The organism is Gordonia sp. UCD-TK1, from assembly GCF_001691435.1.
GTDB lineage: Bacteria > Actinomycetota > Actinomycetes > Mycobacteriales > Mycobacteriaceae > Gordonia > Gordonia hongkongensis.
The window spans coordinates 1-115,343 of record NZ_LZMP01000035.1 but is presented as its reverse complement, the minus strand read 5'-3'; the positions used below and the strand labels follow the sequence as shown (position 1 = coordinate 115,343).

Sequence of the window (115,343 nt, the reverse complement as noted above, 5' to 3'; positions counted from 1 at the left end):
GTTGACGTTGATCGCCGGGAACGCGAGGTCGCCGGCGGCGGCGAACTGGTACAGCCGCAGCACACCGGTGGTGGTCTCCTCGGTGACGCCCTGGACCGACTCGGCGATCGCGGTCCACTTGCCCTTGTCCGTCTCGAACCGGTTGCGCAGCAGTTCGAGGAACACCTTGTACTCGGCGGGGTGATCGTCCTCCGCGGGCGGGACCACGCCGGCCTTCTCGAACTCGGCGCCGCGGAGCACCAGCATCGTGGCGTCGCCACCGTCGTCAAGGATCATGTTGGCCGGTTCACCGGGCCAGGTGAGCATCTCCTCGGCCGCCCACCAGTACTCCTCCAGGGTCTCGCCCTTCCAGGCGAAGACCGGCACACCCTTCGGCTCGTCCGGCGTGCCGTTGGGCCCGACGACGATCGCCGCGGCCGCGTGATCCTGGGTGGAGAAGATGTTGCACGACGCCCATCGCACCTCGGCGCCGAGCGCGGTGAGGGTCTCGATGAGGACCGCGGTCTGCACGGTCATGTGCAGCGAGCCGGAGATACGAGCTCCCTTGAGCGGCAACACGTCCGCGTATTCGCGTCGAAGCGCCATGAGTCCGGGCATCTCGTGCTCGGCGAGCTCGATCTCCTTGCGGCCGAAGTCCGCGAGGGACAGGTCGGCCACCTTGTAGTCGATCCCGTTGCGGCTGTCGGCCTTCAGCTCGTCCTGAGCAGTCGTCACTTGATCCCCTTGTCGTTCGCGTCGGGCGCCCGTCGATGCGGGCGCGAATGCGTTCGATCCAGGCTAACCGAACGACCGGGCGGTTCCGAGGGGCAGGTGCTCCGGGGCCTCAGGTGTCGCGCGAGGGGTGGGGCCGGGCCGCGCGGTCGGCGTCCTCCCGGACCATGTCCGGATCCTCTGCCAAGTCCTCCACCTCGGGCCGACGACGAAGGAACACGATGCTCGCGACGAGCCCACCCCACACGATGGTGATCGACACGATGAGCATGACGATGGCGATACCGCTCATCGGACGGTCTCCTTCGTGGACGGGCCGGAAGTGCGGCCGGTGTCGGCCAGCGGTGGCCACGGTAGGAAGTCCGGTTGATCCCGGCCCTTCCAGGACGGCAGGGTGAGCAGCACCGCAGCCACGACGACCAGCGCGATCGTGCCCCAGCCGAAGACGCCGAGGTACCACGTCGGGTATCCCTCGTATCCCTCGTCGATGACCGACCACACCTTCTGCACCAGCATGATCGTGAGGAAGATCGGCGCCACGACCCCGACGAGCGCCAGCCAGATCTTGCCGACCTTGAACGTCGAGACGGCGTTCAGGTGCTGGCGCAGCATGTCTCCGCGGCGGAGCACCCAGATGAGGATGACCGTCATCATGATCGCCGACGCGACGACGCCGACGTTGTTGGCGAACATGTCCACCGTGTCGAGGGCGATCAGGCCCGAGGTCGTGGAGAACAGGGCGATCGAGATCAGGCCACAGATGCCGGAGACGCCGACCGCCGCCTTGGTGCGGCTGATGCCCCACTTGTCCTGGAGCGCACCGGACACACCGATCATCAGCGAGATGAGCGAGGTGAAGCCCGCGATCACGAGCGAGCCGAAGAACAAGGCCCCGAAGAACGCGGCGCCCGGCATCTCCGAGATGACTGCCGGGAACGTGACGAAGGACAGGATCGGACCGGTCAGGCCCTCGAGATCCGAGACGGCCACCTGCTGCTGGTAGGCCAGGAATCCGAGCGCCGAGAACACGCCGATGCCGGCGAGGATCTCGAACGAGGAGTTGGCGAACGCGACGACCAGACCCGAGCTGGTCATGTTGGCCCTGCGTCGCTGGAACGACGCATAGGCGATCATGATGCCGAACGCGATCGACAACGAGAAGAAGATCTGGCTGTAGGCCGCGATCCACACGTCGAGGTCCTTCAGAGCGGCCCACTGCGGGGTGAAGAGGGCGTTAAGCCCGTCGGCGGCGCCGGGCAGGGTGATCGCCCGGATCACCAGACCGGTGAACCCGATGAACAGCAACGGGATGAACACGATGTTGACCTTCTCGATGCCGTTCGCGACACCGAGCGCCAGGACGGCCAGCACCGCGAGCCACACGATGACCAGGGGCAGTGCGACGCCGCCGACGATGGTCGTCGAGACACCCGGATCACCGACCTGGAGGTAGTCCTGCGTGAAGAAGGTCGCCGGGTCGTCGCCCCAGCTCTGGTTGAACGAGAAGACGAAGTAACTGGCCGCCCACGCGATGACCGCCGCGTAGTAGACGCCGATGACGAACAGCAGACCGGTCTGGAACCAGCCGAGCGTCTCGACCGGCTTCTTGATGCGCCGGAACGACAACGGTGCGGTGCCGCGGAAGCGGTGCCCGACCGCGTAGTCCAGGAACAGCACGGGAATGCCCGCGGTCAGCAGGGCGACCAGATACGGGATGAGGAACGCGCCACCGCCGCTCTCGTACGCGACGCCCGGGAAGCGCCAGATGTTGCCGAGGCCCACTGCGGAACCGATTGCGGCGAAGATGAAGCCGGAGTTCCGGGTGAACTGCTCCCGACCACCTCCGACGGTCTTGGCAGATGCCACCGCTTACCTCCTCGTCGAGATCTGCGCCCTCGGGGCACGGGTGCCGCGAGGTCTGTAGACGTCGACGCTATCGCACGAAGCGGGACTCCCGCGGGCGTTGGCAGACGGCGCGCCCGAACGCGAACGGGGACCCCGGCGCACGGTCGTGGGGTCCCCGTCCTGACGTCGGGCTACGTATCGGTCGGCGGTCAGACGAGACCGCGGAAACCCGTTCCGATCGCTGCGTCGGTGTCCTGCATGACGCGGCTGGCGTTGCTGACACCCTGCTCCAGCGCGGTCAGCGAGTCACGGGACTGGGTGAAGATCCGATCGAAGGCACCCTGCGCGTCGACGTAGGCGGCCTTGGCCTGCTGGGAGTTCCAGTTCCCGTCAAGGGCGGCGACCTGCGCCTTGAGCTGCGAGTTCAGGTCCTCGAGCCGGGTGAAGGCAGCCCGGAGGCCGCCGCTGAGATCGCCGAGAGCGGCGAAGTCGTAATTGATGGAGCCGTTCATGGTGGGTTCCTTTCGCAGAACGTGAGGTTCGGGATGCGGACCGGTGTCAGACGCTGGTGTTGAGTCCGCGCGCGGCAGCCGCGTCCTGGTCCTCGTAGCCGGCGAAGCCGTTGGTGAGCTGGGTCTTGATCTGCTCCAGCAGCTGGTTCATGGTCAGCGCGGCCTTGTTCCAGTCGGTATGCGTGCCGTCGAACGCGACACCGGCCGAGCCCTGCCACGTGGGTGTGGCGTTTCCGGCGTGCTGGGCGATCTGGTTGATGACAGTCTTCATGTCCTCGACGAGACTGCCGACCTTGGCTGCGGTGGCCTGTCCGTCCGCGACGTTCACGGTGACGCCGGCGCCGCCGCCTGCTCCGGGCAAGTTCAGCATGAGTGCTCCTCCTGTGTAACGGCACCGTTTGGCGATGCCCCCGTTGGTATCCGTGACACAGATACCCCTGACAGTTGATTCCCGCGGCGGTCTGTTCCGCGGAATCCCCCGATGCGGATCATGGCATCCATTTCCCGTCGGGCAGGGTCTCTATCAACAGGCTGACCGCCTGTGCGATTCGATGACCCGTTCCCGGCGAAAAGGTGGTCCACACCCGACCGTCCGGGGACTTGCTGGGACTGGACACGATTCGACCCCGTTCGGTGTCGAAAATCGCGACAGCTCCAGAAGATTGAGCGAATCGTCCGTCCTCGTTCATCGAGGCGACGATCTCGGTGCGCGTCAGGCACGACGCGAACCCTGCCGAGACGACGACGGCATCGGCCGGTGCGGCGCCGAGCGCGTGCAGGGCGTCGGTCGTCTCGATGCCGGCCCGACAACGGCCGAGCCGGTCGACGACCTCGTCGGACGGAGCCGAGAAGGCCGTGAATTCAGCTGGCGCCGCACCGGATTCGAGAGCGTCGAACTGAGCCCGCACGACCGCGGCAAGAGCCTCGACGTCGGCGACATCGACGACCGTGACGTCGACGCGACGGCCCGTCCGCGTCACGAGTACGTGGTCGTGGCCGTTGCGCGCCACACAAATTCGGCGAACCGCGTCGTCAATGTAGGAGCGGATCTCGATCTCACGCTGCGGTTGCGCCAGCACCCGTAGCACCGTCGACGCCCACGGTGTGGGCTCACCGTGCTCGACGAGTTCGAGCGCCGCGATCACCGCGTCGGGGTCGGCCTGGGCTGATTCGGTGCCGGCGCCGGACTCCACGGCGGCGTTCTCGAGATCGAGGACGACCGGCCAGGTCTGGACTCCGAAACGTTCGCCGAGCCGGCACAGGACTGCGGCGTCGAACGTCATCCCGGCGTCGTGCGTGATCGGCATCATCGGCGTTCACCCGGATTGCCGAGCATCAGCGTCTCCGACAGATAGCGCGGATCGACGTCGGGACTACCATGCCCGTCTGGCGCCGAGACATAATGCGCAGCAGGGCGATCTGACGTGGCCAGCTCGGCCCAGGTCGACTGTTCCGTGGATTCGGTCGCCACCGAGGACGGAGGGTCGGACGAGTCCAGTTCGGCGGCATCGGCGCCGACGGTGCGGACGACCGAACCGCGGTCCGCCGTGGCGACACCCGGAGCCACCGGCGGCGGTACGCCGGGGCCGATGCCGGGGGCCGACGTCCCCGGACCGCCGCCGGACGTCGCGGCGGCGACCTGCGATGGTCCGCTCGCGACGATCGTCGGTGCGTACTTCAGCTTCTCGGGCGGCGGCAGGAACACTCCCCCGATGCCCGCGGGCATCGCCGCACCCAGAGGCGCGGCCGGCGCCGGGGTCGGAGGTGGCGCGGCCGCGCGGGCCGCCGCCGCCTGCTCGGCAGCGAGCGCGTCACCGGACACGAGTCCCGGTGCGGGTTTCGCCGATTCCCACGGCGCGGCAACAGGTTCGGTGGCATTCTCGTACGTCTGCATCACACGGGCAGCCCGCATTCGCTGGTGCGCGACCGCACGCTCGGCCTGGGCGGCCGCACCGGCGATGATCGGTGCGACCGCGGTGGCGGTGGTTGCGATCTCGTGCAGTTTCTCGACGACGTCGACCTCGGCGAGGTCGGGCATGTTCAACCGCGCGACCGTGATCGCCGCGGCCTGGGCTTCGGCGCGTGTGGCATTCTCGGCCGCCTCGGTCGCGACTTCGGCGAACCACGGGGCCAGCCGGGTCAGCTTCTCGAAAGCCGCACTGGTGTGGGCGGACTGCCAATGTGCCCCCAGGCGTGCCAGCACGGCGGCGTACTCGACACCGGCTTCCCCGACCTCCGCGGCGAGAGCGGCCCAGGCCAGGCCAGCTTCCGCCAGCGGCGCGGGCCCGGGACCGGCGCCGAGGTCGGCGGCGAGCTGTTCGGTCGGGCGGGTGTCCCAGTTGACTCCGGTGAAGCCGATCACGAGCGCCTCCCTTCGATGCCGGCGGATTGTGGATGTGTGAGCGGAATGATGTTGCTACGCAGGCGGTTCGCGCTCTGCTACAGCGCCACCCGGAAGGCGTCCGACGCCTCGGCATCGCCCTCGATGAAGCCGGCGGCCTGCGCGCGGAGTACGGCGGCGATCTTCCGCATCTCCAGAACTCCCGTCGCCGCGTCGGTTTCGAACTTCTCGGCCACCGTCGTGAAACTCTCGGCAGCTGCGGTCGAGACCTCATCGCGACCCTGCGCGGCCACGGGCAACGCCCGACCGGCGGCGGTGAGCGCGTGCTCCAGGCGATCGGCGATCCGGTCGAGGTCGCTTGCCGCCGAGACCAGTTCGGCGGGTTCGACGCGGAGTTGCGAGTTGCTCATACTTCCTCGTTTCGTTTCGGACCGGGCACGCCCAGTCGCAGTTCGATGTCCGGGCTGGGATCGGGTTCTGCGGCTTCCTCATGGCCGATGACCGCTGGCGCGACCTCGGGCGACTCACCGACCACGCGACGGCCGTTGTCCTCGGTGACGAGATAGTCGGGTACCGAGTGCTGGTCGTCCGCGGCGCCCGCGCCCCGCGCGCCCGCGGCACCCATCGGGGCACCGCCCATCGGTGCGCCACCCATCGGCATCGCGGCAGGCGCCGTCACAGGCCTGGCGGTCGTCGATGCACCGAGCGCGGGTTCGCCGAGGTTAAAGTTCGTCGGGACGGTCGGCCGCGAAGCGCCCAGCGGCGTCGCTATTCCGCCCACGCCTGCGATGCCACCGCCACCGCCTCCTCCCCCGCCACCACCACCGCCGCCCGCGCCCTTCGACTTCGGCGACAGCGCAGCCGGGACGACGGCGGGAGAACCGTGTTCGACATTCAGCATCTTGCTGATCGGTTGCATCAGCGAGGTGGGCAGTTCGGTGGCCGTCGACATCGCCGGCGACACGACGTCGAGGATCGAACTGGCCAGCGTGAACGGCGATTGTCCCGCGCCCGCGGTGGGTGCACCGGTGACGGCGACCGGGGCACCGTTCACGGCCATCGCCGTCGTCGGGCCGAGTAGTTCGGCCCGGGTCACCGCGACCGCGGCGGTCGCCTGCGACAGTCCGACGGAGGCGAACCCGGCCGCAGCTGCGAAGCCTGCGCCGACCGCCGGTCCCATCATCATCGGTACCGCGAAGCCGGTGATCTTCGCGACCGTCGCCGCGATGATCCCCTGCACGACTGCGAGTCCCTTTGCCACGATCGCGGCCGCCGTCTTGGTATCCAACGAGATCCCCGACCCCTGCGTGGCCAGAGCCGAACTGTTCGCCCCCGCCTCGGCGGTCTTGGCGCCGGCGCTCACCGCGCCCTGCCCTGCCCACAGCTGGTCGGCGAGTTTGAGTGCGCTCTGCCCCATCGTCATCGACGTCTCGAGCACCTTGGTGAGGCTCTCGAAGATGACGGTCGGGTCGAAGCCGCCACCCGAGAGGTCACCGGTGCCGAAACCGCCCAGCAGGTCGGTCATCGGTTTGATGAACATGTCCAGGTTCGGTGGCTGCAGCGGTGGCAGTCCCGGCATCGGCGGCAACGGGGGCAGCACCGGCAGCGGAGGCAGACCCAGTCCGCCCAGGACGTCGGCGACCGTGCGGTCGAGGATAGGGCCGAGCGGGGTCGCCTCGATCATCTCCTGCACCGTCATGTGATTCAGGGCAGGCACATCCGGGATGCCCGGTAGCGGTGGAACCGTCACAGCACCGAACGGATGGCTGCGGCACTGGCGGCATCGGTGCCCTCGAACTCGGCGAGACCCGCCGCAGTCGACGCCGCGGTGGCGGCATGGACGGCCGCGAGCTGCCCCACCGACATGAGGTGACTGGCCTGCGCAGCGATGAACGCGGCGAGGAACTCCTGCCCGATGAGCCCGAAGACGGGGACCATCGCCGCGGTGTTGGCCGCGGCGTCGATCGACCCGGCGGTGCCGACGGCGGTCGCCATCGCGGCGTTCGTGGCGGCGAAGCCCTCGAGCACCTCCGGCGTCACCTTGACGTTCGTCATTCTCGAACCCCCTCGTGGGTGTCAGTCTGATAGATCGGTGTCATGTCGGCCGGGTCCGTCATTCGGCCGGACGAGCGGCCAGGATGTCGCCGAACGACTCGTTGAACTCCTCGGTCACCGCGGCGATCCGGGCGTAGACCTTCTGTGCGGCCAGCGCGGCGGTCGTCACGACCTGGTCGGCCAGCCGGCTCGCGCCGAGTTCGTTGGCGCCGTATGCGAATTCGAGGTCGATGAGCGCGCCTTTGCCGTCCACCTCGGCGGTGACCAGCCCGTCGGACGACGTCTCCCGGACCGAGATCGCGCGTAGCTTCTCCTGAAACCCGTGCAGGCCGTCGAGCTGCCGTTGCGCGCGCGCCTCGAGTTCGTCCATCCCCCAGGTCATCGCTGCAACCACGACGCGGGCGCGTCGGCTTCCTCGTCGTCGCGCCATTCGGCTCGTGCGAGATCGTCCGGGCGGGGCAACTGCATCTCCTGCACGAGGTCTCGGTCGATGCCGGCGGCGAGCAGGTTCTCGCGGAGCCGGATACCGGCGGACATCGCCGCCTGCTGACAGAGTCGGAGGATGTCGCTGGCGAGCAGAGCCGGATCCTTGTCGAGTTCGGACGCCTCGATACGAACCGCCACCGGAAGACCTTGCGCGGTGGTCCGGACGCCGAGACCGCCGGATCGGGACCGCGCGGTCACGAACTCGTGCAACACCGCCCACGGGTCGTCGGGATCACCGTCGACGAGATCCCGAGGATCGTCGGAGTAGGTCATGGAAAGCTGCACCCCCTTCACGCCGAATATGACGCAGCCGGGGCCCCTTCCGGTTCCATCGAATTTTCGTTCGACGGAACCAGACCTCCCACATACGGATCCGTGAGGAACCGCGCACCCCGCTGCGCACATGTGTTGAGTGCCTGCATAGTGCCATACTCGGTTCGGCCCCACCACACCAGAGATGCACTATGCCGAACGCGTGTCCTCGAGACGGCCCTGTGGACGTCGTCCGGACCAGGTCGAGGACCTTGGGTAGACTGCCGCAGGACGCAGCCGGGGTCGATCGACAAAACGGGGTGGATCGCTGCACGCCTCGCCGAACTCGCCGCAACGCGATCGGCGCCCGGCCGCTTGACCAGAGGATTCCCCGATGACGTACGAGAACCCGACGAGACCGGACGGAACCGGGCCCGGCAGCCCTGATACCGACGCCCCGGCGCCGCCGCCCTGGCTGCAGTTCGCCCCGCCGACCGCCGCTCCACAACAGCCGCCGGCAGCAGCACCCGCGGCGCCCGCACCCCGGGGACCGTCCGCACGCCCGGACAGCGCATCACCGGCCCGCGAGACGATGCCCCCGCGGCCGGACTTCGAAAACCGGTCCGCGCCACCGCCCGACCATCCCGCCGCCGTCCGTCCGCCCGCCGACCATGCCGGCGCCGCCGACCGCCCCGGGCCCACGCCCGCCGGTCCGCATCCTCACGACGGGCCCGCTCCGCCGGAGTCGCGTCCCGAGATCTCACCGGCCGAGAACCCGGTCGCTCCCCCGTGGCCGCCGCAGGCCCCTCCCGTCCCGGGGCCGGACCACTTCGGACCCCACAACCTCGGACCCGGGCACGTCACCGGCCCGGCACCGTCATCCGGAATGCCGCCGCACCCCGCCTCGCCGCAGATCGTGCCGCCCGCCCCGCCGGCTCCCCAGTCCGCTCCCGCGTGGTCCGCCCAGCCGGGGATGCCACCGACTCCGGTCGCCGGCCATCAACCTCCGCCGTACGCGGGCCCCGCTCCGATGGGCCCCGGTCCCGCCCCCGCCTTTCCCGGGCAGCCGATGCAGCACGGGTACGGGCCACCGTCGGGAGGCCCCTCGCTCGACGAGGTGGCCCTCATCCGAAAGGCCCGTCGCGCACCGAGTCGCGGCTGGCGTCGTGCGGTGCACACGCTGTCGGCCGGCGCGATCAATCCCGGTGAGTCGCAGGGCGACATCGAATACCAGCAGCTGCTCGAACGGGTGAACCGGCCGGTCCGGGGCGACTATCGGATCGCCGTGTTGTCGCTGAAGGGCGGAGTCGGCAAGACGACGACCACCGTCGGCCTCGGCTCGACGTTCGCCTCCCTGCGGGGCGACCGCGTGATCGCCGTCGACGCCAATCCCGACCTCGGTACGCTCGCACAGCGCATTCCGCAGCAGACCCGGTCGACCGTCCGCGACCTGCTCGCCGATGAGAACGTCTACCGCTACTCAGACGTCCGGGCCCACACGTCGCAGGCCCCGAGTCGCCTCGAAGTCCTTGCCTCCGAACGAGATCCGGCGATGGCCGAGGCGTTCAACGAGGAGGAGTACCGCGGCGTCATCACCGTGCTGCAGCGCTTCTACAACATCATCATCACCGACTGCGGCACCGGTCTGAGCCACTCGGCGATGAACGGGGTCCTCGACCTCGCGAACACGATCACCCTCGTCAGTTCCCCGGCTCTCGACGGCGCACGCAGCGCCGGCGCGACCCTGGACTGGCTGGAGGCGCACGGTTTCGGACCCCTCGTCTCGCGCGCCGTGGTCGTCCTGAGTTCGTCGCGACCCGGGTCGTCGACCATCGACACCGACCAGCTGGGTCAGCACTTCCTCACGCGGTGCCGCGCCGTGCACAAGATCCCGTTCGACGACCATCTCGCCGAAGGCGCGGACGTCGACCTCGAACTGATGTCGAAGCCGACGAAGCGGTCGTTCGTCGAACTCGCCGCGACCATCGCCGACGATTTCTCGGGTGGTCCCGGACAACGAGAAGAGCCGTTCCTCCGCTGACCGACCCCTGATCCCGGGGGGGCGGCCGACGGGACCTGGTGAGACGCGGGGCCGACCCTTCGTGACGCGCCCTCCGCAGGCTCCGGGCGCTCCTCAGGGACCGGTGGTTGGTCGCGCCTTTCCGCAGGCTCCGGGCGCTCCTCAGGGAGCGTGGGTTGGTCGCGCCTTTCCGCAGGCTCCGGGCGCTCCTCAGGGAGCGGCGGTTGGTCGCGCCTTTCCGCGAGCTCCGGGCGCTCCTCAGGGGAGCAGAGGGAGGGCGTCGCTTGCACCCCTCAGACCAGCGATTTTGTTGTTCTTTCGGATCAGGGACCGGCGGTTCGCCTCAAGGCGTCTCGGCGCGCCGATCCCGGCGCGCGATCCGCCAGCGCCGACCGAAGTGGATGAACGTCGGTATGACGATCGTGCACACGGAGGCGATGATGAAGATCTCGATGTTGTCGCGGATGACCGGGATGTTGCCGAGGAAGTAGCCGAGCAGGATGATCCCGGCCGCCCAGGTGAAACTGCCGAGCACACTGAACAGGGTGAACGTCCGATGTGGCATGCCGCTGAAGCCGGCGACCAGCGGGGTCAGGGTGCGGACGATCCCGATGAACCGGCCGAAGAACACGGTGAGCGGCCCGAAGCGGTCGAAGTAGTGGTTCGTCTTGGCGAGATACTCGGGTCCGATGGTGCGCATCAGTTTGCCCTCGACCACCCCGCGCCCCACACGGCGGCCGATGAAGTAGCCGCACTGGTCGCCGATGATCGCCGCCAGCGGCACAGCCAGGCACAACAGCCACAGCGGTGCGAAGGGATCGGGTTGCGCAGCGAACACGCCGGCGGTGAAGAGCACCGAGTCGCCGGGAAAGATGAACCCGACCAGGATGCCGGTCTCCACGAAGATCAGCACGCAGAGTCCGATGAGGCCACCGGTGGCCACGAAGGACTCGATGTCGAAGGGGTTCATCGAATCCAACACTAGTGGCGCAGCGACCCGCCGGGGCCCGGTGACCGTCGCGACGTGGCAAAGCGTCGGCAACCATTCAGATCCCGGCAACCCAGGTCCGGCCGGCACCCCGGCACCCGACGCGCACGACGACCGGTGATGCGGTTTACTCGACGACTAGCGGGACAACGCCCGTTGCCATCCACCGCTCCGTCGCGAGGACGCGACCGACACCGCCCGAGCGACACCGAGGGGAGAGACAGTGCCCACCAAGCACCGGGATCCGTCCCCGACCACGACGTCCGGTCCGACGCTGCGTCCGGTCTCCGACACCGACGTCCGCATCGAGTACCACACCATCCACGGCTACCGGCGCGCCTACCGGATCGCCGGCAGCGGTCCGGCGCTGCTGCTCATCCACGGCATCGGTGACAACTCGTCGACGTGGGACGAGGTCATCCCGATCCTCGCGCAGCACTACACCGTCATCGCACCCGACCTGCTCGGCCACGGGGAATCGGACAAGCCACGCGCCGACTACTCGGTGCCGGCCTTCGCCAACGGCATGCGCGACCTCCTCGTCGTCCTGGGGATCAGCAAGGTGACGGTCGTCGGCCACTCCCTGGGCGGCGGCGTCGCGATGCAGTTCTGCTATCAGTTCCCGCGCTTCGTCGAGCGCCTGGTGCTGGTCGCGGCCGGCGGGGTCACCCGCGACGTCAACCCCGCCCTGCGGTTGTTCTCGCTGCCCGTCGTCCCGCAGGTGCTGTCGGTACTCCGCGTCCCCGGCGTGATCCCTGGTCTCACGACGCTCGCGAAAGCGATCGTCGCCGCGCCGGTGCCGCCCCTGTTCCCGTCCTCGGCCACGCCCGAACATCTACTGGCCGACCACGAGGACCTCATGCGGGTCCTCGGTGGGCTCGCCGACCCCACCGCGTCGGCCGCCTTCCTCCGCACCCTGCGCGCCGTCGTCGACTGGCGCGGCCAGTCCGTCACGATGCTCGACCGCTGCTACCTCACCGAACGCCTGCCGGTCCTGCTCGTGTGGGGCGACCGGGACATCGTGATCCCCCATCACCACGGCGAACTGGCGCACTCGGCGATCCCACACTCGGAGTTCGAGACCTTCTCCGGCTCAGGACATTTCCCGTTCCACGACGACCCCGAACGGTTCTGCCGGATCGTCATCGACTTCATCGCGCGCCACGCGCCGGTGGAATTCGATCCGCTCAACTGGCGGCATCTGATGTCCGAGGGCGCCCATCCGGAGCAGTTCGTCGGCGACGACGAGACCGTCGACGAGGTGCTCGAGGCCTTCGGAGACGAGCGCAACGCCACCTGACCCGAAACACACACTCGTATGCCACCATTGCGGGATGACGTACCCGGGGAATGGCAATGACGGCACCCGTCCGTTGCCGCATCAGCCGAACGCCTACGACTCCAGTCCCGGCTTCGTGCCCGCTCCCGCCCAATTCCCGGGCCCCGGCATGGGTTACGCGCCGCCCGGGCCGTTCTTCGACGCGGGTGCCGCAGCATTACCCGAGCCGCCGCTCGTGGTCATCGGTGACATCACGTGCACCCAGCACTACGTGATCACGCCGTCGGGCACGTTCCCGCTCGCGGGTTCGCAGTGGGAGGTCACCGACATGTCCGTGTCCTCCGAACAGATGTCGCAGACGGGCCTGGTGCTGGCGCTCGTCGGGTTCTTTCTGATCTGCTTTCTGAGTCTGCTGTTCTTGCTGATGAAAGAACGGCGCACAACGGGCTTCATCCAGGTACGGGTCCGGGGCGCGGGCGGCGCGATGCACGTCACCAACATCCCCGCCACGTCGCCCTGGACGATGAGCGATGTGTCCGGTCGCGTGTACTACGCACGCGAACTGGCCACCGTCGCCTGAGCCGCCCGCACGTTCGAGATGAGCACGCCGCTCCATCCAGTCACGAGGAGGACCACCCGATGACCACACCAGACAACCCGGGCGACAAGCCCCACGACCCGTTCGTCAAGCAGCCACCGGCCGACGCCTCGCCGTCGTACGGCACCGACCCCGGCCAGCAGCCGGTGGGTTCGGAGTTCGGCACCGCGGGGCCCTCGCAGCCCGGCGTCGGCAATCCCCAGTACGGCGACCAGCAGTACGGGAGCCAGCAATACGGCGACCAGCAATACGGCGACCAGCAATACGGCGACCAGCAATACGGCGACCAGCAATACGGCGACCAGCAATACGGGAACCAGCAGTACGGGGCACCCCAGCAGTACGGTGACCAGCAGTACGGTGGCCAGCAGTTCGGGGCACCGCAGCAGTACGGCGCACCCCAGCAGTACGGGGCTCCGCAGGGCGGGTATCCCGCGGCGCCCGGTTACGGCTACGGCGGCGCTCCCGACCCCACTGCTCCCTATGGCCGCGACCCGGCCACCGGCGAACCGCTGTCCGACAAGTCGAAGCTGGTTGCCGGCCTGCTGCAGATCTTCCTGGGCAGCCTGGGCGTCGGCCGCTTCTACATCGGCGACAACACCACCGGCGCGATTCAACTCGGCCTGACGATCCTCGGCTACATCACCGCGATCTTCCTGATCGGGTTCGTCATCATCTTCGGTGTCGCCATCTGGGCGCTGGTCGACGGCATCATGATGCTGACCGGCAGTGTTCGGGACAAGAACGGCCTCAAGCTGGGCAACTGACCGCTGCGCTCGAGGAGGCCCCGGGGATCGGTCCCCGGGGCCTCCTTGTGTCACAACAACTCCGGGGTCGCCGTCGAGACGGCGGGTGGTCACCCACCGCAGCAACCGGTCGACCCGCGCACGTCGCGGGTCACCGTGTTGCGTGCGGCGAGTTCGTCGTCGGCGGGATAGTCGACGCCGACCAGGCACAGACCCCGGGCCTCGGCGACGGGTACCTGGCTACTGCGTTCCCGCTCCTCGAGAAGCCCACGGCACCAGTCGATGTCGCGCCTGCCGTCGCCCACACTCGCGACCGCGCCGACCAGCGACCGCACCATCGACCAGCAGAACGCGTCCGCGCTCACCTCGCCGACGAGGACTCCTTCGGCGTCCCGAGTCCAAGAGAACCGCTGCAATTCCCGGATCGTGGTCGCACCCTCCCGCCGACGGCAGAACGCCGCGAAGTCGTTCAGGCCGAGCAACTCCGACGATGCCGCGTTCAACGCGTCGACGTCGAGCGGCCGACGCCATGTCGCGGTCGTCCGCGCGACCACCGGTTCGGCACCCCACCGTGCATCGGTCAACCGGTAGCGGTAATGCCGGCGCAGCGCCGAGAACCGAGCGTCGAACTCCTCCGGGACGACGCGCACGGCCGTCACCCGGACGTCATCGGGACACATCTTCGCGAGACGCCCGACGAGCGTCGCGGGGTCGCCGGCGATCGATCGGGTCTCCAGCACCGACCGCGGAACCGCGGCGTGTGCGACCTGCCCGGTCGCATGCACACCGGCGTCGGTGCGCCCCGCCACGGTCAGCCGCACCGGCACCCGTAGGACCGTCGACAACCTCGTCTCGAGTTCCTCGCACACGCTGCGCTGGCCGACCTGCCGTGCCCATCCGGCGAAGTCGGTGCCGTCGTACGAGATGTCGAAGCGGAGACGACAGAACCCGCCGGCACCGGAATCGGCGCCGACGGGTTCGGTCTGCGGTTCTCGACTCAGTCGACTACTTCTTCTCACCGTCGACGTCGGCTCCGGCTGCCTCGGCATCGGGAGCGGTCGCGGCGGTGGACTCGTCGTCGACGGCCTCGGCGACAGCTTCGGCGTTGGCGACCTCGGCATCGGTGGCGTCGGCCTCGACGGCCTCCACCACGTTCGCGTCAGCCGAATCGGTATCAGCGACAACCTCTTCGGTGGCGTCGAGCTTGTCCTCGGCGGCCTTCTTGGAGGCGGCGACGCGGGTCGCGCGGCTGGCCTCGCTCGACGCGGTGGACTCGCGCACCAGCTCGATCACGGCCATGGGGGCGTTGTCGCCCTTGCGCGGCAGCGTCTTGATGATGCGCGTGTAGCCACCGGGACGATCGGCGAAGAACGGGCCGATCTCGTCGAACAACGTGTGCACGACGTCCTTGTCACGGATGTCCTTCAGCACCTCACGGCGGTTGGCCAGCTTGCCGGCCTTGGCGTGGGTGATGATCTTCTCCGCGTACGGACGCAGGCGCTTGGCCTTGGCTTCCGTGGTGGTGATGCGGCCGTGCTCGAAGAGCGAGGTGGCGAGATTCGCCAGCATCGCCTTCTGGTGGCTGGCCGACCCGCCGAGGCGGGCACCCTTGGTGGGCTTGGGCATTGTCTTCTCCTAGGAGGACCCCGCATCACTCGATGCGGAAGTCAGGGTTGGGCAGTGACAGCTACCGCCGCGTCGTAGCGACTACAGCTGCTCGGTCTCCGCGAAATCCTCACCGGAATCGGCGTCGAAGGACGCGTCTTCCGACCACGTGCCGGTGGCCGGGTCGTAACCCGCGACCTGCGACGGATCGAAGCTGGCCGGGCTGTCCTTGAGGGACAGGCCGAGCGCGTGCAGCTTGACCTTGACCTCGTCGATCGACTTCTGACCGAAGTTGCGGATGTCGAGCAGATCCGACTCGGTCCGTGCAACCAGCTCGCCGACGGTGTGCACACCCTCGCGCTTGAGGCAGTTGTAGGAACGAACGGTCAGCTCGAGATCCTCGATCGGCAGGCTGAACGACGCGATGTGGTCGGCCTCGGCCGGCGACGGCCCGATCTCGATGCCCTCGGCCTCGACGTTGAGCTCCCGGGCGAGGCCGAACAGCTCCACCAGGGTCTTGCCCGCCGATGCCAGCGCGTCACGCGCACTGATCGAGTTCTTGGTCTCCACATCGAGCACCAGTCGATCGAAGTCGGTGCGCTGTTCGACACGGGTGGCCTCGACCTTGTAGGTCACCTTGAGCACCGGCGAGTAGATCGAGTCGACCGGGATGCGGCCGATCTCGGCACCCGACGCCTTGTTCTGCACGGCCGGGACGTATCCGCGGCCCCGCTCGACGACGAGCTCGATCTCGAGCTTGCCCTTGTCGTTCAGGGTGGCGATGTGCAGATCGGGGTTGTGCACGGTGACACCGGCCGGGGGCACGATGTCGGCACCGGTGACGGTGCCCGGACCCTGCTTGCGCACGTACATGGTGACCGGCTCGTCCTCGTCCGAGCTGACCACGAGGCCCTTGAGGTTCAGGATGATGTCGGTGACATCCTCCTTGACCCCGGCCACGGTGGTGAACTCGTGGAGGACACCGTCGATGCGGATGCTGGTGATGGCTGCACCCGGGATCGAGCTGAGCAGCGTACGACGCAGCGAGTTGCCGAGGGTGTAGCCGAAGCCCGGCTCGAGCGGCTCGATGACGAACTTCGAGCGGTTCTCGGCGAGGACTTCCTCGGTGAGGGTGGGTCGCTGTGAGATGAGCATTCTGTGGATCTCTCCTTTGGCCGCCCGCTATATGACGGCCTCGAGGGGTGTACCGAACAGCTGTTGCTGTCGGGCGGTGTTACTTCGAGTAGAACTCGACGATGAGCTGCTCGGTCAGCGGGACATCGATCTGGGCACGCTCGGGCACGCTGTGCACGAGAACACGCAGGGTCGACGGCACGACCTGGAGCCAACCCGGAACCGGACGATCGCCGACGAGCTCCTTGGCGATCTGGAACGGGACGGTCTGCAGCGACTTCGGGCGGACATCGATGATGTCGTACTGGCTGACGCGGTAGCTGGGCACGTCGACCTTCACACCGTTGACGGTGAAGTGGCCGTGGCTGACCAGCTGGCGGGCCTGGCGACGGGTACGCGCGATGCCGGAGCGGTAGATCACGTTGTCGAGACGGGTCTCGAGGATCTTCAGCAGTTCGTCACCGGTCTTGCCGGTGCGACGGTTCGCCTCTTCGTAGTAGCGACGGAACTGCTTCTCCAGGACGCCATAGGTGAAGCGCGCCTTCTGCTTCTCCTGCAGCTGGAGCAGGTACTCGCTCTCCTTGATCCGCGAACGGCCGTGCTGGCCGGGCGGGTAGGGGCGACGCTCGAAGGCAGCGTCTCCACCGATCAGGTCGACGCGAAGACGACGAGACTTCTTGGTTGCGGGGCCGGTATAACGAGCCATGTTTCTCTGTTCCTCCCTTTCCCGCTAGACCCGACGCCGCTTGGGCGGACGGCAACCGTTGTGCGGCTGCGGGGTGACATCGGAAATGGTGCCGACCTCGAGGCCGGCTGCCTGCAGGGAGCGGATGGCGGTCTCGCGACCCGAACCCGGTCCCTTGACGAACACGTCGACCTTCTTGACGCCGTGCTCCTGGGCCTTGCGCGCAGCGTTCTCGGCCGCGAGCTGAGCCGCGAACGGGGTGCTCTTGCGCGAGCCCTTGAAACCGACGTGGCCCGACGACGCCCAGCTGATGATGTTGCCGCTGGGATCGCTGATCGACACGATGGTGTTGTTGAACGTCGACTTGATGTGTGCGTGGCCGTGCGGGACGTTCTTCTTATCGCGACGGCGGGTGCCCTTCTTGGGGCCTGCGCTACGTGACTTCGGAGGCATTACTTCTTCTTCCCGGCGATGGTCTTCTTCGGGCCCTTGCGAGTGCGGGCATTGGTCTTGGTGCGCTGTCCACGAACGGGCAGGCCACGACGGTGGCGCAGACCCTGGTAGCAGCCGATCTCGATCTTGCGACGGATGTCGGCCTGCACCTCGCGACGGAGGTCACCCTCGACCTTCACCGAGGCTTCGATGTACTCACGCAGCTTCGAGACGTCTGCGTCGGTGAGATCCTTCGCTCGGAGGTCAGGGCTCAGGCCCGTTCCCTCGAGGATCTCCTTGGAGGTGGTGCGCCCAACTCCGTAGATGTAGGTCAGTGCGATCTCCAGCCGCTTCTCGCGGGGGAGATCCACACCAGCAACACGTGCCATGTGGCGGATTTCCTTTTCGATTTTCAGAGGTCTGCTCCCAGTCCGTCCCGCGAGCTGGTGCCGAACCGTGTGTCCGGCCTCGTGGGCTCCGGCCTCTGATCCGGAGGTAGGCGGTGACGCGTCTGTCGCCGCTGGTGTTGGGAGGTCCTTGTGTATTGAGTTGTCGATCTTCAGTTGTTCTGACTCAAGCGACCCGGAGGGTGCGCGTGATCAGCCCTGACGCTGCTTGTGACGCAGGTTCTCGCAGATCACCATGACCCGACCGTTACGACGGATCACCTTGCACTTCTCGCAGATCGGCTTGACGCTCGGCTGAACCTTCACGTCAATCTCTCCTGCTCGGCTCGCCCGCGCGCACGCCGAAACGGCCGTACACGTGGGTGTCGGTCTCCTCCCGAACGGATGTCCGGGAAGTCTGTCCCCGGCGACGCCGGGAAAGTCCTACTTGTAGCGGTACACGATTCGCCCACGAGCCAGGTCGTAGGGCGAGAGTTCCACGACGACCCGGTCCTCGGGCAGGATGCGGATGTAGTGCTGCCGCATCTTGCCGCTGATGTGGGCGAGAACCTTGTGTCCGTTCTCCAGCTCAATACGAAACATCGCATTGGGCAGGGGTTCGATCACTCGACCCTCGACCTCGATGGCCCCGTCTTTCTTCGCCATGTCCTCCGCGATCCTGGCCGTGACCACGACATCCGGGCGACGTCGCGGCCCATTGGCCGGGTTGAATCAGTGTTTGTCCGTTAGGGTGTGGGCACCGGTCCGCGAGGACCTGCACCCGGTGTGCGCCGACCGGACCCACGTGCTGACACGCCGAGGCCCGGCGCGCGATGCGCACCGACGGTCCATGCTACGCGAACAGGCAGGCCAGGCCAAATGCGTGCGCGGCGTCGCAAGGAGGTCCAAGCGGATGGGGACGGTCGACGACTATCTCGACGGGCTCGACCCGGACGACCGCGCGGTCATCTCCCGGTTCTATGACGTCTCCCGCGACACGGTCCCCGGCACCGCGCAGGGCAAGGGCTACGGGATGGGAGGCCCTGACGTATCGCGGTAGCCCGCTCCTGTCGGTGATCCGCACCAAGAAGCACATCGGGCTGTACCCGTTCAGCCCCGACGCGGTCGACGCCGGGCGGCCGTTCCTCGCGGGATTCGACGTCCAGAAGGGCACCGTACGTTTCCAGCCCGACGCCCCTCCGTCAGACGACGCGATCCGCGCCATGATGACGTTCCGTCGCGATCAGATCGATGGTTGAGGCGAGGGGTGCTGGCACAATGTCGCCATGCTTGCCTTCCTCGTCCGCACCGTGCTGACCGCGGTGGCCCTGTGGGTCGCGACGCTGATCGTGCCGGGCATCGACTTCGTGGGCGGTTCGACGACCGCCGAGAAGGTCGGTATCGCCCTGGTGGTCGCCGTGATCTTCGGCGTCCTGAACGCGATCATCAAGCCGATCGTGCAGATCATCGCGATCCCCTTCTACATCCTCACGCTCGGTCTGATCCACATCGTCATCAACGCGTTGATGCTGGAGCTCACCGCATGGATCACCCGCAACACCACGCACTGGGGACTCGAGGTCGACGACTTCTTCTGGTCGGCGATCTTCGGCGCCATCGTCGTGTCGGTCGTCGGCTGGCTGCTCGCGCTGCTGATGCGGGACCCGGTCGACCGATGACGAGAACACGCGGCGCCGACACACGGCGCCCCGCACTCCGGACGACGTCGGTCCTCGCGGCGCTCGCCGCCGTGGTCCTGGTGGTGGCCGGGTGCGGCAGCGACACCGGCGGGCAGCCACGGTCGGTGACCGTCGTCGGGTCGGGCCAGGTCAGCGGCACCCCGGACACCCTGCGCGCCGACATCGGCGTGGAGGCGACCGCGTCCGATGTGACGACCGCGCTGAACGAGACGAGCGCCAAGGTCACCGCGGTCACCGACGCGGTCGTCGCGGCCGGGGTGGAGCGCAAGGACGTCGCCACGCAGCAGGTGTCGGTGAACCCGCAGTATTCGAGTCCCGCACCCGGCGGTTCGAGCCAGATCAGCGGATACACCGCGACCAACACCATCCGCGTGACCATCCGCGACATCTCGACGGCGTCGACCGTGCTGAGCGCCGCCGCGACCGCCGGTGGGGACAACACGCGCATCAACAACGTCGCCTTCGCCATCGACGACGACTCGGAACTCCTCGAGAAGGCGCGCGAAGCCGCGTTCACCGACGCCCGGGGCCGCGCGCAGCAGTACGCCGGTCTCGCCGGCGACTCACTCGGCGACGTGCTGACCATCAAGGAGAGCACCAGCGGCCAGGAACAGCCGGTCTCGCCCGGTACCTTCGAACGCGACGTGGCGGCCGCGCCCGTACCGGTCGAGCCCGGCCAGCAGGAACTCACCTTCACCGTCACGGTCACGTTCGCGCTCGACTGAACACCCCGTCCGTGCACCGCACCCGGAGATCGGAGGACCGATGCGCGCCGTGCTCCAGCGCGTCAGCCGAGCGAGTGTGAGCGTCGACGGCGAGGTCGTCGGCGAGCTCGACATCCCGCCCGGCGGCGCGGGTCTCGTCGCGCTCGTCGGTGTCACACACGACGACACCACCGACCACGCGGTCCGGCTCGCCGACAAGATCTGGCGCCTGCGGATCTTCGACGGCGGGGACGGTCCCGAACGCGCGGCCGCCGACCTCGACGCCCCGATCCTGGTGATCAGCCAGTTCACGCTCTATGCCAACACCGCGAAGGGCCGGCGCCCGTCGTGGAATGCCGCCGCGCCCGGGCCCGTCGCCGAACCGCTGGTCGACGCGGTGGTCGACGCGCTCCGGGCCGCCGGCGCCACCGTGGCCACCGGCCGTTTCGGGGCGCACATGGAAGTCGGTCTCGTCAACGACGGCCCGGTCACCCTGGTGCTCGACGTCTGAGACCGCAGCCACGAACAGTCGCAGGACTACCGTGGTGCCGGTGGGACGAATCACCGCACGCCGCCGCGTCACCCGTATCCGACGCGATGCGGAACCGACGCAGCGCGCGGACACCCTGGCCGTCGAGGAGCCGCTCGAGATCCGGGTCGGCGGGCGCACACTCGCGGTCACCATGCGCACTCCCGGCCACGACTTCGAACTGGTCGCCGGCTACCTGGTCTCCGAAGGTGTGGTGACCACCGGCGCGGATTACTCGACGGCCCGTTACTGCGCAGGCACCGACGCGCAGGGCGCCAACACCTACAACGTCATCGACGCGACGCTCGCCCCGCATGTGCCGCCACCCGGTTCCGAGATGGTCCGCGCCAACCCCGTCACGAGTGCATGCGGCATCTGCGGCAAGGACAGCATCGCCGCGGTCCACACCGCGTCGGTCCATGATCCCGCCGCCGACACCATGACCGTGGCCGCCGGGACGGTCCTGGACCTCCCCGACCGGTTGCGCGCCGAACAGAGCGTCTTCGACAAGACCGGTGGCCTGCACGCCGCCGCGCTGTTCGACGCGGATGGTCGCATGCTCGCCGTCCGGGAGGACGTCGGTCGGCACAACGCCGTGGACAAGGTGATCGGGTGGGCGGTTCTCGCCGACCGACTACCCCTGTCGGGCACCGTCCTCCAGGTCTCCGGCCGCGCGAGCTTCGAACTCGTCCAGAAAGCCGCGATGGCGGGAATCTCGATGCTGTGCGCGGTCTCCGCGCCGTCGTCACTGGCGGCCGACGCCGCCGACGACCTCGGCATCACGCTCGTCGGCTTCTCTCGCGGCGAGTCGATGGTGATCTACAGCCGTCCCGATCGGATCTCCCTGTCCGAGGCCGCGATCACCGAAGAGGTTTCGGTCCCGCGCTGAGGTCGTGACGACGCGGATCGTCGAGGGCGACCCCGCTGATCGGATCGAACCAGTACGTCTCGTCGACCTCCGGGGTCAGCCCGATCACGTCACCGACCTCGATCGTCCGGCGATGATCGACACGGATGACGATGCGACTCCCGCGCAGCCGGACGTCCGCGCTGCAGTAGACGAACTGTTCGGCCCCCAGCTCCTCGACGAGATCGACCGTTGCAGTGAGGTTCCCGGCCTGCGGTGCAGCCGACACCTGCCACGACTCGGCACGCAGACCGACGACGACGTCGCCCGCGGACGCCGACGACAGCACCGACGGCGGAACCCGGACCTCGGCGCCACCGAGGCGTACGATGCCCGCGTCCACCCGGGCGTCGATCAGACACATCTGCGGCGAGCCCATGAACGACGCCACGAACAGGTTCGCGGGCCGCGAGTAGATCTCACGCGGACTCCCGACCTGTTGCAGCACACCGTGGTCGAGTACGGCGACCCGGTGCCCCATGGTCATCGCCTCGACCTGGTCGTGGGTCACATAGAGCGTCGTGATGCCGAGTTCCCGCTGCATGGCCGCGATCTGGGCACGCGTGCTCACCCGCAACTTGGCGTCGAGGTTCGACAGCGGCTCATCCATGCAGAAGACCTTGGGACGCCGCACGATCGCCCGCCCCATCGCCACCCGCTGCCGTTGCCCGCCGGACAGCTTCGCCGGCTTGCGACCGAGAAGCGGGGTGAGCTCGAGCATCTCGGCCACCTCACCGACCCGGGCCGCGGTGTCGGACTTGCTCATCCCGGCATTGCGGAGCGCGAAGCCCATGTTGTCGGCGACCGTCATGTTCGGGTACAGGGCGTAGTTCTGGAAGACCATCGCCACGTCCCTGGCCTTCGGCGCCATCCCGACGACGTCGACGTCGTCGATCAGGATCGCACCGGATTCGACCGACTCCAGACCCGCGACCATCCGCAGGCTCGTGGACTTGCCGCATCCCGACGGTCCCACGAGCACCATGAACTCGCCGTCGTCGACGGCCAGGTCGAGCGAGTCGACGGCGGGTTTCTGGCCGTCGGCGAAGCGCCGGGTCGCGCCGTCGAAGGTCACCGATGCCACGACCGGCCCCCTCGTCGCCGGCCCACGACCGGCCCCGCCACGTCGCCCGTCATGACGGGAGCTTCGGCGCGATCTGCGCCTCGTAGATCTGCGCGATCTGGCGCTGGGTGTCGGCGAGGGTCGCGGCGACATCGGCGTTCTGCAGGCCGATGCGCTCGTAACCGGTGCCGATGATCTTGTCGCCGCCGGGGACGAAGACCCGCGCGTTGTTCTGCGGTTGTGTCCGCGGAAGCTGCTCGATGGCGGTGGCGAAGTTCGGGTTCTTCTCCAGGAACGCGACCATCGACGGGTCGTCCTGCGCGGATTTGCGCACCGGCATGTAGCCGACATTCTGCGAGAAGTAGGCGGTGTTCTCGGTGTTGGTGATGAACTCGATGAACTTCAGCGCGTTGACCTTGCGCTCGTCGGACAGTTTGGCCGGGACCGCGAGACCGGCACCGCCCGTCGGGCAACCCGAGACCCCCTGCGGCGCGGGCAGGAAGGCGGTACCGAAGTCGAAGGCGGCGTTCTCCGTGATGCCCGACAGATCGCCGGTCGAGGCGATGGTCGAGGCGATGATGCCGGCGCTGAAGTCGCCGGCGATGTCGTTGGAGATCTTCGCGTACCGCTTCGTGTTGATCGACTCGCTCAGATATTGCGCGGCCGCAACGGTCTTCGGATCGGTGAACTTCAGCTCCCAGTCGTTCGAGTAGGCGCCGCCGAATGTCCAGGTCGGCCCCTGGAAGGTCCATCCGAGGTAGTCGGTCGCGTTGCCCCAGCCGTGCGCGCGCTTGTCGCCGCCGACCACGGTCTGGATCCGCGGGCCCCAGTCGTCGAACTCGTCCCAGGTCTGCGGGCCGCGGTCGGGCAGGCCGGCCCGGCGCCACACGTCTTTGTTGTAGTAGAACAGCGGAGTCGACCGCGCGTACGGCAACGCCCACGTCTGGTTGTTCCACTTGTAGTCGCCGACAAGCGAATCGACGTAGTCGGCGGTGTTCACGTTCGCAGGGCCGAAGAGGTCGTCGAGGGGGCTGATCGCGCCGATGAGCGCGAAGTTGAACCACCAGACGTCGGACAGGATCATGATGTCGGGCACGGCACCGCCGGACAGCGCGGCGTTGAACTTCTGCGCCGCCTCCTCGTAGTTCTTGCCGGCGTCGACGAGCTGCACGGTGATGCCCGGGTTGGCCGCCTCGAACCGAGAGATGAGTTCTCGTTCGACCTCGATGGATTTGCCGGGGTGATTCGACCAGAAGCTCAGCTTCGAGGCGTCGCCCGACGACGAACCGCCGTCACCCGAGGTTCCGGCGCATGCGGCCACCAGAGCACCGGCCGCGGCCGTCGCGGACGCGGCGAGGAACCCGCGCCGGGACATGTTCATCATCTGTCGTCTCCTTCGATCGTCTGTGTGTGAGTCGTTCTCGTGCATGGTGGTTCTCGTGCTGGGCGTTCTCGTGCCTGGTGTTCTGGCTTGTGGGGTGCCGGCCGGTCAGCCCTTGACGGCCCCGGAGGTCAGGCCCTTGATCATGTGCCGTTGCAGGGCCAGGAAGAGGACGAGCATCGGCACCATCGCGAGCACGGTTGCCGCCATGACCGGGCCCCAGTTGGTGAGACCGTCGCTGTTCTGCAGGAGGGTCAATCCCACGGGTAGCGTGGCAACCGAGGCGTCGTCGGCCATCAGGAACGGCCACAGGTACTCGTTCCACTCGTTGACGAGGGTGATCGTCGCGAAGGCGACCATCGTCGGGATCGACAGCGGCAACGCCACTCTGGTGAGCAGGCGGAAGTGACCTGCCCCGTCCATCCGCGCCGCCTCGATGATCTCGGGCGGGATGGACAGGAAGTGGTTGCGCATCAGGAAGGTCCCGAATGCGACACCGGCGAGCGGCAGGATGATGCCGATGAAGGTGTTCCGCAGTCCCAGTTGGGCCACCAGGGCGTAGTTGGTGATGACGGTGATCTGGTTGGGCACCATGAGCGCGGCGATGATGACGACGAACACGATGTTCTTGCCCGGGAAGCGCAGGAACACCAGCCCGTACGCGCTCAGCACGCCCAGCACGAACTTGGCCACGCCGAGGATCGAGGTCACGATGACCGAGTTGCGCAGGTAGCTCCAGAACGGTACCGACGTCGTGGCCTCGACGTAGTTCTCGGGACGCCACGTCGACGGCCACCACACGGCCGGTTGCACGTAGATCTCGGTGCGATCCTTGAACGACGCCACCAGGATCCACACCAGGGGCAGCGCGATGATCACCAGCACCACCGTCATCGCCGCGTACCCGCACACGTCGGCCAGTCGTCGGCGGGTGGCCGGCGTCATCGCCTCACCGCCGGGGCGCCGTCGCTTCTGCCCGGGGCCCGCCGGCGGACGTCTGGACTCGTCTGTGCGCCCCGGCGTGGCAACCCGTCCGGACACCGGACTCGTGGTGACGGGCCTCATCGCGCTCCCCTGTCCATCATGCGCACCTGGATCACCGTGATGGCCAGCAGGACGACGAACATGACGGTCGCGACGGTGGCGCCGTAGCCGGCACGGAAGTTGACGAAACTCTCCTCGTAGACCTGGTAGACCATCGTGGTGGTGCCGTTGCCCAACGGGCCGCCCCGGGTCATCACGTTGATGATGTCGAACACCTGTAACGAGTTGAGCAGCACGGTGATCGACAGGAAGAACGTCGTCGGCCGCAGTTGCGGCAACAGCACCTTGCGGAAATAGGTCCACCAGCCGGCTCCGTCGATCGCGGCCGCTTCGTCCAGATCGGTCCGTTTACCCTGCAGCGCAGCCAGATAGATGACGAACGCGTAACCGAGGTTCTTCCAGATGTAGGTCACCGTGATCATGAACAGTGCCCACGACGGCTGCTGGTAGAAGTCAGGTGCAGAGCCCAGTCCGAGGCGCACCATCACGTCGTTGACGAGGCCGAAACTGGGGTCGAAGACGAACTGGAAGGCGATGCCGACCGCCGCCCCGGACAGCACGAACGGAGCAAAAGCTGCCGATCGCACCAGATTTCGGCCGCGCAGTTTACGGTCGAGCAACAGTGCGAGCGCCAGGCCGATGACCATGCTGCCGACGACAGCGGCGACCGTGAAGATGACGGTGTTGGCGACGATCACCCGGGTATCGGCACGGGTGACCCATTCGAGGTAGTTGTCGATCCCGACGAACGTCGCTCCCGCCTCGGCGATGTTCCAGTCGTAGAACGACATCCGGATGTTCTCGACGAGCGGTCGATACGTGAACACGCCGAGGAGGACGAGGTTCGGCACGACGAGCAGGAGGAACAGCCCATAGCTTCGCCAGGGACGCCGCCCCGTTGCGGGCAGCACATGTTCGTCGACCGATGACACTGGCGAAGTCTCGCCGTAGGAGACGACCGGATGGTGAACTCAGGCGGCGATTCCCGTGAACGATGCCTTCACAGCCGGGGCGGGCGTGTCACTCCCCGCGTGACGCCGCCAGCCGGACCAGCTGACCGGTCGTGGCATCCGGCAGGTACGCCCTGGAGATGGCCACACCGATACGCGGCAGGTCGGATTCGTCCCGGAAGGCCAGATACACCGGCTCGTAGCGGGGGTTGAACTTCTTCTTGAAGGTGTGCAGTGAGCGGAATCCGTAATAGGGCTCGAGCGCGGCACCCAGCGTGTCGAGGAGCTTGTCGAGCGGCTCGGCGTCGAAGTCGCCCGTTCGCGCCAGGGGTGCGCCGGACAGCGAGATGAACTGCGCTCCCTCGTCTTTGAAGGCGACTGCCGACGAGGCGATGAGATACTCGACAACCGGCCCGAACCCGTCCGTTCGGCGTCGCATGATGTCGAGCGTCCATCCCGCGACGTCGCCACCCGGCGCGTACACCGGTAGCCACGAGAGCACGCCGTGCACGTTGCCCGTCGAGTCCACCGCGAGTGCCACCCGGACCGCGGGGTCCATCGCCTCCTCGACACTGCCCAGGGTGAATCCCATCTCGGGAAGGCCCTTGTCCCCCACCCACTCCTCCGAGATCGCGCGCACCTGGGTCTTGACGGCGAACGACTCGTCGGCCAGCGAGACCATCCGCATCGAGATGTCCTGCTTGGTGGCCTTGTTCATCGCCGATCGCACGTGCTGCCAAGGCTTGCCCTTGAACTCCAGACCCGGCAGGTCGACGATCGTGTCCTCGGCGATCTGCACACTGAGCCATCCGCGTCCGGTGACGATCTCCGAGGTCGCCGAGCCGATCGAGAACCAGCACGGAGTCGCGCCGGCGCTCTCCGCGAGGTCGACGAAGGCGTCGACGGCGTCGGCCAACCGCTCGGGTGCGCACACCGGGTCGGCCAGGGCCACCATGGTCCCGACGTGCTTTCGGTAGGTCACGACGGACTGGTCGTCGAGATCGCCCGCAGCGCCGGTGAACTGGTAGCTGTTGCCCGGCCAGGTCGTCATCCACGACATCGTGCCGCCGCCGTGCACCCGCAGCAGTTCCTTGACGCGGCCGACCGGATCGTCGTCCGAACCGGACGCACCGACCTGACGCACGCGCCACGGCACCGCGAACGCGAACCGGCCGGGGATCAGGATGGCCAGGACCAGCACCCAGAGCAACGTGGTTCCGAGCGTCACGGCGCCCTCCGACGACACGTCGGTGAAGACCACCAGGATCACCGCCAGGAGGGTCGCGATGACGTTGAGCGCACCGAGGACGACGGCTACCCACCACGCCCACCGCTTACCCCGCCGGAGTTGATCGGCGATGAGCACGTTGACGGCGAGGCCGATGAGCATCGTGAACACCGAGTCGTCCCCGGCGTCGGTCGGCCCGAGCGGTCCGCTGCCCGGGAACAGGAACACCAGGAGGTTCGCGCCCGCGATGACCAGCAGGGCAGCGCAACCCAGCATGCGGACCTCACGCCGGGTACGCGGCACCCAACCGTGTTCGTTGGTGGCGAAGAACTTCTCCCCCACGATCAGCATGATGATCGCGGCGAGGACGTACTCGACCGAGGCGAGGGTCCCCTCGAACAGGAACGCGACCGAGACGATGGCGCCCAACAGGACCCGCACACGTAACCGCCAGGGCGATCGCACGGTCGCCGAGGCCACCGCGACCGCCGAGACCACCAACGCCCCCACCCCGGTGGCGCGCGACTCCGCGAGTTGCTCCGCCCACCGCCACGACGTGACCTCGGAGGAGAGCAACCACAGCAGCAACACCGTCAGCAGGGATGCGATCAGGTGGCCGCCCACACCGACCAGAACGGCCCTCACGGTGCCCAACTGCCATTCGGCCCAACCCATTCCGACGACGACCGCGACCAGCGCCAGCAGGTACAGCCAGGGCCCGGGTTCGACGAACGCGGAGCTGACCGGCGTCCACCACTTGCCCTCCCGAAGGGCGGGAAGCCCGAAGGCCACCTCGTGATACCACGACTTGTCGTTCGCCCTACCCCACAGCGATCCGGTCGTCGCGCCGACGATCAGCAGTGCGGCCGCGAGGGCGACGGTGAACGGAAGCCGCCGCACGACGGTGAGCCAGGAGACGTCGGAATGCATGGTCAACGGTACGACGACACGACCCGCCGCACACGGTCATCTGGTTGATCGGTCACGCGCCGGACGCTGGAACCCACCATTCGCACAGTGCGCGATTCGTATCGGTTCCCGGTACGAATCCCGCACTGGCGTGGAGTCAGACCGGGCGCGGGGTGAGGATGCGGGGTCCGTCGGCGGTCACCGCGACGGTATGTTCCCAATGGGCGGAACGCGACCCGTCGTCGGTGACGACTGTCCAATCGTCGTCGAGGACGGTGGTGTCCGTTGTGCCCAGCGTCAGCATCGGCTCGATGGCCAGGGTGGAGCCGATCACGAGCGTCGGCCCCTTCCCGGGTTCACCCTCGTTCGCCAGGAACGGTTCCATGTGCATCTCGCGGCCGATGCCGTGTCCGCCGTAACCGTCGACGATGCCGAAGGGCCGGCCGAACTTCTTCTCCGCGGCGCGCGTACCGAGTTCGATGGCGTGGGAGATGTCGGTGAGGCGAGCGCCGTCGACCATGGCCGCGATCCCCGCCTCCATCGACAACCGCGTCGCCTCGGAGAGTTCCTCGTCGGCGGTGGACAGTTCCCCGACCCCGAAGGTCCAGGCCGAGTCCCCGTGCCAGCCGTCGAGGATGGCGCCGCAATCGATCGACACCAGATCGCCGTCGGCGAGAACGACGTCCGCGGACGGGATGCCGTGGACGACGACGTCGTTCACCGAGCTGCAGATGGATCCGGGAAAGCCGTGGTAGCCCTTGAACGAGGGCACCGCCCCGGCCCCCCGGATCACGGATTCGGCGACCTCGTCGAGATCGAGGGTGCTGACCCCCGGCTTCGCCGCATCGCGCACCGCGACGAGCGCGGCCCCGACAACCGCGCCCGCCGCGGCCATGGCATCGAGCTCGCCCGCACTGCGGAAGGGGACGACGCGCTTGCGCTTACGAAAACCCATGCCCTACAGCGATTCCTCGGTTGTCGGAGACTGTGCGGTCAGAACGCAGCGGGGTCAGGAGACGCCGGCGCCGAGCGCGCTCAGGACGCGCTGGTGGACGCCCTGGATGTCACCGACCGCGTCGATCGTCTTGACCTGGTCGCCGTAGTACGCGAGCAGCGGCGCGGTCTCCCGGGTGTAGACGTCCATCCGGTTGCGGATGACCTCTTCGGTGTCGTCGGCGCGGCCACGGGCCAGCATGCGCTCCACGACGACGTCGGTGTCGACGACGAACGAGAGCACGGCGTCGAGCGAGGCGTCGAGATTCGCCAGGATGTCGTTCAGCGCGTCGGCCTGCTCGGTCGAGCGCGGGAAACCGTCGAGGATGAAACCCTTCGACGCATCCGGCTCGCCGACGCGGGCGCGGACCATGTCCACCGTGATCTCGGACGGGACGAGGTTGCCGGCGTCGAGGTACTTCTTGGCCTCCACACCCACGGCGGTGCCCTGGGAGATGTTGGCGCGGAAGAGGTCACCGGTCGAGATGTGGGGGATCCCGAGTGCTTCGCTCAAAAGCTCCGCCTGGGTGCCTTTACCTGCTCCGGGCGGGCCGAGAATGACAAGTCTCACTTCAGGAATCCTTCGTACTTGCGTTGCATCAACTGACTGTTGATCTGCTTCATCGTGTCCAGACCCACGCCGACCATGATCAGTACGGCCGTACCACCGAACGGCAGGTTCTGGACGTTGCCGCTGTTACCGATCTCGAGGAACAGGTTCGGGAGTACCGCGATGATACCGAGGTAGATCGAGCCCGGCAGCGTGATGCGACTGAGCACATACCCGAGGTATTCGGCCGTGGGCGCTCCCGGACGGATGCCCGGGATGAATCCACCGTACTTCTTCATCTCGTCGGCGCGCTCCTCCGGATTGAACGTCACCGCCACGTAGAAGTACGTGAAGAAGATGATCATCAGGAAGTAGACGGCGATGTAGACGCCGTTGCTCGGATCGGTCAGGTACCTGGTGACGTATTCCTGCCAGGTCGACTGCGTCCCATCGGGATTGCGCGTGAGTTCGACGATCAGCTGCGGCAGATACAGCAGCGACGAGGCGAAGATCACCGGGATGACGCCGGCCTGGTTGACTTTCAGCGGCAGGTAGGTCGACGACCCGCCGTACATCTTGCGGCCCACCATGCGCTTGGCGTACTGCACCGGGATGCGGCGCTGGCCCTGCTCGATGAACACGACGCCGGCGACGATGATCAGCGCGGCGACACAGACGAGGGCGAAGACGAGTCCGCCGCGGCTGTTGAGGATGGTGCGACCTTCGGCGGGGATACGCGCGGCGATACCGGCGAAGATCAGCAGCGACATTCCGTTGCCGATGCCGCGCTCGGTGATGAGCTCACCGAACCACATGACGACACAGGCGCCGGCGGTCATGACGAGCACGATGATCGACAGACCGAAGATGCTCTGGTCGTTGAGGACTTCACCGCTCTGCGCACAGGACTGCGGAAGGAGCTGGCCACGGTCGGCGAGGGCCACGATGCCCGTCGACTGCAGGAGTGCGAGGGCCACGGCCAGGTAGCGCGTGTACTGCGTCATCTTGGCCTGGCCGGCCTGGCCCTCCTTGCGGAGTTGCTCGAAGCGCGGGATGACCACGGTCAGCAGCTGCACGATGATGGCCGCCGTGATGTACGGCATGATGCCGATCGCGAACACCGACAGCTGCAGCAGCGCGCCGCCGGAGAACAGGTTGATCAGGGAGTAGACCGAGCTCGACTCACCGGACGAGACCTCGTCGAGACACGCCTGCACGGCCTGGTAGTCGACACCCGGCGACGGGACGGTCGCTCCCAGCCGATACAGGATGATGATGCCGAGAACGAAGAGGATCTTCTTCCTCAGATCCGGCGTCCGAATGGCCGCGAAGAGGGGGGAAAGCACTAACTCCTCCTAGTAACGACCACGCGAGGTCTACGTTCCGGGTCGGTGCGACCCGACCCCCGTGTGCTCGGCAATCGACGATGGTCTTTCGGGATGCGGCAGTCTTGGGCGTGTCCGGCAGGACAACCTCTGAGACTCTAACAGTCACACCGAAACGCCCCGGTCGGGCGGCAGCGATGCTGCCGCCCGACCGCGGTGTGTGTCCGTCAGAGTTCGGTGACGCTGCCACCGGCAGCGGCGATCTTCTCCTTGGCGGAGGCGGTGAACTTGTCGGCGGTGATGTCGACCTTGACCGACAGGTCACCGTCGCCGAGAACCTTCACCAGCTTGTTCTTGCGAACGGCGCCGGCCGCGACGAGCTCGTCGACGCCGATGGTGCCGCCCTGCGGGAACAGGCGGGCGATGTCGCCGACGTTGACGACCTGGTACTCGATCCGGTTGCGGTTGGTGAAGCCCTTGAGCTTCGGCAGCCGCATGTGGATCGGCATCTGGCCACCCTCGAAGCCGGCGGGCACGTTCTTGCGTGCCTTGGTGCCCTTGGTGCCGCGACCGGCGGTCTTACCCTTGGACCCCTCACCGCGACCCACGCGGGTCTTGTCGGTCTTCGACCCCGGAGCGGGGCGAAGGTGATGGAGTTTGATGGTCATGCTTGAACCTCTTCGACTGTCACGAGGTGACGAACCGCGTTGATGAGGCCGCGGTTGATCGGCGTGTCCTCGCGGGTGACGGTCTGGCGGATGCCCTTGAGTCCGAGGGTCCGCAGGCTGTCACGCTGGTTGCTCTTGGTACCGATGGTGCCCTTGACCTGAGTGATCTTCAGCTGAGCCATGATCAGACCCCCTGTCCTGCGCGAGCGCGGAGCATACCGGCCGGAGCGACATCCTCGATCGGCAGACCGCGGCGGGCCGCGACCTCTTCGGGACGCTGCAGCATCTTGAGTGCCGCGACGGTGGCGTGCACGACGTTGATGGCGTTGTCCGAGCCGAGGCTCTTGGCGAGGACGTCGTGGACGCCCGCGCACTCGAGCACGGCACGCACCGCGCCACCGGCGATCACACCGGTACCGGGGCTGGCCGGGCGGAGCATGACGACACCGGCGGCGGCCTCACCCTGGACCGGGTGGGTCACTGTGCCGGCGATCAGGGGCACGCGGAAGAAGTTCTTGCGAGCTTCCTCGACACCCTTCTGGATCGCGGCCGGGACTTCCTTGGCCTTGCCGTAGCCGACGCCGACCATGCCCTGGCCGTCGCCGACGACCACGAGAGCGGTGAACGAGAAACGACGTCCACCCTTGACCACCTTCGAGACACGGTTGATGGTCACCACGCGCTCGAGCTGGTTGCGGTCCTGGTCGCGGCCGCCACGATCGCGACGGTCGCCGCGGCCACCGCCGCGACGGTCGTTGCCGCCGCCCTGGTTGTTCTGGTTGTTGTCGTTACCGGCGGGTCCGTTTCCGCCGTCACGCTGACGTCCGGGCATCAGAGGTTCCCTCCGGTCATGTGGGTGTAGCTGTTCGAGATGGTCATCAGAAGCTCAGGCCTCCCTCGCGGGCGGCGTCGGCGAGCGCGGCGATCCGGCCGTGGTAGTCCTTGCCGCCACGGTCGAACACGACGGCGTCGACGCCGGCAGCCTTGGCGCGGGCGGCGATGAGCTCGCCGACCTTGCGGGCCTGCGCGGACTTGTCGCCGCCGGCCGCACGCACATCGGCCTCGATCGTCGATGCCGCGGCCAGCGTCTTGCCGGCCAGGTCGTCGATCAACTGGACGTGGATGTGGCGCGAGCTGCGCTTGACCGCGAGACGCGGACGGGCCGGGGTTCCGCTGACCTTCTTGCGGAGGCGGAAGTGACGGTTGCCGGTCGCCTTGCGACGACGCGTCGAGACGTCCTTGCCGATCGGCTTGCGCACTGTCTTGGTAGCTGAATCACTCATGGCTTACTTACCCGTCTTTCCGACCTTGCGACGGATCTGCTCACCCTCGTAGCGAATGCCCTTGCCCTTGTAGGGGTCCGGACGACGCAGGCGGCGGATGACCGCCGAGATCTCGCCGACTTGCTGCTTGTCGATACCCGAGACCGAGAACTTCGTCGGGGACTCCACGGCGAACGTGATGCCCGCCGGGGCCTCGATCGGCACGGGATGGCTGTAACCGAGCGCGAACTCGAGGTCGCTGCCCTTGGCCTGCACGCGGTAACCGACACCGAAGATCTCCATCTTCTTGGTGTAGCCCTGCGTGACGCCCACGACGAGGTTGTTCACGAGCGAACGGCTCAGGCCGTGCAGCGCGCGGCTGCGCCGCTCGTCGTTGGGGCGGGTCACGACGATGGAGTTGTCCTCCTTGGCGACCGAGATGGGCTCGGAGACGGTGAGCGAGAGCTCACCCTTGGGGCCCTTCACGGTGACGTTCTGGCCGTCGATGGTGACGTCCACGCCCGCGGGGATCTCGATGGGGTTCTTTCCGATACGCGACATGTGTTGTTACCTCCCCTACCAGACGTAGGCGAGGACTTCGCCGCCCACGCCCTGGTTGGCTGCCTGGCGATCGGTGAGCAGGCCCGACGACGTGGAGATGATGGCCACGCCGAGGCCGCCCAGAACCTTGGGCAGGTTGGTGGACTTTGCATAGACCCGGAGGCCGGGCTTGGAGACGCGGCGCAGACCGGCGATGGAGCGCTCGCGGCTCGGGCCGTACTTCAGGGAGACCACGAGGTTCTTCCCGACCTCCGCGTCTTCGGTGCGGTAGTCGGTGATGTAGCCCTCGCGCTTGAGGATCTCGGCGATGTTCACCTTGATCTTCGACGAGGGCAGTGTCACCTCGTCGTGGTACGCCGAGTTGGCGTTACGCAGACGCGTCAAGAAGTCTGCGATCGGGTCAGTCATGGTCATGGGTGACCGTCAACCTTTCTCGTAGCGGTTCCCATACAGCGCCGGTGGCCGGAAAAATCCCGGTGACCTGCGGTGGGCCTTCCACGAAGTGGATAGTTGTTTGGAGAAGGTTCTCGCCGCCGATGCCCTTGGCTTTTCGCCGGCACCGGAGACTATTCAGTTGTGTCCCGGACACCTGAGGTGCACAGGCAACCGGTCTAGTGTAGGGAATCCGCAGCGTAGACCCAAATCGGCACCGGTCGGCAGTGGCGACCATCAGGCACCATCGAGGGTATGGATCGACGCAAACTCCTCAAAACGGGCCTGCTCGGGGCCGGGCTGCTCGGCATCACCGGTACGTCGCTGGTGACCGGGTGCGCCACCGACGATCCGCCGACGCGGGATCGATCCGGCTCGGGTCCGACGGGCACGTCCGCGGACGCCGCGTCGGTCGAGACCGTCGCATCCGGGCTGAACGTGCCGTGGGCGCTGGCCTTCCTCGGTGACGGCGATGCCCTCGTCACCCAGCGCGACGACGCCACGGTCGTGCGGGTGTCGCCTGGGGGCGAGGTGCGGACCGTCGGCGAGTTCGCTGACGCCGCTCCGCGCGGCGAAGGCGGGTTGCAGGGCATCGCGGTGGCGCCGGGCGACGAGAGCGCAGTGTTCGTCTACTACACGACCGCCACCGACAACCGGCTGGTGCGCCTGGACTTCGACGGCGACCGGCTCACCCGTCCCCGACCGCTGATCACCGGACTCGACGCGGCCTACAACCATCACGGCGGCGCCCTCGCCTTCGGTTCGGACGGAAGCCTGTTCGTCTCGGTCGGCGATGCCGCGGTACCCGAGGTCGCCCAGGACGTCCGCGCACTGAACGGCAAGATCCTGCGAATCGACCGGAATGGCCGTCCGTGGCCGGGCAACCCGTTCGGCAACGAGGTCCACTCGTACGGGCACCGCAACGTCGAGGGCCTGGCCTTCGACGGCGCAGGCCGGCTGTGGGCCAGTGAGTTCGGGCAGAACCGTCGTGACGAGCTCAATCTGATCCGACCGGGTGGCAACTACGGGTGGCCGGAGGTCGAAGGCGATTCCGATGATCCGCGGTTCGTCGCGCCGGCCGCCACCTGGACCACGCAGGAGGCGTCTCCGGCCGGGCTGGCGATCGTCGGCGACCGCGCCTACATGGCCGCGCTCCGCGGCCGGCGGCTGTGGGAGATACCGCTCACGGAGTCGGCCGCCGGCGAGCCGGTGAGCAGGTACGCCGACGAGTTCGGCCGGCTGCGCGTCGTGGCCGCCGCGCCCGACGGCTCACTGTGGTTCGGCACGAGCAACACCGACGGACGCGGCCGGCCGGCCGACGGCGACGATCGTCTGCTCCGGATGCGGCTCGGCTGACCCCAGTTCGGCGCGCGGACCCGAAGCCATCCGACGGTCGATCGGTTCTGTCCGGAATCGACAGTTCGATTCTCAAACCATTTCGCGGAACCATTTTCCGAAACCGTCTCATCGCCCGACTCGCATGGGTGCGAGCCCGTCATCACCGGGTATTTTCGCAACGATTGTGTGGCCTATTCCAGGCGGCAGGATCACCGCGTCGGTCGACAGCGGAACAACGAACTGGCCTCGATCCGCCGAACATCACCTCGTCGCCGCGCCGCGATGTCATGGTGGAACACGTGGATTCGACTCATCTGCCCGAGCTCGTCGACGAGCTCCTGTCCTCGGCCCGCGAAGCATCGAGCCGACGGGCCTCTCATACGTTGCACGGCAACTCTTCTCGCCACCTTCGACAAACCGTGATCGCGCTGGTCGCGGGCGCGGCACTGTCGGATCACGACAGTCCCACCGAGGCCACGCTGCAGGTCCTGCGCGGGCATGTCGTCCTGACCTCGGCGGACGGCGACCCGGCCGGCCGGTGGGAGGGCGCCACCGGCGACCTGGTGACCATTCCGTCGACGCGTCACGGCCTGACCGCACAGGAGGACTCGGCGATCCTGTTGACGGTTGCCACGCGTTGACCGAAGCGACCGAATTGTTTCCCGAATGACCGTCGGGTGTATTTCTCACAAACGATTTCGGCATTTCTGATCGACTTCGCGATTCGGGAAGAAACAATTGCCGACCCTCCGTATGGTGTCGCTCATGGCCCGGTCAGAAGATGTACAGGGTTCTGCAGCCACCGCACTGCTGGACATCGGCAGGTTCTTCACCCGATGGGACGAGACCGACGATCGTCGTGTCGTCTTCCGGGACGGCGGTCGGGCCGGCGACGTCTTCTACCGGGATCGATGGAGCCACGACAAGATCGTGCGCTCGACACACGGCGTGAACTGCACGGGCTCCTGCTCGTGGAAGGTCTACGTCAAAGACGGGATCATCACCTGGGAGACCCAGGAGACCGACTACCCCTCGGTGGGCCCGGACCGGCCCGAGTACGAACCCCGCGGATGCCCGCGGGGCGCGGCCTTCTCCTGGTACACCTACTCCCCCACCCGGGTCCGACACCCGTACGCCCGGGGCGTGCTGGTGGAGATGTTCCGCGAGGCGAAGCGCCGGCTGGGCGATCCCGTGCTGGCGTGGGCCGACGTCGTCGGAGACCCGCTGCGCCGACGCTCCTACCAGCGCGCACGGGGCAAGGGCGGGCTCGTTCGCGTCTCCTGGGACGAGGCCGTCGAGATGGCCGCGGCAGCGCACGTCCACACGATCAAGACCCACGGTCCGGACCGGTGCGCGGGTTTCTCCCCGATCCCGGCCATGTCGATGGTCAGCCACTGCGTCGGCACCCGGTTCATCCAGTTGATCGGCGGGGTGATGACCTCGTTCTACGACTGGTACGCCGATCTTCCGGTTGCCAGTCCCCAGGTGTTCGGCGACCAGACCGACGTCCCGGAGTCCGGGGACTGGTGGGACGCGACGTACCTGATGATGTGGGGTTCCAACGTCCCGGTGACGCGGACCCCGGACGCGCACTGGATGGCCGAGGTGCGCTACCGCGGCACCAAGGTGGTCTCGGTCAGCCCCGACTACGCCGACAACACCAAGTTCGCCGACGAATGGCTGCCCGCGCAGGCCGGCACCGACGGGGCGCTCGCGATGGCGATGGGACACGTCATCCTCACCGAGTTCTTCGTCCGGCGCTCGACCGGGTTCTTCGACGACTACGTGCGCCGCTACACCGACCTGCCGTTCCTGATCCACTTGGACGAGGAACCGGGCGGGCCGGACGGTGACTCGACCGGCACCGACGTCCCCGGAAAACTCGTCCCTGGGAAGTTCGTGACCGCCGACGAGTTGCCCGGCGCGGAACATGTTGCCTCCGAGGACGTCTGGAAGACGGTGTGCTGGGACGAGGCACGCGATGAGCCGGTGGTGCCCAACGGCTCGATGGGGTTCCGGTACGCCGACTCCGGTGCGGGGCGATGGAATCTCGATCTCGGTGGCGCGCAACCCGCGCTGACACTCATGAGCGATGCGGCCGAATTCGTCGAAGTCGCGTTCCCGGTCTTCGACGCCCCCGACGGCAGCGGCGCCGTGGTCCGCCGAGGTGTCCCCGCGCGGCGGATCGGGGGACGGCTCGTCACGACCGTCTTCGATCTGATGCTCGCGCAGTACGGCGTCACCCGGGACGGGCTCCCCGGCGAGTGGCCCACCGGCTACGACGACACATCGGCGCCGTACACACCGGCGTGGCAGGCCGAGATCACCGGCGTGCCGGCCGCGGCGGCGATTCGCGTCGCGCGCGAATTCGCCGCCAACGCCGAGGAATCCGGCGGCCGCTCGATGATCATCATGGGCGCCGGGATCTGCCAGTGGTTCCACGGCGACGCGACCTATCGGGCGATCCTGTCCCTGCTCATCCTCACCGGATGCATGGGCCGCAACGGCGGCGGTTGGGCGCACTACGTCGGGCAGGAGAAGTGTCGTCCGATCACGGGCTGGATCTCGCTGGCGAACGCGCTGGACTGGACGCGCCCGCCGCGGACCATGACCGGGACCTCGTACTGGTACATGCACACCGGGCAATGGCGCAACGACGGGTACTCGACATCCTCACTCGCATCTCCGCTGTCGCGCGGCACGATGGACCACGAGCACACCGCCGACGCCATCGCCCAGTCGGCGCGGCTCGGCTGGATGCCCTTCTATCCCCAATTCTCCACCAACCCTCTCGACGTCGCCGACGAGGCGACCGCCGCCGTGGATCGCGGTGACGCCGCCGATCCGGCGTCCTACGTCGCAGAGCGTCTGCAGAACGGCCAACTGACATCCGCCATCACCGATGTCGACGCACCCGAGAACTGGCCCCGGACACTCGTGCTGTGGCGATCCAACCTGCTCGGTTCCTCGGCGAAGGGCAACGAGTACTTCCTCCGGACCCTGCTCGGCACCCACCACAACGTGCTCGGCGCCGAGAAACCCGAGACCCCGAGGCCTGCCGAGATCCGTTGGCACGACGACATTCCGGAGGGGAAGCTCGACCTGCTGCTGTCGGCGGATTTCCGGATGACATCGACCACGCTGCTGTCGGACATCGTCCTGCCTGCTGCGACCTGGTACGAGAAGCACGACCTGTCCTCGACGGACATGCACCCGTTCGTCCACGCGTTCACACCGGCGATCGACCCGCCGTGGGAGGCGAAGTCCGACTTCGACCTGTTCCACCGGCTCGCACGCAAGCTGTCGGACCTGGCACGCACCCACCTCGGTACACGGCGCGATCTCGTCAGCGTCCCTCTGCAGCACGACACCCCCGGCGAGGTTGCACAACCGCACGGCCGGATTCTGGACTGGCGACACGACGGCGTTGTCGGACAGCCAGGCCGGAACATGCCCAACTTCACCGTGGTGGAACGGGATTACACCGCGATCGCGGACAAGCTGGCGTCCATCGGACCGCTCGCGGACACCCTCGGCTTCACCGTCAAGAACGTGACCTACCCGCTCGAGGAACAAACACGCACACTCGCCGAATCCAACGGCGTGATGCTCGGCGGCGCCGGCGACGGACGACCGGCCATCGACACCGACGAGAAACTCGCCGAGGCGATCCTGACGTTGTCGGGCACCACGAACGGCGAACTCGCGGTGGCCGGCTTCGAACAACTCCAGCAACGCGTCGGTTTCCGCCTCGACGACCTCGCCCGCGGGTCAGAGGAGAAGCGCATCCGCTTCGCCGACACCCAGAAGGCACCCGTGCCGGTCATCACCTCACCGGAGTGGTCCGGGTCGGAGACCGGCGGCCGCCGGTACGCACCGTTCACGGTGAACATCGAGCGGCTCAAGCCGTTTCACACGCTCACCGGACGGATGCACTTCTATCTGGACCACGACTGGATGATCGACATGGGCGAGTCGCTCCCGATCTACCGGCCGCCGCTGGACATGCACCGCCTGTTCGGCGAACCCAAGCTCGGACCCGACGGCGCCCGGGAGATCACGGTGCGGTACCTGACGCCGCACTCGAAGTGGTCGATCCACTCCGAGTACCAGGACAACCTGTTCATGTTGTCACTCTCCCGCGGCGGGCCGATCGCCTGGCTGAGTCCCCAGGACGCCGCCTCGATCGACGTCGCCGACAACGACTGGATCGAATGCACCAACGCCAACGGCGTTTTCGTGTGCCGTGCAATCGTCAGCCATCGCATGCCGGCCGGGGTCTGCTACGTCCACCACGCCCAGGAACGCACGATCGACGTCCCGAAGTCGGAGGCGACGGGCCGCCGGGGCGGCATCCACAACTCGCCGACGCGGCTGTTGGTGAAACCGACTCATCTGATCGGTGGATATGCCCAGTTGTCCTACGCCTTCAACTATCTCGGACCGACCGGCAACCAACGCGACATGGTGTCGACCATCCGCAAACGCAGCCAGGAGGTGACGTACTGATGCGGGTCATGGCCCAGGTCGGGATGGTGATGAATCTCGACAAGTGCATCGGGTGCCACACCTGCTCGGTGACCTGTAAGCAGGCCTGGACCAACCGGTCCGGCACCGAGTACGTGTGGTTCAACAATGTGGAAACCCGCCCCGGACAGGGATATCCGCGTCGTTACGACGACCAGGACACCTGGCAGGGCGGATGGGTCCTCAACCGCAACGGCAGGCTGCGGTTGCGTGCAGGCGGCCGGATCCGAAAGCTGTTGACCCTGTTCGCGAGTCCGGTCCAACCGACCATCGAGGACTACTACGAACCCTGGACCTACGACTACCAGACCCTGATCGACGCCCCGCTCGGCGACGACTTCCCCGTCGCCCGTCCGAAATCGCTGCTGACCGGCAAGGACACCAAGGTCACCTGGTCGGCGAACTGGGACGACAATCTCGGCGGCGCACCCGAACTCGCGAAGCGCGATCCCATCGTGGAGAAGCTGCGTCGTGAGTCCGAGGATGCGGTGAAGTTCGGGTTCGAGCAGACGTTCATGTTCTATCTGCCGCGCATATGCGAACACTGCCTGAACCCGTCCTGCATGGCGTCCTGCCCCTCCGGCGCGATCTACAAGCGCAGCGAGGACGGCATCGTGCTCGTCGACCAGGATCGCTGTCGCGGCTGGCGGCAGTGCATCACGGGCTGTCCGTACAAGAAGATCTACTTCAACCACAAGTCCGGCAAGGCCGAGAAGTGCACGCTCTGCTACCCGCGCATCGAGGTCGGGCAACCCACCGTCTGTTCCGAGACGTGCGTCGGACGACTTCGCTACCTGGGCATCTTCCTCTACGACGCCGATGCCGTGACGGCGGCCGCGTCGACCCCGGACGAACGCGATCTCTACGAGGCCCAGCTCGACCTGATGCTCGACCCCGACGATCCCGACGTGATCGCCGCCGCCCGTCGGGACGGCATCCCGGACGACTGGCTCGAGGCCGCCCGCCGATCCCCGGTGTACGCGCTGGCCAAGAAGTACCGTGTCGCACTCCCCCTGCATCCGGAGTACCGCACCATGCCGATGGTCTGGTACGTCCCGCCGCTGTCGCCGATCGTCGACCTGCTCGCCGAGCAGGGTCACGACGCCGAGGGCGCGGGCACCCTCTTCGGCGCCATCGAGGCACTCCGCATCCCCGTGGAGTACCTGGCCGAATTGTTCACCGCCGGTGACACCGCCGTCGTCGACACGGTGCTGCGCCGCTTGGCCGCCATGCGCTCGTACATGCGCGACGTGACCCTGGGCCGTGAACCCGACGCCGGAATACCGGCCGCGGTGGGGATGACCGAGGAGGCGGTGTACGAGATGTACCGCCTGATGGCGATCGCGAAATATGAAGAGCGATACGTGATCCCCACGGCTCATCTCGAACAGGCCGAGAAACTGGACGAGATGGGGTGTTCGCTCGACTACGACGACGGACCCGGCATGTTCGACTCGTCGCCGTTCGGCGAGGCCAGCGGTCGTCCCGCGCCGGTGTCGGTGGAGACGTTCCATGCGCTGCGTCAGCGTCAGACCACTGACACGGCGGCCGGCGAGCACACGATGGCGGGCCGGACCAACCTGCTCAACTGGGACGGCAACGGGGCCCCGCCGGGCCTGTTCCCCGAACGCGTACCCGGATCGACTCCCGACGAGGAAGCACGATGAGGGGACCACGGTTGTTCGCACGTCGCTCGCGGGCGACCGACGAGGGCACCGTCGTACGGTTGATCGCGTCCTGGTGCCTGAGCTATCCCGACGACGAGGTCCTCGGCCGCGTCGATCTGATGCGGGCCGCCCTCGCCGAGATGGATGACCCACAGACCCCACATCTGCTGCGGCAGATCACCGATCACCTCGCCGACGGCGATCCGGCAGCGCTGCGCCGCGAGTACATCGAGCTCTTCGATCTCTCGAAACGGCACACGCTCTACCTGTCGTACTGGTCCGACGGCGACACCCGGCGTCGGGGCGCGTCGCTGGGCGAGTTCAAGCAGGCCTACCGCGACAGTGGATTTCTCGTGGACCTGCGCGGTGAATTGCCCGACCATCTGCCGATCGTGCTCGAGTTCAGCGCGCGGGCCGATCCGGGCCGCGGCGTCGAGCTGCTCGAGAAGCACCGTGCAGCACTGGAATTGATCCGGTTCGCCCTGCTCGGCGCGGAGTCGCCGTACGCCGGGGCGGTGGCGGCGGTGTGCGCCACCCTGCCCAGTCCCTCCCCACCCGACCGGGCCACGGCGCTCGCGATGTGCGCACCCGCACCGACGGAGACCGTGGGCCTGGAACCCTTCGACCCCCGCCTGCTGCCGATCAACCCGACCCGAGCGTGAGGTGACCCGTGGACATCTTCCTGTGGGGCGTGGTGCCCTACGCGACGCTCGGACTGCTCATCGGTGGAACCATCTGGCGCTATCGCTACGACAAGTTCGGGTGGACGACGCGGTCATCGGAGCTCTACGAGTCCCGCCTCCTGCGGATAGCGTCGCCGCTCTTCCACTACGGCGTGCTCGTGGTGATCATCGGCCACGCGATCGGATTGCTGATCCCGGAGTCGTGGACGGAGGCCATCGGCGTCTCGGAGACGCTGTACCACTGGGGTGCCGGGGGTTTCGGGATCCTGGCGGCCGTCGCCACCCTCGTCGGGGTCGCGATGCTTGTGTACCGCAGGCGGACCGTCGGCCCGGTGTTCATGGCCACCACGCGTAACGACAAGGCGATGTACCTGGTGCTGGTCACGGCGCTGGTGGCAGGCACCTACATCACGCTGATCGGCACGCTCGACCCGCACGCGCCCGGCGTGAACTACCGCGAGACCGTCTCGCCCTGGTTCCGTTCACTGTTCGTGTTGCAACCGGACGTCACGGCGATGGCGGCGGCGCCCTTGCGTTTCCACGTGCACATCCTGATCGGGATGCTCCTCTTCGCGATGGTCCCCTTCACCCGGCTGGTGCACATCTTCACCGCGCCGGTGCACTACCTCTTCCGTCCCTACATCGTGTACCGAAGCCGCGACCGACGTGTCGCGCCGGGTAACCAGCCCCATCGGCCGGGGTGGGCGCCCGTCGGAGTGAAGGATCGTGATCGATGAGCACCGGCACCACGACGCCCGCCATCAGCTCGCGTGCGCAGACCACGAACCTCGCTCTCGCGACACTCGCGTTCACGATCAGCTTCTGGGCCTGGAACCTCATCGGTCCGCTCGGGGTCGTCTACACCGACCAACTCGACCTGAGCGCCACCCAGAAGTCGATCCTCGTCGCCATCCCGATCCTGGTCGGCTCGCTCGGGCGAATCCTGACCGGCGCACTGACCGACCGCTTCGGCGGCCGCCTCATGTTCACCGTTCTGCTGGTCGCCACCATTCCGTTCGTCCTGCTGGTCGCCGCCGCCGGACATTTCGACAGCTACGCGTTGCTGCTCGTCGCCGGCTTCTTCCTCGGCGTCGGCGGGACGACGTTCGCCGTGGGCATCCCCTTCGTGAACGCCTGGTACGACAAGTCCCGGCGCGGGTTCGCGACCGGCGTCTTCGGAGCCGGGATGGGCGGGACGGCGTTGTCGGCCTTCTTCACCCCGCGGTTCGTGTCGTGGTTCGGATACATCGCGACGCACATCATCATCGCCGTCGCGCTCGCGATGGTCGCCGTGGTCTGTTGGTTGTTCATGCGCGACTCACCCAGGTGGGCCGCGTCCCACGACTCGGTGGTCCCCAAACTGATCGGTGCGGCCAAACTGCCGATCACCTGGCAGCTCGGTTTTCTCTACGCTGCGGCGTTCGGCGGCTTCGTCGCCTTCAGCACCTACCTGCCGACCTACCTCAAGGACGTCTACGACTTCGACCTCCAGGCGGCCGGCACACGCACCGCCGGTTTCGCGATCGCGGCCGTCATCGCCCGGCCCGTCGGCGGTGTCCTGTCCGATCGCTTCGGACCGCGCATCATCACCGTGATCTCCTGTGGCGGTGCCGCCGTGCTCGCCGTGTGGATGATCACCAAGCCGCCCCTCGAGATACCCGCCGGTCTCGACTTCGTCCTGATGGCGGTCTGCATGGGACTCGGTTCGGGGTCGGTCTTCAGCTGGGTCGCGCAGGCCGCGCCCGCCGAGCGGGTCGGTTCGGTCACCGGGATCGTGGGTGCCCTCGGCGGGCTCGGCGGCTTCTTCCCGCCCATGGTCATGGGGGCCACCTACGACGCGACCACCCACAGCTACACGATCGGGCTCTCGCTGCTGGTCGTCTTCGCCACGTGCGCGGCCCTGTTCACCGTGTTCGGCATCCGACGCACGGCGAACACCTGACGCCCGCCTCCCCGGCTGCGGCGTAGGGAGAATTGTCGGGGCCTCGTGTTCTGATGTTCGCACCCGTCGAACAAAGGAGCGATCCATGTCAGACCACGCTGCCGCGATCCGAGGTCTGCCCCGGTGGCATCCCAATCCGCTCATCCGTTCCACCATCGAGACCATCCGGCGCTGCGGCTGGCAGGTGACCTCGGTCGGCGAGGCGGACGCCGAGTTCGACGCACCGCCTGCGGGTGCTCGAACCGAGTGCGGGTTCTCCTACACCTCCGGACTCTCGCTGCACTCGATCCCGGAGCTCTCGATCTACGGCGTCGATCCCCTGACCGCGACGCACGTGCTGAACGAACTGGGCGCCCTGCTCCACCAGGAGGACTGGCGTGATCTCGTCGCCGCGCAGTCCGACATCCCGTTGCAGACGGTCGCCGTGACCGTCCGACTCATCGAGCAACTCGACCACGACGAGCTGCTCCTGGCGAACCTGTTGTTCCCCGACCACCCGAAACTGCAGGTGGTCTGGCCCGACGACCACGGCCACCTTCCGTGGGAAGACGGCTACACCCTGCTCCCGATGCACCAGCCGGTGAAGGGGATGCCGCAACTCCTGGATCCCCCGCGCCCGCAACCACGCCTTCTCACAACCGAATCCGGGCCCGACCGAACCCGCCCGCGACGGGCACGTCGCATCTCGGGTCACTGACCTGCGGCCGGCGGCCTCCCGGCGTGTCCGGGGCGACATGTGTCCGTGTTGCCCCGGACAAACGGAGCCCGGAGATGCCACCATGGTTGGTCTGGGGGCTCGAACAGACCACGGGGGCAGGTGGAAAGGCAGGTCGGCGTGGCGCACCTCCCGGTCGTGGTCGCTGCACTCGTCGCCCTCGTCCTCGCGGTCGCCTTCGTCGCCGTCATCTACCGGCGTCCGCAACGCGGTCTCCTGGTCTTGGCCGCGCTCACCCCCCTCGACGGTCTCCTCGACATCGCCCCGTTGCCCGGCGTCGCCTCGGCGTGGAAGGAGGGCGTCCTCGCGCTGACGCTGATCTGCGCGGCCAATCGCCGGGTCCGGCCCGCCGACCGGACGGACCCGCCGTTGCAGCTGCCGTGGTGGCCGGCCGCGGCCGTGCTGGTCGCGTTCGGGGTCGTGTCGGCGCTCTATGTCTACGGCCCCATCGGGCTGTACGGCGTCAAGGTCACCTTCTTCTACCTCTTCGTGGTCCTCGTGCTCTGGCTGACGCCGTTCGACGCGCTCGACCGCGACCGACTGGTCTCGATCATCATGGCGCTCGGGGTGCTCACCACCCTCGTGGGCATCGGCCAGCAGCTCCTGGGTCCGGCGCGGCTGGTCGAACTCGGCTATACCTTCGGCGAGCAGGTGCGGACGAGCGGTCCGCTGTTCCGGACGTTCAGCACGTTCAATCAGCCCTTCGGTTTCGGACTCTTCGTCATGCTGGCCCTGCTCGTCGGCGGAGCAGTGGCGCTGTCGGACACCGCCCGCCGGCGCAACCGGTTGTTCCTCGTCTGCTGGCCGGTCATGGCGATCACGATGGCCACGTCGGTGGTGCGGGCGGCGATCCTCGGCCTCATCGTCGGTGTGATCTGGCTTGCGGCCCTTCGCTTCCGCCGCCTCATCGCCCCGCTGCTCGCACTCGCGGTCGTCGCCGTCATCTCGCTGCCGTTCCTGCCGTCGAACATCACCAAGGTGTTCTTCTCGTCGAGCAGCCTGAGTCAGCGCGGCTCCGGGTGGGGTGAGATCTTCGCGAGCATCTGGGTGCACCCGCTCGGGACCGGCCTGGCGTCGAGCGGATCGGCGGCCGACGCGATGTCGGCAGCCCAGGGCGACACGACGCGGACGATCACCGCCGGCGCCGGCGGTACCGTGCAGCAGTTGTCGAAGAACTACCAGCCGGACAACTACTACGTGAAGCTGCTCATCGAACTCGGGCCGATCGGGTTGTGGTTGTTCCTGGCCCTGATCGTGACCGCGATCATCTGGTGCGTGCAGTACTCGCGCCGGATGCCCGACCCGGATGGAGCCCTCGTCCTGGGTGTCAGTGCGTCCATGGTCGCGGCGATGGTGGCCTGCCTGGTCGCCACCTACTTCGAGATCTTCCCGCTCGACTTCTACTTCTGGTTACTGTTGGGAGCTGCTGGATGCGCGACGGCACAACACGAATCACGTACGGTGCGCTTGCACTTCGTCCCGGAGGCAGCGGCGTTCAGACCTACATCCGCGAACTCCTGAGGGCACTGCCCGGCCACGTCGACGGCACCGCCCTGTCCGCAGTCGTGCAGACCGACGCGGTCGGCGAACTGCCCCCGGCGATCACCCCGGTGGAGCGTCCCGTCGCCGACGGTGTCCGACGGGCGGTGTTCGGCGTACTCCCCACCCGCTCGGGCGGCGTGTTCCACGGTCTCGACGTCGACCTACCGGTCGCCGGCCCCGCCACCACGGTCGCGACCGTGCACGACCTGTCGGTGCTCGACATGCCGTCCGCGTCGAGCCGGTTTCGCGCCGCGGGCGAATCCGTACTCGTCCGCACGACCCTCCGTCGGGCCGACGTGCTGATCGCCGTCTCCGAGTTCACCGCCGAACGAATCCGCGAGACCTGCGGACGGGATGCCCACGTCACCGAACTCGCGCCCGCCGACTGGGCCCGCCCACCCGCGCCGGCCGATGTCGAACGGGTTCGGGCGAAATACGATCTTCCGGAACGCTTCGTGATGCAGATCGGCACCGTCGAACCCCGCAAGAACGTCGAACTCGTCGCGGCGGTCGCCCGGCGCCTCGACATTCCGTGCGTGCTCGGCGGCGCGGGTTCGACCGGCCCGGATGCCCCGTCGTCGGCGGTCGGGCTCGGTTACGTCGATGTCGGGGACCTGCCGGCGCTCTACGCCGCGGCGACCGTGACCGCCTACGCCTCGTTCTACGAGGGTTACGGCCTTCCGCCCGTCGAGGCGATGGCCTGTGGCGGTGCCGTCGTCGCCAGTGCGGTGGGCGCGCTTCCCCAGGTCGTGGGTGACGGCGCGACACTGGTGCAGGGCCACGACGAGGACGACTGGGTCCGTGCCCTGGAACCCCTCGTGCGCGMCGASTCGKCGCGCACCGAACTCGTCGCCGCCGGCACCTCGGTGGCGTCAGCCCTCAGCTGGGACACCACGGCCCGCCGGACGGTCGAGGCCTACCGGGCCGGCGGCATCGACATACCCGGTGCGGGGCGCCGTGAGCCCTGACGTCACCGGCCCGCTGCCGTCCGATGCGCTGGTGGATCAGCAGGCCGAAGCCGAGCTGCTGGCCCGCGCGACCGGTGCCGGGGGCGCAGCGGGCGGGCCGAACACCACCGGCGCCGGGAGCGCAGCGAGCGGGCCGAGAATCACCGGCGCCGGGAGCGCAGCGAGCGGGCCGACGACTGCGCCGGCCGCCGAGCCCGGCGCGCACCCGGCCTCGGATGCGCGGGCCGCCACCCGGGCGACGATCGCGATGCTGACCAGTCGCGTGGTCATCGCCGCCCTCGGCTGGGCCGGGAGCGTCCTCATCGCGCGCACCCTGTCCCCGGAGGACTGGGGCACCTACTCCTTCGTGTTCGCGCTGCTCGGTCTGACCGCGATCTTCACCGACCTCGGGGTCGGCCGGGCGGTGATGGCCCGGCTCATCTCCGACGACCCCGACGACGTCGCGAAGACGTCCTCGGCGTTCATCGCCCTGCGGGTGGTGCTCGGCCTTCTCGGCTACCTGATCGCCGTCGCCTACGTGATCGTGCTGCAGTATCCCGGCGATGTGATCCGCGCGACCGCGATCGCCGGACTCGTCGTCGTGTTCGCCACGCCCGCACAGGCACTCACGGTCATCTTCCAGAGCCGGCACCGCCTCCTGCTCACCGCGATCGCCGAGAGCCTGGGCCAGGTTCTGCAGCTGGCGCTGACCATCGCCGCCGTGCTCGTAGCGCCGGCACTGCTGGTGTTCGTGCTCGCCCCGGTCGCGAACGAGATCCTGTCGCTGATCATCAAGGTCGTCGGGATCGCGCGCCGGTCGTCGGGACTGCGTCCGTCGCGGGTCGTCGAATGGTCGCGCTGGAAACCGATGCTCTCCGATGCCCTTCCGCTCGCACTGGGCCTCGCCCTGACCATCGCGCTGCAGAAGGTCGACGTCCTGCTGCTGAGTCTGCTCGATTCGCTCGACGCGGTCGGCATCTACGGCATCGGGTACAAGTTCTCCGACATCATGGACACCTTCATCCTGGCCGCGATCGGACCCGTCAGCACCCTGCTGGTCGCCGCCTGGCCCGACCAGTCGGCGGTCCTGCGCCAGCGGTGCCGGAGTGCGGCGGTGGTGTTCGCCGCGGGCGGTGCCGTGGCCGTGGCCGCCTTCTGGCCGAGCGCCGGCCCGATCATCGGACTCCTGTACGGCGACCGGTTCGTCGTCGGGGCCGACGCCGCGCGGCTGCTCGTTCTGGGCGCGGCGCTCACCGCCTTCATCGTGCTAGGCATCTTCCTGCTCGCGGCGACCGGTCGGGCGAATCGCTACCCGTGGATCGCGGTCGGCGGCCTGGCACTCAACGTGGTGCTCAACCTGATCCTGATCCCGCGGTACTCCTATGACGGGGCCGCCTTCTCCACCGTCATCACCTTCGCCCTCGCGGTGGTGGCACTGTGGGTCGTCATCGGTCGGACGCTGCCCATCACGGGTCTGCTCCCACTGGGCGCACTCACCACGTTGACCCTGTTGACGGTGGCGGCGTGCGCCATCGGGGTCTGGCTCGCGGATTCGATTCCCTGGCCGGTCGTCTCGGCCGGTACCGCACTGATCGTCGCCGGACCCGCGGTACTGCTCACCCGGGCGGTCACCACGCCGCCCGGACGACACACGAAGGTGGTCCGATGACCGATTCCGAGCACCCGTGCACGATCGTCTTCGTCGCGCACACCGGCCAGGTCTCCGGGGCGGAGAAGGTGATGCTCGATCTGATCGACGTCGCGCTCGAGCGCGGCCACCCGGTGCGGGTCGTCAGTCCCGACGGTCCCCTGGCCGGACGACTCCCGGCCCCGGTCGACCACGTGCCCATCCCGCCCCTCGGCCTGAGTGGCGAGCGCGGTGTCGCGCGCCTCGCGGGCGCCGGTCGCCTCGTGCTCGACTGGGTACGCGCCGGTCGCACCCTGCGCCGGGTGACACGTCGGTCCGACACCTCGACGATCGTCAACTCCTTGTTCGCACTCCCCGCCGCACGCGTCGCGCAACCGACGGGCCGCGTCTCCTGGCTCGTGCACGACACCCTGACGTCGGGGCGGCAGCGCGCCGTCATCCGCGTCAGCGCACCCGTGATCCGGCGCGCCGTGGCGGTGTCGGAGGCGACGTCGGTCCCCCTCGCGGACCTCGGTCTGCCGGTCGTCGTGGCCCACAACGGAGTCACCTGGCCGGTCCCCGCCCTACCCACCCAACTCCACGACCCACCGGTCGTCGGGATGCTGGCACTGCTCACGCCCTGGAAGGGGCACGCCGTCGCGCTCGACGCGGTCGCCGGGTTGCCGGACGTCGAATTGGAGTTCGCCGGGGGCTCGTTTCCCGGGGACGCCGATCACGTTGCCGCACTGCATGCCCGGGCCGCCAGACCGGACCTCGCCGGGCGCGTCCGGTTCCTCGGCCACACCGATCTCCGCGCCGCCCTGGAGCGATGGGATGTCGTGCTCTCGGCGAGTGTGACGCCCGAGGCCGGACCGCTCTCGGTCCTCGAGGCGATGGCCTACGGCACACCGGTCATCGGCACGGATCACGGCGGCACCACCGAGTTCCTGCGGGACGGCGCCGGAGTCCTCGTCCCGCCGTCGGATCCCGCCGCGCTGACCGCGGCGATCAGCCGCGTCCTCGACGACGCCGACCTGCGCCGTTCGCTGACCGCGGAGGCGCGTCGTCGGATCGCGGACGGACACGACAAGTCGGCGACCCTACCGCGTATGCTCGACGAGTTGTTGTCCGGCTGAGGAGAATTCCACCGTCGGCACCTGCCGCGCGCGATGCGCGTCTCTCAGATAGGCACCATCCATGACACGGTCCCTGCACGGTCGGGCCACCCGGTCGGCCCTCGCGTACGTGTGCATCCTCGTCGCAACCCTCGCCGCCATCGTGTGGGTACGCAGCGACGCCCATTCGGCGCCGGCCGCATGCTCGCTCGCCGCCGGTGACCACAAGGTCGCAGCGTCGCCGGGTGCCTCGCTGCTCGGGGCGTCCGATGAGGACCTCAATCGGGAGTTGTCGGTCGCCCAGGACCTCGGTATGTGGGCAGTGCGACTCGACGTGGACTGGTCGGTCGTTGAACCCCGGCGCGGACAACGGAACTGGGCGCCCATCGACCGGGTGGTCAACGCCATCGTCGCCCACGGGATGTGTCCGCTGGGGCTGGTGACCTACACGCCGCTGTGGGCGGCCCGCGCGTCCGACTTCCCACGCAACAGCCACTACCGGCCCGCCGATCCCAACGTCTTCGCCTCCTTTGCCGCGGCCGCGGCGCAACGGTACGCCGACTCGATCGCGGTCTGGGAGATCTGGAACGAGCCCAATCTGGCGAACTACTGGCTGCCGAGGGCGAACTCGGCCGAGTACGGCCGCCTGCTCGCTGCGTCCTACGCGGCCGTCAAACGCGCGGTCCCCGGCGCCGCGGTGATCTCCGGAGGGCTCGCACCCGGCACCGACAACGGCCGCGACATCGCACCGCTGACCTTCGTGCGCAATCTGTATCAGGGCGGATTCAACCGCTCGCTGGACGCACTCGGCGTGCATCCCTACACCTATCCGGCTCTGCCCAACGACCCCGCCGCGGCATCGTGGAGCACCGCGGCACGGATGTGGGACATGCGCGACGTGATGGTCGCCGCGGGCGACGGCGACAAGAAGATCTGGATGACCGAGTTCGGCGCACCGACCGGAACCGGCACGAACGCCGTCACCGAGGAGGTCCAGGCACAGAGCATCGAGATAGCCATCGGCGCCCAGAGCGACGCGCCCTGGCTCGGACCGCTGTTCGTGTACTCGCTGCGAGACGCCGGCACCGACCCGAACAATCTCGAGCACAACTTCGGCCTGGTGCGCCGCGACTGGTCACCGAAGCAGGGGTACTCGATGCTCGCCGCGCGGTGACCTCCGAAATCGTTTCTCGCACACGCCACGCCCGCCGGTGCCGACCACGATTGCCCGCTTCCTTCGTTATGGTGAACTGACAGCTGATCGACACTGCAATGTCCGGGGATGGTCGGGGGGCATCCGACACCACAGGAGTTAGGCGTGACCTCCAGCTTCGATGCCGCCGGGCGACGTGATGCGCCGCCCTCGGTCGACCTGTTCGGGCACTTCCGTGATCTCGTCCGTGTCGCCGTCCCCGCGATCCTGATCGGCATCCTCGTCGGCGCCTCGGTGTTCGCGCTGCGGACCGCGTTGGTCCCGAAGGAGTACTCGGCCACGGTCGTCACCGAGATCACGCCGGCCGGCACGATCATTCCGGGCGACGCCTTCGTCGAACAGTTGCGTGCCCCGTTCGTGGCGCTGTCCACCGACGAGAACGTCCTGCAACAGGTGCTCACCCAGGTCGACACCGGATGGACGACAAGCGAGTTGAGCTCGCACGTCACCACGACTCCGGGAACGGCTCCCACACTGATGGACTTCACCGCCGCGGCGCCGACGAGTACCCAGGCCGAAGACGTCGCCCGCGCGATGGTCACCGCCATCTCCGCCGCGTCGCTGTCCAACCATGCCCGCGCCATCACCCGGCAGATCGATCAACTGCGTGCGCAGGTGACCGCCGAGCGCGTCCGCAACCGCGCACTGCCCGACCGCAGCGAGGCGAAGGTCGAATCCGATGCGACCCTTGCCGATCTCGACTCCCAGCTCACCCGGTTGCAGAACTCGTCGTCGGACACGCTCACCATCCTCGCGGCACCGTCGGCGAGCGAGGTGCCTGTCAGCCCCAAACCGGCCCAGGAGGGCGCGGTCGCCGGCATCGCCGCGACGATCATCGCGGCGGAGCTGCTCGCACTGTTCCGTGGGCGGGTCGGCCGGAAACCGAACCCGATCTGGGCCCGCCGCGCGGCGCACCGGTACGGCGCGGAGCTCACCTACGGACAGCGGGGCGAGCCGGCGCTGCCGGCGACTCTGCTGCCCGCGTTCGCGCAACGCCACCGCCGCGCCCAGGTCGCGCTGATCCTCACCGGCGACCACATCGACGCCGCTCGCGTGATCGACGACATCCGTCACCCGGGGGACGACGCGACGACCGGGCACCGTCTGCGCATCGTCCGGTTCCCTCTCACCGAGCCCTGGTGGCAGAGCGTCGATCCCGGGGACGTCGCGCTCGCGGCTGTGGTCGTCTCGTCTTCGGGACGTGATCGCAAGCCGGCCGACCGGGCGCTGTCCCAGCTCGCGACCATCGGGTCGACCCGTCATCTGATCGTGCAGCGCACGGGAAAGCAGCCTCCCGCGCAAGTTCTGACCACCACCAGCGCCGATCCGGTCTCCGGCGACCGCACCGAGGTCGAGAGTGCCGGGGACACAGCCGCATCGAGAGCCGAGGCCACCACACCCATGACACCGCAACCGCCGTCTGACGATCCGCGCGGCACGACCCTCGATTCCGACCGGTTCCGCACCGCGCCGGGAGATGTGGGCAGCAATGCCCGGTGACCGCGTCGCCGTCGTCCACGAACGACTCACGGAGATCGCCGGGTCCGAGCACGTCGTCGAACAACTCGCCGCGACGTGGCCACGCGTTGAGGTGCACGCGCCGATCGCGCGGCCCGCGGGTGTCCCGGCCGGGTTGGCCGAGCCGCCGATCACCTCGCCGCTCAATCGCGCCTACCGCCTGCTCGGCGAACGCAGCTATGCCCCGTTGCTCCCGCTGATGCCGCTGGCGTTCCGGCGGATGCCGCTGCGGGATGCCGACGCGGTCGTGACCAGCCATCACGCCTTCGCCACCCAGGCGGTGCACGCGACCGACGCGCCGGTCATCGCCTACGTACACAGTCCGGCCCGCTGGGCATGGGATCCGTCGCTGCGCGCGGGCGAGGGCGGCGGGGCAGCCGGCGCCGCGATCCTGTCGGCGCTGTCGGTGGTCGCCCGGCGCTGCGAAGTCGGCGCCGCGCCCCGTCTGCACACCGTCGTCGCGAACTCCTCGGCCGTCGCCGAGCGCATCCGCGAGCACTGGGGACGTGAGTCGGTCGTCGTGCACCCGCCGGTGGACCTCGACGGCTTCACACCGGATCCCGCGGTGCCCCGTGAGGACTTCTACCTCCTCGCCGGACGACTCGTCCCGTACAAGCGACCCGACCTCGCGATCGCGGCGGCCGCCCGCGCCGACGTCCGGCTCGTGGYCGCGGGAGACGGACGGGCCATGCCGCAGTGTCGCGAGCTCGCCGGCCCGAAGACGACGTTCCTCGGCCGCGTCCCCCMCGACACCCTGCTGAACCTGCATCGCAGCGCCCGCGCGGTCCTGATGCCCGGGATCGAGGACTTCGGCATCGTGCCCGTCGAGGCGATGGCCACCGGCACGCCCGTCATCGCGCTCGGTGAAGGCGGCGCCCTCGACACCGTCGTACCCGGGTCGACCGGTCTGCTGATCGAACCGGGGACCGACGACGAGATCGTCGAGCGGCTGGCCGCGTCGTTGCGCGACTTCACCGTCGACGACTACGACCGATCCGAGATCCGCGCCTGGGCCGAGCGCTTCCGGCGCGAACGGTTCCGCGACGAGATGCGCGAGGTCGTCGATGCCGCGCTCTGACAACGCCGCAACCGCCGGGGCGCAGCGTGCCTCCGTCCTCGACCGTGCACTGGCCACGTCCCGCACGATCTCGGTGACCGGCCCGATGACGGCCCCGGATCTCGACCTCATCCGGGCTCGCCTGACCCGGGCGTGGACACCGACGTCGAGACTGAGTCTCGTCCCCGATCCGGCGTCGGCGAGCTGGGCCCACGACGTGGCGACCCTGCCGCGGGTCGTCGAGCGGCCCGACCTCGCCGACCTGCCGATCGGCGACATCATGACGCGCCTGCGGAACCGTCCCGAGCCGCTGCCCCGACTCGAGGTGCTCGTGTGTGGTCAGTGGCTGGTCATCGACCACACCCACGGCATGGGCGACGGCCGCCTCGGCGTCGAGCAGATCGCCGGTCTGGCCAGCCACCACGAGTTCCCGATGACCGAGCGGTTCGAACGCTCGCTGCCGCCGGACGCCGCCTGGCAGGCGTTGCGTCGTCACGTCCTGCGACAGCCCAGACGTCTGCGCGACATCATGCGCCTGCGCGCTGCGAACGTCTCGCCGCCGACCCACGGACCAACGCGCGTCATCGAGGACTGGCATGCCACCCGCTGCGCCGTCACCGCCGCGATGCGCCCGGGGCAGACCGACGAACTCAAGCGTGCGATCGCCGACACCGGTGTCCGGATGTCCTCGGCGGCGGTGACCGTCTCGCTGTGGCGCGCCGCCCTGTCCGCGCAGGGCGTTTCCCTCGACGAGCGCACGCAGATCCTCTTCGACTGCCGCCGCTATCTCGACGCCGGGCACGCCGATGACCACGGCAACTTCGCCGTGGGCATACCCCTGCGCTTCCCACGCGACGCGACGCCGATGGAGATCGGGGACCGCATCCGAGCGGTCGCCGAATCCGGTTGGCCCGCAGCCGTTCTGGCCGCGGGAGAACTCCGGGCGCGCCTGCGTCGATCGTCACCCGAGGAGCCGCCCGTCCCGCGCCGGGTCGAGGTGCCCGACCGGTTACGACTGTCGGTCAGCGACCTCGGGCGGATCGGGATCTTCGGTGATCTGCCGTGGGATCTGGCGGCGGCCTCGCATCACCTGTTCGCCTATGTCGAGCCCGATGGCCCGGATGCGGCGAGCATGCTCGTCAGCGAGATCGACGGTTCGCGCAGTTTCACCGCGACGTTCTGCAGCGATTTCGTCGGTCGCCCGGTCATCGAGGCGGCTCTCGACCACCTCTGCGAAGATCCGGTGTCCCTGCTGGATCGGCTGCTCACGCGCTCATGAGGACGGTGTCGCGGCGCGTCGGGCGCCCGCCTGCGACCGTGCTCGTGGCCGTCCTGCTCGTCACAGCACTGCTGACCGCCGCATGTTCGGCCTCCGCCGGCCCGGCGTCTGACGACGCGTCGCAGAGCTTTTCGGCACCGCCAGGGGCGTCGGCCGGCGATCTGGTGGGATCACCCACTCCGACCGACGCCTACATCTCGCTGCGGCGCATCGTCGACCGCACCGTGCGGTTCCGCTACCTGTCCACCGACCCGGTCAGCGGTGAGCTGGTCCCCGTCTCGGCCGCCGTGTTCGTGCCGCGCGGCCGGGCACCGGCTGGCGGATGGCAGATCCTGGCGGTCGGACACCCGACGACCGGCATCGCGGGCAACTGCGCCCCGTCGCTGTACGGCAACCTGCTGGGCACCGTCGGGCTCATCGCGTCGCTGCTCGAGCAGGGATTCGTCGTCGTACAGACCGACTATCGAGGACTCGGCACACCAGGACCCCACCGGTACCTCGACCCGGCGCCCGCCGCGAACGACATCATCGACTCGGTGCGTGCGACGCGGATGATCGTCGACGGCACCAGCGATCAGTGGTGGGGCTTCGGGGTGTCGCAGGGCGGGCACGCGGTGTTCCACGCCAACGAGATCGCGGCGACCTACGGTCGCGGTCTGCGACTGCGCGGGACGGTGAGCATGAGTCCCGCGCTCGACGTCGCGCCGCTGGCCGATGCGATGGATGCCGGCACCCTCACCCCGGAGCAGATCGCGTTTCTCCCGCTGGTCCTGACGGGATTGAAGGCGATTCATCCCGAACTCGTCATCGACGACTACGTGCACGGTCCGCTGCGCGAGGCGTTCGGCGTGCTCCTGGAGTGCAACGACGCCGCGATGGTCCAGAAGCAGGCCATCGTCGAGGAGGTGCAACCGGAGGACTATCGCCCGGTCGACGACGCGGCCACCGACCGACTCCGGACGTGGCTGCGCGAGGTGAGTCTGCCCCAGGGGCGGGCTTCGGCCCCGATGCTCGTCGCCTACAGCGACGCCGACGACGTCATCCCGGCCCCGTGGACGGCGGGAGCCATCGATCGGGGATGCCGGCTGGGCGATGCGATCACCGCGATCGAGGTCCGCGGTCAGCCGCACGGCATACTCGACATCGGCTCCGCGGCGACCGACTGGGTCCGGGCCGTGCGGTCAGGACAGCGTCCGCCGAACACCTGCGCGTGAGCTGTGTGCCGACCGGGTCGACCCGGGCAGCGAGAGGAGTGACGATGAGTTCGAACACCGAGGACGGTGCGAACACCGTGAACCCCGTCGACGACCCCACTCCGGATGGCGAGCCGACCACGGACCCAGCCCAGCTCGCCGCACTCTTCGACACGTCACCCGAGGCCGGCGTGCACGCCGTCCTCGAAGCGGTGCGCGGGCGCAACCCCGACATGGCCCGGTCGCTCCGCGCGATCCTGTCCGATCCGGAGCGGATGCGTGCGCTGAAGGACAGCGGCCTGCTCGACGACCCGCCGACCCACAGCCTCGACGAGACGATCCGGCTCACGATCGATGCCGTGGGCGTCCCGCACGTCGCCGTCAACCTCATCACACCGGACGAGCAGGCGACCGCCGCGATCGCCTTCCGGTCCGGGAGTCCCGACGGTCCCAGCACCCGGTCGCTGGTCAACTCCCTCTGCGTCCTCCCGGTGGTCAGCGGTTCACCCCTCATCATCGACGACATCGCCGACCACGCGCTCCTCGCCGACCACCCGACCGCCGTCAGCGGGGAGGTGACCGCCTACCTCGGCATCCCGCTCGCCGACGACGACGGACATGTCATCGGCACGTTCTGCGCCTGGGACTCGGAGGCGCATCACTGGTCCACCGCGGAGGTCCAGCTCATGTCCGATCTCTCGATCCTGGTCCAGGAGCTCATCTTCGGGCGTTGACACGGGCGCGTGCCCTCGTGACCTGGCGGTGAGCATTCGGTACCCAACACGTGGCCGGTAGGCGCACGCGGGACCGCCGCGTACACCTACAATCGTCGGGACGGGGGGCTGTTCTTTCGGATGGAGTGGACTTGTCGACCCGTGTATCGCAGGCCGAGTTCCCGCAGACCACGAGGCGCACCCCGGTGTACTCGTCGCCCAACGGTCGGCGCACCTTTCACGAGCTGATCCGCGACGATCCCCTGAGCACGATCGTGACCGTGTCGATCGACGTGTTGTCCGCGACGATCGCGGTGGCCGCCGGGATCTGGTGGGTGAGGAGTGGCAGCGGCGCGAACCCGCCGTTGTGGACACTCGCCACCTTCGTGCCGATCCTCGTGATCGTCTTCTCCTTGCGCGGGGTCTACCGTCGGGGGCTCAATCGCCGGTTCCTCGACGAGGTCGGCCGGGTCATGACCGGATGCACGATCACCGCGATGATCCTGCTGTGCTCCCTGCTCCTCTCCTACTCCGACGACAGACCCGGCGCCGCGGTCACCAAGGTGTGGGTGTCGGCGCTGTTCTGGGTTCCGTTCGGTCGTCTCATCCGCGACATCATCCAGCGGAGCCTGCGCAAGAACGGTCATCTGCTGTCCCCCACGCTGATCATCGGCGACGGGCCGATCACCGCACAGGTGGTCGGCCGCATGGTGGCCGCGCCGGAGCACGGCCTCCGGCCGGTCGGCATCCTGGCCGCCGGCGCGCCACCCCGCGCCGATCGGGACGAGGGACCCACCAACGAGATCGCGCAGCTCGGCGGGGTGGACGAACTCGACGACGCGATCCGGGCGACGAAGGCCGAGGTCCTGGTCGTGGCCTTCGCGGTCACCAATGTCGAAAGGCTCACCGCCGCCGTCCGTATCGCCCACCGGCATGGGGTGAAGGTGTGGATCGTGCCGCGCATGTTCGACGTCGTCGGACGCCGCAGTCGGGTCGACCACATCGGCGGGCTGCCCCTGATGTCGGTCCCGCACACCAACCCGCGGGGGTGGCAGTTCCGGACCAAACACATCGGGGACCGGGTGGTCGGAGCCCTGATCCTCGCCGCGATCTCACCGCTGTTCTTCACGCTCATGCTGCTGGTCCGGCTGAGCTCGCCGGGCCCGATCTTCTTCGCCCAGCCGCGGGTGGGTCGCGACGCGCGGGTGTTCAACTGCCTGAAGTTCCGCTCGATGCGGCCCGAGGACCCCGCCGCGGAGAAATTCCGGCCGACCGAGGGCAGCGCACCCGGCGGCGTCGAGGGCGTCGACCGCCGCACCAGGATCGGCAAGATCATGCGCTCGACGTCGATGGACGAACTACCCCAGTTACTCAACGTGATCCGCGGCGACATGAGTCTCGTGGGTCCACGCCCGGAGCGTCCCGAGTACGTCTCGCTGTTCGAGGTGCAGATCCGGCGATACGGCGAGCGCCACCGGGTGAAGGCCGGGGTCACCGGCTGGGCGCAGGTGCACGGCCTGCGCGGTCAGACCTCCATCGCCGACCGCGCCGAGTGGGACAACTACTACATCGAGAACTGGTCACTCTGGCTCGACGTCAAGATCCTGCTCCTGACCGTGCTCGCGGTGCTCAAACGGGCGGAGTAGCCGCGGCCACCCACCCGCGTCGTCACATCGTCGGACGTCGGGTGTCGTACGCGGGGCGATACGGCACCCGTCCCCGCTCGTCGCGGATGGTGACGATCAACGTGCGGGCGACGACGACGAGCAGGATGATGCCGCAGACGATCGCGAGGAGCAGTGCGGTCATGACGACCTCCTGACGCCGGAACATGGTGTGCCGGCATTCAATCGCCGATCACGACCTGGTGGTAGATGCCAACCGCGCATCCGTGGACTCAATTGCCCGCCCATGGTGACGCGACTCCGCCGGGCGGCGCCACTGATTTTCTCCCGCGGGCCGGTGCCGGGGTCCGGCGACGGCATCGCCGACGGACAACATCATCCGGCACACCGCCGAGAAGTGCGGTGCGGCAACGACACGCAGTCCGCGACGGTCGGTATCTCTCACGCCGGGCGCGTCAACGCGTCCGGTGCCCCCGGGCGATCAAGTGATGCCCATACGTCCCGCAACACGTCGACGCCGGCGGCGAGGTCGTCGGCATCCTCGGTGAACGGAACGCGGATGTAGCGTTCGTGCGCCCCGTCGACGCCGAACTTCGGTCCGGCGCTGATCCGCACACCTCGGTTCAGGGCGGCGGCCGCGAGCGCGGAACTCAGCGGCGCCCCGAGCCCGACCCACATCGCCAACCCACCGTTGACGTCGGGAATCTCCCACTCCGGCAGATGATTTCGTAGAAGTCCGGTGAGCGTGTCCCGGCCGATACGAAGCTGCGCGGAACGAACCGCGAGCAGGTCGTCGTAACCGGCCAAGACCTCGGCGGCGATCTGCTGGTCGATGATCGGCGAACCGAGGTCACCGGCGGGTCGCCGTCGGACGATCCGGTCGACGATGTCCTCGTCGGCACGAATCCATCCCACCCGCAATCCACTCCACACCGTCTTGCCCAGCGATCCGATCGTCACCACCGGCACCGAGGACCTCACCGGCGCATGCGCGGCGAACGGGAAATGGTCCGTCCGACGATCGATGTCGAGCTCGGCAGTCGTCTCGTCGACGAGCAGCGCGGTCCCGGCCCGGCGCGCCGCGTCGGCGAGTCGCTCTCGGTGGGCGGACGGCATCGAGGCGCCCGTCGGGTTCTGGAAATCCGGTATGCAATAAGCCATCTCGGGTCGCATCCGGTTGAGGATCTCGAGGAAGTGGTCCATGTCCCAACCGGCCGCGGTGACCGGCGTCGACACGAGCCGTCCGCCGGCCTCGGCGATCGCCTCGTAGGCGTGCGGATAGGTCGGGGTCTCGACGACCACCCGGTCGGCTCGTCGGAGCAGGGTCCGCGCGACGAGTGCGATGGCGTGTTGCCCACCGAGGGTCACCACGATCTGCGCCGGGGTCGTGGGCAGTCCGCGGTCGGTGTATCGATCGGCGATTCGTCGGCGTAGCAGCGGATCGCCCACCAGGTCGAGTCCGGGCCGGCGCAGCAGGTCGGGCACATTGCCCGTGACCCGCTCGATGATCGCCTCGAGACCGGGCACCGGTTCGGGAACGGCGTGCGCGAAGTCGATCTCGGCAACCGCGCCCGGACCCCTCCGCGGGAGCATCGCGACGGAGCCGGATCCCCGGACGCTGACCAGATAGCCGGCCTCGCGCAGCGCTCCGTACGCCGACACCACCGTGGTCCGACTCCGCCCGAGCGCATCGGCGAGGATTCGCTCGGCGGGCAACCGCGTGTATGTCGCGATCCGGCCGTCGTCGATGAGGAGTCGGATGCGGGCGGCGAGGGCCGCGTAGGCCGCGTCGCCGCTCTCCCACTCACCGAGCAGCGTGACAAGTTGCTTCACCCCGAGGTTCGAGCGAGCCACCGGCCGGCCGATGGCTCGCGGTGCACCCACAGAATCCTCCTCACCGGTCGCCAGGGTCCAACGACGCCCTGCGGCCGTCGACGTCCAGTCAAACGCAGTGCCCGCGGGCACCACAAGGTCCAATCCGCGGTCGGTGGACTGCCGTCGAGCGGTGGTGGCGGTCCACAGATCACCCGTGACCACCGGGCGGCTGTCGGGTTCGGGCGATATCGTCGGCGTCGATGAACATCCGCCCGTCAGCTCTCGACGCGGCCGTGCGTCCCGGGCACGTGCTCCGTGTCGATGACGTCGACGGCCTCGCCCTGGCCGACCTCGTCGACTCGGTCTCGGCTGACCTACCGGTGTTCCTGGACCATCGCGGGCCCGGCGATCGCAACGCCCGGGAGGTCGTCCGGGAGGTCCTCGACGCGCTCGAGGACATCGTCGTCGCCCTCTTCCCGGTCTGGCTCCCGGGCCATGAGCCGGGCCTGCCGGTCGACGCCGACGACGCCGAGGCCACGGCGCGCCTGCTGTGCCGGGACGCCGGCTTCCCCTCGCCCGCCGTCATCCATCTGGCCCGTGCGGCCGCCGGCGCGCGACGTCCCGGCCCCGGCCCCGCCGACGACGCCCGGGCGGCCGCGCTGACATTCCTCCTGCGACGGGGATACGGACGGGGTTCCGTGGTCCTGGCCGTGCGCGCGGACACCACATTGGCCGAGCGGGCCCAGCACGCGGCGGCCGCCGCGTACGAATGGCTGGCCGACCGCGCCGACCTCACCGTGTGGCTCACCGCCGACGCCCTGCCCGCGGTCACCAGGGTGCCGGCGATCCGGATCGGGGTACCCGCGGGGCGGCGATTCCCGCCGTCCGGTCCGGTGGAGGCGCTGCCCGATCCGTCATCGGCCTCGGCGAGACCCGTCCTCGTCGCCTCCCGTCCGTCGGGGAGACCGGCACCGCACAGCGATGCCGAGCAAACCCTCGAACGCGCCCTCGCGCGTGCACCGTGGGCTCGCGACCGACAGTGGAACCGGAGTCCGCGCGACCTCGATCCGCTCCACCCCGCGGTGATCGTCGACCTGCTGTGGCCGAGTGAACGCGTCGTCGTGGAGGTCGACGGCGCGGATCATCGCGGCCCGGTAAAGTACGCGCGAGATCGACGTCGCGACAACATGCTTCAGCGTGCCGGGTACCTCGTTCTGCGTTACACGAACGACCACGTTCTCGACGACACGTCCCTTGTCGTCGCAGAGCTGGCCGCCGTGATCGCCGAGCGCTCCCGACACCCGGCGCCGTCCCGACCGACGCCCGACCGACCCCCTTCGACCCGCGAGGAGCATCCGTGGACCACGCCCAGCTGACGCCGATCCAGAGTGCGGCGCTGTTCGTCCTGCTGGCCGAGTCCCGAGAGCTCTCCAACCCAGAGTTGAAGGAGTTCGGTGCAGCGCTGGACAAGCCTGCTCGCAACCATCTCAACGCCCTCGGCCTCGTCGACTCTCGACTCGGCGCGCGCCGCGCGTACTTCCACACCCTGACCGACCGCGGGTGGGCCTGGTGCGCGGCCGAACTGACATCCGAGCCACCGAAGAGGTCGACCGCACCGACGAAGGCCATGTACGCGGTCCTCGCCGGCCTCGCCCGGTACCTCGACGACGAGGACCTCCGTCTCCACGAGGTGTTCGGCCGTCCCCGACGCCCCACCCACGAGGAGCCCGGGACCCCGATCGCAACGGCTACGTCCGACCCGGCGTCGTCCACCGTCGATCCCCGGGACCAGATCGCGGCCGCCTACCGCGCCCGGGCCGCCACAGCGGGCGACTTCGTCCTCGTCACCGATCTGCGCGCCGACCTGCCCGGGATGAGCGACGAGGTCTTCGACGCCACGATGGTGGAGTTCCAGCGCGCGCCGGGGGTCAGCCTCATCCCGCAGGAAGACCAGGCGTTGCTGACTCCGGCCGACCGGGCGGCCGCGGTGACGGTGGGCACGCAACCGTGCCATCTGTTCGCGACCGAGGAGAGCTGATCCGATGGACGCCGACGCCCGTCACGCACTGGAATCGATCCGCCTCAACTGGGCCGACACCCCCGACGACGTGTGGGGCACCGCCGACCCCTTCCACGTCGGGGGCCTGCACGAGGACACCATCGTCGACATCATCCGTTCGTTCGACGACGCCCGTCGTTCGCCGTCGGGGAGTCCGATCGGGGTCACGGTGCGCGGTCCGGCCGGATCCGGCAAGACCCATCTCCTGGGCCGGGTCCGGCATCGTGTCCAAGAGGAGGGCGGGTACTTCTTTCTCGTCAAGCTGCTCGACGCCACCGACTTCTGGCGTTCGGTGCTCGTGGCGATCATCAAGGACCTCGGCCGACCGACGCCCCGCCACCGCTCGCAGCTGAATCAGCTCCTCCACCGCCTCGCGATCGACGCCGGGGTCTCGGACGGGACACGTGACGCCGTGACCGGCGGCGCGTCGCTGACACCCGCCGCTCTCGATGACTTCGTCCACGGCGTCTACACCCGCCATTCGCGGCACCGACGCCGGTCGCAGCACATCCTGCGTGCGCTCGTACTGCTGGAGTCCGACGACTTCGCGGCCAAAGACCTCGGCGAGGCGTTTCTGCACCTGGACATCGACGACGCGGAGGAACTCGCCGCCTGGGGCATCCGCAATGCCCGCCTCGGTTATCAGGAGATCGTCGAGAACATCTCGCGGATCATCGCGTTCGACGATGCGGCGGTTCTCGCGATCGACCAGATCGACACCCTGATCGAGGCCGGCAAGACCGCCGAGCCGGGCGAGGAATCACAGGTGGAGAAACTGGCGCACGGCCTGATGTCGGTGCGCGACACCATGAGTCGGACCACATGTGTGGTCTCCTCGATCACCGCCGCGTGGGAGTACCTCGCCGGACACGTCATGCGATCAGCGGTTGATCGGTTCCGGTTGCCACCCACCCTGCAACGGCCCGCGAGTGCGGACTTCGGCCGGCTCCTGCTCGCCCGGCGTTTCGCGCCGGGTTTCGCCGGCGTCGGATTCACGCCGCCCCATCCCACCTGGCCGGTCACCGACACCGCACTGACGGSGGCCACCGATTACACCCCGCGCGAGCTGATGGTGACCGTGGACCGCCAGATCGCCGCGATGCTCCGCAGCGACACGTTCGCCGAGATCACCGACCTCTCCGGCGCCACGTCCAAGACCTCCGCCGGCCAGGGCACACTCCCCCTGATCAACCAGTCCCGCACCACGACAGACGTTCCTGACACGGGGGCGTCCGCTCGGGGGCGCTCGTCGTCTGCTGAATCGTCGTCTGCAGGGTCGTCGTCTGCGGGGTCGTCGTCAACCGACTCGTCGTCGACGACCACCTCGGACAATCCCGCGTTCGCGAAGCTCGACCAGCGGTACGCGGAGTTGATCCGGCGTGCGGACCCGCTACCCGCATTGGTACCCGACACCGAGGACCGGATCGTCCCCTCGCTCCTCCATGCGGGATTGGCGACGTGGATCCAGGCACTGTCCCGCGACGCCGACCGCTGGCAGCTCGATGCCCGGCCGGGACCGAAGAGTCCGCTGCACGGGCGGATCCGACAACTCGTCGACCCGAACCGGGACATCGAGCAGTCCTGGAGCTTCCGTGCCATCGCGGCATCTAACGCGCGTGCCGTCCAGACGCGCCTGTCGAGCGCGACGACGACCTCCGGTTTCACCCTCGGCGACATCGAACGCACCCTGGTGATCCTGCGGCGGGATCCCTGGCCCACGGGGCCCAAGACCCGGCAGATGGTCGAGGAACTGCACGATCGGGGCGGGCGGGTCGTCGCCTGGACCGAACAGGACATCAAACGGCTGAGCGCGCTGGCACAACTGCGGGCCGAACGGCCCTCGCATCTCCGGGAGTGGATCTCCGACCGCAACCCGGCTGCCGAGATCGCCTTTCTCACCGACATCCTGGGCTCCGCGCTCGAAGCGCCTGCGCCAGGCTCGCAGTCACCGGACTCACCCGCAACACCCTTGGTGACGCCTGTCAGACGCCACGAGCCCGGCACCGCGGACGAACGCTCGACCACGCCGCCACCCCGGGAGACGACGACGGAAGAGTTCCGGTCCACCGACCCTCGGTCGGGAACGGCGGGGTCCGACACCGCCGAATCGTCGTCGCGAACCACACCCGCCGACGAACAGTCGATCACCCTCGGGCGAAGTGTCGCCACCGGCGAGGCGGTGACCGTCTCGCTGCTCGCCCTGCGCAAGCACGTGGCGCTGTTCGCCGGATCCGGTTCGGGGAAGACGGTGTTGATTCGGCGCATCGTCGAAGAGGCTGCTTTGCAGGGAGTTTCGTCGATCATCCTCGACGTGAACAACGACCTCGCACGCCTGGGGACACCGTGGCCGGACGCCGACCCGCGTCCGTGGACGTCCGACGACCGCGAGCGCGCCAAGCGCTACCTGCACGACACCGAGGTCGCGGTCTTCACCCCGGGTCGGGCATCGGGGCGGCCATTGAGTTTCCAGCCGCTACCCGACTTCAGCACGGTGGTCGGCAACCCCGACGAGTTCCGTGCCGCGGTCGACTCCGCCGTCGGCGCCCTGATCCCGCATGCCCGGGCCATCGGGACCAGCGCGAAAGCCTATCGGCAGCAAGCAGTCCTGCAACAGTCCATGGAGGCCTTCGGACGACGCGGCGGCGGCGCCCTGCAGGCTTACGTCGGACTGCTGACCGAACTGCCCGACGACGCGAGCACCCTCGCCGACGCCCCGAAGCTCGCCGCCGAACTCGCGGAGAACCTCAAGGCCTCGATGGCGATCGATCCCGTCTTCGGGGGTGACGCCGCCCCGGCCGACCCCGGGTACCTGCTCACTCCCTCACCGGGTTTCCGGGCCCGGGTGTCGGTCGTGAACCTCGCCGGCCTCGGCACCGACGACCGGCGGGCCGGTTTCGTCAATCAGCTCCAGATGGCCCTGTTCGCCTGGATCAAGAAGAATCCGGCCGCCGACCGGCCACTCGGCGGACTGCTCGTCATGGACGAGGCGCAGAACTTCGCCCCGTCCGTCCGGATGACCGCGGCGTCGAAGAGCACGAGCGCATTGGCGTCGCAGGCTCGCAAGTACGGCCTCGGGCTCATCTTCGCGACCCAGTCGCCCACCGGCATCGACAACAAGATCTCGGCCAACTCCTCGACCCAGATCTTCGGCCTGCTCAATCATCCGACGCAGATCGAACGCGCCAAGGAACTCGCCGCCAACAAGGGCAGCAGGATTCCCGACATCGGCAAGCTCCCGGCGGGGACGTTCTACATCGCGAGCGAGGGCGGGCGGTTCGCCAAGGCCGAGACGCCGCTCTGCCTCACCTACCACCCGTCGAGTCCGCCGACCGAGGACGAGGTCGTCGAGCTGGCGCGCTCCACGACACCGCGCCCACGGTGACGGCCGGGCCCGACTTCGCCGACGGTCGGCCGCGACGATTGGCACAATGGACTCCGTGCTCACGCTGACCGCCGGAGAGAACCGTCCGCTGCCGTCGACGGCCGTGACCGTCTCGGTGCGCTCGGCATCTCCGGTCAACACCTCGGCGATCCTGCTCACCGATGCCGGTCGCGTCCGCTCCGACGCGGACCTCATCTTCTACARCCAGCCCAGCGGCCCCGGCGTCGGATACCGTTCTGCCGGCTCGGCCGACATCATCTCGGTCGACACCGCCGCCCTCCCTCGGGAGATCGCGACGGTCGTCGTCGCGGCGAGCCTCGACGGGACCGGGCCCACGAGTTTCGCGACCGCCGGCGCCCTCAGCGCGACGCTGACCGGCGGCGGTACGGAACTCGTCTTCAGCCCCTCCGGTCTCACCAGCGAGGCGGCCGTCGTGTGCCTCGAGATCTACCGGCGCAACGACGTCTGGAAGGTCCGTGCCGTCGGCCAGGGATACGACGCCGGTCTCGCGGGCCTCGCCACCGCCTTCGGCATCGAGGTCGACGACGAGCCCGCGACGCCGCCTCCTGGACGGCCGCCGCGAGTCACCGATCCGCAGCCCTGGCCGCCGGCCGCGTCGACGCCAACCGCGCCGCCGCCGACACCCGAACCACCGGCCCCGCAATGGAATACACCGTCCGCACCGCCGCCTCCGCCCCGGCCTCCGGTCACCGCCCAACCACAGGGAGTTCCCATGCACAGCGATCTGTTCGCGCCGTCCCACGCCGAGGTCACCGGGCAGGGGATCCAGAAGCAGGGAAGCAAGATGTGCCGGGTCGGCCTCGCCGGTGAGGTCATGGCCCGCACCGGCTCGATGGTGGCCTACCAGGGCAACCTGAAGTTCGAGGCGCTCGGCTCGGGCGGCCTCGGACGGATGATGCGTCAGGCGATGACCGGCGAGGGCGTTCCGCTGATGAAGGTCACCGGACAGGGCGACCTGTTCCTGGCCGATGCGGCGTCGGACGTGCACCTCATCGACCTCGACGGTTCCGACGGCCTCACCATCAACGGCGCCAACGTCCTCGCCTTCGACTCCTCGCTGTCCTACGACATCGCCCGTGTGCAGGGTGCCGGCGCGATGAGCAACGCCGGACTGTTCAACTGCGCCTTCACCGGGCGCGGCCGGATCGCCATCACCACCGACGGCACCCCGGTCGTCCTCAACGTCGACGCCGCGACCTATGCCGACCCGCAGGCCGCGGTCGCGTGGTCGTCGAGCCTGCGCACCTCGGTGAAGTCCAATGACTCGTTCAACCTCGGCACCCTGATGGGACGCAGCACCGGCGAACGGTTCACCCTCGAGTTCTCCGGGCGCGGGTTCGTCGTCGTGCAGCCGTCCGAACTCCCGCCCGGCGGGTTCGTCGGCGGGACCGGCGGCGGCGGGTCGGCCGGGTCAGGGGCCGGCGGCATGTTGGGTGGCATCCTCGGGCGCTGACGAGGCGGAACTCGGACGTCTCCCGAGTTGTCGGTGCCGACTGCTCTACTACGCTCCACCTTCGAACACCAGGAGCGAGCATGACCCACCACTTCTCCGATCTGCGGGGTCTGCCCCGCTGGCACCCCGACCCGCTGGTACGCGAGACGCTCGACCGCATCCGGCGCTACGGTTGGGCGGTGACGGCCGTCAGTGACGAGTGCACGTGTCACTCTCCCGAATGCGAAGCACTTGACTGCTCTTTCGCGTACACCACCGGCCTGCGCTTACACGACCTCCCCGAGTTGGCGGTGTACGGACTGGATGCACGAACGAGTGCATCGGTTCTCAACGAGCTGGGCAGCGTGTTTCACACCTATGACTGGCACTCGATCGTGTCGAATTCGGTTCCCATACAACTGGATTCACTTGAGGTTCCGGTCACCGTCATCGAACTGGTGGACAAATCCGATCTCATCGTCACCAACGTCCTCTACCCCGACGCTCCGGTCTTGCAGGCGGTGTGGCCTGACGATCTGGGCAGCTATCCGTGGGATGAGGGTTACACCCTTGCACCGGAACACCAATTCGTGATGGGCGTGCACGACCCGCGAGCGACCGGTGGCGACAGTCCGCGCGTCATCTACCCGCGCCCCGGAATGAACCGGGCCCAGCGGCGCAAGGCGGCCCGACGCCGACGCTGAGCAGGCGAGCGGCCAGGTGATCAGCCTGAGTTGCGGGGCCGGGCCATCGACCGTTCGGTTCTTGTCGGTGCCCCCGGATACAGTGATTTCTACAGGCCACAGATGAAAGACGCATATCGGTAAACGGTTACGCCGGTGTCGAACCAACGATGACGAGAAGCCCTACCTCCAGTTCTGTCCTGTGATGTGGAAGGTCCGTCATGACAACACTCTCCAGCATGCCGAGCCCAGAAACCGGACGTGTCGAACACCTCGACGGTGACGGTTATCTTGCTGTGCTGACCGCGATTCGCGAGTCGCTGTGGGATCTCGCACCTGGTGGCGCAGAGCCAACCGCTCGTCAAGCGCACACCGCGATGACCCTGCTGATCGAACTCCGCGCCATCGTGGACCACCATGCCGCCGTCGGCGCCGCCACTCTCGACCGCCTCGGAGTCGCCCGAGAATCGACCGGCAAGACATCCATCCTCTTGATCGCCATGGGCGCGGCCCCCACAATCGCACACCGCTGGTTACGGATTGGCAATTGCCACCCCCGGCTTACGCAGCTACCCGGCTACACCGCCGACGGCGCCATCCCCGGCGAACATGCCGACGCCATCGTCACCGGTATCGCGCACGTCGAGCGTCGAGCACCCGAGGGTGTCTGCATCGAGGAACGAGCAGAAGTCGAGCAGGCATTGATCGCCCAGGCGATGTCCGGAGCCACCCCTGCGCAGATCGCGAAGAGAGCCCGCGAACTGGGCAACGAGTATGCGGCCATCACCGGCGGGCTACCGCCTGGCGAAGACCGCACCATCAACGAGTTCACATTCACACCGACCGGCGACGGCAGGCTCCGCGTACGTGGCGACCTCGACACGGTCATCGCCGAAAAGCTGACCGCTGCAATCGAATCCCTGAACAGTCCGCGACCGGAGCCCGACGGATCCGACGATTCTCGGACGCCCGGCGCCCGAAACTCGGACGCCCTGGAACTCATCCTCGATGCCGCGGCCGTGGCCGACACCAGCCTCGCCACACCACCGAAGACCCACGTCAGCGTGCTGCTGCCGGCGACCGCTCCGGACAAGGCGAGCCTGTTGTGGATGGGCTCTATCAGTCTCACCACCGCGAGGTTGCTGGCGTGCGACTCCACGATCACCGATGTCGTGATCGACGGCGACAACGTCCCCTTGCAGATGGGCACCAGCAAGCGACTGTTTCCGGCGCACCTGCGGCGAGCGATCATCATCCGCGATCAAGGCTGCATCAAATGCGGGGCGCCGGCCGGGCGTACCCAGGTCCACCACATCGAGTTCTGGAGCAGGGGCGGACCCACAGACCTCGACAACGGGTGCCTGCTCCGCGCGTCCTGCCATGCCCACATCCATGCCGGAGAATGGGACATCGTCATGGGCACCGACCGCCACCCCTGGTTGATCCCACCCGCATCGATCGACCGGCTGCGAACGCCACTCCCGGCGTACAACCGCCGCACCATGACTCTCGATGACCGGGCCGCAGCCTGATCGATCCACCTCGGTGATCGATGACCGGCTCGCATACGCGAGCGGCCCGAGAAGACCCGGGCGTCAACACTGCTGAAGCCGAATCCCGAGAGGGCGACGCCCTGCTCGGCACCTTCGCGCACCGATCCGTCGGACCGCGCATGCCCTTTGAGAACTCCATAGCGTTCACGCCCGGCCTGTGGTGCGGGCGAAAAGCGTGAGGCCCCACCTCCTTGGTGGGAGGTGGGGCCTCACAGCGGCCGGGCTCGGCACCGGTGGTGTGCTGGGCGGGATCCTCGGGCGCGGTGGCCCACCGGGTCTCGTAGCGAAAAGCGATGTCATAGAACATCTTTGGCTACCGAATCCGGCGGGCGGGTAACGTCGAGGCCATGCCCGAAGCCAGTGCGACCGTCCTCGTCCGACAACCCCTCACCACGGTGTGGGAGTACTGCCTCACCCCGGAGCACGTCGCGGCACTGACGCCCGGCGTGATCGGCGTCGAGACCGTCACCGACGGGCCGGTCTCGGTCGGGACCGTCTGGCGCGGCCAGATGAAGGGGCTCGGCCGCGCCGTCGACTGGACCGGCGAGTTCACGCGGGTGGATGCGCACACCGCCACCGAGTTCTCCTCCACGGAATCACCGCTCGAGTTCGCCATCTCGGCCACGTTCGCGGAGGTTGGTCGCGGCGTCGAACTCACCTATCGCATCCGCAACGGCGGCGTCGGCGGGGCGGTCGGGAAGCTCGCCGACGCGCTGGCGATCCGCGCGTATCAGCGGTCGCTCGCCGCGAACGCGAAGAAGCTGCCGCGCCTCGTCGACGAATGGGCCGCCACCCGCTGACGACGACGCGATCCGAGGAGTGCGATGTCGGCATCAGCCCACGAGCGATCGATCTCCGACGGAGAAATCCATGAGGACGACGTTCATGAAAGTCTTTGTTAGACATACGAATCGGGGACAATTCGGACGTAGCCTTCGCGGCCGACGGGGAGTACTCTGACCGGCGGATGCATCTCGTTCGGACCGTGATCACCACCCGCCCCGAGACGGTGTGCGGCGTGGCTCCGGCCCTGCCGACCCACAATCATTCGCACACCAAGGGTTCCGTCATGCCCGAATCCAGCGCATCCGTCACAGTCCAGCAACCACTCGACATCGTCTGGGAGTACATGTCCGCTCCCGAACACACCACCGCCTACCTACCGGGAACCGTCGAGGTCACTCCGCTGTCCGATGGGCCACTCGCCGTCGGCTCTCAGTGGAAGGGTAAGACGGCCGTCCTCGGTCGGACGGTGGACTGGCGGGGAGAGTTCACCCGCGTCGACACCTGTAAGGAGACGGAGTTCCAAACCGTCGAAGCGCCGTTCCCGTTCACCACGCACATCTCTTTGGAGGAGACCTCCGACGGCGTCCGGGTGACGTGTCGGATCACGTCCTCGACCGGTTTCGGCGGGGTGTTCGGCAAGATGGCCGACCCCATCGTCAACCGCATCTATCAGCGTTCGCTTACCGCGTCGATCGAGAGCATCCCCGACCTCATCGACGAGTGGCTCACCCAGCAGTGACACGACAACGGCCCCACCTCGCCGAAGCGAGATGGGGCCGCTGGGGAATCGGTAGCACGAATGCGCTTCATGAGCGCATTCGTGCTACGAAATCCGTGAGGTGAGAGTCACCAGCTGGACTTCTGCACGCCCGGCAGCTCGCCGGCGTGTGCCATGTCGCGCAGGCAGATTCGGCACAGGCCGAACTTGCGGAACACCGAGTGCGGGCGACCGCACTTGTTGCACCGGGTGTAGGCCCGCACGGCGAACTTGGGCTTCTTGTTGGCCTTGTTGACCAGAGCCTTCTTTGCCATGTCAGTTGTCCTTAACGTTGTTGTCCTTGAACGGGAAGCCCAGGGCACGCAGCAGCGCCCGGCCTTCGTCGTCCGTGGTGGCCGACGTCACGACGGTGATGTCCATACCGCGGGGCCGGTCGATGTTGTCGATGTTGATCTCGTGGAACATCGACTGCTCGTTCAGGCCGAACGTGTAGTTGCCGTTGCCGTCGAACTGACGGTCCGACAGGCCGCGGAAGTCGCGGATACGCGGGAGAGCGATGGACACGAGACGGTCCAGGAACTCCCACATGCGGTCGCCACGGAGGGTGACGCGCGCACCGATCGGCATGCCCTCGCGCAGCTTGAACTGTGCGATGGACTTGCGAGCGCGACGGATCTCCGGCTTCTGGCCGGTGATCTTGGCCAGATCCTCGACGGCGCCGTTGATTAGCTTCGCGTCACGGGCGGCGTCGCCGACGCCCATGTTCACGACGACCTTCACGACGCCCGGGATTAGCATCACGTTGGGGTATTCGAACTCTTTGTTCAGCGTGTCCTTGATCTCCTCGCGGTAGCGAGTCTTCAGGCGCGGCTGGATCTTGGGTTCAGTAGAGGTCATGTCAGATGTCCTTCCCGCTCTTGCGCGAGATCCGGACCTTCTTGCCCGTTTCCTCGTCGACGCGGTAGCCGACGCGAGTCGGGTTGCCGTCGGAGTCCACGACCATCACGTTCGAGACGTGGATCGAGGCTTCCTGGGTCACGATGCCGCCGGAGGAGGCACCGCGCTCGTTGGCCGACGCGGCGGTGTGCTTCTTGATTCGGTTGACGCCCTCGACGAGGACACGCTGGGTCTTCGGGAAGGCCTGGATGACCTTGCCCTTGGCGCCCTTGTCCTTGCCCGAGATGACGATCACGGTGTCGCCCTTGTGGATCTTCATGTCAGATCACCTCCGGTGCCAGCGACACGATCTTCATGAACTTCTTCTCACGCAGCTCGCGGCCGACCGGGCCGAAGATGCGGGTTCCGCGGGGGTCGCTCTCACCCTTGAGGATGACGGCGGCGTTCTCGTCGAAGCGGATGTAGCTTCCGTCCGCACGACGGGACTCCTTGGTGGTGCGCACGATGACGGCCTTGACGACCTCACCCTTCTTGACGTTGCCGCCCGGGATGGCGTCCTTGACAGTGGCGACGATGACGTCGCCAATGCCGGCGTAGCGCCGCGAGGAACCGCCGAGCACGCGGATGCACAAGATCTCCTTGGCACCGGTGTTGTCGGCGACTCGCAGGCGGGATTCCTGCTGAATCACTCGTTAGTCTCCTTGACCTGGCTTCTTATGTACGGCGGATTTCCGACCCGACGCACACGGTCTGTTGCCATCGAACACACGCCTGCCTGGGGTTTTGACCAGGTTGTGACACCCGGGCCGTCCGCCCCAGTGGGTTCGTGAGCCGATTCGCGACACAGCGGTGCCGCAGGCAACCCCACAAGTGTAGGGGAATGCCCAGGTCCCGGCCAAATCGATGGTCCCGGCGACCGCGCGGGGGTTTCGGATGACGCCGGGCCGGCAAAGTTTTCCGCGCACTGACCCATCTGGGGTGCACCGCCACGCGAAGCACCCATGACACGAGATCGACCAGACACAAGCCCGTCCGGCGAGCGATCAGTGCGAGCCGGAAGGGAGCGAAACACGGGGGGCGTGTCAGCGCCGGGGGTAATTCTCGGCTGCCGATCGTGAGCCGAACGGTCACCATGCTCCCCGGGCTCCGCAGTTCAGTCCGACAACCGCGGCCTGACGGCAAGTCCTCGACTCGGGGCCACCAGCCCCGTGAGCGATGACCGGAGTTCGAATCCCCCAGTCCGAGCCGGGTTCGACGCTGCCGTGCGGGCACGCACTCACAGGGGAGGCACGCGTGACCACAGACGACGCGGTCCGGAACACCGTTGCTACCGACATCGACACCGACCTGACGATCCCGATGACCGCCGCTCAGCGCGGCATCTTCTACGCCCAGCAGCTCGAGCCGGACGTGCCGATGACCATCGACGCGTTCGTCGAATTCCGCGGCGACACATCGGGTCCGCAGGGCGAGAGCGGTGACGACCCACTCGTCGACGTCGATCCGGACATCATGCAGCGTGCTGTCACCCTCACCGAGAGTGAGACCGAGGCCCCGCTGCTGCGGCTGATCCCGACCGACGACGGCGAACCGATGATGGTTCTCGATCGGTCGCAGCACGTGGTGCTGGGTCGACAGGACTTCTCTGACGCCGAGGACCCGCGCGCGGCCGCACTGGCCTGGATCGACCGCCGGCGCAGTGCCAGCTCAGACGTCTTCGCCGACAACATCCTCGAGACACACCTGCTCAAAGTGGGTCCCGGACACTCGATCTGGTATTGCCACGGTCACCACATCGGCTTCGACGGCTATGCCGCGATGTACATGATGCTTCGTGTCGCCTCGCATTACACGGCGATCGTGAACGGAACGCCGCCGCCGATCGCGGACACCGCGTCGATGGTCGACATCGCCGAGTTCGACCGCGAGTACCGTGCCTCCGCCAAGTTCGCCGAGGACCGCGAGCACTGGGCGTCCCATCTGGCCGATATGCCCGAGATGACCACTCTCACCAGCCTTTCCGCTCCGGCCGCGCCGTTGTCGGTCGTCCGATCGGCGGTCCTCGACGACACCCTCGTCGCCCGGATCCGCGAGCTCGGACACAGCCACCGGGTCCGGCCGGCGTCGGTCATCACCGCTGCGGTGGCCGCCTACGTCGCGCGCTACACCGACCGCGACGAGGCCATGCTGAGCCTGCCGGTCGCGGCCCGCGACCGCGACGTCCTGCGCACCTCGGCGGGTCTGACCTCCAACGTCGTCCCGTTGCGTATCGCGCTCCACGACGATTCCGCCACCGTGACCGATCTCCTGAAATCGGTCAACGCGGAGATCAAGGCCGCCGTCCGGCACCAGAAGTTCCGGCACGAGGACATCACCTCCCAGATCCTCGGGGCAGCGGGGGCGCGGCGTGGCTTCTTCGGCCCGCTCGTCAACGTCATGCTGTTCTTCCAGCACATCGACTTCGGCCCGCTCAAGGGCGAATTGCACGTCCTGTCCACCGGACCGATCGAGGACCTGTCGGTCAACGTGTACGACAGCCTCGACGGCGGGATGACCCTGGACCTCGAGGCGAATCCGAACATCTACCCGGACGACGACATCACCACCCACCACCGTCGTCTCGTCGACTTCGTGACCGCCTTCGTCGGTGCGCCCGGCGACACGAGGATGTCGGACCTGCACCTCCTGACCGATGCCGAACGCGAAGCGCTGCCCGAGCGCATGACCGGGGAGCGGGTCGACCACGGCGCCACCACCCTCGTCGACCTGCTCGACGACGCGGCCCGGGCCCACCCCGACGAGACCGCGCTCACCGACGCGCGGGACGGGCGTTCGCTCACCCATCGCGAATTCACCGACGCGGCAACGCAGCTCGCGGCGGCACTCACCCGGCGCGGGATCGGTCCGGAGAGCGTCGTCGGCGTTCAGCTGCCCCGCAGCACGGACCAGATCCTGGCGCTGCACGCGGTGATCCGTGCCGGCGGCGCATTCCTGCCGATCGACCCGGCCGAGCCGGCCGACCGGCTCGGGCACATCCTCGAGGTGGCCGCCCCCGACCTCGTCATCACCGACACGGTGCTGGCCGAACTGCGTGCCGACAAAGGGGTGGCCGCGGCGACAACGCCCCCGGGCCCCGACACGGCCGCGTACGTGCTGTTCACCTCCGGTTCCACCGGCAAGCCGAAGGGCGTGGTCATCACCCACCGCGCCATCGTCAACCGCCTCGCGTGGATGCAGGCCCGCTACGAGCTCGCACCGGACGACCGGGTGCTGCAGAAGACCCCGTCCACCTTCGACGTGTCGGTCTGGGAGTTCTTCTGGCCGTTCACCACCGGCGCGGCACTGGTCGTACCGACTGCCGACGGTCATCGCGACCCCTGGTATCTGCGTGACGTGATCGCCGAACACCGCGTCACGACACTGCATTTCGTGCCCTCGATGCTCGCCGCCTTCACCGCGGCACTCGACGCCGACGATGCATCGGAGCTGACGAGCCTGCGCCGCATCTTCACCAGCGGTGAGGCTCTGACTCCCGCGACGGTCGGTGCCGCCGCGATGCTGACGTCCGCTCCGATCCACAACCTCTACGGCCCCACCGAGGCCGCGATCGACGTCACCCACCACGACCACTGCCGCGCCGACGTCCCGGTGATCCCGATCGGCTCGCCGGTGTGGAACACCGGTGTCCACGTGCTCGACCACCGCCTGCGGCCGCAACCGCCGGGCGCGATCGGCGAACTCTATCTCGGCGGCGTCCAGCTGGCCCGCGGCTACCGGTCGCGCGCGGACCTGACGGCATCGCGATTCGTCGCCTCGCCTGCGGCGCCGGGCGAACGGCTCTACCGCACCGGCGATCTCGTCCGTCAGAACGCCGCCGGCGAGCTGGAATACCTCGGTCGCACCGACTCACAGGTCAAGATCCGCGGCCAGCGGGTCGAACTCGGCGAGATCGAGTCGACCCTCAGCCGGCTGGACGGCGTGACCGCCGCCGGCGTGGTCATCCGGGACGATCTGGTCGCCGGTGAGCCCACGATCGTCGGTTACGTCACCGGCACCGGACTCACCGACAAGGACCTGCGAGCCGAACTCCGAACCGCGCTACCGGATCACATGATCCCCACCGCGATCATGGTCCTCGACGCACTGCCCACCACCGCCAACGGCAAGCTCGACCGCCGTGCGCTGCCGCGGCCCGACCTGCGGACCCACCGCGAGTTCGTCCCCGCGCGTACCGCGCTCGAGCGCTTCGTCGTGGCGACCGTCGCCGATGTGCTCGACCTGCGCGACGGCATGTCCGACGAGGTGGCGAACGAGGCTCCCGCCACGGCTCCGGCGTCGGTGTCGCTGAGCGACAACTTCTTCGAGATCGGCGGGACGTCACTGTCGGCGACACGGATGGCCTCGCGGCTGTCTCGCGCCACCGGCCATCGGATCGGGATCCGTACGGTGTTCGACGCCGACGACCTCGTCGGCCTAGTGGCGGCCCTCTCCGACCTGGGCGTCGACACCGATGAGCCGGCCGTCGGCTCCGCCTCGGTCCCCTCCGACGACACCGCCGGGCGGACCGTCTCCGGAGCCGTGCCGCTGTCCCCGGCCCAGCATCGGCTGTGGCTCGCGACACGGTTGGACTCCGCGTCCTCGGCGACCTACAACATGCCGTTCACCGTCCGCTTCGTCGGCGCACTCGACACCGACGCACTCCGGACGGCCCTGATCGACGTCGTCCGCCGTCACGAGCCGCTGCGCAGCGTCGTCGCCGAGATCGACGGTGTGGCATGCATCTCTGCGATCGACCCGGACGCGGTCGACGTCGACCTGCCGGTCCTCGCGACCGGTGACGTCGCCCAGTGCCCGGACCGCGACTTCGCCTCGCTCCCCTTCGATCTGGCCGCCGAGATCCCCGTCCGTGCGCGCCTCGTCCGAACCGCCGACGACGATCATCGACTCACGATGGTCGTCCATCACATCGCGGCCGACGGCTGGTCGCTGGCTCCCCTCGCCGGCGACCTGGCCACGGCCTACCGCGCCCGCCGCGACGGCATCGAGCCCGAATGGACGCAGCTGCCGGTCTCCTACTCGCAGACCAGCGCCGCACGTCACGCATGGCTCGACGAGAGTCCGCATGCCGCGACCGAACTCGAGTTCTGGCGGGACACCCTCGACGGGGCGCCGGGCGAGACCGAGCTGCCCCTGGACCGTCCCCGAAGCCGGGATTCGGAGGTGACCGGCCGGTCCGGATCGTCGGTGACCTCGACCATCGACCCCGACACCTACGGCGCGATCCGGACCATCGCGATCGAGGCCGACGCCACGGTCTTCATGGTGCTCCACGCCTCGGTGGCGCTCCTGCTCCGTTCTCTCGCGCAGTCCTCGGACGTCATCATCGGCACACCGGTGTCCGGACGCGGCGACGCCGACCTCGACGACCTCGTGGGCATGTTCGTCAACACGCTGGCGTTGCGCACCGTCGTCGACAAGGACCTGCCGTTCGCCGACCTGGTGGCAAGCGTTCGGGACACCGACCTGAACGCCTTCGACAACGCCGACATGCCGTTCGACCGGCTGGTGACCGAACTGAACCCGGCCCGTTCGGGCAATGTCCACCCGTACTTCCAGGTGTCGATGGCCCTGGAGGACCGTTCCGCCATCCGGCTCGACTTCGCCGGGCTCTCGGCGACCGCATCCCGCGTGGACACCGGTCGCACCACCTTCGATCTGCAGTTCACGTTCACCGAGGTGCGCGGGGCGACCGGCGAGCCCGCCGGCCTCACCCTCGAGATCGGTTACGCCACCGCTCTCTTCGACCGGGACACGGTGGCCGGACTGGGTTCGCGCCTGGTCCGCATGCTGGAGGCGGCGACCGCGGACCCGAGCGCCCCGATCGGCGACCTGCCGGTGCTCGACCTGCACGAGCGTCTCGATCTCGTCCCGGCAGTCGGCGAAGGCCGTCGTCCGGTCGAACACCTCACCCGGCTGCTGTCGGCGGCCGCGGAGTCCTCGCCGCACCGCGTGGCGGTCACCGACGGCACCCGGTCGCTGACCTACCGCGAACTCGATGCGGCGTCGAACCAGCTGGCGCGGGCGCTCATCGACGGTGGCGCCGGACCTGAGAACCATGTGGCCGTGGCACTTCCGCGCAGTGTCGAGTGGATTGTCGCGATGTGGGCGATCGCCCGCACCGGAGCCGCCTGGCTCCCCGTCGATCCCGCGTATCCGTCCGGCCGCATCGAACACATGCTGACCGACTCGGGCGCACGACTGCTCGTCACCGATCGGTCGTCCGATCCCGGCGCCGGGCCCGCTCTGAGCACAGTCGTCCTCGACGACCCCGCGATCCGCGAATGGGTCGAAGCCGAATCAACGGAGCCCATCGCGGACTCGGAGCGACGAGGCGTCCTCGACGTCGACCAGCCCGCCTACCTGATCTACACATCGGGGACCACCGGCACGCCCAAGGGCGTCGTCGTCAGCCACCGCGGACTCGCCGACTTCGGCGCGCAACAGGTCACGCAGTACGGGATCACGCCCACCAGTCGGACGATGCACATGGCGTCGCCGAGTTTCGATGCGTCGATACTCGAGATCCTGATGGCGATCTCCGCCGGGTCGACCATGCACATCGTGCCGCCGGGGATCGTCGGCGGCACCGAACTCGCCGAGCTGATGCGCGATGCGCGGATCACGCATGCCTTCCTCACCCCGTCGGTACTGACCACCATGACGCCGGACGACGTCCCCGATCTCGAGGTTCTCGTCATCGGCGGCGAGCACCCGAACTCCGAGGTGGTCCGCACCTGGTCGACCGGCCCGAAGCTGTTCAACGCCTACGGTCCCACCGAGACCACCGTGGTGGCCGCGGTGTCGGCGCCGATCAGCCCCGACTACACGACGCTGACCATCGGCCGGCCCATCCGCGGCATTTCCGCGCTGGTCCTGGACGAGCGCCTGCGTCCGGTCGCCCCCGGCGCGATCGGCGAGTTGTACATCGCCGGTGAGCATCTCGCCCGCGGGTACCACGGCGTCCGACCGCTGACATCCAAACGCTTCATCGCCAACCCCTATGGCGATCCCGGCGAGCGCATGTACCGAACCGGCGACCTCGTCCGGTGGACCTCCGATCACGAACTCGAGTTCCGCGGGCGGGCCGACCATCAGACCAAGATCCGCGGGCATCGCATCGAACTCGGTGAGATCGACGCCGCCCTGGTCGCCGACGAGTCGGTGCGGGCGGCGGTCACCACCACGCATGGCGAGGGCGACCGCGCCCATCTCGTGTCCTACGTGACCGTGACCGCGGGCGCCCACGGGCAGGCCGCCGCGGTGCGAGACCGATTGGCGCAGCGCCTGCCCCGGCACATGATCCCGTCGACGATCATCGAGCTTGACGAGATCCCCACGACCCCGATCGGCAAGGTCGACCTCCGGGCATTGCCCGCGCCGGAGCCGGGATCGGTGGACGGCGACGTGGCGTTCGTCGCGCCGCGCAACCCCCTGGAGCAGGCAGTCGCCGATCTGATCGCCGAGCGTCTCGAGCTGGAGCCCGGCACCATCGGCCGCGATCATGACTTCTTCGACCTCGGCGGCAACTCGTTGCTGGCGACCCAGATCGTCGGCGCACTCGAGAGTCTCACCGGGCGACGAATCCCCGTCCGCGAGGTCTTCGACCACTCGACCGTCGCCGGCATCGCCCGGCTCGGCGGCGCCGACGAGGGTGACACCGCCCTCGTCGAGGCGCGGACGCTCGCCGACCTCCGGCACGATCCGGACAGCCCGGCGCGACCGGGACCCGCGCAGCAGCAGCTCTGGTTCCTCAACCAGCTCGCGGGCGGTGCCGAGGCCGATCCGGGTCGAGCCGACAACGACAACGGTTCGTCGACAGCCGATTACGCCATCGCCTTCGCGCTGGATCTCCGTGGCGATCTCGACGTGGACGCCCTCTCCGGCGCGCTCCGATACGCCGTCGACCGACACGAGATGCTGCGCACCGTCTATCCCGAGCACGACGGGCGCCCCGACCTGGACGTACGTCCCACCGACGAGGTGCAGACCGAACTCACCGTCGTCGAGACGACTTCGGCGGAGTGGCCGTCCCAGGCGCAGGCGCTGGCGCGTCGCCCGTTCGACCTGACCGTCGACGTACCGCTGCGCGTCGCACTGCACCGGATCGACAGTGACACCGCGCATCACAAGCTGACCCTCGTCATCCACCACATCGCGGCCGACGGTTGGTCCATGGTGCCGCTGCACCGCGACATCACCACCGCCTACGCCGAACTGCGGACGGCGGCCGAGAACGGTACCGAAGCCGCGGTCACCGCCACTCCGCCGGCCCTGGACTATCGCGACTACCTGCGCTGGCAGGCCGATCACCTCGAGACCCGGACCGATCTGGCCGACCGGTGGCGACAGGACCTGGACGGGATCGATGTCGGTCCGATCCTCGTGCCCGACGCGCCGAGCGGGTCCGCCCGCACCGCGGGCGTGGTCGAGGTCGACTTCGACGCCGAACTGCGCAGCCGCCTGTCCGCACTGGGCGGCGGCCGGGCGACCGAATTCATGTGCGTGCATGCGGTGTTCGCCGCGCTGCTGCACCGGCTGAACGCCGACCCGCAGGTTCATGTCGCCGGTTCGGCGTCGGACATCGTGATCGGCACCCCCGTCGCCGGACGCGCCGATCCCCGGCTCGCCGACATCGTCGGCATGTTCGTGAACTCGGTCGTCCTCCGGACCCCGGTCGACGGGAGCCAGGGGTTCGCGGCCCTGCTCGACTCCGTCCGCAGCCGCGATCTGGACGCGCTGGCGGGCGCCGACATGCCGTTCGAGCAGATCGTCTCGATGCTCAATCCGCCTCGCACGGACCGGCATCCGATATTCCAGATCGCGCTGGCGTTCGACGCCGGGGTCTCTGACACCCTCGAACCGGACCACACCAGGGTGGATCTGCCCGGCCTGCAGGTCGTCGCCGAGGAGATCGAGACCGGGGCCGCCCGGTTCGACCTCGAACTGCGAATCCGCGACGGGCGCGCGCGGTTCACTTATGCGACCGATGTCCACACGCATGACCGCGTCAGCGAACTGGCCCGGATGTTCGTCGATCTCGCACGCGAGGTCGCCGCGGATCCGTCGACACCTCTCGACGACCTCACCGGGACGGCCGAGCTGGTGGACACCGTCGATTCGGCTGTGCGCAACCACCGCTCGATCGAGCCGAGGCATCTTGCCGACATCCTCGCCGACACCGTCATCGACCACTCCGATCGCGTGGCGGTCGAGGACGGAGACCGCACGCTCACCTACGCCGAGATCGATCGGATCTCCGCGCGCTGGGCACTCACGCTGCGCGAACTCGGGGTCGGCACCGAGGACGTGGTCGCGATCGCCGTCGATCGCAGCCTGGAGTCGGTGGTCGCCACGTGGGCCGTGACGAAGGCGGGCGCGGCCGCGCTGCCGGTCGACATGCGTTACCCGGCCGAGCGGATCGCCCACATGATCGCCGATTCGGGCGCCATCCTCGGCATCAGCAGCGCCGACCACCGTCGCGATGTGCCGCACGACATCTGGTGGCTGACCCCGGAGGATCTGCGCACCGGAGAGCGCGCGGGCTTCCGGCCCCCGGCCCGGCACCCGGATTCGATCGCCTACATCGTCTACACCTCCGGCTCCACCGGAAAACCGAAGGGCGTCAGCGTTTCTCATCGCGGCCTGGCCGCGTTCGCCCAGACCCAGCGGGAGCGGTACGAGGTCGGTCCCGGCGATCGCACCCTGCTGTTCGCCTCCCCCTCGTTCGACGCATCGATGCTGGAGTTCCTCCTCGCTGTCGAGTCCGGCGCGACGATGGTGGTGGCACCGACGACGATCTACGGCGGCGACGAACTCGTCGAGTTCCTCGACGAGCGCGAGGTCACCCACGCGTTCATCACGCCGTCGGCCCTCGCCGCCGCGGCACCCCATCCGCTCCCCCACCTTCGGACCCTCGGTGTGGGCGGCGAGGCCAGCACTCCGGAACTCGTGGCGCGCTGGGGAACCGGCCGTCGCTACATCAACTCCTACGGACCGACCGAGACGACCATCGTCGCGACGATGTCGGCGCCGCTGCGCCCGGGTGAGCCGATCACCATCGGCACGCCGGTCCACGAATGCACCGCTCTCGTCCTCGACCACCGGTTGCGCCCGCTGCCCGACCACGTCCCCGGCGAGCTCTACCTCAGCGGGCCGGGAGTGGCACGGGGCTACCTGGGGCGGCGCAGTCTGACCGCCGGCCGGTTCGTGGCCTCCCCCGACGGAAACGGCGCCGTCATGTACCGCACCGGTGACATCGTGCATCGCGACGCCGACGGCGCGCTGACCTACCACGGTCGCAGTGACAACCAGGTGAAGGTCCGCGGTTTCCGCATCGAACTCGACGAGGTGAGTGCGGCACTGGCGGCCGTGGACGGAATCGACTTCGCCACCACCGTCGTCCGCGGCGAGAGCGCATCGGCCACCCTGGTCGGTTACGTGACGCGCTCCGCCGGGGCGGCCGGCGACCCCGAGTCCGCAGACGCCCCGGAAACAGTGGACACCGCAGGGGTGTTGGAGTCGGTCCGCAGCCGCCTGCCGCGCCACATGGTCCCGTCCGCGATCGTCGTGCTGGACGAGATCCCGCTGACCGGCAACGGCAAGCTCGACCATCGGGCACTGCCGGAGCCGTCGTCGAGCAGCATGTCGTCCGTCGGTCGCGCACCGCGCGGTGATGCCGAGACCGCGCTGGTCGGCATCATCGCCGACGTGCTCGGCCTCGCCCGCGAGGAGATCGGTGCCACCGACGACTTCTTCCTGCTGGGTGGCACCTCGCTGCAGGCGACCACCCTGGTCAGTCGGATCAACCGCGTGTCGGCCGACGGCCGCCTCCGCGTCCGGGACGTCTTCGACCACCCGACCGCCGAAGCCCTCGCGGACCTGATCAGCCTGCCGGCCGACTGGGCGCCGACCGCGGAGTCCGACGAGTCGTCGGGTCGCCCGGTCCGACGGGAGACATTCCCGCTCGCACCGGTCCAGCGCCGCCTGTGGTCGCTGGCGGCGGCCGACCCCGCGTCGACCGAGTACCTGATGCCCTTCGTCCTGCGACTGACCGGGGACATCGATCTCGCGGCCCTCCGCGGTGCACTCACCGATGTCGTCGCCCGGCACACCAGCCTGCGGACCGTCTTCGAGGCGGTCGACGGGACACCGACGGGCCGGGTGCTCGACGATCCCGCGGCCGTCGTCGGCTCGCTGACCCCCGTCGTCCCCGCGGACCCCGACGCGCTGATGAGCGAGATCGCGCGCCTCGCATCGACGCCCATCGACCCGACCACCGAGGCGCCGCTGCGTGCCACGGTCGTCGCGGACCCCGGTGCGCGTGGCGAGACCGCGACGCACATCCTCCTGCTCGTCGTCCATCACATCGCCGCCGACGGCGCGTCGTTGCCGACCCTCGTCGGTGACCTGGCGCAGGCCTACCGAGAACGACGCGCCGGCCGCGCCGAGACCTGGGAGGCGGCCGCTCTCGACTACCGCGACCACGCCGTCGAGAGTGCGACAGCGCCCGCGGCGACCGACGAGCTGGGATTCTGGACCGATCACCTGGCAGGTGCGCCCGCCGAGAGCACGGTGGAACCGGTCGGCGGCGGCAGACGTGGTTCGGGTGCCCGGTCGGTGAGTCTGCCGCTCCCGGCACACACCCGGGCGGGCCTGACCGCCTTTGCCCGCGAACAGTCGACGACGCCGTTCTCCGTCCTGCACACCGCACTGGCGATCCTGCTGCACCGTCTGGGCGTCGGCGATGACCTGGTCATCGGCAGTCCGGTCGACAACCGCACCGGTATGACCGGCGTCGACCGCGACTACAGCGGCGTGGTCGGCATGTTCGTCAACATGGTGCCGCTGCGCAGCCACCTGCGCAGCGCGGAGACCGTCGCCGCACTCGTCCGCCGGACCCGCGACACCGACATCGACGCCCTCGATCACCGGGGGGTGCCCTTCGACGACATCGTGACCGCGCTCAATCCCGAACGCGCGCACGGTCGACACCCGCTCTTCCAGGTGGCGTTGTCGGTGCACGACTTCGCCGGGGGCGCGCCGACCCCGGTGGGCGGTGCGGACTCCCTCGCCGGGACCGCCGTTCCGATGGACGACGACCTGATGGCCGAGGTGGCCGAATTCGACTCCCTCGCAGCCAAGTTCGACCTGCAGTTCACCGTCACCGGCCTGGGCGCGACCGACTCCGACACCGACGCCGCGGTCCAGATCACCTACGACGCGGCGCGATACGGCCACGACGACGCCCAGATGCTGGGAACGCGGCTCATGCGCGTGTTGCGCGGCATGCTCGGCGACCCCGGCCGCGCGATCGGCGACATCCGCATCACCGACCCCCTCGAGGTGGCCGAGCGCACCCCCGCTCTCGGACCGCGCGGCAACGCACCGACGACGCTGGACGTGCTGATCGCCGATGCGGTGCGGCGGCACCCCGACGGGCTCGCCGCGATCGGGCAGCCCACCGCGGACGGCGAGGGCCCCGAGACGCTCACCTACGCCGAACTCGACGCCCGCTCGAACCGGCTGGCCCGGGTCCTCCTGGGCCGCGGGGTGGGGGCCTACTCGCGCTCGGACGACGAGCCGGGGACCGAGGGTCCCGACGTCCGGTCGTCCCGCGAACCTGTGGTCGCGATGGCGATCAGCCGTTCCATCGACTCCCTGGTGGCGATCTGGGCGATCGTGAAGGCCGGCGCCGCATACGTTCCCATCGACCCCGAGTATCCCGCCGACCGCATCGCGCACATGCTCGACGACAGCGGCGCGCAGCTGGTCGTGACGACCTCGTCGTCGTGGGAACGCATCGCGGAGAGCTCGGCCGGGAGCGAGGTACCGACCCTCGTCCTGGACGCCGCGTCGACCCGGACCCGCATGAAGCACTCCTCGCCGGCGCCGATCACCGACGCCGAGCGGGCGTCGACGATCCGCCCGGATCAGTTGGCCTACATCATCTACACGTCGGGATCGACCGGTAAGCCCAAGGGCGTCCTGGTCCCGCACAGCGGGTTGCGCGCGGTGCACGACGAACTCGCGGAACGGATGACCCCCGGACCCACGTCCCGCGTGTTGCACTTCGCCTCACCGAGTTTCGACGCCTCCGTGCTGGAGATGCTGCTCGCGCTGGCCGGTTCGTCGGCACTGACCATCGTCGAACCCCACGTCTACGGCGGCACTGCGCTCAGCGACGTGATCAGGGCGCGCCAGGCGACGCATGCGTTCATCACCCCCGCCGCGGTCGCCAGCATGGACCCCGCCGCCGTGCCGTCACTGCGCGCACTCGCGGTCGGTGGCGAGGCCTACGGAACCGACCTCGTGCGGCGCTGGTCGCCCGGTCGCACGATGATCAACGTCTACGGACCCACCGAGACGACGATCATCACGACCGGCAGCCGGTCGCTGACCCCGAACACGCCGCTGACGATCGGCACGCCGAACAACGGCGTCGGCGCGCTCGTCCTCGACGATCGGCTGCATCCGGTGCCGCCCGGCGTCACCGGCGACCTGTACCTGACCGGCGTGCAGCTCACGCGCGGCTATCACCGTCGGCCCGGCCTCACCGCGGTCCGGTTCGTCCCGGCTCCGATGGTCACCGGGCCCAGGTTCGCCGGCCAACGGATGTACCGCACCGGCGACCTGGTCCGCTGGACCGGCGACGGGCAGCTCCTCTACGTCGGCCGCAGCGATTCCCAGGTGCAGGTCCGCGGATTCCGCATCGAACTGGGTGAGATCGACGACGCGCTCGCCGCCGAACCCGACGTCGACTTCGCCGTGACACTCGTCAACGGCACCGGGGCCCAGGCGATCCTGCGCAGCTACGTGACAGCGACGCGCGGGCACGAACCCGATCCCGCCGACCTGCGGCGCCGGGTGGGACGACGGCTGCCGCGGCACATGGTGCCGGTGTCCGTCTCCGTGCTCGAGAACATTCCGCTGACCCCCACCGGCAAACTCGACCGCGCGGCGCTGCCGACCCCGGCCGTCTCCGCCTCGGGCCGAGCGCCGGCCCCCGGGACCGAGACGACCATCGCCCGCGTCTTCGCGGAGGTGCTCGAGGTCGACCTCGATGCCATCGGTGCCGACGACGGATTCTTCGACCTGGGTGGCAACTCCCTGATGGCCACCGCCGTGACCGGCAAGCTGAGCGAGCTCACCGGACAGCACCTGGCGGCGCAGTCGCTGTTCGGGGCCCCGAGTCCCGCCGAACTCGCCGAGCTGCTCGACGGAGGGGCGCACTCCGACGGGGACACCGGACCGTCGGCCTCCGGTCTCGACACCCTCCTGCCGTTGCGCCGCACCAGCAGCGACGCCGGAAGCGATGCTCCCGCACCGCTCTTCGTGGTCCACCCGGCGATCGGACTGTCCTGGAGCTTCACCTCCCTGCTGCCCCACCTGCCTGCCGACCGCGCGGTCTACGGCCTACAGCACCCGGCGTTCGCCGGTGATCCGTGCCCGCAGACGATCGCCGACCTCGCCCAGGTGTACGTGGCAAAGCTGCGCACGGTGTCACCGGAGGGGCCGTACCACCTGCTCGGGTGGTCGCTGGGCGGGTTGATCGCCCACGAGATGGCCGTGCAACTCCAGGAGGCCGGCGAAACCGTCGAGCAACTCGTCGTGCTCGACAGTTACGTCGTCGCCGAACGGCCCGACCTCGACACCGAGGCGTCGATCGCAGAACTCATGCGCGAGTTCGGACTCGACGTCCCCGACGGTGGCGAGGAGGGCACCGAGCCCTCGGTCGCGGACGCGTTCCGCGTCATCTCCGCGGCGGGCGGCGCGCTCGGCGGCTTGTCCGAGGAGACGCTCACGACCGTGCACGAGGTGTTCCGCCACGCGTCCCCACTCGCCCGGAACTGGCGACCCCGGGTCTTCGACGGCGACCTCACCTTCGTCACCGCGACCGTGGACGCGCACGACGGCCCGCCGGCGGTCGCCGACTGGCGCAGCAAGGTCACCGGTCGCGTCGTCGAGGTCCAGGCGACCAGCACCCACGCACGCATGTTGCTGCCGGAGAACGTCTCCGAGTGGCTGACCGCAATCGAATCAGGCCCGATCGAATCAGACCCGGGCACACCGGGAATCGCAGCACAGGAGGAGGAATCATGACGAACCCGTTCGACGACACCGAGGGGACCTTCCGCGTCCTCGTCAATCACGAGAACCAGCATTCCTTGTGGCCGGACTTCGCCCCCGTCCCCGACGGTTGGACCGTCGTGTTCGGTCCGTCGGCTCACGACGAGTGCCTCGAGTACGTCGAGGAGAACTGGCGAGACATGCGGCCCGCCAGCCTGATCCGCGCGATGGAACGTTCGCAGAACAGTGAAAGGGAGGTCACACATGGGGCGGCACAGTATGGCTGACACCACGTCGGCCGAAACCACTCCGGGGACCACGGCGTCGCCGTCCGGTCCGGTCACGACTCCCGGCGAGACGTCCACCGATGGCGTCTCCCCCGCCCGCAACGCCCTCGAGCTGCGCGGSCTGCGAAAGACGTTCCGCACCGGGCTGTTCGGCCGGGGTCGCCGCGTCCATGCCCTCAACGGCCTGGACCTGACCGTGCCCGCCGGCACCGTGCACGCGCTGCTCGGCCCCAACGGAGCCGGCAAGACCACCACCGTCCGCGCGGTGGCGACGCYGATGAAGCCCGACGAGGGCAGCGTCGTGGTCGACGGTGTCGACGCGCTCGCCGAGCCCGGCGCAGCCCGCAAGATCATCGGCGTGTCCGGGCAGTACGCCGCCGTCGACGGTAACCTGACCGGTTTCGAGAACCTGCGGATGGTCGGTCAGCTGTACGGCCTCTCCCGGGGCGAGGCCTCGGCACGGGCGCGCGAACTGATCGCCGACCTCGCCCTGCAGGACGCCGCGGACCGCCCGATGCGTACCTACTCCGGCGGCATGCGCCGGCGGCTCGATCTCGCCGGCGCCCTGATCAACCGACCGTCCCTGGTCATCCTCGACGAACCGACGACCGGGCTGGATCCCCGTGGGCGACGCCAGATGTGGGAGGTCATCACCGAACAGGTCGCGAACGGCGCGACGGTCCTGCTCACGACGCAGTACCTGGAAGAGGCCGACGCCCTGGCCGACGAGATCACCGTCATCGACCACGGGACGATCCGGGCCCAGGGCAGTGCCGCCGACCTCAAGGCCTCCACCGGTGCGTCGATCCTCACCATCGAGGTGCGTTCGGACGGGACCGCTCACGACGAGCTGGTCGCCACGACCCTCGCCGAGGTCGGACTCGGCATGCCCGAACGACTCGACGAGTCGGATCGCCCCGACCCGGCACACACCGACAACTCACGGTGGTCCCTGCCGGTCAGCGACGGGAGCCGCAGCGCGGTCGCCGCCGTCCGGGCGCTCGACGCCGTCGGAATCGTCGTCGTCGACGCCACCGTCGCGACGCCGACCCTCGACGATGTGTTCCTGGCCCTCACGGAGCGGGACACGCCGGACAACGATGGCGGCAGTGACCACGGCGAAACATCGGCCACGGCCGATGCCGAGACCACCGTCATCCCGACGGTGGCCGACGCCGATCCCGATCTCTCCCACGCCCCGACGACCCGAACGGATCGACTCCATGCTCACTGACACCGCAGTGCTGGTCGAACGAAACCTGCTCACCGTCAAGCGAATTCCCACCCTGCTGATCAGTGCCACCATCCAGCCGCTGATGTTCGTGTTCCTGTTCGCCTACGTCTTCGGCGCGACCTTCGGCGGGGGTTCCTACCGGGAATTCCTGATGGCCGGCATCTTCACGCAGACCGTCGTCTTCAACGCGGCCTTCACCACGGTCGGTCTGGCCAACGACACCTCCGACGGCATCGTCGACCGGCTGCGGTCGCTACCGATGTCCCGGTTGGGCGTCATCAGCGGCCGTGTCACCTCGGACATGCTCCTGGGCGTCGTCGGCCTCGCGGTGATGGTCGCGTGCGGGCTCGCCATCGGCTGGCGGGTCCAGGGCAGTGCCGGCGACGCCGCCCTCGCCTTCGGCATCATCGGACTGTTCGCGCTCGCCATGGCGTGGGTGGGTGCGGTGACCGGTCTCGCCGCGCCGAATGTCGAAGCCGCACAGAGCATCGGGTTCTTGTGGATGTTCCCGGTCACGTTCCTGTCGAGCGCGTTCATCTCCGCCCAGAGCCTGCCGGGTCCGCTGCGTGCGATCGCCGAGTGGAATCCGGTGACGGCAGTGGCGACCGCGTCCCGGCAGCTCTTCGGCAACGAGGCACCGCCGACCTTCCCCGAGGCCACCGGATGGGTCGCCGACCACGCGGTCGGATACTCGGTGGGATCGGCACTGGTCATACTGGCGGTGTGCATACCCGCCTCGCTCATCCTGTACCGCCGCGCCGCCAACCGGTGATCTGCAGGTCAGTGATCCATGAATTCGCGATCGGTAGCCCCGGGATCGACGATCACCCGAGAAATCCCTACGTCTTCGTTACCGTGGAACCGTGACACCGGACGATGGCAGCGCGGCCACCGACGCGCACCACGGACGCGGGGGCGAAGCACAGATGCTGCGGGAGTTGCTGGCCGCAGCCGCGACAGGCGACCGGACCGCGTTCTCCACGCTGTACGACCGCACGAGTTCACGGATCTACGGACTCGCGTTCCGCGTCGTGCGGGACCGTCAGTACGCGGAGGAGATCGTCCAGGAGGCGTACCTCCAGTACTGGCAGAAGGCCGGCGAGTACCAGCCCGGGCGCGGTTCGGTCATCACATGGATGATGACCATCGCCCACCGGCGGGCCGTCGACCGCGTCCGATCCGAGGAGCTCCAGCAACAGCGCATGTCGCAGTATGGCGCGGTCTCGGTGGAGACACCGCGGAACATACCGCTCGAGGTCGTTGTGCAGACCGACGAGGCGCGTACGCTACGAACATGTCTCGGCACGCTCACGGAACTGCAACGGAGCTGCATCGAGATGTCGTATTTCGGGGGCCTGACCTATCCCGAGGTCGCCCGGCACACCGATACCCCCTTGCCCACCATCAAATCTCGGATTCGAGATGGCCTGCGTCGGTTGAGAACCTGCCTGAGGACGCACGAGGACGCCTGATCCCACAATGACCACATCCGATACGACCGGGGACCGCGGGGCCACCTGGCTCGACGACCACGTCGAATTGTTCGCCGTCGGCGCGCTGACCCCCGACGAGACCAGACGCGTCGAGTCAGAACTCGCCGCACTTCCACCCCACGAGCGGGCGGAACACGACGCCCAGATCGCCGACATCCAGGCGGCCATGGCGGGTTTCGCGACGACCTATGCGCTCGACGCACCGCCCGAACTCCGGGACCGGGTGCTGCAGCACGTCTTCGAGGGTGCGGCGCTGACCCCGGAGGCCTACGTACCCTCAGGCATCGATCCGGGCCCGCAGAACCCGGCCGCCGCGGTCGATCCCGTCCCGCCGGTCGCACCCGCGGGAACGGGCCGATCCGGCGAGAGCGACCTCGCGCCGCCACCACCGCCGGTCGAATTGCGGCCCCGCGACTCGCGCCACGGACAGCATCGATCGGGTGGGACCGCGCGGCGCCCGGCACGCGCAAAGGCGATCCTGGCGGCCGCGGCGGTGACCGTGGCCGTGGCGCTGGGGGCAGGCGTGCTCATCGGTCGCACCACCGCCCCCGAGTCGTCCACCTCGTCGACGGCGCTCAGCGACTCCCAGCGTGAGGTGCTCGGGGTACTCACCGCCGCGGACGCGTCCGTGAGCGTCGAGCCATTGGCCGACGACCGGGGCACCATCGCGGTGGTGACGTCCGAATCGGCCGACCAGGCGGTCGCGCTCCTGCGGGACCTGCGCACGCCCATCCCGGCCGACAGCACCTATCAGTTGTGGCTGGTGGGCGGCGCACCGCAGCCGGTGCCGGCCGGGCTGATCCCCGGAGACGACACCGCCCCGGTGGTGGTGGACGACGTGCGCGGGTCGAGCGTGCTCGCGGTCACCATCGAACCGGCCGGCGGTTCGCCGCAGCCGACGACGCCGATCCTCGCCCAGGTCTCGCTCTAGGCCTGTCCGGAATTCGATCCTTCGGGTGACAGTCGTGGCAATCTCCGCTCGTATCGTTTCACCAGGGGCGGGCGATCCATAGACTGTGGGGCCGGCGCGTCGGTGCGTCAGATCCCGACAGGATCTCGAGAACGAGTGGGTACGAAGTGAACGGAATCGGTCGTCTTGAACAGCGACGGCGACATTCCGGCGGGTGGCGACTCCTCGCCGGGCTGCTGACGGTAGGTGCGGTCGTCGCGGGCCTCGCGACCGCTCCCGGGGCGACGGCGTCCGCCGCGCCCTCGGGCTCCGACGGTTCCCGCATCGTCGACTCCTACACCGATGACCGGCAGCAGGTGACGCTACTCGTCCACTCCGCGTCCATGAACCGTACGGTCCCGGTCACGGTCCTCACGCCACGGGATCGATCCCGGCCGGCGCCCACCCTCTACCTGCTCAACGGTGCCGGTGGCGGGGAGGACTCCGCGACCTGGGACGCACGGACCACCTACAAGCGGTACTTCGCCGACCGGCACGCCTACGTCGTCACCCCGATCGGTGGCGCCTACTCGTACTACACCGACTGGCAGCGCGACGATCCCGCTCTCGGGCGCAACAAATGGCAGACCTTCCTCACGAAAGAACTGCCGCCCCTGATCGACGACGAGTTCGACACCACCGGCGTCAACGCGATCGCGGGGATCTCGATGGCGGGGACCTCGGTGCTCAATCTCGCCATCGCCGCCCCCGGGTTGTACCGATCCGTCGCCGCCTTCAGCGGGTGCGCTCGGACCAGCGACCCGGCCGGCCAGCAGTACATCCGATTGGTCGTCGAGGACCGCGGTCAGGCGGACATGACCAACATGTGGGGCCCGCTCGACGGTCCCGGCTGGCGAGCCAACGATCCGTACCTGAACGCGGCGAAACTGCGCGGCAGCAAGGTCTACATGACGACCGGGACGGGAGCACCGGGTGTCCACGAGCAGCTGACCGACCCGAGTATCGCGGGCGACGGTTTCACGCTGGCGAACCAGGCGATCGTGGGCGGCGGGATCGAGGTCGCCATCGACATCTGCACGCGCCAGATGGTCGAGCGTATGCGTGCGCTCGACCTCCCGGTCGAGGTGAACTTCCGCCCGACCGGCACCCACTCATGGGGTTACTGGCAGGACGACCTGTACCAGACCTGGCCGCGTATCGAACGCGACCTGCGCTGAGCGCTCAGTATTCGAGGGCCAGGCCTCACCACTGGTCGAGACCGGTGTAACCGTCCTGGAGTGCTCGCGCGAAAAGGTGGGTTTTCGTCGGCGCACTTCGCCCGACCGCGGTGTACTTCGCCCGGATGCGCGCAAGGTGCGTGCTCACCGTGGACGCCGAGATGAAGAGTCGTGCGGCGGCATCTTCTTTGGACTCGGCGGCTAGCCAGGCGAGCAGAACCTCGACCTCCCGGTCCGACAGACTCGGACGTGTCACCGCCGCTGAGCGTTCGACGGGAACCAGGTAATCAACCGGCTTGGAACGTTGCCGTGGCACGACTCCGTGCCGCGGTGCGGCCGCCGTCCTGGCTCGGAAGATATCTGAAGTGACCGTCATTGTTCCCATCCCCTGTTCAGACCGGCGCTATCTCGTGTGTCCCCGACGCCCCAAATCAATCTGTTCCAACGTTAAGACGGCGTAGTAACTGTCGGTAGACCCAGAAATGGGGACTCGACTCCCGCTGCCATGCCGTCAGCCATGTTTCGTTCGCCCCCAGGCCCCGTCAGGTGTTGACCGTCCCTCGTGCCGGTACCGCTGCGGCACCGGGAGCCATCCGTCTTCGACGGCACGCTTGAAGAGATCCACCTTGGTGCGCGTCGGCCGCCCGGCGTCCGCATATTTCTGGCGAATTCGCTTGAGGTACTCGTTGACCGTCTCCGCGGAGACCCCGAGAGCAGCCCCGACTCGGGCCGACGTCTCGCCGGACGCGTACAGCGCCAACACTTTCTGCAACTGAGGCGACAGGTCGACAGTCGCCAGTTCGGGGTCGCCGTCTATGGCGGCAGCCCATTCTGTGGTGAGGACCGCCCGGCCGTCGGCGGCCGCCCGGATGGCGTCGATGATGACCGACTCGTCCGCCGACTTGAGCACCACGCCGAGCGCTCCGGCGCGCGCCGCCGATCTCAACAGCGCCGGATGCTCTCCAGAGGTGTACACGACGGTGGCCACTCCGGCCGCCGACAATGCGTTGACGTTCTCGCGAGGCGTGGTGCCGTCGTCGAGACGGAGGTCCAGCAGGACCACGTCGAGCTGCATGACACTGAGCACGCCGGCAACCGTCGTCGCCGAGCAGACCAACGAGATGTCCGAAACTGGGTCCAACACTCGTTCGATTCCCCAGATCGGGGACCGATGGTCGTCGACCATTCCAACCCGGATCGCTGCATGACCCTCCGACGAATCCTCGTCGATCAAGGTCGTCTGCTCGTCGTTCACCAACACCCCCACGAGGCACATGCGAGACTCTCAGCCTTTACTCAGCTTCACGTTACTGAAACCTCGACCAAAGCTACGTGCCGAGTCGGACATATCACCCGTCGGAGCGCGAAACTACATCAACTGGTCCCGATCTGACCGCTGGCGTGTCCACATTCTTGGGGACACCACCCGGATGGGTCCCGCCGGGAGCGAAGGCATGCAAGACTAGAACATGTTCTAAAAAGGTGATCGTGCCGGCGTGGTCCGGCGACCCGACCCGACCCGACCCGACACGCAGGAGCAGAACAGGTGAGCGCACCTTCGACGCACGATGTACTCGGTACCCCGGTGACCATGCCGGTCGAGATCCGGCACGCACGGTGCTTCGTCGCCGGTTTCACCGCCGACACCCGGGCCGTGGCACGGGCCATCGACGCCGAATCGGCACAGCCCGGGACGCTTCGCCCGTTGCGCATTCGACCGGGTCGCACCATGTGCATGCTCGTGTTCGTCGACTACGTCGACGGCGACCTCGGACCGTACAACGAGTTCGGCGTGTGCTTCCTCGTCGAGGATCCGACCACCCCACCCGCCTCGCCGATCCGGGCAGTGCGCTCACTGCTGAAGGGGGACGCGCGTGCGCTGGTGCACCGGCTCCCCGTCGACGGCGACTTCACCCTGGCCGCCGGGCGCGGCATCTGGGGATTCCCGAAGACACTCGCCGAGTTCGAGGTCGATCACTCCTCCGCCACCAGACGCGGCCGCCTCGTGTCCGACGGCGCACTCGTCGCCGACCTGAGTGTGAAGCCGGGGCTCAAGGTCCCGGACTCGACCGCCGACACCGTGTTGCACGCCTATTCGCAGCTGGACGGGATCACGCGGATGACACCGTGGCGGCTCACCTCGACCACCGGGACCCGCACCCGCATCGGCGGCGCGCGCCTGACCCTCGGCGACCACCCCATCGCCGACGAACTCCGATCCCTGCAGTTGGGGCGGCACGCCCTGATGTCGAGCTCGGTCGATCGGATCACGATGCGTTTCGAGAACCCCACGCTGGTCTGACCGCGATCTCCGCCGGGTTCGCGGACGTCCGTGCCGCGGTCGCGGACAATGGTTCCATGAGCAATCTCGAGACGGACCCGGTCGAGGTCGAGTGCCATGCCGATGCCGGCGTCGCCGCGGGCCCGGGCCTCCTCCACATGGACGTCCTGACCGCGCGCGACGTACCGCTCGGCGGCCCACGCGCGATGACGGTGCACCGGACCCTCCCGCAGCGGTCACGTTCGCTGATCGGAGCCTGGTGCTTCATCGACCACTACGGCCCCGATGACGTCGCGAGCAGCGGCGGGATGGACGTGCCACCACACCCGCACACCGGACTCCAGACGGTCAGCTGGCTGTTCACCGGCGGCGTCGAGCACCGCGACACGATGGGCAACCACGCGATGGTCCGCCCCGGCGAGATCAACCTCATGACCGCCGGGCACGGCATCGCCCACACCGAGGTCTCGACACCCGACACCACCACCCTGCACGGGGTGCAGCTATGGGTCGCGTTGCCGGCCGAGAATGCCGACACCGCACGCGACTTCGCACACCACCGGCCTGATGCTCTCGACCTCGGCGGGGTCACCGCCAAGGTCTTTCTCGGCGAACTGTTCGGCACCCGCTCGCCGGTGCACACGTTCACGCCGTTGACCGGCGCCCAGCTCGACTTCGCACCCGGCGCCGCCATCGACATCGACGTCGACCCCGAACACGAACACGGCGTTCTCGTCGACACCGGCACCGTCGAGGTCGTTGGCGCCGACGCCGCACCGCTGGCCCGCACCGAGCTGGGCTACATCGGGTTGGGCGCAAAGCGGATCACGCTCACCAACGTCGCCGAGACCGACGCCCGGGTGATCCTCCTCGGCGGCGCACCGCTGGCGGAGGACATCGTCATGTGGTGGAACTTCATCGGGCGCACACACGACGACATCGTCGGCTACCGGGACCAGTGGGAGGCGCGCAGCGAACGCTTCGGGCAGGTGCAGGGTTACGTCGGTTCGACGCAGCACCTGCCCGCGCCGCCGCTGCCGCACTCACGGCTGCGCGCCCGGGCCAACACCCCGGGGCGCGCCGCCCCCGAGTGAGGGCGCATCACGCCGTTCCGAGCAACCTCGCGAAGTTCGCGATCCCCGCGGCCTCGACCGCCTGCTGCCTGCCGTCGGCCACGGCCGCGCGCGGCGGTTCCCCGTCGCCGGCGGCACTCCCCGGGCCCGTGCCACCCCTCGGTCCGAGGAGCGAGACGAGTTCGGCTGCGGCACGGCCGATCCGGTCGTTCAACGACGCGGTGTCCCCACCGGCGCCCGCCCAGTCCGCCGACGCGGCGTAGACGCCGGTCGGCAGGACGACGGCACGTAGGTAGGCGAACAACGGTCGCAGCGCGTGGTCGAGCACCATCGAGTGGCGCGGACTGCCGCCGGTCGCGCCGATCAGCACCGGTTTGCCCGACATGGCGTCGATGTCGACGAGATCGAAGAACATCTTGAACAGGCCGCTGTACGACGCGTTGAAGACCGGCGTCGCCACGATCAGGGCATCGGCCCCCTCGACCGCGTCGAGTGCCGCGCGTGCCCGGCCCGAGGCGAAGCCGACCGTCATCGCCTGTCCCAGGTCGGCGGCGAGGTCACGCAGGTCGACGATCTCGACGTCCGAGCGGCCCGCCCCGAGTCCTTCGGTGACGGCGGCGACCATCCGGTCGACGAGCAGTCGCGTCGACGACGGTTCAGAGAGACCGGCATTCACCGCGACGATCCGCAGGGCGGTCACGAGGACACCTCCACATCCTGATCGGCTTCCTGGCGGGCGGCGACGAGCGAGGCGTGCGTCGGCGCGTCGGGAACGTCGTCGGGACGTCCCTCCGCAAACCCGGCGCGCAGGTCCGGTAGCACCTCGCCCAGCAGGTCGAGCTGCTCCAGCACGGTCTTGAGCGGCAGTCCCGCATGATCGACGAGGAACAGCTGACGCTGGTAGTCGCCGAAGGTCTCCCGGAAGGTCAGCGTCTTGTCGACGAACTCGGCCGGGCTGCCGACGGTCAGCGGCGTCTGCGAGGTGAAGTCCTCGAGCGACGGACCGTGTCCGTACACCGGCGCGTTGTCGAAGTACGGGCGGAACTCGCGCACCGCGTCCTGCGACTTCGGCCGGATGAAGAACTGTCCGCCGAGCCCGACAACGGCCTGGTGGGCCTTGCCGTGGCCGTAGTGCTCGTACCGTTCGCGGTAGAAGTTGATCAGCCGCTGGAAGTGCTCGTTGGGCCAGAAGATGTTGTTCGCGAAGAACCCGTCCCCGTAGTAGGCCGCCTGCTCGGCGATCTCGGGACTGCGGATCGAACCGTGCCAGACGAACGGTGCCACGCCGTCGAGCGGGCGCGGCGTCGAGGTGAAGGACGTCAGCGGGGTCCGGAACTGTCCTTCCCAATCCACCACATGCTCGGTCCACAACCTATGCAGGAGGTGGTAGTTCTCGATCGCCAGCGGGATCCCCTGGCGGATGTCCTGGCCGAACCACGGATAGACCGGACCGGTGTTGCCGCGCCCGAGCATCAGGTCGACACGCCCGTCCGCCAGATGCTGCAGCATCGCGAAGTCCTCGGCGATCTTGACCGGGTCGTTGGTCGTGATCAGCGTGGTCGCGGTACTCAGTTGCAGGCGCTCGGTCTGCGCCGCGATGTAGGCCAGGGTCGTGGTGGGCGACGACGAGAAGAAGGGCTCGTTGTGGTGCTCACCGAGCGCGAACACGTCGAGCCCGATGTCCTCGGCCTTCTTGGCGATCTGCTCGATCGCCTTGATCCGCTCGTGTTCTGTGGGCGTCGTGCCCGTGGTCGGGTCGGTGGTGATGTCACTGACGCTGAAGAGTCCGAACTGCATGTCGCGCCTCCTTGTGATGGTTACACCGAGCATAACCGGACCGCGGTCCGATTAATTCCGGTGGCCGGTGAGTTAGTGTTGGCTCACTGCGGAGAAGCGCCGCGGATAGACAACTGCATCGAGGAGAGTCGCATGAAGATCCGGAAGTCCGTCGCTGCCGTCGCCCTCGCCGGGGCCGCTTTGTTCGTCGCCACCGGTTGTTCGGAGTCCACCGACACCGTCGACGAGGCGACGAGCGCGGTGTCCACCGCCGTCGAGTCCGCGGCGAGCCAGGTCGAGACCGCCGCCAGCGACGCGGTCGACGAGGTCACCGGGCTCAGCAATGACGACGCACAGGAAACCCTGCGCCAGGCCATCGACCCGAACACTTCCTCCGAGGAGCTCGACCAGGTCATCGACGTCACCAACCCGGCCACCAAACCGGCCGCGATGGCTTTCGCCAAGGGCGCCTCCGCCGCGGGATACACCCCGGACGCGTTCTCGGTGAAAGAGGTCACCGAGGACGGCGACAAGGCCACCGCGACCGTCGCGGTGAAGAGCCCGCATTCTTCGACGCCGGTCGACATCCAGCTCGGCTTCGTCAAGGTCGACGGCGACTGGAAGCTCAGTGGTGACGCCATTCAGCAGCTGATCAGCATGGGCAGCGGCCAGCAAGAGGGCAACTAGACCCACGGCGTACGTCGCCTCCTCGCCTACACTCGGACAGGTGCGGTTCCGACCCGGAGCCGGGCGGCGAGGAGGTGTACATGCGTACCGATCAACCCACCCATCCGTTCGCTGCGCCGGCGACCGAGCGCCATGACCGCTGGCCGCTTGTCAACGATCTCGACGACACCGAGTTGCCGGCTGCGGCCGAACCGACCGGCACGCGGGTCGACGTGCACGTTGCGGTACCCGCGTCGCCGAAGCTGCCGACCAAGGTCGAGCCCGCGGCGGAATCGTCACCGCGGATGGTGACGCGCGCCGCCGGCCGGCTGCCGGCACGGGAACATGCCGCATTACCACCGGTGGGCGACTTCTGGGACCTGGAGAACGCCGGCCGGGCGCCCCTGGCCGCGATGCCGCTGCCCGCGCGGACCTTTCCGGCGCGCCCGGCGCCGTACCTGACCCGGCCCGTCGGCGGCCGTTCCGTCGCACCGGCGGCCTCGCTGGCGCTCACCACCGGGCTGATCTCCATACCCCTGACCCTCCTGCTGGGACTGGGCGCGATCCTCGGACTGATCGCCGTCGTCGCCGGCGCGGTCGGAGTCAGACAGGTTCGACGCGCCCCCGCGGAGCGCAAGGGCACCGGGCGCGCGATCACGGGCATCGTGACCGGCGCCGGCAGTGTGATCGTCGGCGGCCCGATCCTCTTCCTCGTTCTGCTCCTCGCCGGGCTGTAGCCGGCAGGCGCACTCTTCGCGGCCTGTCGCTGCCCCGGTCGCACGCACCCACCGCGGAAACAACGAGACCCGCCTTTCGGCGGGTCTCGTTGGGTATGTCGGTGCCGGGATCTAGCTGACCGCGCGGAGTCGGGGCCGGACCGAGGTGACCTCGCCGCGTTCGCGGCCGAGCCAGGCCTGGATCTCGCCGATGACCTGCAACCGGGAATCAACCGGGTCGATGTCCACGAGAGACGGCATGCAGTGCATCAGGGCGGCGTAGAACGCCGAGGTCGGCGACATCCCGTACTCGGCCAGCACGCTGCCGTAGTCCTCGACGCGATCGGCGAGTTCACCGTAGGTGAGAGCGTCATCGCCCAGCCGAACAGCGGTCAGGTGGGGCGTGATCGCCCCTCGTCTCTGGATGTCATCCAGTAGTAGCTGGTCCATGATTACTGCCTTCCCGCCCGTGGAGCGTCGATCGCTGTGTCCCCGCCTCCCCTGACGTTGGTACTCATGCGATCCTTCAACCAAGTGTGCCCTACCTCATTCAACTAGTAGAACACTGACTCAACATGTGTGGGATATTCCACAACAATTTCGGTAACTGTGCTGCAATCCGATGTTACGGCTGTGACTGCAGTTGCGACAGGTCACCACTGGGTTGATTCTTTACCTGTTATCCACGTGCAACTGTCCCGAGATTCGAGCACGACCGACTTTCGCGATCGCGAGTGTCGGGGCCCGTCACCGACTCAGGCGTCGCCGCTCTTGTCCGCCTCCATCGCCTCGATGAGGCTCTTGGGCCGGAGGTCGGTCCAGTTCTGCTCCACGTACTCCAGGCACGCGGCGCGGCTGTCCTCGCCGAAGACCTTGGTCCACCCGGCGGGGATGTCGGCGAACGTCGGCCACAGCGAGTGCTGGTTCTCGTCGTTCACGAGCACGTAGAAGCGGCCGTCCTCGTCGTCGAATGGGTTCGTCATGGGTGTCCTTTCTCCATCGGCACGGCGACTGTCGTCACCGGCCTGCTTTGTTGTTGTCGAACGTAGTGGCTCGCCACCCGGATTCACGCGAGGTCAGGTCGATGATGTCACGCAAATCCCCTCATTCCGGTGTCCGCTCGCCGGCACCGTCGACCTGCGACAGCTGGGCATCGAGCGCTGGTCCGACGACCGCGAGGGCGTCGGCGTTCGCCATCCCCAGGTGGTGGGTGGCCACGTCGACGTTGTCGACGGCGCCGGTGACGAACGGCCGCCAGGCCGCGGCCAGGGTCGACGGGTCGTCCTTGTCCTCGGTCGCGGTGAACACGTGTACGTCGCCGGCGAAGACATCGGGCCGGTAGTCGAGGACCACCTGGGTCGAGGACTCGAAGCTGTCCATGATGCGTTCCACCTGATCCTCCGCGAGCAGGCCCATGCCGGAGATCTGCTGCCGGATGATCGCGGTGACCTCCTCGGAGGTGGACGCCTGCACGTCGTCGCCGAGATCGAAGAGATCCCGCCAACCGCCGAGGACGTCGACCACGGTGGACGCGTCCGGCTCGATCGCCGGCCCGGGCTCCGCCGCGGCCGGCTCGACCGGCTCCCCGTGCTGCGGCACGTCGTGGACGATCACCGGTTCGTCCTCCGGCCGGGAGTCCATGATCCCCAGGTAGGCGACCTGCTGCCCGAGTTCCCCGAGGTGGACGGCCATCGCGTGGGCGATCACGCCGCCGACCGACCAGCCGAGCAGATGGTAGGGGCCATGCGGCTGGACCCGCCGGATCTCCTCGACATAGCGCCGGGCCAGCACCCGCGCGTCGGTCACGCTCGGCTCTCCGGTCACCACATGCGGGTCCTGGAGTCCGTAGATGGGCCGATCCCGCAGGTGCGGTGCCAGCCCGCCGTAGAACCACGCCAGGCCGCCGGCCGGGTGCACGCAGAACAGCGGCGGCCGCGAACCCTCGCCGCGGAGGCTGATCACCACGTCGTTGCTCACCGCGTTGTCCTCGGCCAGTCGGCGGGCCAGGCCACGCACCGTCGGATCGCTGAACAACCACGCGAGTTCGATGTCGAAGCCGTTGCGGTCGCGCAGCGTCGCCGCGACCCGGGTGGCCGAGAGGGAGTTGCCGCCCAGGTCGAAGAAGCTGTCGGTGGCACCGATCTGTTCGACGCCGAGGACCTCGGCGTAGGCATCGGCGATCGCCTGCTCGACCGGGGTGGCCGGGGCGACGAATTCGACGGAAGCCACCTCGGGAGCCGGCAGCGCCGCTCGGTCCAGCTTGCCGACCGGGGTCAGCGGGAACTCGTCGAGCACCGTGATCGAGGCAGGCACCATGTGTCCGGGCAGCTGCGCGGCCAGCAGACCACGAAGAGCGTCCACCTCTACACCGTCACCGACGACATAGGCGGCGAGGCTCGACGCCACCGAACTCGGGGTCCCCGACGAGCCGATGCCGACGACGACCGCGGAACGCACCTCGGGCGCCGAGCGCAGCACCGCCTCGATCTCGCCGAGTTCGATGCGCAGGCCGCGGAGCTTCACCTGATCGTCGCTACGACCGGAGTACTCGAGGGTGAGGTCGCCCGACGGTGACTCGCGCCAGCGCACGACGTCGCCGGTCCGGTACATGCGGCGTCCGGCCCCGGCGAGGGGACTGGCGACGAACCGCGCGGCGGTCAGGCCGGGCTGGTCGAGATAGCCGCGCGAGAGTGCGGGGCCGAGGACGTAGAGCTCCCCCGCCACACCGACCGGCACCRGCCGCAGGTGGGCGTCGAGCACGAGGAACTCGAGGCCGGGCAGCGGACCACCGAGGCGGACCGGGTCGCCGGGCGCCGCCGCGTCGGAGACCGCGACCATGATCGTGGTCTCCGTCGGGCCGTATCCGTTGTGGATGCGGGTGTGCGGCGCCCAGGCGTCCATCACCGACTGCGGCACGGCCTCGCCGCCGACGGAGACCGCCTGCAGGCTGGGCAGCGCGGCCGGGTCGAGCGTCGACAGTACCGACGGCGTGAGGAAGGTCGTGGCGACCTCGTGTCGCTGCATGAACTCCTGCAGCTCCGCACCGCCGACCGCGGTCGACGGCCGATAGACGAGCGTGCCCCCGTTGACCGTCGCGAGGAGGTACTCGAGCACCGAGGCGTCGAAGCTCGGGGACGCGAATCCCAGGACCACCGCCCCGTCCTCGGTTCCCAGCGCCGTCGACTTCGCCACGGCGAAGTTGCGCAGTCCCGAATGTGACACCGCGACACCCTTGGGGCGTCCCGTCGACCCCGAGGTGTAGATGACGTAGGCGACGTTGTCGGTTCTGACCGGACCGGTCTGCTCGGCCGGGTCCACCGGGGCATCCGACGTGGCGTTGAGTTCGGCGGCGACCGCGGCGTCGTCGAGGCGGAGCCACTCGAAGCCCTCGTCCGGCAACGCGCCGACGGCGTGAACCGACAGACCCATCCGGGCGCCGGAGTCCTCCACCATCGTCGCGACCCGTTCGGCAGGGTAATCCGGATCGATGGGAACGTAACCGCCGCCGGTCTTCGCGACCGCCCAGATCGCGACCAACAGGTCGACGGACCGGGGAATCGCAAGCGCCACCAGTGTTTCCGCACCGACGCCGCGACCGATCAGCCAGCGCGCCAGGCGGTTGGACCGGGCGTGCAGCGCGGAATACGACAGGGTGGCGCCCGAGGCGTCGACCACCGCGGTACGACGCCGGTACCGCGTGCCGGCCTCGGTGAACAGCTCGCCCAGCAACACGGCCTCGGCGGCCTGGCCGCCGTGTACCGGCACCAGCGACTCGGCCTCACCGGCCAGCAGGATGGGCGCCGCGGCAACCGGGGCGCTCGGGGTCGCGGTGAGCGCGCCGAGCAGATTGACGAATCGGGCCGTGAAGCCGGTGGCGGTGGATTCCGCGAACAGATCGGTGGCGTATTGCAGTGCCGCCGACCATGTCTCGCCCGCGTCCGCCTTCGCGATCGAGAACAGCAGATCGACCTTCGCCGGCACCTCGCCCGCGTCGAGCGGGCTGACCGAGATGTCGCCGAGATCGGCCGACAGCGACTGTCCGGCGAGCTCGGGGACCACCGCCTGGTCCAGGGTCAACCACACCTGGGTGAGCGGGGCGAACGCCTCGGAACGAACCGGGTTGAGCCGGTCGACGAGGGTCTCGAACGGCAGATCGGCATGGGCGAAGGCATCGAGGTCGACGCGTCGGACGCGACCGAGGACGTCGACGAACGTGTCACCGGCCGCGTGGGCGGTACGCAGCACGAGCGTGTTCACGAACATGCCGACCAGCGGATCGAGTACCGCGGCACCACGTCCGGCGATCGGCGTGCCGATCGCCACGTCGTCGGTTCCCGACAGGTCGGCGAGCAGGACCGCCAGCGCCGCGTGCAGCACCATGAACGGGGTGACCCCGAACTCGTCGGCGACGGTGTCGATCCGGGTGGTGACGTCCGCCGGGATCGTGAAGGACACGCGCGAGCCACGCTGCGACGCGACCGCCGGGCGAGGCCGATCCGTCGGGAGTTCCAGGAGATCGGGCATCCCGGCCAGGTGCGCGCTCCAGTACTCCAGCTGGGCACCCATCACCGACGCCGCGTCGTCGACATCGCCGAGGGCGCGGCGCTGCCAGATGGCGTAATCGGCGTACTGGACGGGCAGTGGCTCGAACGACGGCTCTGTACCGGCGGCCCGTGCCAGGTAGGCGGCGGTGAGATCGGTGACCAGCGGCCCGAGGGATTCGCCGTCGGACGCCACGTGGTGCAGGACCACCGCGAGAATGTACTCGGATGTCCCGGAACCGGTTCCGATCTCGATCAGCCTGGTCCGCACCGGCCAGTCGACGGCGAGGTCGAATCCCGTTGTGACCGCGGCCAGTACGACCTCTCCCCCGTCGCGCCCGGCTGCGGTCGGCACGAACTCGTGGTCGAGCCGGGTCGCGATGTCGGCCACCGGGGCGATCAGCTGTACCGGCTGACCGCCGGTCTCGGGATAGGTGGTGCGGAGGATGTCATGGCGCGCGACGACATCGGCGATCGCGGCGCCGAGCGCGGCCGGATCGAGATCACCGGTCAGGCGCATCACCGCCGGGATGTTGTAGGCCGCCAGCGTCGGATCGAAACGGTTGATGAACCACATCCGCTGCTGGGCGTACGACAACGGAATCCGGTCAGGACGAGGCGTCACCGCGACGATGGGCGGGAGTCCGCCGGTACGGTCGCCGAGGCGTTCGGCCAGCAGGCGCGGCGTCGGCGCCTCGAAGACGTCACGCACCGTCACATCGATACCGAGAGCGTCTCCGAGCCGGGCCGCCGCCCGCATCGCCGACAGCGAGTTGCCACCGATGTCGAAGAAGTTCGTGGTGGCGCCGACATTCTCCGGCGACATCGACAGCAGCTCGGCGAAGACCGACGCCGCCGCCGCTTCCCGCGGGCCGGCGACCGGCACGATCGCGGCGGTGTCGACGGTCGGCGCCGGCAACTGCTGTCGCACGATCTTGCCCGCGCTACTCAGCGGCATCTCGTCGAGCAGCATCCACATCCCGGGACGCATGAACTCCGGGAGCGCTTGCGCCACGGAGTGTTTGACCGCGTCGAGGTCCACCGAGGCCGGCGTCAGGTAGGCCACGAGTTGCTGCCCCGCCGGGGTCTCGACGACGGCCGCCGCCGCGTACACGACGCCCGGCGCCGACGTGAGGGCCGACTCGATCTCGCCGAGCTCGATCCGCTGGCCACGCAGCTTCACCTGGAAGTCCGTGCGGCCCTGGTATTCCAGCTCACCGTCGGCTCGCCAGCGGACCAGGTCACCGGTCCGGTACAGGCGAGACCCCGGCGCGCCGTAGGGGTTCGGCACGAAGCGTTCGGCCGTGAGCGCGGGTCGCGAGGTGTATCCGCGTGCCAACTGGATGCCGCCGAGGTACAGCTCGCCGGTGAATCCCGGTGCCACCGGGCGCAATCGATGGTCGAGCACCAGCGCGGTGGTGTTCGCGACGGGCCGCCCGATGGAGACCGAGTCGCCCGCGACCCGCGCGACGGTCGCGTAGATGGTCGCCTCGGTCGGTCCGTACTGGTTGCTGACGGGGGCATGCGGGATGAGCTCGCGCACGGTCTCGGCGACGCTCTGCGGGAGCGCCTCGCCGCCCGTGTGCAGGTAGCGCAGCCGTGAGAGACCGCGCAGCTGTTCGGGATCGGCGACCTCGGTGAGCACGGCGAGCATCGAGGGCACCAGCGTCGCCGACGTCACGCCGAAGTCCGCGAGGTAGCGCAGGACGGCGACCGGGTCACGATGCGCACCCGGCTCCATGACCACCAGGCGGCCACCCGAGAGCGGCGGGCGGAGGATCTCGCCGACCGACGGATCGAAGGTGAGCTCCAACACCTGCAGGAAGACGTCGTCGGGGCCGAAATCGTAGGCGCCGCGGTCGTAGTCGAGATGGGCGCGCAGGGTTTGGTGACTCACCGTGACGCCCTTGGGACGACCGGTCGAACCCGACGTGAAGATGGTGTAGGCCGGATTCGCGCCGACGACTGCCGACGAACGCTCCGCCGGCGCGAAGAGCGACGCCGGCTCACCGGCGTCCGAGTCGTCGTCGACGGCCACGACGGTCACACCGGGGTCGAGGGCCTCGATGCCCGCCGGGACCAGTCCCGGGCCGATCAGCACCGCCGCGACATCGGCGGTGCGCGCCAGATAGTCGATGCGATCGGCCGGCGCGGCCGGGTCCATCGGCACGAATTGCCCACCGGCGGCGAGAATCGCGTGGACGGCGACGATCATCTCCGTCGACCGCGGGATGCACACGCCGACCGCGACCTCCGGTCCGACCCCCAGACCCACCAGCCGCCGGGCGAGAACGCTCACCCTGCTTCCCAATTCGGCATAGGTCGAATGCGCGCGGGTCGAGGCCCCGGCCGGACTCTCCACCGCGATCGCGTCGGGCGACGCGGCGACGCGCTCGAGTAGGAGATCGGCGACATGGGTGCCGGACGGGATCAGCTCCGGGCCGGCCGACCATGTGTCGAGGCGGGTCTCGTCGACCTCCGACATCGGCGGGATGTCGGCGATCAGAGTCCGTGCGTCGCTCGCGATGGTCCACAGGATGCGTTCGAGGGACCGTGCGAAGACGGCGATCTCGTCGTCGGCGAAGGCGTCGGGGAGATAGGTCAACCGGACCGCGATGCCCGACGCGGTCGGCGAGGTCGCGAGGTTGAGCGGGTAGTGCGTGGCGTCGGAGACCTCGACGTCCCGGATCGACAGTCCCACTGCGGCACTGGCGGCACCGCCGGCGAGTGAGTCATTGTCGACGGGATAGGACTCGTGCACGGTCAGGGTGTCGAACAGCTGCGGCCGCCCGACGGCGGTGAGGATCTCTGGCAGGCCGATGTGCTGGTGATCGAGGACGGCGGTCTTGTCCGACTGCAACCGGCCGAGCACCTCGGCGATCGTCGCGTCCGGGTCGACGTCGACGACGGCGGGCAGCGTGTTGATGAACAGGCCGACCATCGACTCGACGCCGTCGAGTCCGGCGGGACGCCCGGACACGGTCTCGCCGAAGGTGACCACCCGGTTGTCGGTCAGCCGGGACAGCAGCACAGCCCAGGCGAGCTGCAACACCGTGGCCGTCGTCGAACCGGATTGCCGCGCCGTGCGCTCGAGACCCGAGACCAGGTCGGGTTCGAGGACCCAGCGATGCTCGCGCGGCAGATGTTCTGTCGCGGAGTCGTTCTCGGCATCCTCGACGGAGTGGCCGGTGAGTCCGGGGGCGACCAGGGTCGGCTCCTCGACCGGTTCGAGGACCCGTCGCCACGCCGCGAGACCGGCGTCGAGGTCGGTGTCGGCGATGCGGGCCAGGTAGTCGGCGAAGTCGGTGCGTTCGGTCGTTCCCTGACCGGTGAACGGGGTCCCGGTCGCGTAGAGCGCCAGCAGGTCGGCCAACACCAGCGGCCCGGACCAGCCGTCGAACAGGATGTGATGGTTGGTGATGACCACGCTCGTGCCCTGTGCGTGGCGCACGACCACCGCTCGCAGCAGCGGCGGGTCGGCGAGGTCGAACGGTTCGGTGCGCTCGGCCGCCGACACCTCGTCGACGGCAGCCCGGACATCCACCTCGGCGGTGGTCGGCACGTCGAGCACGCGCCAGCGCAGCGGCACCGTCTCGGGCACGACGGTGACCACGTGCCCGCTGGGCACCCGGACGAACCCCGACTTGAGGGTGCGGTGGTGATCGAGCAGTGCGACCACCGCGGTGCGCAGCCGCTCGAGGTCGACCTCACCCTCGAGGTGCAGAACCGCTTGCGTCACATACACATCGAGTTCATCGGCGCCCGCGAGTTGGGACTGGAAGTACAGCCCGCGTTGCAGCGGCGACAGGGCCCAGACCTGCGCGCCGGGGAACCGCTGCGCCACGACGTCCAAGTCATGCTGGGTCACCTCGGCGCCCGGGACATCCGACGGCGAGCGGCCGACGTCGACGCCGTCCGTGACGAGGCGGACGACGTCGGCGAGTTCCGCGGTCCACCGTCGTGCGATGTCGCGGACATCCTCCGGCGACAGGATCGCCGCGGGGAACTGCAGATCGGCCGAGAGCACACGCCCCTTCGAGGACGCACCGGTGCTCGCGTTGACCGTCAGCACGCTCATGGCCGCCACCCCGTCGGACACCGTGGCCGGCAGGAACGGCGCGTCGGGTGCGGGCAGGAAGCCCGCACCGGCCGGTGCTGCGGTGTCGGACGACGGGGCGACCGACGACAGGGGGTCGGCCCCGTCCGGGGTCGTCGGGTCCTCGCTCTGACCGGTCGTACCGCGGGTCCCGAGATAGTTGAACGCGATCGTCGGCAGCGGACGCGAATGCAGTTGCGCGGCCGGGTCGCCGGGGCCGCGGCCGTCGGCGGCGTAACGCAGCAGGCCGAACCCGATCCCGGAGTCGGGCATGCCGAGGCGTTCTTCCTTGGCCGCCTTGACCGCGTGGACGACGTCGTCGGCCGGATCGAGGGCGAGCGGGGCGATCGAGGTGAACCAGCCGACCGTGCGCGACAGGTCGGCGCGACGCGGGTCCGGGCCGGTGAGCAGGACGTCCTCGTATCGGCCGTGCCCCTCGGTGAGCACGGTGACGGGAGCGGCGTCGGCGATGCCGCGATCATGTTGCCAGGAGCGGACCGCGCGCGCGAGGGTGCCGAGCAGGACGTCGACGACGGACGCCGAGAACGCCTCGCACACAGTCGTCGTCAACGGGTCGACGATGGCCGGGTCGACGCGGTGGACGATCGAGGTCAGGGTGCCGTATCGGTCGCGGTCGGGGTCGAGCGGCGCACCGAAGTCGGTCGGGACGGCCGGGGAGCGCTCGAGCCAGTACCCGGCTTCGCCACGACGGGCGTCGAGCTGCGCGGTGAGTGCCCGCTGCCACGCACGTTGCGAGGTCTCCTCGGCGCGGACCGTCACGGGTTGCCCGGAAACCAGCTGGGCGTGGACCGTGAGCAGATCCTCGATCAGGATCGGCCAGGACACCGCGTCGACGCCGAGGTGGTGCAGTACCAGCACGATTCGTGCGGGTCGGTCGGCCTCGTCGGGAGATTCCCCGGGTGCGGCGCCACTGACAATCGTCGCGGCGACCAGTCGCCCGGCGGCCGGGTCGAGGCGGCGCGCCGCCTGCGCATGCGCATCGACCAGCACATCGGCGAACCCGGCCTCGCCGGGTACGGTGTCCGTCGCCACCGAGACGATCGAGGCGCCGGGATCGAAAGGTGTTCCGGTGGTGAGGGTCCAAGTGTCACCGGTCTGGGTGTCCCCGACGGACTCCAGGCGCGCACCCAGCATCGGATGCGCGTCGACGACCGCGCCGAGCACCGCGCCGAGGTGGGCGACGGTGAGTCCGGCCGGTGCCGTGAGCACCATCGACTGGTTGAAGTCGGCGAGGTCGGCCGGCGTCCGCGCGGCGTCGACGAGCCAGGACACGATCGGCGGGAGATCGACCCGTCCGGCCGCATCGTCGGTGGGCTCCGCGAGCATCGGGGCCCGGTCCCCACCTGCCGACGCCACCCGCGCCATCGCGCGAATGGTCTTCTGCTCGAAGATCTCTCGCGGCGACAGCGACAACCCGGCGGCCTTCGCGGCGGACGCGAGCTGGATGGACATGATCGAGTCGCCGCCGAGCGCGAAGAAGGACTCGGTGACCGAGACGGTGTCGAGACCCAGCAGCCCCGCGACGATCGCCGCGAGGGTCTCTTCGGCGGTCGTCGCCGGTGCGACGTATCCGTCGGCGGGCGTGGTGAACTCGGGCACCGGCAGTGCGCGCCGGTCGAGCTTGCCGCCCGGGGTCACGGGCAGCTCGTCGAGCACCATCGCCGAGTGCGGGATCATGTGTCCGGCAAGCCGATCCGCCGCCCCGGCCAGGACGGCGTCGGCGTCGAGGCGGTCGCCGGCGGTGTCGTCGCCCACGAGGTAGGCGACGAGCCGGGTGCGACCGTGGTCGTCGTCGACACCGGTCACGACGACCGAGCCGACGCCCGGCTGGTCACCGAGAACGGATTCGATCTCGCCGAGTTCGACTCGCTGGCCGTTGATCTTGACCTGGTGGTCGGCGCGCCCGGCGAACTCGATCTCGCCGGTCGCGGTGATCCGCACCAGGTCGCCGGTGGCATACATGCGGTGGCCCGCCTCGCGGGCGAACGGGTCGGCCACGAACGACGACGCGGTGAGGCCGGGGCGGCCGAGGTATCCGCGCGCCAGCGAGTCGCCGCTCGACAGGTAGAGCTCACCCACCACGCCCTGGGGTACCGGGTGCAGACGGCCGTCGAGCACGTAGGCGGCGAAGCCGCGGACCGGTCGTCCGATGGTCACGGGCGCACCGGGCTCGGATCGTCCGGTGGTCGCCCAGACGGTGGCCTCCGACGGGCCGTAGAAGTTGAACATCCGGCGGCCGGATTCCGGTGTGGCCCACCGCGCGATCAGCTCGGGTGGGCAGGCCTCGCCACCGGTGACGAGGTTGCGGACGGTGCGGCCCCGGCGCGGATCGACGGTCGCCAGCACCGTGGGGGTGATGAGGGTGTCGGTGACCCGATCGCGCTCGAGGATGCGGCCCAGTGCGTCGCCGGCGTACTCCGACGCGGGCGCTACGACGAGGGTGTGCCCGACCGCGATCGACCACATCATCTCCAGCACCGAGGCGTCGAAGCTCGGGGATGCGACGTGCAGGACACGGGTGTCGGGGGCCTGCGCCGGCGTTCCGGTGACCTCGGTCAGCGCGGCGACGAAGTTCGCGATGCCGCGATGCGGAACCCCGACCGCCTTCGGCCGTCCGGTGGAACCGGAGGTGTAGACGAGATAGGCCAGGTCGTCGAGAAGGACCGGCCGATGACGCTCGGCGTCGGTGACGGGTCCACCGGCGACGGCCGGATCGTCCAGCGAGGCGAGTTCGAGCCATTCGCAGGATGATTCTCCCAGCCTGTCCCGCGTCGGCGCATCGGTGATGCCGAGGCGCACACCGGAATCGGCCACCATGAACGCGATCCGGTCACTCGGGTAGGCGGGGTCGATCGGCACGTAGGCGGCACCCGCCTTGATGACACCGAACACGGCGACCACCGACCCGATCGACCGCTCGAGGCCGACGGCGACCACGTCACCGGGCCCGACCCCGCGGGAGATCAACTGGCGAGCCAGACGATTGGTCCGTTCCTCGAATTCCGCGTACGAGATCTCGGTGCCGTCGTGGACCAGTGCCGGACGATGCGGGTCGAGGTCGCGCCGCGCGAGGAGTTCGGTGAGGGTCACCGGCTCGGTGACCCCGCCGTCGGCGGCCGGCGCCGTCTCGCCGACGGAGTTGCGGCTCGGCGCGCTGAGGGCGGCGGCGTCGATGCCGACGATGTCGACGTCTCCGACGGGCAGCGACGGGTCGGTGGCCATCGCGGCGATCACCTGCAGCCAGACCTCGGCGAAGCGCCGGATGGTCGCGGCGTCGAACAACGAGGTGGCGTACAGGAAGTCGGCCCGCATCGGCGACGACCCGGTCCGTTCGGACACCGAGACGGTGAGGTCGAACTTGGCGATCGGGGCGGCGGCCCCGAGCGGTTCGGCACTCAGACCCGAGAGCTCCACCCGGTCGATCTCCTCCGGCTGTCCCCCGGCGGCGACGAGGGTGTAGGCGATCTGGACCAGCGGCGGATAGGCCGTGGACCGCTCGGGCGCGAGTTCCTCGATCAGATCATCGAATTGCACGTCGGCGTGCGCGAAGGCATCGAGGTCGGTGGCGCGGATCGTGGCGATGAGGTCGTCGACGGTCGATGCCGGGTCGACGTCGGTGCGCAGCACGAGCGTGTTGACGAACATGCCGACGAGGTCGTGGAGCGCGGCGTCGGGGCGGCCGGCGATGGGTGTGCCGATGACGACGTCCCGGGTCGAGGCGAGCCGCGCGACGGTGACGGCGAGTGCCGCGTGCAGCACCATGAACATCGTGACGTCGCGGTTGCGCGCCAAGTCTTCCAGGGCGGCGGCGAGCGCGTCGTCGACGGTCACGGACTCGACGGCGGCCGCGGTGTCGAGCACGGCCGGCCGCGGGCGATCCATCGGCAGGTCGGTCACCGCGGGCAGATCCGCGAGGACCTCGCGCCAGTGCGCGAGTTGACGACCCATCGGTGCGCCGGGATCGTCGGCGGCGCCCAGGTATTCGCGCTGCCACAGCGCGAAGTCTGCGTACTGGACCGCGGGCGCGGCGACCGGTGGTGCGGCGTTCGTCCGGGCCAGGTACGAGCCGAGCAGGTCGCGCACGAAGACCGGGGTCGACTCACCGTCGAAGGCGATGTGGTGCACGGTGACGACGACGTCCACCACGTCGTCGGCGCGGCGCAGGACCCTGACCCGGAGGGGGAACTCGGCGGCGACGTCGAAGCCGGTGGTCGCGGAGACGAACAGATCATCCTCGGTCTCCACCGCCTGCCAGTCGAGGCGGGCGCGGGCCGTGTCGGCATCGGTGACGAGCTGGAACGGCCCCTGTTCGTCGCTGGGGTAGGTGGTGCGCAGGATCTCGTGGTTGGCGACCACGTCGCCGACCGCGGCCGCGAGCGCGTCGAGGTCGAGGGCTCCGGTCAGCCGCAGGGCCATCGGGATGTTGTAGGCCGCCGAGGCGGTGTCGAACTGGTTGATGAACCACATGCGGCTCTGCGCCGTCGACAACGGCAACCGCGCGGGCCGCGGCATCGCGGTGACGCGCGGGACGCTCCGGCCGCGTCCGGACACCAGGGCGGCCAGATCCCGCACCGACGGCGCGTCGAACAGGTCGCCCACCGACACGTCGACGTCGAGCAGGTCGGCCACGCGCGCCGCCACACGCGCCGCGGACAGCGAGTTGCCGCCGAGGTCGAAGAACGACTGCGTCACGCTGACCCGGTCGGCGCCCAGCACATCGGCGACGATGGCCGCGATCGAGGTCTCGGCGTCGGACTCGGGTGCGGCGAATTCCTCGACGGTGAGTTCGGGGACCGGCAGCTTACGCCGGGCGACCTTGCCCGCACTGTTCAGCGGCAGCTGCTCGAGTGCCATCCACACCGTCGGCCGCATGTAGGCCGGCAGTGTCCGCGCGACAACCGATTTCACCGCGTCGATGTCGACCGACGCCGGCGAGACATAGGCGACGAGGTGTGATTGCCCGGACACCTTCGCCACGGTGGCGGCCGCGTGGAGGACACCCGGCGCCGACATGAGGACGGACTCGACCTCCCCCAGCTCCAGTCGCTGTCCGCGAAGCTTCACCTGGAAGTCCGTGCGGCCCAGGTATTCCAACTGGCCACGCGCATTCCAGCGGACGAGATCGCCGGTACGGTACAGACGTTCACCGGGTTCACCGAAACCGTCGGTGTTGTCGGCCGCCTCGCCGCGCGCGGGAGCCGCGAAGGGACTGGCGACGAACCGTTCGGCGGTCAGGCCGGGCTGCGAGGCGTAACCGCGGGCGAGTTGCACGCCCCCCAGATACAGCTCCCCGGGCACGCCCGAGGGCACGAGCTGCAGTCGCGAGTCGAGGACGAGGGTGGTGGTGCTCGGCACCGGGACGCCGATCGGCACCGACGTCTCCCCCGCCCGCACCTGATGAGCGGTCACGTCCACCGCCGCCTCGGTCGGACCGTACAGATTGTGGACCTCGTTGCCCGGCAACGCCGCCACCAACGCCTGCGCCACCGGCGCGGTCAACGCCTCACCCGAGGTGAACGTCAACCGCAACGACGACAGCTCACCCACCCGATCGCCCAGGACATCCAGGAACACCGACAACATCGACGGCACGAAATGGATGACCGACACCTTCTCGGCCGTGATCAACTCGGCGAGATACCGCGGATCACCATGCCGATCCGGCTCGGCCACCACCAACGTCGCCCCCACCGCGAACGGCAGGAACAACTCCCACACCGACACATCGAACGTCACCGGCGTCTTCTGCACGAAGACGTCCGAGTCCTTGATCGCATACCAGTCCCGCATCCACTCCAGGCGGTTCACGATCGCCGCGTGCGACACCGTCACACCCTTCGGACGACCCGTCGACCCCGAGGTGAACAACGTGTAGGCCGCGTCGGCGGACTGGAGGGGCGCAAGCCGTTCGCCGTCGGTGACCGGTGCGGTGGCGAGGTCGACCTCGACTGTCGTGTCGACCACCAGCGCGGTGACGTCCGTCGGCAGCGCGACAGCGGATTCGGCGGCGACGAGAACGAGCCGGGCATCGGCGGTGTCGAGCATGTACCGGGTGCGGTCGGACGGCGCGTCGACGTCGAGCGGGACATAGTGTCCGCCCGCCGCGACGACGCCGTGGATGGCGACGAGAAGCTCGACCGACCGCGGGATGGCGACCGCGACGGCGACGTCGGGTCCGACACCGATGGAGATCAGATGACGAGCCAGTGAGTCGACCCGTGCACCGAACTCGGCGTAGCTGACGCGACGCGAACCGAACACGATGGCCGGTACGTCGGACCTCGTCGCCACATGCACCACATCGGTCACCGTTGGGCCTCCATCTCGCCTCGTCGCCTGCCGTCTCGTCCTGCGTTCCCCATTCCCCCTGTGTTCGCTGCGCTCAGTCATCCCCACCGGGACCACTGCCGTCGGAACCATCGTCACCGTAGCGACCCGCGTCCCCGTTCAGGCCGTTGTACCCGTCGGGGTCGTCGAGGCCGTTGTACCCGCCGCGACCGTTGTACCCGACCCCGCGGCCGGCCACACCGTTCTCGCCGACTTTCGGCTCCCCCGCGCCGGGCTGCCGGGATCCGATGATGCCCGGCAGGGTCGCACCGGTCGGCCGCGTCGCGGCACCCGCCGACCAGGCCAGCACGCGATCACGTTCCGCGGGCGTCACGAGCGGACACTCCCCGACCGCGGCATCCGGTCGGGCGGTGAGCCCGTCGAGGAGCGTAACCAGGCGCTGCGCGAGCAGTTCGACGGTCCCCTCGTCGAACAGGTCCGTGGCGTACACCATCGACGCCGACCAGGACCGGTCCGGACGGGCGACCACCGCGACCGTCAGGTCGAGCTGGGCGGACGTGACCGGCGACTCGAGTGGCGCGACCCGCAGCCCCTCCGCCTCGAGCACCGGTGAACCGCTGCCGGCGTTGGTCAGCGTGAGCATGACCTGTGCCAGCGGCGAGAACGCCCTCGACCGGGTCGGGTTCAGACGTTCGACCAGTGTCTCGAACGGCACGTCGGCGTTGGTGAAGGCGTCGAGGTCGACGACCCGGGTGTCCTCGAGCAGTTCGGCGAAGCTCATCGACGGGTCGACCTCGGCCCGCAGGACCAGGGTGTTGACGAACATACCGATCAGCTGGTCGATCTCGGCGCGTCCGCGACCCGCGATGGGCGTGGCCACCGCGATGTCGTCGGTCGCGGTGACCCGGGCGAGCAGCACCGACAGGCCCGCGTGCACCACCATGAACGGCGTCATCCCGCGGTCGCGCGCCAGCGCCGAGATCCGCGTCGCGACCTCGTGTGGGATCTCGAAGTCCACCCGCGCACCCCGCATCGACGCCACGGTCGGGCGCGGGCGGTCGACGACCCGACGTCGGTGGTCGGCCGGCAACTGTCGTACTGGCTGCGTCAGCTCGCCGGGGTTCCCGATGTGCTGGAGCTGCCCGCCGACCGCCCGCGCCCGACCGTGGCGTCGATGCGGGGTGCGCGGGTGGACTTCGAGATCCCACACGAGGTCGCGACGCGGATCTCGGCGCTGGCGCGCGACCGCGGGATGACGCCGTTCATGGTGGTGCACGCGGGCCTGTCGGT

General features: G+C 68.7%; 98 protein-coding genes (1 of these 98 running past the window's edge). 49 read left to right on the top strand and 49 right to left on the bottom strand.

Annotated features, from left to right (window positions below; translation table 11 throughout):
- The 12 genes from ahcY to A9310_RS18225 form a co-directional block, all read right to left on the bottom strand.
- Window positions 1-714, bottom strand: the 5' portion of a protein-coding gene (ahcY, locus tag A9310_RS18280) for an adenosylhomocysteinase (protein ID WP_065631843.1). Its footprint begins 756 nt before the window's first position; the window shows 714 of its 1,470 coding nt (coding positions 1-714); its start codon is at window positions 712-714; its stop codon lies beyond the left edge, outside the window.
- 109 nt (window positions 715-823) lie between these two features.
- Window positions 824-1,003, bottom strand: a complete 180-nt coding sequence (locus A9310_RS18275) for a methionine/alanine import family NSS transporter small subunit (RefSeq protein WP_065631842.1) — start codon at window positions 1,001-1,003, stop codon at window positions 824-826.
- Window positions 1,000-2,577, bottom strand: coding sequence for a sodium-dependent transporter (locus A9310_RS18270; protein ID WP_065631841.1), 1,578 nt, complete (start codon window positions 2,575-2,577; stop codon window positions 1,000-1,002). The genes A9310_RS18275 and A9310_RS18270 overlap by 4 nt, the downstream gene beginning before the upstream one ends.
- Window positions 2,578-2,765: 188 nt before the next feature.
- On the bottom strand, window positions 2,766-3,068 hold the full coding sequence (locus A9310_RS18265; RefSeq protein WP_058251950.1) for a WXG100 family type VII secretion target: 303 nt from the start codon (window positions 3,066-3,068) through the stop codon (window positions 2,766-2,768).
- A 46-nt stretch (window positions 3,069-3,114) separates the two neighbouring features.
- Complete coding sequence (locus tag A9310_RS18260; RefSeq protein ID WP_065631840.1) at window positions 3,115-3,438, bottom strand: WXG100 family type VII secretion target; 324 nt, start codon at window positions 3,436-3,438, stop codon at window positions 3,115-3,117.
- 118 nt (window positions 3,439-3,556) lie between these two features.
- Window positions 3,557-4,378 (bottom strand): ESX secretion-associated protein EspG, encoded by an 822-nt coding sequence (locus A9310_RS18255; RefSeq protein ID WP_065631839.1) that lies wholly within the window; start codon window positions 4,376-4,378, stop codon window positions 3,557-3,559.
- Window positions 4,375-5,430 carry a PPE domain-containing protein gene (locus A9310_RS18250; RefSeq protein WP_065631838.1) on the bottom strand — a complete coding sequence of 352 codons (1,056 nt, stop codon included), beginning with the start codon at window positions 5,428-5,430 and terminating at the stop codon, window positions 4,375-4,377. Before A9310_RS18250 ends, A9310_RS18255 begins: the two co-directional genes overlap by 4 nt.
- Before the next feature lie 77 nt (window positions 5,431-5,507).
- Window positions 5,508-5,819, bottom strand: coding sequence for a PE family protein (locus A9310_RS18245; protein ID WP_065631837.1), 312 nt, complete (start codon window positions 5,817-5,819; stop codon window positions 5,508-5,510).
- Window positions 5,816-7,108 carry a hypothetical protein gene (locus A9310_RS18240; RefSeq protein ID WP_254661297.1) on the bottom strand — a complete coding sequence of 431 codons (1,293 nt, stop codon included), beginning with the start codon at window positions 7,106-7,108 and terminating at the stop codon, window positions 5,816-5,818. Before A9310_RS18240 ends, A9310_RS18245 begins: the two co-directional genes overlap by 4 nt.
- Before the next feature lie 47 nt (window positions 7,109-7,155).
- Window positions 7,156-7,464, bottom strand: a complete 309-nt coding sequence (locus tag A9310_RS18235) for a type VII secretion target (protein WP_058251955.1) — start codon at window positions 7,462-7,464, stop codon at window positions 7,156-7,158.
- Window positions 7,465-7,522: 58 nt separating this feature from the next.
- Window positions 7,523-7,834 carry a YbaB/EbfC family nucleoid-associated protein gene (locus A9310_RS18230; RefSeq protein ID WP_065631898.1) on the bottom strand — a complete coding sequence of 104 codons (312 nt, stop codon included), beginning with the start codon at window positions 7,832-7,834 and terminating at the stop codon, window positions 7,523-7,525.
- A gap of 8 nt (window positions 7,835-7,842) precedes the next feature.
- The gene (locus tag A9310_RS18225; RefSeq protein ID WP_065631835.1) at window positions 7,843-8,223 is read right to left on the bottom strand and encodes a hypothetical protein; all 381 of its coding nucleotides are present in this window, start codon (window positions 8,221-8,223) and stop codon (window positions 7,843-7,845) included.
- Window positions 8,224-8,596: 373 nt separating this feature from the next.
- Between A9310_RS18225 and A9310_RS18220 the strand changes: the two genes are divergently transcribed.
- Window positions 8,597-10,243: a MinD/ParA family protein gene (locus tag A9310_RS18220; RefSeq protein WP_065631834.1), complete on the top strand. Its 1,647-nt coding sequence runs from the start codon at window positions 8,597-8,599 to the stop codon at window positions 10,241-10,243.
- A 322-nt stretch (window positions 10,244-10,565) separates the two neighbouring features.
- Here A9310_RS18220 and A9310_RS18215 read toward each other — a convergent pair whose 3' ends face one another.
- Window positions 10,566-11,192, bottom strand: coding sequence for a DedA family protein (locus tag A9310_RS18215; RefSeq protein ID WP_065631897.1), 627 nt, complete (start codon window positions 11,190-11,192; stop codon window positions 10,566-10,568).
- Window positions 11,193-11,433: 241 nt separating this feature from the next.
- Between A9310_RS18215 and A9310_RS18210 the strand changes: the two genes are divergently transcribed.
- Genes A9310_RS18210 through A9310_RS18200 form a run of 3 tightly spaced genes read left to right on the top strand, consistent with a single transcriptional unit; the run spans window position 11,434 to window position 13,854 of the window.
- On the top strand, window positions 11,434-12,510 hold the full coding sequence (locus A9310_RS18210; protein WP_065631833.1) for an alpha/beta fold hydrolase: 1,077 nt from the start codon (window positions 11,434-11,436) through the stop codon (window positions 12,508-12,510).
- A 34-nt stretch (window positions 12,511-12,544) separates the two neighbouring features.
- Window positions 12,545-13,069: a hypothetical protein gene (locus A9310_RS18205; RefSeq protein ID WP_065631832.1), complete on the top strand. Its 525-nt coding sequence runs from the start codon at window positions 12,545-12,547 to the stop codon at window positions 13,067-13,069.
- A gap of 59 nt (window positions 13,070-13,128) precedes the next feature.
- Window positions 13,129-13,854: a TM2 domain-containing protein gene (locus A9310_RS18200; protein WP_065631831.1), complete on the top strand. Its 726-nt coding sequence runs from the start codon at window positions 13,129-13,131 to the stop codon at window positions 13,852-13,854.
- An 89-nt stretch (window positions 13,855-13,943) separates the two neighbouring features.
- Here the strand turns inward: A9310_RS18200 and truA are convergent, their stop codons facing one another.
- From truA to infA, 8 genes are all read right to left on the bottom strand, one after another.
- On the bottom strand, window positions 13,944-14,882 hold the full coding sequence (gene truA / locus A9310_RS18195) for a tRNA pseudouridine(38-40) synthase TruA (protein ID WP_083207441.1): 939 nt from the start codon (window positions 14,880-14,882) through the stop codon (window positions 13,944-13,946).
- A complete protein-coding gene (gene rplQ / locus A9310_RS18190) occupies window positions 14,839-15,459 on the bottom strand; it encodes a 50S ribosomal protein L17 (protein WP_065631830.1) in 621 nt (206 codons plus the stop codon). Before rplQ ends, truA begins: the two co-directional genes overlap by 44 nt.
- 81 nt (window positions 15,460-15,540) lie before the next feature.
- Complete coding sequence (locus A9310_RS18185) at window positions 15,541-16,593, bottom strand: DNA-directed RNA polymerase subunit alpha (RefSeq protein WP_058251963.1); 1,053 nt, start codon at window positions 16,591-16,593, stop codon at window positions 15,541-15,543.
- A 79-nt stretch (window positions 16,594-16,672) separates the two neighbouring features.
- Window positions 16,673-17,278, bottom strand: a complete 606-nt coding sequence (gene rpsD, locus A9310_RS18180; protein WP_058251964.1) for a 30S ribosomal protein S4 — start codon at window positions 17,276-17,278, stop codon at window positions 16,673-16,675.
- A gap of 24 nt (window positions 17,279-17,302) precedes the next feature.
- Window positions 17,303-17,710 carry a 30S ribosomal protein S11 gene (rpsK, locus tag A9310_RS18175; protein WP_004023536.1) on the bottom strand — a complete coding sequence of 136 codons (408 nt, stop codon included), beginning with the start codon at window positions 17,708-17,710 and terminating at the stop codon, window positions 17,303-17,305.
- Window positions 17,710-18,078: a 30S ribosomal protein S13 gene (gene rpsM / locus A9310_RS18170; RefSeq protein WP_004023537.1), complete on the bottom strand. Its 369-nt coding sequence runs from the start codon at window positions 18,076-18,078 to the stop codon at window positions 17,710-17,712. Before rpsM ends, rpsK begins: the two co-directional genes overlap by 1 nt.
- Window positions 18,079-18,288: 210 nt before the next feature.
- Window positions 18,289-18,402 (bottom strand): 50S ribosomal protein L36, encoded by a 114-nt coding sequence (gene rpmJ, locus A9310_RS18165; protein ID WP_005207978.1) that lies wholly within the window; start codon window positions 18,400-18,402, stop codon window positions 18,289-18,291.
- A gap of 117 nt (window positions 18,403-18,519) precedes the next feature.
- A complete protein-coding gene (gene infA, locus A9310_RS18160) occupies window positions 18,520-18,741 on the bottom strand; it encodes a translation initiation factor IF-1 (protein WP_004023539.1) in 222 nt (73 codons plus the stop codon).
- A 184-nt stretch (window positions 18,742-18,925) separates the two neighbouring features.
- On the opposite strand from infA, the gene A9310_RS26405 reads away from it, so the two are divergent.
- The 6 genes from A9310_RS26405 to fdhD are packed head-to-tail and all read left to right on the top strand — an operon-like array spanning window position 18,926 to window position 21,897.
- On the top strand, window positions 18,926-19,135 hold the full coding sequence (locus A9310_RS26405) for a hypothetical protein (RefSeq protein ID WP_254661296.1): 210 nt from the start codon (window positions 18,926-18,928) through the stop codon (window positions 19,133-19,135).
- 13 nt (window positions 19,136-19,148) lie between these two features.
- Complete coding sequence (locus A9310_RS26400; RefSeq protein ID WP_254661295.1) at window positions 19,149-19,334, top strand: hypothetical protein; 186 nt, start codon at window positions 19,149-19,151, stop codon at window positions 19,332-19,334.
- Between the two features lie 27 nt (window positions 19,335-19,361).
- Window positions 19,362-19,754 carry a phage holin family protein gene (locus A9310_RS18150; RefSeq protein WP_058251965.1) on the top strand — a complete coding sequence of 131 codons (393 nt, stop codon included), beginning with the start codon at window positions 19,362-19,364 and terminating at the stop codon, window positions 19,752-19,754.
- Window positions 19,751-20,500, top strand: coding sequence for an SIMPL domain-containing protein (locus A9310_RS18145; RefSeq protein ID WP_065631829.1), 750 nt, complete (start codon window positions 19,751-19,753; stop codon window positions 20,498-20,500). The genes A9310_RS18150 and A9310_RS18145 overlap by 4 nt, the downstream gene beginning before the upstream one ends.
- 40 nt (window positions 20,501-20,540) lie before the next feature.
- Window positions 20,541-20,990 carry a D-aminoacyl-tRNA deacylase gene (dtd, locus tag A9310_RS18140; protein WP_065631828.1) on the top strand — a complete coding sequence of 150 codons (450 nt, stop codon included), beginning with the start codon at window positions 20,541-20,543 and terminating at the stop codon, window positions 20,988-20,990.
- Window positions 20,991-21,030: 40 nt separating this feature from the next.
- Complete coding sequence (gene fdhD / locus A9310_RS18135; RefSeq protein WP_065631895.1) at window positions 21,031-21,897, top strand: formate dehydrogenase accessory sulfurtransferase FdhD; 867 nt, start codon at window positions 21,031-21,033, stop codon at window positions 21,895-21,897.
- On the opposite strand, the gene A9310_RS18130 is transcribed toward fdhD, so the two are convergent.
- The 14 genes from A9310_RS18130 to rpsH all read right to left on the bottom strand — a co-directional run bounded on the left by A9310_RS18130 (window position 21,869) and on the right by rpsH (window position 34,263).
- Complete coding sequence (locus A9310_RS18130) at window positions 21,869-22,999, bottom strand: ABC transporter ATP-binding protein (RefSeq protein WP_065631827.1); 1,131 nt, start codon at window positions 22,997-22,999, stop codon at window positions 21,869-21,871. The genes fdhD and A9310_RS18130 overlap by 29 nt on opposite strands.
- A 49-nt stretch (window positions 23,000-23,048) precedes the next feature.
- Window positions 23,049-24,362, bottom strand: coding sequence for an ABC transporter substrate-binding protein (locus A9310_RS18125; RefSeq protein ID WP_065631826.1), 1,314 nt, complete (start codon window positions 24,360-24,362; stop codon window positions 23,049-23,051).
- Window positions 24,363-24,467: 105 nt separating this feature from the next.
- Window positions 24,468-25,304, bottom strand: a complete 837-nt coding sequence (locus tag A9310_RS18120; RefSeq protein WP_065631825.1) for a carbohydrate ABC transporter permease — start codon at window positions 25,302-25,304, stop codon at window positions 24,468-24,470.
- Between the two features lie 116 nt (window positions 25,305-25,420).
- Complete coding sequence (locus A9310_RS18115; protein WP_175401171.1) at window positions 25,421-26,335, bottom strand: carbohydrate ABC transporter permease; 915 nt, start codon at window positions 26,333-26,335, stop codon at window positions 25,421-25,423.
- Window positions 26,336-26,423: 88 nt separating this feature from the next.
- Window positions 26,424-28,511, bottom strand: coding sequence for a bifunctional lysylphosphatidylglycerol flippase/synthetase MprF (locus A9310_RS18110; protein ID WP_065631824.1), 2,088 nt, complete (start codon window positions 28,509-28,511; stop codon window positions 26,424-26,426).
- 136 nt (window positions 28,512-28,647) lie between these two features.
- A complete protein-coding gene (gene map, locus A9310_RS18105) occupies window positions 28,648-29,445 on the bottom strand; it encodes a type I methionyl aminopeptidase (protein ID WP_058251973.1) in 798 nt (265 codons plus the stop codon).
- Window positions 29,446-29,499: 54 nt separating this feature from the next.
- Window positions 29,500-30,054 carry an adenylate kinase gene (locus tag A9310_RS18100; RefSeq protein ID WP_004023564.1) on the bottom strand — a complete coding sequence of 185 codons (555 nt, stop codon included), beginning with the start codon at window positions 30,052-30,054 and terminating at the stop codon, window positions 29,500-29,502.
- On the bottom strand, window positions 30,051-31,379 hold the full coding sequence (secY, locus tag A9310_RS18095) for a preprotein translocase subunit SecY (protein WP_058251974.1): 1,329 nt from the start codon (window positions 31,377-31,379) through the stop codon (window positions 30,051-30,053). Before secY ends, A9310_RS18100 begins: the two co-directional genes overlap by 4 nt.
- A 206-nt stretch (window positions 31,380-31,585) precedes the next feature.
- Window positions 31,586-32,026 (bottom strand): 50S ribosomal protein L15, encoded by a 441-nt coding sequence (rplO, locus tag A9310_RS18090; RefSeq protein ID WP_004023566.1) that lies wholly within the window; start codon window positions 32,024-32,026, stop codon window positions 31,586-31,588.
- Window positions 32,023-32,208 (bottom strand): 50S ribosomal protein L30, encoded by a 186-nt coding sequence (rpmD, locus tag A9310_RS18085; RefSeq protein WP_058251976.1) that lies wholly within the window; start codon window positions 32,206-32,208, stop codon window positions 32,023-32,025. Before rpmD ends, rplO begins: the two co-directional genes overlap by 4 nt.
- Before the next feature lie 2 nt (window positions 32,209-32,210).
- Entirely contained in the window at window positions 32,211-32,858 is a 648-nt protein-coding gene (gene rpsE, locus A9310_RS18080; protein ID WP_058251977.1) for a 30S ribosomal protein S5, read from the bottom strand.
- Window positions 32,859-32,904: 46 nt separating this feature from the next.
- Window positions 32,905-33,309, bottom strand: a complete 405-nt coding sequence (gene rplR, locus A9310_RS18075; RefSeq protein ID WP_058251978.1) for a 50S ribosomal protein L18 — start codon at window positions 33,307-33,309, stop codon at window positions 32,905-32,907.
- Window positions 33,310-33,312: 3 nt separating this feature from the next.
- Window positions 33,313-33,849: a 50S ribosomal protein L6 gene (rplF, locus tag A9310_RS18070; RefSeq protein ID WP_058251979.1), complete on the bottom strand. Its 537-nt coding sequence runs from the start codon at window positions 33,847-33,849 to the stop codon at window positions 33,313-33,315.
- Window positions 33,850-33,864: 15 nt separating this feature from the next.
- Window positions 33,865-34,263, bottom strand: a complete 399-nt coding sequence (gene rpsH / locus A9310_RS18065) for a 30S ribosomal protein S8 (protein ID WP_004023571.1) — start codon at window positions 34,261-34,263, stop codon at window positions 33,865-33,867.
- Window positions 34,264-34,536: 273 nt separating this feature from the next.
- Between rpsH and A9310_RS18060 the strand changes: the two genes are divergently transcribed.
- The 19 genes from A9310_RS18060 (at window position 34,537) to A9310_RS17970 (ending at window position 59,003) form a co-directional block, all read left to right on the top strand.
- Window positions 34,537-35,637 (top strand): sorbosone dehydrogenase family protein, encoded by a 1,101-nt coding sequence (locus tag A9310_RS18060; RefSeq protein WP_065631823.1) that lies wholly within the window; start codon window positions 34,537-34,539, stop codon window positions 35,635-35,637.
- Window positions 35,638-35,918: 281 nt separating this feature from the next.
- Window positions 35,919-36,260, top strand: a complete 342-nt coding sequence (locus A9310_RS18055; protein WP_082652937.1) for a LuxR family transcriptional regulator — start codon at window positions 35,919-35,921, stop codon at window positions 36,258-36,260.
- 124 nt (window positions 36,261-36,384) lie between these two features.
- Window positions 36,385-40,128, top strand: a complete 3,744-nt coding sequence (locus A9310_RS18050) for a nitrate reductase subunit alpha (RefSeq protein ID WP_065631893.1) — start codon at window positions 36,385-36,387, stop codon at window positions 40,126-40,128.
- On the top strand, window positions 40,128-41,813 hold the full coding sequence (narH, locus tag A9310_RS18045) for a nitrate reductase subunit beta (protein ID WP_058251981.1): 1,686 nt from the start codon (window positions 40,128-40,130) through the stop codon (window positions 41,811-41,813). The genes A9310_RS18050 and narH overlap by 1 nt, the downstream gene beginning before the upstream one ends.
- On the top strand, window positions 41,810-42,475 hold the full coding sequence (narJ, locus tag A9310_RS18040) for a nitrate reductase molybdenum cofactor assembly chaperone (protein ID WP_065631822.1): 666 nt from the start codon (window positions 41,810-41,812) through the stop codon (window positions 42,473-42,475). Before narH ends, narJ begins: the two co-directional genes overlap by 4 nt.
- An 8-nt stretch (window positions 42,476-42,483) precedes the next feature.
- On the top strand, window positions 42,484-43,233 hold the full coding sequence (narI, locus tag A9310_RS18035) for a respiratory nitrate reductase subunit gamma (RefSeq protein WP_058251983.1): 750 nt from the start codon (window positions 42,484-42,486) through the stop codon (window positions 43,231-43,233).
- The gene (locus tag A9310_RS18030) at window positions 43,230-44,438 is read left to right on the top strand and encodes a NarK/NasA family nitrate transporter (RefSeq protein WP_065631821.1); all 1,209 of its coding nucleotides are present in this window, start codon (window positions 43,230-43,232) and stop codon (window positions 44,436-44,438) included. Before narI ends, A9310_RS18030 begins: the two co-directional genes overlap by 4 nt.
- An 85-nt stretch (window positions 44,439-44,523) precedes the next feature.
- Window positions 44,524-45,135 (top strand): DUF4262 domain-containing protein, encoded by a 612-nt coding sequence (locus A9310_RS18025; RefSeq protein WP_058251985.1) that lies wholly within the window; start codon window positions 44,524-44,526, stop codon window positions 45,133-45,135.
- Window positions 45,136-45,273: 138 nt separating this feature from the next.
- Window positions 45,274-46,674 (top strand): O-antigen ligase, encoded by a 1,401-nt coding sequence (locus tag A9310_RS18020; RefSeq protein WP_065631820.1) that lies wholly within the window; start codon window positions 45,274-45,276, stop codon window positions 46,672-46,674.
- A 32-nt stretch (window positions 46,675-46,706) separates the two neighbouring features.
- Window positions 46,707-47,663, top strand: coding sequence for a glycosyltransferase family 1 protein (locus A9310_RS18015; protein WP_083207447.1), 957 nt, complete (start codon window positions 46,707-46,709; stop codon window positions 47,661-47,663).
- Window positions 47,653-49,311 carry a flippase gene (locus tag A9310_RS18010; protein ID WP_065631892.1) on the top strand — a complete coding sequence of 553 codons (1,659 nt, stop codon included), beginning with the start codon at window positions 47,653-47,655 and terminating at the stop codon, window positions 49,309-49,311. The genes A9310_RS18015 and A9310_RS18010 overlap by 11 nt, the downstream gene beginning before the upstream one ends.
- Window positions 49,308-50,405, top strand: a complete 1,098-nt coding sequence (locus tag A9310_RS18005) for a glycosyltransferase family 4 protein (protein ID WP_065631818.1) — start codon at window positions 49,308-49,310, stop codon at window positions 50,403-50,405. The genes A9310_RS18010 and A9310_RS18005 overlap by 4 nt, the downstream gene beginning before the upstream one ends.
- A gap of 61 nt (window positions 50,406-50,466) precedes the next feature.
- Window positions 50,467-51,558, top strand: a complete 1,092-nt coding sequence (locus tag A9310_RS18000; RefSeq protein ID WP_065631817.1) for a cellulase family glycosylhydrolase — start codon at window positions 50,467-50,469, stop codon at window positions 51,556-51,558.
- Between the two features lie 144 nt (window positions 51,559-51,702).
- On the top strand, window positions 51,703-53,097 hold the full coding sequence (locus A9310_RS17995) for a hypothetical protein (RefSeq protein ID WP_065631816.1): 1,395 nt from the start codon (window positions 51,703-51,705) through the stop codon (window positions 53,095-53,097).
- Entirely contained in the window at window positions 53,087-54,193 is a 1,107-nt protein-coding gene (locus A9310_RS17990; RefSeq protein WP_065631815.1) for a glycosyltransferase, read from the top strand. Before A9310_RS17995 ends, A9310_RS17990 begins: the two co-directional genes overlap by 11 nt.
- A complete protein-coding gene (locus tag A9310_RS17985) occupies window positions 54,180-55,451 on the top strand; it encodes a hypothetical protein (RefSeq protein ID WP_065631814.1) in 1,272 nt (423 codons plus the stop codon). Before A9310_RS17990 ends, A9310_RS17985 begins: the two co-directional genes overlap by 14 nt.
- A complete protein-coding gene (locus A9310_RS17980; RefSeq protein WP_065631813.1) occupies window positions 55,448-56,665 on the top strand; it encodes a lipase family protein in 1,218 nt (405 codons plus the stop codon). The genes A9310_RS17985 and A9310_RS17980 overlap by 4 nt, the downstream gene beginning before the upstream one ends.
- 44 nt (window positions 56,666-56,709) lie before the next feature.
- Entirely contained in the window at window positions 56,710-57,378 is a 669-nt protein-coding gene (locus A9310_RS17975) for a GAF domain-containing protein (protein ID WP_058252030.1), read from the top strand.
- Window positions 57,379-57,509: 131 nt separating this feature from the next.
- Entirely contained in the window at window positions 57,510-59,003 is a 1,494-nt protein-coding gene (locus A9310_RS17970) for a sugar transferase (protein ID WP_065631891.1), read from the top strand.
- 22 nt (window positions 59,004-59,025) lie between these two features.
- Here A9310_RS17970 and A9310_RS26010 read toward each other — a convergent pair whose 3' ends face one another.
- Window positions 59,026-59,166 (bottom strand): hypothetical protein, encoded by a 141-nt coding sequence (locus A9310_RS26010; protein WP_171011597.1) that lies wholly within the window; start codon window positions 59,164-59,166, stop codon window positions 59,026-59,028.
- Window positions 59,167-59,423: 257 nt separating this feature from the next.
- Complete coding sequence (locus A9310_RS17965) at window positions 59,424-60,866, bottom strand: PLP-dependent aminotransferase family protein (RefSeq protein WP_249356183.1); 1,443 nt, start codon at window positions 60,864-60,866, stop codon at window positions 59,424-59,426.
- Between the two features lie 191 nt (window positions 60,867-61,057).
- Here A9310_RS17965 and A9310_RS17960 point away from each other — a divergent pair, with 191 nt between their 5' ends.
- From A9310_RS17960 to A9310_RS17925, 8 genes are all read left to right on the top strand, one after another.
- The gene (locus tag A9310_RS17960; RefSeq protein WP_065631812.1) at window positions 61,058-62,173 is read left to right on the top strand and encodes a DUF559 domain-containing protein; all 1,116 of its coding nucleotides are present in this window, start codon (window positions 61,058-61,060) and stop codon (window positions 62,171-62,173) included.
- Entirely contained in the window at window positions 62,155-62,835 is a 681-nt protein-coding gene (locus tag A9310_RS17955; protein ID WP_065631811.1) for a hypothetical protein, read from the top strand. The genes A9310_RS17960 and A9310_RS17955 overlap by 19 nt, the downstream gene beginning before the upstream one ends.
- 4 nt (window positions 62,836-62,839) lie before the next feature.
- The gene (locus A9310_RS17950) at window positions 62,840-66,238 is read left to right on the top strand and encodes a DUF87 domain-containing protein (RefSeq protein WP_065631810.1); all 3,399 of its coding nucleotides are present in this window, start codon (window positions 62,840-62,842) and stop codon (window positions 66,236-66,238) included.
- Window positions 66,239-66,284: 46 nt separating this feature from the next.
- On the top strand, window positions 66,285-67,712 hold the full coding sequence (locus A9310_RS17945) for an AIM24 family protein (protein ID WP_065631809.1): 1,428 nt from the start codon (window positions 66,285-66,287) through the stop codon (window positions 67,710-67,712).
- Window positions 67,713-67,792: 80 nt separating this feature from the next.
- The gene (locus A9310_RS17940; protein WP_065631808.1) at window positions 67,793-68,395 is read left to right on the top strand and encodes a DUF4262 domain-containing protein; all 603 of its coding nucleotides are present in this window, start codon (window positions 67,793-67,795) and stop codon (window positions 68,393-68,395) included.
- A 218-nt stretch (window positions 68,396-68,613) separates the two neighbouring features.
- Window positions 68,614-69,906 (top strand): HNH endonuclease signature motif containing protein, encoded by a 1,293-nt coding sequence (locus A9310_RS17935; protein ID WP_083207440.1) that lies wholly within the window; start codon window positions 68,614-68,616, stop codon window positions 69,904-69,906.
- 368 nt (window positions 69,907-70,274) lie between these two features.
- Entirely contained in the window at window positions 70,275-70,727 is a 453-nt protein-coding gene (locus A9310_RS17930; RefSeq protein WP_065631806.1) for an SRPBCC family protein, read from the top strand.
- A 167-nt stretch (window positions 70,728-70,894) separates the two neighbouring features.
- A complete protein-coding gene (locus A9310_RS17925; RefSeq protein ID WP_254661294.1) occupies window positions 70,895-71,452 on the top strand; it encodes an SRPBCC family protein in 558 nt (185 codons plus the stop codon).
- A gap of 107 nt (window positions 71,453-71,559) precedes the next feature.
- Here A9310_RS17925 and A9310_RS17920 read toward each other — a convergent pair whose 3' ends face one another.
- From A9310_RS17920 to rplN, 4 genes are read right to left on the bottom strand one after another with little or no spacing between them, the layout of a single operon-like run.
- Entirely contained in the window at window positions 71,560-71,745 is a 186-nt protein-coding gene (locus A9310_RS17920) for a type Z 30S ribosomal protein S14 (RefSeq protein ID WP_004019490.1), read from the bottom strand.
- Between the two features lies 1 nt (window position 71,746).
- The gene (gene rplE / locus A9310_RS17915; protein ID WP_055475154.1) at window positions 71,747-72,328 is read right to left on the bottom strand and encodes a 50S ribosomal protein L5; all 582 of its coding nucleotides are present in this window, start codon (window positions 72,326-72,328) and stop codon (window positions 71,747-71,749) included.
- A 1-nt stretch (window position 72,329) separates the two neighbouring features.
- The gene (gene rplX / locus A9310_RS17910; RefSeq protein ID WP_065631805.1) at window positions 72,330-72,647 is read right to left on the bottom strand and encodes a 50S ribosomal protein L24; all 318 of its coding nucleotides are present in this window, start codon (window positions 72,645-72,647) and stop codon (window positions 72,330-72,332) included.
- A 1-nt stretch (window position 72,648) separates the two neighbouring features.
- Complete coding sequence (gene rplN, locus A9310_RS17905; protein ID WP_065631804.1) at window positions 72,649-73,017, bottom strand: 50S ribosomal protein L14; 369 nt, start codon at window positions 73,015-73,017, stop codon at window positions 72,649-72,651.
- 604 nt (window positions 73,018-73,621) lie between these two features.
- Here rplN and A9310_RS17900 point away from each other — a divergent pair.
- From A9310_RS17900 to A9310_RS17870, 7 genes are all read left to right on the top strand, one after another.
- Window positions 73,622-87,487: a non-ribosomal peptide synthetase gene (locus A9310_RS17900; protein WP_065631888.1), complete on the top strand. Its 13,866-nt coding sequence runs from the start codon at window positions 73,622-73,624 to the stop codon at window positions 87,485-87,487.
- A complete protein-coding gene (locus tag A9310_RS17895) occupies window positions 87,484-87,741 on the top strand; it encodes an MbtH family protein (RefSeq protein WP_065631803.1) in 258 nt (85 codons plus the stop codon). The genes A9310_RS17900 and A9310_RS17895 overlap by 4 nt, the downstream gene beginning before the upstream one ends.
- Complete coding sequence (locus A9310_RS17890) at window positions 87,734-88,975, top strand: ABC transporter ATP-binding protein (RefSeq protein ID WP_083207439.1); 1,242 nt, start codon at window positions 87,734-87,736, stop codon at window positions 88,973-88,975. The genes A9310_RS17895 and A9310_RS17890 overlap by 8 nt, the downstream gene beginning before the upstream one ends.
- Window positions 88,965-89,747 carry an ABC transporter permease gene (locus tag A9310_RS17885; protein WP_058252001.1) on the top strand — a complete coding sequence of 261 codons (783 nt, stop codon included), beginning with the start codon at window positions 88,965-88,967 and terminating at the stop codon, window positions 89,745-89,747. Before A9310_RS17890 ends, A9310_RS17885 begins: the two co-directional genes overlap by 11 nt.
- Window positions 89,748-89,838: 91 nt before the next feature.
- On the top strand, window positions 89,839-90,447 hold the full coding sequence (sigK, locus tag A9310_RS17880; RefSeq protein ID WP_058252002.1) for an ECF RNA polymerase sigma factor SigK: 609 nt from the start codon (window positions 89,839-89,841) through the stop codon (window positions 90,445-90,447).
- A gap of 7 nt (window positions 90,448-90,454) precedes the next feature.
- Window positions 90,455-91,399 (top strand): anti-sigma factor, encoded by a 945-nt coding sequence (locus A9310_RS17875; RefSeq protein WP_065631801.1) that lies wholly within the window; start codon window positions 90,455-90,457, stop codon window positions 91,397-91,399.
- Window positions 91,400-91,554: 155 nt separating this feature from the next.
- Window positions 91,555-92,595 carry an alpha/beta hydrolase family protein gene (locus A9310_RS17870; protein ID WP_065631887.1) on the top strand — a complete coding sequence of 347 codons (1,041 nt, stop codon included), beginning with the start codon at window positions 91,555-91,557 and terminating at the stop codon, window positions 92,593-92,595.
- A gap of 25 nt (window positions 92,596-92,620) precedes the next feature.
- Here A9310_RS17870 and A9310_RS17865 read toward each other — a convergent pair whose 3' ends face one another.
- Together A9310_RS17865 and A9310_RS17860 are read right to left on the bottom strand one after the other, a co-directional pair.
- A complete protein-coding gene (locus A9310_RS17865; RefSeq protein WP_091344374.1) occupies window positions 92,621-92,980 on the bottom strand; it encodes a response regulator transcription factor in 360 nt (119 codons plus the stop codon).
- A gap of 126 nt (window positions 92,981-93,106) precedes the next feature.
- Complete coding sequence (locus A9310_RS17860; protein WP_065631886.1) at window positions 93,107-93,781, bottom strand: LuxR C-terminal-related transcriptional regulator; 675 nt, start codon at window positions 93,779-93,781, stop codon at window positions 93,107-93,109.
- Between the two features lie 360 nt (window positions 93,782-94,141).
- On the opposite strand from A9310_RS17860, the gene A9310_RS17855 reads away from it, so the two are divergent.
- Window positions 94,142-94,897 carry an acetoacetate decarboxylase family protein gene (locus A9310_RS17855; RefSeq protein ID WP_065631800.1) on the top strand — a complete coding sequence of 252 codons (756 nt, stop codon included), beginning with the start codon at window positions 94,142-94,144 and terminating at the stop codon, window positions 94,895-94,897.
- A 56-nt stretch (window positions 94,898-94,953) separates the two neighbouring features.
- Window positions 94,954-95,970, top strand: coding sequence for a pirin family protein (locus tag A9310_RS17850; RefSeq protein ID WP_065631799.1), 1,017 nt, complete (start codon window positions 94,954-94,956; stop codon window positions 95,968-95,970).
- Window positions 95,971-95,977: 7 nt separating this feature from the next.
- Here the strand turns inward: A9310_RS17850 and A9310_RS17845 are convergent, their stop codons facing one another.
- Window positions 95,978-96,649, bottom strand: coding sequence for a CE1759 family FMN reductase (locus A9310_RS17845; protein ID WP_065631798.1), 672 nt, complete (start codon window positions 96,647-96,649; stop codon window positions 95,978-95,980).
- Window positions 96,646-97,746: an LLM class flavin-dependent oxidoreductase gene (locus A9310_RS17840; RefSeq protein WP_065631797.1), complete on the bottom strand. Its 1,101-nt coding sequence runs from the start codon at window positions 97,744-97,746 to the stop codon at window positions 96,646-96,648. Before A9310_RS17840 ends, A9310_RS17845 begins: the two co-directional genes overlap by 4 nt.
- Before the next feature lie 132 nt (window positions 97,747-97,878).
- On the opposite strand from A9310_RS17840, the gene A9310_RS17835 reads away from it, so the two are divergent.
- Window positions 97,879-98,412, top strand: coding sequence for a DUF4878 domain-containing protein (locus A9310_RS17835; RefSeq protein ID WP_065631796.1), 534 nt, complete (start codon window positions 97,879-97,881; stop codon window positions 98,410-98,412).
- An 80-nt stretch (window positions 98,413-98,492) separates the two neighbouring features.
- Window positions 98,493-99,128: a hypothetical protein gene (locus A9310_RS17830; protein ID WP_065631885.1), complete on the top strand. Its 636-nt coding sequence runs from the start codon at window positions 98,493-98,495 to the stop codon at window positions 99,126-99,128.
- A 111-nt stretch (window positions 99,129-99,239) separates the two neighbouring features.
- On the opposite strand, the gene A9310_RS17825 is transcribed toward A9310_RS17830, so the two are convergent.
- From A9310_RS17825 to A9310_RS17810, 4 genes are all read right to left on the bottom strand, one after another.
- Window positions 99,240-99,557: a hypothetical protein gene (locus tag A9310_RS17825; protein ID WP_065631795.1), complete on the bottom strand. Its 318-nt coding sequence runs from the start codon at window positions 99,555-99,557 to the stop codon at window positions 99,240-99,242.
- A gap of 305 nt (window positions 99,558-99,862) precedes the next feature.
- Window positions 99,863-100,090 (bottom strand): MbtH family protein, encoded by a 228-nt coding sequence (locus A9310_RS17820; protein ID WP_006360234.1) that lies wholly within the window; start codon window positions 100,088-100,090, stop codon window positions 99,863-99,865.
- Window positions 100,091-100,211: 121 nt separating this feature from the next.
- Window positions 100,212-114,074 carry a non-ribosomal peptide synthetase gene (locus A9310_RS17815; protein ID WP_065631794.1) on the bottom strand — a complete coding sequence of 4,621 codons (13,863 nt, stop codon included), beginning with the start codon at window positions 114,072-114,074 and terminating at the stop codon, window positions 100,212-100,214.
- 73 nt (window positions 114,075-114,147) lie between these two features.
- Entirely contained in the window at window positions 114,148-115,143 is a 996-nt protein-coding gene (locus A9310_RS17810) for a condensation domain-containing protein (RefSeq protein WP_175401170.1), read from the bottom strand.
- Here A9310_RS17810 and A9310_RS25715 point away from each other — a divergent pair.
- A partial coding sequence (locus A9310_RS25715; protein ID WP_139104676.1) for a hypothetical protein occupies window positions 115,051-115,343 on the top strand: 293 nt, incomplete at its 3' end. The genes A9310_RS17810 and A9310_RS25715 overlap by 93 nt on opposite strands.

Coding starts and splice junctions, on each gene's coding strand:
- A9310_RS26010 (WP_171011597.1), bottom strand. CDS start 59,166: ATGACCGCACTGCTCCTCGCGATCGTCTGCGGCATCATCCTGCTCGTC.
- rpmD (WP_058251976.1), bottom strand. CDS start 32,208: ATGGCTCAGCTGAAGATCACTCAGGTCAAGGGCACCATCGGTACCAAG.
- A9310_RS18265 (WP_058251950.1), bottom strand. CDS start 3,068: ATGAACGGCTCCATCAATTACGACTTCGCCGCTCTCGGCGATCTCAGC.
- A9310_RS18110 (WP_065631824.1), bottom strand. CDS start 28,511: ATGCATTCCGACGTCTCCTGGCTCACCGTCGTGCGGCGGCTTCCGTTC.
- A9310_RS18220 (WP_065631834.1), top strand. CDS start 8,597: ATGACGTACGAGAACCCGACGAGACCGGACGGAACCGGGCCCGGCAGC.
- A9310_RS18145 (WP_065631829.1), top strand. CDS start 19,751: ATGACGAGAACACGCGGCGCCGACACACGGCGCCCCGCACTCCGGACG.
- A9310_RS18230 (WP_065631898.1), bottom strand. CDS start 7,834: ATGGACGAACTCGAGGCGCGCGCGCAACGGCAGCTCGACGGCCTGCAC.
- A9310_RS18125 (WP_065631826.1), bottom strand. CDS start 24,362: ATGATGAACATGTCCCGGCGCGGGTTCCTCGCCGCGTCCGCGACGGCC.
- A9310_RS18005 (WP_065631818.1), top strand. CDS start 49,308: ATGACCGATTCCGAGCACCCGTGCACGATCGTCTTCGTCGCGCACACC.
- A9310_RS17825 (WP_065631795.1), bottom strand. CDS start 99,557: ATGGACCAGCTACTACTGGATGACATCCAGAGACGAGGGGCGATCACG.
- A9310_RS17835 (WP_065631796.1), top strand. CDS start 97,879: ATGAAGATCCGGAAGTCCGTCGCTGCCGTCGCCCTCGCCGGGGCCGCT.
- rplX (WP_065631805.1), bottom strand. CDS start 72,647: ATGAAGATCCACAAGGGCGACACCGTGATCGTCATCTCGGGCAAGGAC.
- A9310_RS18200 (WP_065631831.1), top strand. CDS start 13,129: ATGACCACACCAGACAACCCGGGCGACAAGCCCCACGACCCGTTCGTC.
- rplF (WP_058251979.1), bottom strand. CDS start 33,849: ATGTCGCGTATCGGAAAGAACCCCATCGAGATCCCCGCGGGCGTGGAC.
- infA (WP_004023539.1), bottom strand. CDS start 18,741: ATGGCGAAGAAAGACGGGGCCATCGAGGTCGAGGGTCGAGTGATCGAA.
- A9310_RS17960 (WP_065631812.1), top strand. CDS start 61,058: ATGAACATCCGCCCGTCAGCTCTCGACGCGGCCGTGCGTCCCGGGCAC.
- map (WP_058251973.1), bottom strand. CDS start 29,445: ATGGGTTTTCGTAAGCGCAAGCGCGTCGTCCCCTTCCGCAGTGCGGGC.
- A9310_RS17860 (WP_065631886.1), bottom strand. CDS start 93,781: ATGGTCGACGACCATCGGTCCCCGATCTGGGGAATCGAACGAGTGTTG.
- A9310_RS17850 (WP_065631799.1), top strand. CDS start 94,954: ATGAGCAATCTCGAGACGGACCCGGTCGAGGTCGAGTGCCATGCCGAT.
- A9310_RS18260 (WP_065631840.1), bottom strand. CDS start 3,438: ATGCTGAACTTGCCCGGAGCAGGCGGCGGCGCCGGCGTCACCGTGAAC.
- rpsE (WP_058251977.1), bottom strand. CDS start 32,858: ATGCCCGGACGTCAGCGTGACGGCGGAAACGGACCCGCCGGTAACGAC.
- A9310_RS17985 (WP_065631814.1), top strand. CDS start 54,180: ATGCCGCGCTCTGACAACGCCGCAACCGCCGGGGCGCAGCGTGCCTCC.
- rpsH (WP_004023571.1), bottom strand. CDS start 34,263: ATGACCATGACTGACCCGATCGCAGACTTCTTGACGCGTCTGCGTAAC.
- A9310_RS17830 (WP_065631885.1), top strand. CDS start 98,493: ATGCGTACCGATCAACCCACCCATCCGTTCGCTGCGCCGGCGACCGAG.
- A9310_RS18000 (WP_065631817.1), top strand. CDS start 50,467: ATGACACGGTCCCTGCACGGTCGGGCCACCCGGTCGGCCCTCGCGTAC.
- A9310_RS17975 (WP_058252030.1), top strand. CDS start 56,710: ATGAGTTCGAACACCGAGGACGGTGCGAACACCGTGAACCCCGTCGAC.
- A9310_RS18050 (WP_065631893.1), top strand. CDS start 36,385: ATGGCCCGGTCAGAAGATGTACAGGGTTCTGCAGCCACCGCACTGCTG.
- A9310_RS18060 (WP_065631823.1), top strand. CDS start 34,537: ATGGATCGACGCAAACTCCTCAAAACGGGCCTGCTCGGGGCCGGGCTG.
- A9310_RS18215 (WP_065631897.1), bottom strand. CDS start 11,192: ATGAACCCCTTCGACATCGAGTCCTTCGTGGCCACCGGTGGCCTCATC.
- A9310_RS17895 (WP_065631803.1), top strand. CDS start 87,484: ATGACGAACCCGTTCGACGACACCGAGGGGACCTTCCGCGTCCTCGTC.
- rplE (WP_055475154.1), bottom strand. CDS start 72,328: ATGACCTCTACTGAACCCAAGATCCAGCCGCGCCTGAAGACTCGCTAC.
- A9310_RS18240 (WP_254661297.1), bottom strand. CDS start 7,108: ATGACGGTGCAGGAGATGATCGAGGCGACCCCGCTCGGCCCTATCCTC.
- A9310_RS18030 (WP_065631821.1), top strand. CDS start 43,230: ATGAGCACCGGCACCACGACGCCCGCCATCAGCTCGCGTGCGCAGACC.
- narJ (WP_065631822.1), top strand. CDS start 41,810: ATGAGGGGACCACGGTTGTTCGCACGTCGCTCGCGGGCGACCGACGAG.
- narH (WP_058251981.1), top strand. CDS start 40,128: ATGCGGGTCATGGCCCAGGTCGGGATGGTGATGAATCTCGACAAGTGC.
- A9310_RS18150 (WP_058251965.1), top strand. CDS start 19,362: ATGCTTGCCTTCCTCGTCCGCACCGTGCTGACCGCGGTGGCCCTGTGG.
- rpsD (WP_058251964.1), bottom strand. CDS start 17,278: ATGGCTCGTTATACCGGCCCCGCAACCAAGAAGTCTCGTCGTCTTCGC.
- A9310_RS18185 (WP_058251963.1), bottom strand. CDS start 16,593: ATGCTCATCTCACAGCGACCCACCCTCACCGAGGAAGTCCTCGCCGAG.
- A9310_RS18225 (WP_065631835.1), bottom strand. CDS start 8,223: ATGACCTACTCCGACGATCCTCGGGATCTCGTCGACGGTGATCCCGAC.
- rpsK (WP_004023536.1), bottom strand. CDS start 17,710: ATGCCTCCGAAGTCACGTAGCGCAGGCCCCAAGAAGGGCACCCGCCGT.
- A9310_RS17920 (WP_004019490.1), bottom strand. CDS start 71,745: ATGGCAAAGAAGGCTCTGGTCAACAAGGCCAACAAGAAGCCCAAGTTC.
- A9310_RS17885 (WP_058252001.1), top strand. CDS start 88,965: ATGCTCACTGACACCGCAGTGCTGGTCGAACGAAACCTGCTCACCGTC.
- A9310_RS17865 (WP_091344374.1), bottom strand. CDS start 92,980: ATGGGAACAATGACGGTCACTTCAGATATCTTCCGAGCCAGGACGGCG.
- A9310_RS18275 (WP_065631842.1), bottom strand. CDS start 1,003: ATGAGCGGTATCGCCATCGTCATGCTCATCGTGTCGATCACCATCGTG.
- A9310_RS17925 (WP_254661294.1), top strand. CDS start 70,895: ATGCATCTCGTTCGGACCGTGATCACCACCCGCCCCGAGACGGTGTGC.
- rplO (WP_004023566.1), bottom strand. CDS start 32,026: ATGACCATCAAACTCCATCACCTTCGCCCCGCTCCGGGGTCGAAGACC.
- dtd (WP_065631828.1), top strand. CDS start 20,541: ATGCGCGCCGTGCTCCAGCGCGTCAGCCGAGCGAGTGTGAGCGTCGAC.
- A9310_RS18205 (WP_065631832.1), top strand. CDS start 12,545: ATGACGTACCCGGGGAATGGCAATGACGGCACCCGTCCGTTGCCGCAT.
- A9310_RS17840 (WP_065631797.1), bottom strand. CDS start 97,746: ATGCAGTTCGGACTCTTCAGCGTCAGTGACATCACCACCGACCCGACC.
- A9310_RS17875 (WP_065631801.1), top strand. CDS start 90,455: ATGACCACATCCGATACGACCGGGGACCGCGGGGCCACCTGGCTCGAC.
- rplQ (WP_065631830.1), bottom strand. CDS start 15,459: ATGCCCAAGCCCACCAAGGGTGCCCGCCTCGGCGGGTCGGCCAGCCAC.
- A9310_RS17980 (WP_065631813.1), top strand. CDS start 55,448: ATGAGGACGGTGTCGCGGCGCGTCGGGCGCCCGCCTGCGACCGTGCTC.
- A9310_RS17940 (WP_065631808.1), top strand. CDS start 67,793: ATGACCCACCACTTCTCCGATCTGCGGGGTCTGCCCCGCTGGCACCCC.
- A9310_RS26405 (WP_254661296.1), top strand. CDS start 18,926: ATGCTACGCGAACAGGCAGGCCAGGCCAAATGCGTGCGCGGCGTCGCA.
- A9310_RS17820 (WP_006360234.1), bottom strand. CDS start 100,090: ATGACGAACCCATTCGACGACGAGGACGGCCGCTTCTACGTGCTCGTG.
- A9310_RS18120 (WP_065631825.1), bottom strand. CDS start 25,304: ATGACGCCGGCCACCCGCCGACGACTGGCCGACGTGTGCGGGTACGCG.
- rplR (WP_058251978.1), bottom strand. CDS start 33,309: ATGAGTGATTCAGCTACCAAGACAGTGCGCAAGCCGATCGGCAAGGAC.
- A9310_RS18025 (WP_058251985.1), top strand. CDS start 44,524: ATGTCAGACCACGCTGCCGCGATCCGAGGTCTGCCCCGGTGGCATCCC.
- A9310_RS18235 (WP_058251955.1), bottom strand. CDS start 7,464: ATGACGAACGTCAAGGTGACGCCGGAGGTGCTCGAGGGCTTCGCCGCC.
- truA (WP_083207441.1), bottom strand. CDS start 14,882: ATGCCGAGGCAGCCGGAGCCGACGTCGACGGTGAGAAGAAGTAGTCGA.
- A9310_RS18255 (WP_065631839.1), bottom strand. CDS start 4,378: ATGATGCCGATCACGCACGACGCCGGGATGACGTTCGACGCCGCAGTC.
- A9310_RS17935 (WP_083207440.1), top strand. CDS start 68,614: ATGCCGAGCCCAGAAACCGGACGTGTCGAACACCTCGACGGTGACGGT.
- A9310_RS18245 (WP_065631837.1), bottom strand. CDS start 5,819: ATGAGCAACTCGCAACTCCGCGTCGAACCCGCCGAACTGGTCTCGGCG.
- rpsM (WP_004023537.1), bottom strand. CDS start 18,078: ATGGCACGTGTTGCTGGTGTGGATCTCCCCCGCGAGAAGCGGCTGGAG.
- A9310_RS17930 (WP_065631806.1), top strand. CDS start 70,275: ATGCCCGAAGCCAGTGCGACCGTCCTCGTCCGACAACCCCTCACCACG.